Annotated in this window: 84 protein-coding genes, 7 tRNA genes, 1 pseudogene and 2 riboswitches (1 of these 94 running past the window's edge); of the genes and pseudogenes, 60 read left to right on the top strand and 32 right to left on the bottom strand. The window is 65.6% G+C overall.

Going from position 1 to position 115,343, the window contains the following annotated elements; genetic code table 11:
- Positions 1-379: the 3' portion of an MFS transporter gene (locus tag ABWO17_RS00720; RefSeq protein WP_353115063.1), read on the top strand. The gene continues 1,127 nt to the left of window position 1, outside the view; only the last 379 of its 1,506 coding nucleotides appear in the window; the start codon falls outside the window, past its left edge; it ends in the stop codon at positions 377-379.
- Positions 380-624: 245 nt separating this feature from the next.
- Positions 625-1,743 carry a dual-specificity RNA methyltransferase RlmN gene (rlmN, locus tag ABWO17_RS00715; protein WP_353115061.1) on the top strand — a complete coding sequence of 373 codons (1,119 nt, stop codon included), beginning with the start codon at positions 625-627 and terminating at the stop codon, positions 1,741-1,743.
- A gap of 306 nt (positions 1,744-2,049) precedes the next feature.
- On the opposite strand, the gene ABWO17_RS00710 is transcribed toward rlmN, so the two are convergent.
- The 4 genes from ABWO17_RS00710 to ABWO17_RS00695 all read right to left on the bottom strand — a co-directional run bounded on the left by ABWO17_RS00710 (position 2,050) and on the right by ABWO17_RS00695 (position 7,114).
- Positions 2,050-2,718: a hypothetical protein gene (locus tag ABWO17_RS00710; RefSeq protein ID WP_353115059.1), complete on the bottom strand. Its 669-nt coding sequence runs from the start codon at positions 2,716-2,718 to the stop codon at positions 2,050-2,052.
- Between the two features lie 481 nt (positions 2,719-3,199).
- Positions 3,200-4,492, bottom strand: coding sequence for an iron-containing alcohol dehydrogenase (locus ABWO17_RS00705; RefSeq protein WP_353115057.1), 1,293 nt, complete (start codon positions 4,490-4,492; stop codon positions 3,200-3,202).
- A gap of 390 nt (positions 4,493-4,882) precedes the next feature.
- Complete coding sequence (locus tag ABWO17_RS00700) at positions 4,883-6,295, bottom strand: Y-family DNA polymerase (protein WP_353115055.1); 1,413 nt, start codon at positions 6,293-6,295, stop codon at positions 4,883-4,885.
- Between the two features lie 348 nt (positions 6,296-6,643).
- Positions 6,644-7,114: a LexA family protein gene (locus ABWO17_RS00695; protein WP_353115053.1), complete on the bottom strand. Its 471-nt coding sequence runs from the start codon at positions 7,112-7,114 to the stop codon at positions 6,644-6,646.
- A 260-nt stretch (positions 7,115-7,374) separates the two neighbouring features.
- Between ABWO17_RS00695 and ABWO17_RS00690 the strand changes: the two genes are divergently transcribed.
- The 5 genes from ABWO17_RS00690 to gap all read left to right on the top strand — a co-directional run bounded on the left by ABWO17_RS00690 (position 7,375) and on the right by gap (position 11,731).
- On the top strand, positions 7,375-8,256 hold the full coding sequence (locus tag ABWO17_RS00690; protein WP_353115051.1) for an energy-coupling factor transporter transmembrane component T family protein: 882 nt from the start codon (positions 7,375-7,377) through the stop codon (positions 8,254-8,256).
- 233 nt (positions 8,257-8,489) lie between these two features.
- Positions 8,490-8,906: a MarR family winged helix-turn-helix transcriptional regulator gene (locus tag ABWO17_RS00685; protein ID WP_353115049.1), complete on the top strand. Its 417-nt coding sequence runs from the start codon at positions 8,490-8,492 to the stop codon at positions 8,904-8,906.
- Positions 8,907-9,069: 163 nt separating this feature from the next.
- The gene (locus ABWO17_RS00680; protein ID WP_353115047.1) at positions 9,070-9,645 is read left to right on the top strand and encodes a manganese efflux pump MntP; all 576 of its coding nucleotides are present in this window, start codon (positions 9,070-9,072) and stop codon (positions 9,643-9,645) included.
- A gap of 494 nt (positions 9,646-10,139) precedes the next feature.
- Complete coding sequence (locus ABWO17_RS00675) at positions 10,140-10,703, top strand: GAF domain-containing protein (RefSeq protein ID WP_353115045.1); 564 nt, start codon at positions 10,140-10,142, stop codon at positions 10,701-10,703.
- An 11-nt stretch (positions 10,704-10,714) separates the two neighbouring features.
- Positions 10,715-11,731 (top strand): type I glyceraldehyde-3-phosphate dehydrogenase, encoded by a 1,017-nt coding sequence (gene gap / locus ABWO17_RS00670; RefSeq protein ID WP_353115043.1) that lies wholly within the window; start codon positions 10,715-10,717, stop codon positions 11,729-11,731.
- A 258-nt stretch (positions 11,732-11,989) separates the two neighbouring features.
- Here the strand turns inward: gap and ABWO17_RS00665 are convergent, their stop codons facing one another.
- Both ABWO17_RS00665 and ABWO17_RS00660 read right to left on the bottom strand, forming a co-directional pair.
- Complete coding sequence (locus tag ABWO17_RS00665; RefSeq protein WP_353115041.1) at positions 11,990-12,694, bottom strand: AbiU2 domain-containing protein; 705 nt, start codon at positions 12,692-12,694, stop codon at positions 11,990-11,992.
- Between the two features lie 42 nt (positions 12,695-12,736).
- Complete coding sequence (locus ABWO17_RS00660) at positions 12,737-13,654, bottom strand: TlyA family RNA methyltransferase (protein ID WP_353115039.1); 918 nt, start codon at positions 13,652-13,654, stop codon at positions 12,737-12,739.
- Positions 13,655-14,068: 414 nt separating this feature from the next.
- Here ABWO17_RS00660 and rpmE point away from each other — a divergent pair, with 414 nt between their 5' ends.
- The 34 genes from rpmE (at position 14,069) to ABWO17_RS00490 (ending at position 53,287) form a co-directional block, all read left to right on the top strand.
- Positions 14,069-14,284 (top strand): 50S ribosomal protein L31, encoded by a 216-nt coding sequence (gene rpmE, locus ABWO17_RS00655; RefSeq protein ID WP_116307863.1) that lies wholly within the window; start codon positions 14,069-14,071, stop codon positions 14,282-14,284.
- Between the two features lie 259 nt (positions 14,285-14,543).
- Entirely contained in the window at positions 14,544-15,476 is a 933-nt protein-coding gene (locus tag ABWO17_RS00650; RefSeq protein WP_353115930.1) for a DUF1385 domain-containing protein, read from the top strand.
- 3 nt (positions 15,477-15,479) lie between these two features.
- A complete protein-coding gene (gene prfA / locus ABWO17_RS00645; RefSeq protein WP_353115036.1) occupies positions 15,480-16,553 on the top strand; it encodes a peptide chain release factor 1 in 1,074 nt (357 codons plus the stop codon).
- Positions 16,554-16,799: 246 nt separating this feature from the next.
- The gene (locus tag ABWO17_RS00640) at positions 16,800-17,897 is read left to right on the top strand and encodes a HemK/PrmC family methyltransferase (protein WP_353115034.1); all 1,098 of its coding nucleotides are present in this window, start codon (positions 16,800-16,802) and stop codon (positions 17,895-17,897) included.
- 179 nt (positions 17,898-18,076) lie between these two features.
- The gene (gene lpxC, locus ABWO17_RS00635; protein WP_353115032.1) at positions 18,077-19,027 is read left to right on the top strand and encodes a UDP-3-O-acyl-N-acetylglucosamine deacetylase; all 951 of its coding nucleotides are present in this window, start codon (positions 18,077-18,079) and stop codon (positions 19,025-19,027) included.
- A 612-nt stretch (positions 19,028-19,639) separates the two neighbouring features.
- Positions 19,640-19,715: transfer RNA gene (locus ABWO17_RS00630), tRNA-Thr, on the top strand.
- A gap of 4 nt (positions 19,716-19,719) precedes the next feature.
- A tRNA-Tyr gene (locus ABWO17_RS00625) sits at positions 19,720-19,805 on the top strand.
- 85 nt (positions 19,806-19,890) lie between these two features.
- A tRNA-Gly gene (locus tag ABWO17_RS00620) sits at positions 19,891-19,967 on the top strand.
- 33 nt (positions 19,968-20,000) lie between these two features.
- A tRNA-Thr gene (locus ABWO17_RS00615) sits at positions 20,001-20,076 on the top strand.
- Positions 20,077-20,129: 53 nt separating this feature from the next.
- On the top strand, positions 20,130-21,323 hold the full coding sequence (gene tuf, locus ABWO17_RS00610; RefSeq protein ID WP_353115030.1) for an elongation factor Tu: 1,194 nt from the start codon (positions 20,130-20,132) through the stop codon (positions 21,321-21,323).
- Positions 21,324-21,326: 3 nt separating this feature from the next.
- Positions 21,327-21,476 carry a 50S ribosomal protein L33 gene (gene rpmG, locus ABWO17_RS00605; protein ID WP_035066568.1) on the top strand — a complete coding sequence of 50 codons (150 nt, stop codon included), beginning with the start codon at positions 21,327-21,329 and terminating at the stop codon, positions 21,474-21,476.
- Between the two features lie 14 nt (positions 21,477-21,490).
- A tRNA-Trp gene (locus ABWO17_RS00600) sits at positions 21,491-21,567 on the top strand.
- Between the two features lie 156 nt (positions 21,568-21,723).
- Entirely contained in the window at positions 21,724-21,975 is a 252-nt protein-coding gene (gene secE / locus ABWO17_RS00595) for a preprotein translocase subunit SecE (RefSeq protein WP_353115028.1), read from the top strand.
- A gap of 11 nt (positions 21,976-21,986) precedes the next feature.
- Positions 21,987-22,541 (top strand): transcription termination/antitermination protein NusG, encoded by a 555-nt coding sequence (gene nusG / locus ABWO17_RS00590; protein ID WP_353115026.1) that lies wholly within the window; start codon positions 21,987-21,989, stop codon positions 22,539-22,541.
- 64 nt (positions 22,542-22,605) lie between these two features.
- On the top strand, positions 22,606-23,028 hold the full coding sequence (rplK, locus tag ABWO17_RS00585) for a 50S ribosomal protein L11 (RefSeq protein ID WP_007523977.1): 423 nt from the start codon (positions 22,606-22,608) through the stop codon (positions 23,026-23,028).
- 138 nt (positions 23,029-23,166) lie between these two features.
- Entirely contained in the window at positions 23,167-23,874 is a 708-nt protein-coding gene (rplA, locus tag ABWO17_RS00580) for a 50S ribosomal protein L1 (protein ID WP_353115023.1), read from the top strand.
- A 184-nt stretch (positions 23,875-24,058) separates the two neighbouring features.
- Positions 24,059-24,580, top strand: a complete 522-nt coding sequence (rplJ, locus tag ABWO17_RS00575) for a 50S ribosomal protein L10 (protein ID WP_353115021.1) — start codon at positions 24,059-24,061, stop codon at positions 24,578-24,580.
- Between the two features lie 50 nt (positions 24,581-24,630).
- Positions 24,631-25,014 (top strand): 50S ribosomal protein L7/L12, encoded by a 384-nt coding sequence (rplL, locus tag ABWO17_RS00570; protein WP_353115019.1) that lies wholly within the window; start codon positions 24,631-24,633, stop codon positions 25,012-25,014.
- Between the two features lie 660 nt (positions 25,015-25,674).
- Positions 25,675-29,793: a DNA-directed RNA polymerase subunit beta gene (gene rpoB, locus ABWO17_RS00565; protein WP_353115017.1), complete on the top strand. Its 4,119-nt coding sequence runs from the start codon at positions 25,675-25,677 to the stop codon at positions 29,791-29,793.
- Between the two features lie 121 nt (positions 29,794-29,914).
- Positions 29,915-34,072 carry a DNA-directed RNA polymerase subunit beta' gene (gene rpoC, locus ABWO17_RS00560; RefSeq protein ID WP_353115015.1) on the top strand — a complete coding sequence of 1,386 codons (4,158 nt, stop codon included), beginning with the start codon at positions 29,915-29,917 and terminating at the stop codon, positions 34,070-34,072.
- A 1,159-nt stretch (positions 34,073-35,231) separates the two neighbouring features.
- Entirely contained in the window at positions 35,232-35,900 is a 669-nt protein-coding gene (locus ABWO17_RS00555) for a DUF4390 domain-containing protein (RefSeq protein WP_353115013.1), read from the top strand.
- 14 nt (positions 35,901-35,914) lie between these two features.
- Positions 35,915-38,263, top strand: coding sequence for a sensor histidine kinase (locus ABWO17_RS00550; RefSeq protein ID WP_353115011.1), 2,349 nt, complete (start codon positions 35,915-35,917; stop codon positions 38,261-38,263).
- 93 nt (positions 38,264-38,356) lie between these two features.
- Entirely contained in the window at positions 38,357-39,289 is a 933-nt protein-coding gene (locus ABWO17_RS00545; protein WP_353115009.1) for a TIGR01777 family oxidoreductase, read from the top strand.
- A 61-nt stretch (positions 39,290-39,350) separates the two neighbouring features.
- Entirely contained in the window at positions 39,351-40,847 is a 1,497-nt protein-coding gene (locus ABWO17_RS00540; RefSeq protein WP_353115007.1) for an HD domain-containing phosphohydrolase, read from the top strand.
- Positions 40,848-40,881: 34 nt separating this feature from the next.
- The gene (locus ABWO17_RS00535; RefSeq protein WP_353115005.1) at positions 40,882-42,354 is read left to right on the top strand and encodes a sigma-54-dependent transcriptional regulator; all 1,473 of its coding nucleotides are present in this window, start codon (positions 40,882-40,884) and stop codon (positions 42,352-42,354) included.
- A 56-nt stretch (positions 42,355-42,410) separates the two neighbouring features.
- Entirely contained in the window at positions 42,411-43,160 is a 750-nt protein-coding gene (gene gpmA / locus ABWO17_RS00530) for a 2,3-diphosphoglycerate-dependent phosphoglycerate mutase (RefSeq protein WP_353115003.1), read from the top strand.
- A 482-nt stretch (positions 43,161-43,642) separates the two neighbouring features.
- On the top strand, positions 43,643-45,007 hold the full coding sequence (locus ABWO17_RS00525; RefSeq protein WP_353115001.1) for a tetratricopeptide repeat protein: 1,365 nt from the start codon (positions 43,643-43,645) through the stop codon (positions 45,005-45,007).
- A gap of 167 nt (positions 45,008-45,174) precedes the next feature.
- Positions 45,175-46,347, top strand: a complete 1,173-nt coding sequence (locus tag ABWO17_RS00520) for a homocysteine biosynthesis protein (RefSeq protein WP_353114999.1) — start codon at positions 45,175-45,177, stop codon at positions 46,345-46,347.
- A gap of 351 nt (positions 46,348-46,698) precedes the next feature.
- On the top strand, positions 46,699-47,562 hold the full coding sequence (gene larE, locus ABWO17_RS00515) for an ATP-dependent sacrificial sulfur transferase LarE (protein WP_353114997.1): 864 nt from the start codon (positions 46,699-46,701) through the stop codon (positions 47,560-47,562).
- Positions 47,563-48,174: 612 nt separating this feature from the next.
- Positions 48,175-48,579 carry an FmdB family zinc ribbon protein gene (locus ABWO17_RS00510; RefSeq protein ID WP_353114995.1) on the top strand — a complete coding sequence of 135 codons (405 nt, stop codon included), beginning with the start codon at positions 48,175-48,177 and terminating at the stop codon, positions 48,577-48,579.
- Between the two features lie 259 nt (positions 48,580-48,838).
- Positions 48,839-50,137 carry an adenylosuccinate lyase gene (purB, locus tag ABWO17_RS00505; RefSeq protein WP_353114993.1) on the top strand — a complete coding sequence of 433 codons (1,299 nt, stop codon included), beginning with the start codon at positions 48,839-48,841 and terminating at the stop codon, positions 50,135-50,137.
- A gap of 135 nt (positions 50,138-50,272) precedes the next feature.
- Positions 50,273-50,833, top strand: a complete 561-nt coding sequence (pyrE, locus tag ABWO17_RS00500) for an orotate phosphoribosyltransferase (protein ID WP_353114991.1) — start codon at positions 50,273-50,275, stop codon at positions 50,831-50,833.
- Between the two features lie 274 nt (positions 50,834-51,107).
- The gene (locus ABWO17_RS00495) at positions 51,108-52,406 is read left to right on the top strand and encodes a L,D-transpeptidase family protein (protein ID WP_353114989.1); all 1,299 of its coding nucleotides are present in this window, start codon (positions 51,108-51,110) and stop codon (positions 52,404-52,406) included.
- The gene (locus tag ABWO17_RS00490) at positions 52,406-53,287 is read left to right on the top strand and encodes a hypothetical protein (protein WP_353114988.1); all 882 of its coding nucleotides are present in this window, start codon (positions 52,406-52,408) and stop codon (positions 53,285-53,287) included. Before ABWO17_RS00495 ends, ABWO17_RS00490 begins: the two co-directional genes overlap by 1 nt.
- A 393-nt stretch (positions 53,288-53,680) precedes the next feature.
- Here the strand turns inward: ABWO17_RS00490 and ABWO17_RS17115 are convergent, their stop codons facing one another.
- Together ABWO17_RS17115 and ABWO17_RS00480 are read right to left on the bottom strand one after the other, a co-directional pair.
- Complete coding sequence (locus tag ABWO17_RS17115) at positions 53,681-54,031, bottom strand: hypothetical protein (protein WP_502914846.1); 351 nt, start codon at positions 54,029-54,031, stop codon at positions 53,681-53,683.
- Between the two features lie 94 nt (positions 54,032-54,125).
- Complete coding sequence (locus ABWO17_RS00480) at positions 54,126-56,240, bottom strand: ribonucleoside triphosphate reductase (RefSeq protein ID WP_353114986.1); 2,115 nt, start codon at positions 56,238-56,240, stop codon at positions 54,126-54,128.
- Between the two features lie 169 nt (positions 56,241-56,409).
- Positions 56,410-56,632: riboswitch (cobalamin riboswitch) on the bottom strand.
- Between the two features lie 335 nt (positions 56,633-56,967).
- On the opposite strand from ABWO17_RS00480, the gene ABWO17_RS00475 reads away from it, so the two are divergent.
- The 3 genes from ABWO17_RS00475 (at position 56,968) to ABWO17_RS00465 (ending at position 59,330) form a co-directional block, all read left to right on the top strand.
- The gene (locus tag ABWO17_RS00475; RefSeq protein ID WP_353114984.1) at positions 56,968-57,795 is read left to right on the top strand and encodes a flagellin; all 828 of its coding nucleotides are present in this window, start codon (positions 56,968-56,970) and stop codon (positions 57,793-57,795) included.
- 414 nt (positions 57,796-58,209) lie between these two features.
- A complete protein-coding gene (locus ABWO17_RS00470) occupies positions 58,210-58,620 on the top strand; it encodes a hypothetical protein (RefSeq protein WP_353114982.1) in 411 nt (136 codons plus the stop codon).
- 350 nt (positions 58,621-58,970) lie between these two features.
- The gene (locus ABWO17_RS00465; protein ID WP_353114980.1) at positions 58,971-59,330 is read left to right on the top strand and encodes a DMT family protein; all 360 of its coding nucleotides are present in this window, start codon (positions 58,971-58,973) and stop codon (positions 59,328-59,330) included.
- Here the strand turns inward: ABWO17_RS00465 and ABWO17_RS00460 are convergent.
- From ABWO17_RS00460 to ABWO17_RS00430, 7 genes are all read right to left on the bottom strand, one after another.
- Positions 59,317-61,425 carry a GGDEF domain-containing protein gene (locus ABWO17_RS00460; protein WP_353114978.1) on the bottom strand — a complete coding sequence of 703 codons (2,109 nt, stop codon included), beginning with the start codon at positions 61,423-61,425 and terminating at the stop codon, positions 59,317-59,319. The genes ABWO17_RS00465 and ABWO17_RS00460 overlap by 14 nt on opposite strands.
- 606 nt (positions 61,426-62,031) lie before the next feature.
- Positions 62,032-63,249 carry an ABC transporter substrate-binding protein gene (locus ABWO17_RS00455; protein ID WP_353114976.1) on the bottom strand — a complete coding sequence of 406 codons (1,218 nt, stop codon included), beginning with the start codon at positions 63,247-63,249 and terminating at the stop codon, positions 62,032-62,034.
- Between the two features lie 103 nt (positions 63,250-63,352).
- Positions 63,353-64,099, bottom strand: a complete 747-nt coding sequence (locus ABWO17_RS00450; RefSeq protein ID WP_353114974.1) for a GntR family transcriptional regulator — start codon at positions 64,097-64,099, stop codon at positions 63,353-63,355.
- Positions 64,099-64,941 carry an ABC transporter ATP-binding protein gene (locus ABWO17_RS00445; protein WP_502914845.1) on the bottom strand — a complete coding sequence of 281 codons (843 nt, stop codon included), beginning with the start codon at positions 64,939-64,941 and terminating at the stop codon, positions 64,099-64,101. The genes ABWO17_RS00450 and ABWO17_RS00445 overlap by 1 nt, the downstream gene beginning before the upstream one ends.
- Positions 64,934-65,713 (bottom strand): ABC transporter ATP-binding protein, encoded by a 780-nt coding sequence (locus ABWO17_RS00440; RefSeq protein WP_353114972.1) that lies wholly within the window; start codon positions 65,711-65,713, stop codon positions 64,934-64,936. The genes ABWO17_RS00445 and ABWO17_RS00440 overlap by 8 nt, the downstream gene beginning before the upstream one ends.
- Positions 65,710-66,888 (bottom strand): branched-chain amino acid ABC transporter permease, encoded by a 1,179-nt coding sequence (locus ABWO17_RS00435; protein WP_353114970.1) that lies wholly within the window; start codon positions 66,886-66,888, stop codon positions 65,710-65,712. The genes ABWO17_RS00440 and ABWO17_RS00435 overlap by 4 nt, the downstream gene beginning before the upstream one ends.
- Positions 66,885-67,772 (bottom strand): branched-chain amino acid ABC transporter permease, encoded by an 888-nt coding sequence (locus tag ABWO17_RS00430; protein ID WP_353114968.1) that lies wholly within the window; start codon positions 67,770-67,772, stop codon positions 66,885-66,887. The genes ABWO17_RS00435 and ABWO17_RS00430 overlap by 4 nt, the downstream gene beginning before the upstream one ends.
- 352 nt (positions 67,773-68,124) lie before the next feature.
- Here ABWO17_RS00430 and ABWO17_RS00425 point away from each other — a divergent pair, with 352 nt between their 5' ends.
- Together ABWO17_RS00425 and ABWO17_RS00420 are read left to right on the top strand one after the other, a co-directional pair.
- Positions 68,125-70,320, top strand: coding sequence for a molybdopterin-containing oxidoreductase family protein (locus ABWO17_RS00425; protein WP_353114966.1), 2,196 nt, complete (start codon positions 68,125-68,127; stop codon positions 70,318-70,320).
- Between the two features lie 487 nt (positions 70,321-70,807).
- Positions 70,808-72,517 carry a glutamine--tRNA ligase/YqeY domain fusion protein gene (locus tag ABWO17_RS00420; RefSeq protein WP_353114964.1) on the top strand — a complete coding sequence of 570 codons (1,710 nt, stop codon included), beginning with the start codon at positions 70,808-70,810 and terminating at the stop codon, positions 72,515-72,517.
- Positions 72,518-72,626: 109 nt separating this feature from the next.
- Here ABWO17_RS00420 and ABWO17_RS00415 read toward each other — a convergent pair whose 3' ends face one another.
- Positions 72,627-72,797, bottom strand: a complete 171-nt coding sequence (locus ABWO17_RS00415) for a peptidoglycan-binding domain-containing protein (protein WP_353114962.1) — start codon at positions 72,795-72,797, stop codon at positions 72,627-72,629.
- 277 nt (positions 72,798-73,074) lie between these two features.
- On the opposite strand from ABWO17_RS00415, the gene ABWO17_RS00410 reads away from it, so the two are divergent.
- A protein-coding gene (locus ABWO17_RS00410) for an IS3 family transposase (RefSeq protein WP_353114960.1) occupies positions 73,075-74,312 on the top strand; the annotation gives its coding sequence in 2 pieces (ribosomal slippage) (positions 73,075-73,420 and positions 73,420-74,312; 1,239 coding nt in all).
- 252 nt (positions 74,313-74,564) lie between these two features.
- Here ABWO17_RS00410 and ABWO17_RS00405 read toward each other — a convergent pair.
- The 3 genes from ABWO17_RS00405 to ABWO17_RS00395 all read right to left on the bottom strand — a co-directional run bounded on the left by ABWO17_RS00405 (position 74,565) and on the right by ABWO17_RS00395 (position 76,530).
- Complete coding sequence (locus ABWO17_RS00405; RefSeq protein WP_353114958.1) at positions 74,565-75,218, bottom strand: L,D-transpeptidase family protein; 654 nt, start codon at positions 75,216-75,218, stop codon at positions 74,565-74,567.
- Positions 75,219-75,376: 158 nt separating this feature from the next.
- On the bottom strand, positions 75,377-76,057 hold the full coding sequence (locus ABWO17_RS00400; protein ID WP_353114956.1) for an IS1595 family transposase: 681 nt from the start codon (positions 76,055-76,057) through the stop codon (positions 75,377-75,379).
- 149 nt (positions 76,058-76,206) lie between these two features.
- Positions 76,207-76,530, bottom strand: a complete 324-nt coding sequence (locus ABWO17_RS00395) for a hypothetical protein (protein ID WP_353114954.1) — start codon at positions 76,528-76,530, stop codon at positions 76,207-76,209.
- 35 nt (positions 76,531-76,565) lie between these two features.
- On the opposite strand from ABWO17_RS00395, the pseudogene ABWO17_RS00390 reads away from it, so the two are divergent.
- Positions 76,566-77,696 (top strand): annotated as a pseudogene (locus ABWO17_RS00390) (IS3 family transposase).
- A 193-nt stretch (positions 77,697-77,889) separates the two neighbouring features.
- Here ABWO17_RS00390 and rsgA read toward each other — a convergent pair.
- Positions 77,890-78,996: a ribosome small subunit-dependent GTPase A gene (gene rsgA, locus ABWO17_RS00385; RefSeq protein WP_353114952.1), complete on the bottom strand. Its 1,107-nt coding sequence runs from the start codon at positions 78,994-78,996 to the stop codon at positions 77,890-77,892.
- A 62-nt stretch (positions 78,997-79,058) separates the two neighbouring features.
- A complete protein-coding gene (locus ABWO17_RS00380; RefSeq protein WP_353114950.1) occupies positions 79,059-79,580 on the bottom strand; it encodes a GNAT family N-acetyltransferase in 522 nt (173 codons plus the stop codon).
- Positions 79,581-80,244: 664 nt separating this feature from the next.
- On the opposite strand from ABWO17_RS00380, the gene ABWO17_RS00375 reads away from it, so the two are divergent.
- The 3 genes from ABWO17_RS00375 (at position 80,245) to ABWO17_RS00365 (ending at position 81,931) form a co-directional block, all read left to right on the top strand.
- Positions 80,245-80,319, top strand: a tRNA-Gln gene (locus tag ABWO17_RS00375).
- A 6-nt stretch (positions 80,320-80,325) separates the two neighbouring features.
- Positions 80,326-80,402 (top strand) — tRNA-Glu (locus ABWO17_RS00370).
- Positions 80,403-80,575: 173 nt separating this feature from the next.
- On the top strand, positions 80,576-81,931 hold the full coding sequence (locus tag ABWO17_RS00365; protein ID WP_353114948.1) for an L-cysteine desulfidase family protein: 1,356 nt from the start codon (positions 80,576-80,578) through the stop codon (positions 81,929-81,931).
- 130 nt (positions 81,932-82,061) lie between these two features.
- Here ABWO17_RS00365 and ABWO17_RS00360 read toward each other — a convergent pair whose 3' ends face one another.
- The 9 genes from ABWO17_RS00360 to ABWO17_RS00320 all read right to left on the bottom strand — a co-directional run bounded on the left by ABWO17_RS00360 (position 82,062) and on the right by ABWO17_RS00320 (position 91,217).
- Positions 82,062-82,517, bottom strand: a complete 456-nt coding sequence (locus tag ABWO17_RS00360; protein ID WP_353114946.1) for a YqhG/Tai3 family protein — start codon at positions 82,515-82,517, stop codon at positions 82,062-82,064.
- A gap of 82 nt (positions 82,518-82,599) precedes the next feature.
- Positions 82,600-83,037 (bottom strand): hypothetical protein, encoded by a 438-nt coding sequence (locus ABWO17_RS00355; RefSeq protein ID WP_353114944.1) that lies wholly within the window; start codon positions 83,035-83,037, stop codon positions 82,600-82,602.
- Positions 83,038-83,121: 84 nt separating this feature from the next.
- On the bottom strand, positions 83,122-83,565 hold the full coding sequence (locus ABWO17_RS00350; protein WP_353114942.1) for a DUF3828 domain-containing protein: 444 nt from the start codon (positions 83,563-83,565) through the stop codon (positions 83,122-83,124).
- 86 nt (positions 83,566-83,651) lie between these two features.
- Positions 83,652-84,095 (bottom strand): hypothetical protein, encoded by a 444-nt coding sequence (locus ABWO17_RS00345; protein WP_353114940.1) that lies wholly within the window; start codon positions 84,093-84,095, stop codon positions 83,652-83,654.
- Positions 84,092-86,290, bottom strand: a complete 2,199-nt coding sequence (locus ABWO17_RS00340) for an RHS repeat domain-containing protein (protein ID WP_353114938.1) — start codon at positions 86,288-86,290, stop codon at positions 84,092-84,094. The genes ABWO17_RS00345 and ABWO17_RS00340 overlap by 4 nt, the downstream gene beginning before the upstream one ends.
- 478 nt (positions 86,291-86,768) lie before the next feature.
- Positions 86,769-87,560 carry a nitroreductase family protein gene (locus tag ABWO17_RS00335; protein WP_353114936.1) on the bottom strand — a complete coding sequence of 264 codons (792 nt, stop codon included), beginning with the start codon at positions 87,558-87,560 and terminating at the stop codon, positions 86,769-86,771.
- 181 nt (positions 87,561-87,741) lie between these two features.
- Complete coding sequence (locus tag ABWO17_RS00330) at positions 87,742-88,467, bottom strand: LysE family translocator (protein WP_353114934.1); 726 nt, start codon at positions 88,465-88,467, stop codon at positions 87,742-87,744.
- A 676-nt stretch (positions 88,468-89,143) separates the two neighbouring features.
- Positions 89,144-90,733: an ammonia-forming cytochrome c nitrite reductase subunit c552 gene (locus ABWO17_RS00325; protein WP_502914844.1), complete on the bottom strand. Its 1,590-nt coding sequence runs from the start codon at positions 90,731-90,733 to the stop codon at positions 89,144-89,146.
- A gap of 4 nt (positions 90,734-90,737) precedes the next feature.
- Positions 90,738-91,217 (bottom strand): NapC/NirT family cytochrome c, encoded by a 480-nt coding sequence (locus tag ABWO17_RS00320; protein ID WP_353114932.1) that lies wholly within the window; start codon positions 91,215-91,217, stop codon positions 90,738-90,740.
- A 324-nt stretch (positions 91,218-91,541) separates the two neighbouring features.
- On the opposite strand from ABWO17_RS00320, the gene ABWO17_RS00315 reads away from it, so the two are divergent.
- On the top strand, positions 91,542-94,664 hold the full coding sequence (locus ABWO17_RS00315) for a response regulator (RefSeq protein ID WP_353114930.1): 3,123 nt from the start codon (positions 91,542-91,544) through the stop codon (positions 94,662-94,664).
- Complete coding sequence (locus tag ABWO17_RS00310) at positions 94,664-96,271, top strand: sigma-54-dependent transcriptional regulator (protein WP_353114928.1); 1,608 nt, start codon at positions 94,664-94,666, stop codon at positions 96,269-96,271. Before ABWO17_RS00315 ends, ABWO17_RS00310 begins: the two co-directional genes overlap by 1 nt.
- A gap of 238 nt (positions 96,272-96,509) precedes the next feature.
- Here ABWO17_RS00310 and ABWO17_RS00305 read toward each other — a convergent pair whose 3' ends face one another.
- Positions 96,510-96,698, bottom strand: coding sequence for a hypothetical protein (locus ABWO17_RS00305; protein ID WP_353114926.1), 189 nt, complete (start codon positions 96,696-96,698; stop codon positions 96,510-96,512).
- A 289-nt stretch (positions 96,699-96,987) separates the two neighbouring features.
- On the opposite strand from ABWO17_RS00305, the gene ABWO17_RS00300 reads away from it, so the two are divergent.
- From ABWO17_RS00300 to ABWO17_RS00290, 3 genes are all read left to right on the top strand, one after another.
- Positions 96,988-98,340 (top strand): TolC family outer membrane protein, encoded by a 1,353-nt coding sequence (locus ABWO17_RS00300; RefSeq protein ID WP_353114924.1) that lies wholly within the window; start codon positions 96,988-96,990, stop codon positions 98,338-98,340.
- Positions 98,341-98,653: 313 nt separating this feature from the next.
- Positions 98,654-98,902 carry a helix-turn-helix domain-containing protein gene (locus ABWO17_RS00295; RefSeq protein WP_353114922.1) on the top strand — a complete coding sequence of 83 codons (249 nt, stop codon included), beginning with the start codon at positions 98,654-98,656 and terminating at the stop codon, positions 98,900-98,902.
- A complete protein-coding gene (locus tag ABWO17_RS00290) occupies positions 98,895-100,187 on the top strand; it encodes a type II toxin-antitoxin system HipA family toxin (RefSeq protein WP_353114920.1) in 1,293 nt (430 codons plus the stop codon). Before ABWO17_RS00295 ends, ABWO17_RS00290 begins: the two co-directional genes overlap by 8 nt.
- Positions 100,188-100,469: 282 nt before the next feature.
- Here ABWO17_RS00290 and ABWO17_RS00285 read toward each other — a convergent pair whose 3' ends face one another.
- On the bottom strand, positions 100,470-110,096 hold the full coding sequence (locus ABWO17_RS00285; protein WP_353114918.1) for a cadherin-like domain-containing protein: 9,627 nt from the start codon (positions 110,094-110,096) through the stop codon (positions 100,470-100,472).
- A gap of 534 nt (positions 110,097-110,630) precedes the next feature.
- A riboswitch (cobalamin riboswitch) is annotated at positions 110,631-110,811 on the top strand.
- A gap of 216 nt (positions 110,812-111,027) precedes the next feature.
- On the opposite strand from ABWO17_RS00285, the gene ABWO17_RS00280 reads away from it, so the two are divergent.
- From ABWO17_RS00280 to ABWO17_RS00265, 4 genes are read left to right on the top strand one after another with little or no spacing between them, the layout of a single operon-like run.
- Complete coding sequence (locus ABWO17_RS00280) at positions 111,028-112,008, top strand: sirohydrochlorin cobaltochelatase (RefSeq protein ID WP_353114916.1); 981 nt, start codon at positions 111,028-111,030, stop codon at positions 112,006-112,008.
- Positions 112,008-113,186, top strand: a complete 1,179-nt coding sequence (locus ABWO17_RS00275; RefSeq protein ID WP_353114914.1) for a FecCD family ABC transporter permease — start codon at positions 112,008-112,010, stop codon at positions 113,184-113,186. The genes ABWO17_RS00280 and ABWO17_RS00275 overlap by 1 nt, the downstream gene beginning before the upstream one ends.
- Complete coding sequence (locus ABWO17_RS00270; protein ID WP_353114912.1) at positions 113,183-114,196, top strand: ABC transporter ATP-binding protein; 1,014 nt, start codon at positions 113,183-113,185, stop codon at positions 114,194-114,196. The genes ABWO17_RS00275 and ABWO17_RS00270 overlap by 4 nt, the downstream gene beginning before the upstream one ends.
- On the top strand, positions 114,189-115,316 hold the full coding sequence (locus ABWO17_RS00265) for an ABC transporter substrate-binding protein (RefSeq protein ID WP_353114910.1): 1,128 nt from the start codon (positions 114,189-114,191) through the stop codon (positions 115,314-115,316). The genes ABWO17_RS00270 and ABWO17_RS00265 overlap by 8 nt, the downstream gene beginning before the upstream one ends.
- Positions 115,317-115,343 lie beyond the last annotated feature (27 nt).

Genomic DNA, 115,343 nt, shown 5'->3' with positions numbered 1-115,343 from the left:
GGTGCTGGTGCTGCTGGGCGTGGGCTACGGCCTGTTCGCCTCGCCCAACGCCAGCGCCATCGTGGGCAGCGTGGAGCCGCGCCACCTTGGCGTGGCCTCCGGCATGACCAGCACCATGCGCACCCTGGGCATGATGGCCTCCATGATCGTGGTGACCATCGTGTTTTCCGTGTTCATGGGCGGGCAGCCGGTGTCTGCTGCCACCCTGCCGGGCTTCCTGGCCTCCATGCGCACGGCGCTGTGGACCTTCTGCGCGCTGTGCGCGGTGGGTGTGCTGTTGTCGGTGGGACGGGTTCGGAGCATGGGGCAAGGGTCAGGGCTGGCGGTGCAGGACGGCATCGCCGACAAGGCCCCGTGCAAGACCGACGGCAACCCCTGACGATATCTGACGCGCGTTGCTGCGATCAGGCCCGATCCGGTGCCGATTTGCCGACAGCGCCCACAACCCGCGCAAAACGGGGAACGGGCGGGGGGCTTTCCCTCGCGCCCGTTCCGCTGTATTGCCTGCGGGCCGCGCACCTGAATCCCGCGCACCCGTACCCTGTGCACTGGACGAACCCGCCGCGCGGGCTTACCCATACCGTCATGCCGCCCTTGCGGCCCACCCCTTGCCCCCCATCGAGCATGATCGACATACTGAACCTGACCTACGACGAACTGGAAGCGTGGATGACCGACGCACTCGGCGAGCCGCGCTTTCGCGCCCGTCAGGTGTGGCAGTGGCTGTGGCAGAAGAATGCCCGGTCCTTCGACGCCATGACCAACGTTTCCAAGACCACCCGTGCCCGGCTGGCCGAGGTGTCGCGCATTGCGTGGCCCGAAGTCCGCACCGTGAAGACGAGCAGCGACGGCACGGTGAAGTTCCTGCTGGCCCTGTCCGACGGCGCGCTGGTGGAAACCGTGCTGATCCCCAGCGAATCGCGCGAGGGCAAGGTGCGCATGACCCAGTGTCTGTCCTGCCAGGTGGGCTGCGCCATGGGCTGCACCTTTTGCAGCACGGGCAGCATGGGCTTTGAACGCAACATGACCATGGCCGAGATTCTCGGGCAGGTGCTGGTTGCGCGCGAGCACCTGGGCGACGACCGGCCCGACCACCCCATCGTGCGCAACCTGGTGTTCATGGGCATGGGCGAACCGCTGCTGAACCTGAACGAGGTCATGCGCTCCCTGCGCACCCTCAATGACGAGTTCGGGCTGTGCTTCTCGCCTCGGCGCATCACCGTGTCCACCTGCGGCATCGAAAAGGGCCTGCGCGAACTGGGCGAAAGCGGGCTGGCCTTTCTGGCCGTGTCGCTGCACGCTCCCAACCAGGAACTGCGGGCGCGCATCATGCCGCGCGCGGCGCGCTGGACCCTGGACGACCTGATGGCCGCGCTGGAATCGTACCCGCTGAAGACGCGCGAACGCATCACCTTCGAATACCTGCTGCTGGGCGGGGTTAACGATTCCATCGACCATGCCCGCGAACTGGTGCGCCTTGTGTCGCGCACCAAGGCCAAGCTGAACCTCATCGTGTACAACCCGGCGGAGGGACTGCCCTACGAGGCCCCCAGCCAGGCGCGCATCCTGGCCTTCGAACAGTACCTGTGGTCCAAGAATGTCACGGCCATCATCCGCAAGAGCAAGGGGCAGGACATCAAGGCCGCCTGCGGCCAGTTGAAGGCCTCGGAACTCGCGGAACTGGCGGAATTGGCGGAGCGGACCGAGGGGGCCGAGGGGGCCGAACGCCCGACCGGGGAATAGCCGCGCCTGCACCAGTTCCCGCCCGTTTGCCGCCCGTTTCCCGCAGAATCCCCGTGCTGCCATCAGTACCGGTGGTACCGTATTTCCATGACGCGAAAAGCCCGACCGAAAGGCCGGGCTTTTTCGTTGCCCAGGTGGCCGGGCGACGTGCGGACAGGACTGAGGACATGGCTCCAAAGAGGGATCGGGCGAATCGGGGACTCCGGCGGAATCAAGCAGGAGCGAGCAGGCCGGAGAAAAATCACGCTGGACGGGGCGCGCGGGACAGGGGCGAAAGGCCCGATGCCGCACGGCATGCGGACCGGGTCAGTTCGCCGCCATGCGGGCCGCACTCTCCTGCGCGTCCTCTTCCACCGCCAGCGCCGCCACGTCCAGCAGCCGGGCCAGCAGGCCACGCTGACGCTCGCCCTGCCGCACGAAACCGCCCCCCACGAAAAGATCGTCGCCTTCGCGCCGCGCCGATTCCACGCGCAGGGCGAACAGGGTCCAGCCCTTGCCGTCGGCCATGGGCAGGGCCAGTTCGCACAGGGTGCCCTCCGTGCCTTCCAACCACTGACACAGGGGGTCGCACTGGCCGGAAAGCTGGGCGCCATAGGGCGACAGCCGATGCACCCGCACCGGGGCGGGCATCACCTGGCTGCCCAGCGGGCGCAGATGGGCCGGGTGCGACACGGCCAGGCCCGCGTCCGGGGGCGGCGCCTCGCATACGCAGGGGGCCATCATCTCCGCGTCGGGGGGCAGCCCCCGGCAGAATCGGGATTCTTCCGCGCTGTTCCACACTTCCACGGCCAGCGGCGCGGAAAGCGCCCCCGGCCCGGTGCGCCCGCAGCGGCGGCAGCCCACCAGATGCAGCACGCCGTCGTGCAGCAGCCACACGTCGCGGCTGCCACAGGTGCAGCAACGCGTTCTGGCGCTGCCAGCGGCTCCCCCGCTGCCGCCGGAACCTGCCGAGTCTCCCGCGCAGGCAGCGGTCATGTCCGGCTGGTCGGGCAACACCCGCCGCACCATGGCCCGTGCGGCCTCCACGGCCAACGGGAGCGCGGCCCTCAGTTGCCGGTCATCGCGCCGCCGGTCGTCCTGACGGCGGTCGTTCTGGCGACGGTCGTCAGGACGGCGATCATCAGGACGGTGTCCATCCTGACAATCCGCGTCTGGGGAATTGACATCCGGACCCCTTGCGTCCGGACGAAATCCCGCCCCCCCTTCCCGTTCAGCCGATAGGGCCGATCCGGTCAATTCGGCCGATTCGGCCGAACCGGTCGATCCGGCCTTGGTGCCGGATGTCTCATCCGCCACCGCGACGGGCATTTTCCCCGTCGTCCGTTCCATGCTCATGCAGACCTCCACCTGTCGGTGTTCCGGCGGCGCGCAACCCCCTCGCGCCGTTATCGCCCGCATCCGCATCCCATGTTCCGCGCCTGCGCCCCGAACGGCATGCCCGGCATGCCCGACGGTCTTACAAAGACGCGCGGAACACCCTCTCGACCCGTTCCGCCGCCAGTTGCAGCGGGCGGGGATATTCCTTGGCCAGTTGCACCAGGCGCGGCACGTCGCCTTCAACGACGCCCCAGTGGGACAGCCCGGCGGGCGCACCCCAGTGGCGGAACAGCGTGCGCAGCAGCAGCGCGCAGCGTTCCGGCGCATCCTTGTCGCCAGCGGGCAGGGACAACGGGTTGCCGTCCTCACCCGGCTCGGCCAGGGCCTCGGCCACCGTGGTTTCCAGCGCCGCCGCCAACCTGCGCATGGCCGGGGCCTTGTCCGGCGCCACCTCTTCCATCCAGCGCGGGTAGATGACGGCCAGCGCCAGTCCGTGCGGCACGTGCGGGTGCAGACCGCTGACGGCGTGCTCCAGCGCGTGCGATTCCCACGACCCGGCACCCAGCCCCACCCCGGTCAGACCGGACAGGCCCACGCCCGACGCCCAGGCCAGCGCCCCGCGCGCCTCGATGTCATGGGCATCGGCGCGCAGGCGCGCGGCGGCGCGCACGATGGTGCGCAGCAGGGCCTCGTTCTGGGCCAGCGCCGCCTCTTCCGCGAAGAAGGGAAACTCCGAATCCTTGCGCCTGCTGCCCTTTGCGGATGCGGCGGGCGTGCCCACCACCGAAAATTCCAGCACGTGGCTCATGGCATCCGCCGCGCCGTTCACCGTCAGGTGCCAGGGCAACCCCTGCTGGAAGGTCACGTCCACGAAGGTGGCCACCGGCGACGGGCAGCGCATGCCCCATTTGTGGCCCGACGCCCCCCGGGTGATCACGGCGTTGCCGTTCATTTCCGATCCGGTGCCCGACAGGATGGATACCGCGAACACCGGCAGCGAGCGGGTGACCGGTTGGCGTTCCGCAAAGGGGCTCCACGGGTCGCGCCCCTCGGCCAGCAGGGGCACCAGCGCCGCTGCCGCCTTGGTGGCGTCGATGACGCTGCCGCCGCCGATGGCGACAAATCCCGTTCCGCCGCCGATGGGAGAATTGCCGACGGAACCTTCGGTACCGGTGCCCGCCGCCGCGGCGATGCGCAGCACGGTGCCCAGGTCCGGGTTTGCCGTCACGCCCCACACCTCGCCGCGCCGCACGCCCGCCGCATCCAGCGATGCCACGGCCTGGTCGTAGGCGCCCACGCGGCGTGCCGCCTCGCCGCCGCCCACCAGCACCACGTGATCCAAGCCCGCCGCGCGTACCCGCGCGCCAAGCCCGGCCAGAACGCCGGGGCCGAAACGGACCTCCACCGGGTTGTGATAGACGAAATCCTTCATGGCTGTTCCTTCTGGCGCCGTGGCACCGGTCCGATCCCGTCGCTGCCTGTCCTTCCGCGCACTGGGGCACACATGGCCGCACATGGCCGCACATGGGCCGCACATGGGGCGCCTCTGGACATGTCCCGACCGTATCCGGGCAATAAACATCCAGACCCCGCCTTTCGGCCCCGGCATCCGCCCCGGGTATCCGGAACAGCGGGATGCGCGCGCAGGAGACGCTTGCGAGCGGCTGGGGGAATTGGGCAGCAGATGCCGTACCGAGTGCATAGCGCATGAGTTTGTCGGAATGGCGTCGGACGCAACGCGCCGTCATTCTTTACGTCCGCAGGCATTTTCCGCGCACTGTCGGCCCTTGGGGAAACGACCTTGCGCGGCAACCGCGGTCCCCTACCTGCACAGCGCCTCGGCCAGTTCCTTCCATGCCGTGGTGCGGCGTGGCGAGCGATGTTTCTGGCGCATGTGCCACGGGGCCTCTTGATCCAGTCCCTCTGCCGCGTGGCGCAGCTTGCCGCGCCCGTGCCGGGCGTTGATCCTGTCGGCCACGGCCATCAGCCGCTCGCGCGCGGCATCGCGCTCCGCCGTGCCGTCGGCCAGGGCCAGCAGGCTGCCCTGCCGGGTATCGGCCCGTTCCAGGCCGTACAGCATCACCCCGGCCTTGGCGTAGGGATACCCCGGACGAAAGACGCGGTCGAGTCCTTCATGCGCCAGCCGGATGAACACCGCGCTGTCCGCCGTGGGCACCGGCAGGGGCAGGGCCACGCCGTCGTCGCAGCGCAGGGCCGCCTCTTCATCGTGGCGGGCGGTGCGCACGTGCACGGCCAGTCCCCCGGCCACCAGCCCGGCCCGGCGCAGCTTGGCCCCGGCCAGGGCGGCGTGGGTGGCCAGGGCCTCGCGCAGCATGGCCACATCGGTGATGCGCCCGGCAAACGAGCGCGAGGACACCACCGTGTGACGCGGCGAAGGCGGCTCGCCCTGCTCCTCCGCCCCGATGCACGGCAGGCCGCGCAGTTCCAGCACGGTGCGCAGCCCGGTGACGCTCATGCGCCGCCGCACCCAGTCGTCGCCCGCATCGCGCAGCGCACGCACCGTGGTGATGCCCGCACCGCGCAGCATGCCCGCCAGCCGCCGCCCCACGCCCCACACCGCCTCCACCGGCAGCGATTCCAGCAGGGCGTCCACGCTCATGCCCAGCACCTCGGGGCTGCGGGCCAGTTCGAACACTCCGTGGCAGTGCGGGGTGCGCTTGGCCACCCGCCCGGCGATCTTGGCCAGGGTGCGCGTGGGGGCAATGCCCACGGAAATGGGAATGCCGGTCCAGCGCACCACCCGCTCGCGCAGGGCGCGGCCCACTCCGGCGGGGTCGGTGCCCAACGGCCCGCGCAGGGGCAGGAAGGCCTCGTCGATGGAGTACACCTCCACCTCGGGCACAAGGGTGCCCAGGGTGCGCATGACCCGGTTGGAGAGGTCGCCGTACAGGGCATAGTTGGACGAAAAGACGTACACTCCCAGCCGGGCCAGTTCGCGCCGCACCTTGAAGGCCGGGGCCCCCATTTCCACCCCCAGGGCCTTGGCCTCGTCCGAGCGCGAGATGATGCACCCGTCGTTGTTGGACAGCACCACGATGGGTTTGCCGCGCAGGTCGGGCCGGAACAGCCGCTCGCACGAGGCGTAGAAATTGTTGCAGTCCACCAGCGCCCATGACGTATCGGAAGGGCCGGGGGAACCGGAGAGGCCGGAGGACGGCGAGGGGGCGGCGGGGGGTGCAACCTGCCGGAAAGGAGGAAATGAGGAAACGTGCATGGCGGATTGCCGTGGGGCTCGTGGCGGGCGAAAAGGGGCCGCGCCGCTGTTTCAGGATGGTTTCGCAACACATCGCCCGGCGTCCGCGCCGCGCATCGGCAACCTTCCGGACGGCGACGGATCGCGACGCCGCAGGCGACGGAACAGGATGCCCGAAACGAGATGCCACGGAACGGGAAGTCATGCGGCAACGTCCCCTTCCGATGCCGTTGGGCCGCGACCCCGCGCGACAAGCGATTCCCCCCGGCAGGTGACTCCCCCGACAGGCCCCCTCCGGCGCGGGTTGCCTTGAACACGGGGACGACGGGCGCGGACGCTTCGGCAGCGCGAGCGTCGCGGCGCGCCCCCCTACAGGGAGTGCACCACGTAGGTCACCACGCCCCAGACGTGCACGTCGTCCCGTCCGGTGACGTCCAGCGGCTCGTAGTCCGGGTTTTCCGGCAGCAGCACCACCCGCCCCCCGCGCAGGTGCAGACGCTTGACGGTAAGCTCCCCATCCACGGCCACAATGGCCACCTTGTTGTGCACGGGCTCCACTGCCCGGTCCACCACCAGCAGGTCACCGTCGTGGATGCCTGCGCCGATCATGGACTGGCCCTGCGCCCGCAGGAAGAAGGTGGCCTCCGGATGGCGGATCAGGTGTTCCGCGATGTCCAGCGGCCTGTCCATGTAGTCGTCGGCAGGCGAGGGAAAGCCCGCCGCCACCCGCGCCAGCAGCAGGGGGCAGGTCACGCGCACCCCCGAAGCCAGGGGCGCGTGCGGCGCCGCGCCCACCGGGGAACCGGAACCGGCGGGGCCATCGTGGAACGTGGCGGGCATGGGACCTCCTGCGCTGGGGCCAGCGTCCCGAAGGCTGGCCGTTTGCGGAACTGCGGGGACCCGGCTACCATAGGCCGCGCACGCGGATGCGACAACGTGGCTCCGCACCTCCGGACGGTTCCCGCCCCGAAGGGAAAAGAGGATGCTTCCCCTGCTCCCGAAGGGAACGCAACCCCGCTCCGTGCGCCTGCCTGCTCCGCTTCAAGACGAATTAGATAAAATCTAGAAAAACTTTAACAGCACGTTTTTCCTGATACTTCATGCAACACAACGCGCCCCTGCCCACATCCGCCCCCTCCTCCGCGCCCGGCCCCGCAACCGGGTCCTTGCCGGGTCAGGCCCCTTCCCCCGGTGCCCTCCACCGGGATGCGCCGGACCCGCGCCTGCATCTGCTGCTGGCCGGATGCTACGGCGTGCTGGTGTGGCATCTGCCCCCCCTGGGGCTGGCCGTGGTGGCGGCGGGGCTGGCCGGTCTGTTCGCCGCGTCGCCGTTGCGGCGCAGGTTACGACCGGGAATGCTGCGCGGCCACGCCTGGTTCGTGCTGGTATGGGTAGTGCTGCGTTTCGCACTGGCTTGCCTGGGACCGGCAGCGGAGCCCGTGTCGGCTATCGGGAACGAGGGAGGCGCCGGGGCTGGCGGGGTGTTCGACGGCCTGCGCTTCGCGTGGCCGGACGGCCCCCTGCTGGCGCATGCCGCGCGCGAATCCGCGCTGCTGGGGGTACGGCTGGCCCTGCTCATCGGCATCGGCCTTGCGCTGGCGCTGGCCGCATCGCCCCGCGCGCTGGGGCTGGCGCTGGTGTGGCTGCTGCGCCCGGTGCTGGGCGCGCGGGCCTGGCAGCCCGCACTGGGCGTGGCGTTGATGGTGCACTTTCTGCCCATGGCGCAGGGAACATTCACGCAGATATCCCGCGCGGCGGACCTGCGCGGCCCGCTGCCCCTGCGGCGGCGCGCCGTGCTGCTGCCCGCCGCCGTGCTGCGCATCCTGGGCCAGCGCACCTGGACCCAGACCGTGGCCGTGGCCGCGCGCGGGCTGGACCGCCCCGAGGCATGGCGGCCCGACTTTCCTTTCCGCCCCGCCCGGTGGGCCATGGCCCTGCTGCTGGTGGGGCTGGGCGTGGGCATGACCTTTCTGCCGGGGTGACGGAAGGCCGAACATCGGCAAGCCACCGGCAAGCGTACCCTTTCACTGCCCCGTTCGCCCGTGCCCGGGCACCTCACCGCCCCCCCACCGATACCAGCGGCGCATGCCGCCAGCTTCGCCGCCCTTGCCCCCGCATCTCCGGGTGGCTATAAGGACCGGGCACGCCACCGCCTCCATGCGGTGCCGTTCCTCTTACGCCCTTCCGGCGTTCACCCTCCGCACACAGGCCCGCCATGTCCGACACCGGCAAGCTCACCCACGCCATCGTGGAATTCTACGAAAAGCTCTCCTCCTGGGAGCACGACGTGGTGCGCGAGCAGGGGCTTACCCTGCCCCAGACGCACACGCTGGAAATTCTGGGCATCCACGGCGCGCTGCCCATGAAGGAACTGGCCGCGCGCATGGGGGTGACCACCGGCACGCTCACCGTGCTGGTGGACCGGCTGGAGGACAAGCAGCTTGTGGTGCGCCGCCCGCACGAGCACGACCGGCGGTCCATTCTCGTGGCCCTGACCGAACGCGGCCAGACGCAGTACGAGGAACACGACCGGCTGCACCGCCGCCTGACCGACGACCTGACCGCCGACCTGACCGCCGAGCAGAAGGCGGCCCTGCTGCACTGCCTGGAAACCATGAACGCCTCGTTCTAGGGGGGGTTTCCAAATTAGGTTTTTCGTTCGCTGGCAAGAAAAACGAGCCTGCCATGAGGAAATATACTCTTCTGGTATTTGATCGTAATGGCAGGCGAAGTTTGACGCCGCCAGCGGACGAAAGGACAATTTCGAAACAGCCCCTAACGCCACCGGACACCCCATGACCGTCATCGAATTGCTGGCCCTTGCCGTGGCCCTTGCCATGGATGCCTTTGCCGTGTCCGTTGCCACCGGAGTGCAGTTGCGCTGCGTCTCGCCGCGCCAGACCTTTCGCCTGTCGTTCCATTTCGGCCTGTTCCAGGCGCTGATGCCCGTGGCCGGGTGGGCGCTGGGCCTTACCGTGCGCGACTACATAGAAGCATGGGACCACTGGCTGGCCTTTGGCCTGCTGGTCTTCATCGGTGTGCGCATGATGCGCGAAGCCCTGGCGGGCGACGACGAGGGCGCCGACTGCAAGTGTGATCCCACGCGCGGCATGACCCTGCTGGTGCTGTCCGTGGCCACCAGCATCGACGCGCTGGCCGTGGGTCTTTCGCTGTCCATCCTCGGGCTTTCCATCTGGACGCCTGCCGTGGTCATCGGCGTGGTGTGCGCGGGCTTTACCGCCGGTGGGCTGCACCTGGGGCGCGTGCTGGCCAACGCCAGCCGCCTGGGGCACCGGGCAGCGCTGGCGGGCGGCGGCGTGCTCATCGCCATCGGGCTGCGCATCCTGCACGACCACGGCGTGTTCGGGTAACGACGGACGCAGCCGCCTGCCCCGTCTGCCCCGCCTGCCCGTCCGACCCGTCTGCCCGACTCGGGCCGAGTTGGCCGACTCGGGCCGAGTCGGCCAACTCGGCCCATTCGCGTAACTCGGCCAGTTCGGCCAGTTCGACCAATTCGGCCACCCGCCATTTCCGCCGCGCCGTTCCCTTCGCCCCTCCCCTCGCCACGCCCTTCCCCGGCGGGAGTGGCCTCTTCGCTTGTGCCTTTTCTCCCGAATGGATATAGAATGCCATGAACCGGGCTTTCCGGCAGGCATCGCGCGCCGCCGCCCGGCACCGCCACGTGGCGGATTCATGAGGCCGAACGCAATGGCCGGCATTCATGCGGCCCACATCCAGCGCGGCAAGGACCGAGGCGTCGCGCCCCGGACGGCTGGCTTGCGACGGGCCACAGCGCCCACCCGCCCCAGCGTCGTGTCCCGATCGCCGCACGTCCACCGCAACCCCAACCCCCGGAGGCCACGCCATGGGCGAACGCGAACACACCTATTACCGCACCCTCTACGACCTTGTGCGCGTCATCAATTCCAGCCTTGAACCAACCACCGTGCTCGACACCATCGCCAAGCTGGTGACCGGGGCGATGGACGCCAAGGCCTGCACCCTGCGGCTCATCGACCGGCGCGGCACCACCCTGCTGGCCAGCGCCGCATGGGGGCTGAGCAAGGGGTATCTGCGCAAGGGCCCCATCGAAATCGCCAAGAGCGGCCTTGACCGCGAGGTGCTGGCAGGCAACGTGGTGCACATCCAGGACGTGGCCACCGACCCGCGCTTCCAGTATCCGGAAGCCGCCCGCGCCGAAGGGCTGGTGTCCATCCTGGTGCTGCCCCTGCTGGTGGAGGGCAAGGCCATCGGTTCGCTGCGCGTCTATTCCGCCGTTGCCCGCAACTTTACCGAAGAAGAAGTGGAATTCGCCGGTGCCATCGCCAACCTCAGCGCCATCGCCATCGAGAACGCGCGCATGCACCAGGCGCTGAAGACCGACTACGAGTTGCTCACCGCGTACAACAACACCATCCACGAACTGTAGGAGAACCCCCGATGACCAAACTCCGCATTGCCATCAACGGGTTCGGGCGGATAGGCCGTCAGGTGTTCAAGGCCATCCTGGACCGATACCCCGATACCATGGAAGTGGTGGCCGTCAACGACCTGTACGACGTGGCCACCAACGTGCACCTGTTGCAGTTCGACACCTGCTACGGCCGCCTGAAGGCGGACGCCGAGGTGAAGGACGGCAACATTCACGTGGGCGACTGGGTGGTGCGCAACTATGCCGAGCGCGACCCCAAGGTGCTGCCCTGGCGCGACCTGGGCGTTGACATCGTCATCGAATCCACGGGCATCTTCCGCACCGGGCCGCAGTGCCGGGCGCACATCGACGCCGGGGCCAAGAAGGTGATCATCACCGCGCCCGCCAAGGAAGAAGACCTGACCATCGTGCTTGGCGTCAACGACGCGGACTACGACCCGGAAAAGCACCACGTGGTCTCCAACGCCTCGTGCACCACCAACTGCCTGGCCCCGGTCACCCTGGCGCTGCACAAGGCCTTCGGCATCGTCAAGGGCGTGCTGACCACGGTGCACTCGTACACCAACGACCAGCGCATCCTGGACCTGCCCCACAAGGACCTGCGCCGCGCCCGTGCCGCCGCGCAGAACATCATCCCCACCTCCACCGGGGCGGCCAAGGCCGTGGCCAAGGTCATCCCCGAAATGAAGGGCAAGTTCGACGGCATCAGCCTGCGCGTGCCCACGGCCACGGTATCCATCGTGGACTTCGTGGCCGAGCTTGAAAGGCCCACCACCACCGACGAGCTGCGCGCCACCCTGAAGGCCGCTGCCGAAGGGCCGCTGAAGGGCATCATGGCCTATTGCGAAAAGCCGCTGGTGTCGTCCGACTTCATCGCCGACCCGCATTCCAGCATCGTGGATGCCGAGTTCACCACCGTGATGAACGGCGACATGGCCAAGGTGCTGGCATGGTACGACAACGAGTGGGGCTATTCCTGCCGTGTGGCGGATCTGGCGGCGTTGATGGCGAAAAAGGGATTGTAGGCCGGATACAAGCTTGGCCCTGCGTATCGCGGCCACGCTGCCGACGGGATCCGCGCGCTGCGGTCGCCATCCGTAAGGTTCGCGTGTTGCGCTCACCTAACGGCTGCCGCCTTTTGCCGCCGGGCTAACTCGTAATCCCGTACATCGCGCCCGCACCAGCCCCCCGCGTCGGAAGACCGTCGCGGGACATAAAGAACAGAACATCCCCCGGATGGCTCGCCGTCCGGGGGATATTCTTTCCAAACCACCTTAACAGAATCATATTACACGCAGAAACGATGCGACAGAACGCTTCGCTGGATCATCGAAACTATCCCATTGAAAAGAACTATTACACACCAAAGCACGGACACAATCAACAATCTCCTGCAATTCCTGCACACATTGCTTCACTTCCACCCAAGGAATACTGTTCTTTTTTACATCAACGGGGAGATACACCCCATCATTGAACTCCAACTCTTTATGTGCAGTCACCTTATCGCGTATAAATCTAAATTTTTTCCTATACTTATCAACAAAACACATCCATTCTTTTATCAACCATGTATATTTTTCATCAAAATTTCTAATGTTTTCATTATATAAATACTCCTCAATTCGACTATTATCAGATATATGTTCAATACAGTCTCCACAATAGTTTATTTTGCAATTTGATGAATACTTTTCACGCAAAAACATTCTCATTTGAACATCTGAAATATCATTAATAATCTTAACTAATCCAATACTTTTCCCTTGCGATTCATCAAAACACACCGTTGCGACATCATGTATAAATGTAAAATAAAGCTTTTGTCGAAGCACCGAAAAAGCCAACACGGAATCACCAAAAATATTTGACAAAAAAGACTCATCATCAATCATCGTTTCAAGAAAATAGTACTGCCACTTCACAGAAAACAAAACATTCAGCAACTCATCAGCATGCCCACTTAACTTTGCAAATTTATCCTTCATACCCCCTCCGTTAGACCGACCGCACTCGCACACTACAACCACCTACCGCCGCCGGAACGCCGCCAGATATTCCTGATTGCCCTTGGGGCCGGTAATGGCAGAGGGCACCACGCCCTCCAGGTCCAGCCCCAGCGCATCGCGGCAGTACGCCACCACCTTGTCCACGGCGGCCTGCCGCAGGGCCGGGTCGCGCACCACGCCCTTCTCGGTCTGGCCCGGTCCCACCTCGAACTGCGGCTTCACCAGCGCCACCACCCGCCCGCCCGGCTTCAGCCATTGCAGGCACGGCGCCAGCACCAGCGTCAGCGAGATGAACGACACGTCCGCCACCACCAGGTCCACCGGCTCCGGCAGCAGCTCCGGCGGCGCGGTGCGCAGGTTGGTGTGCTCGTGCGATACCACCCGTGCGTCTGCCCGCAGCCGCTCGTGCAACTGGTTGTGCCCCACGTCCACGGCATACACCCGCGCGGCCCCGTGCTGGAGCAGGCAATCGGTGAAGCCCCCTGTGGACGCCCCGGCGTCCAGACAGACGAAGCCGGTCACGTCCAGCCCGAAATACTCGATGGCGGTCAGCAGCTTGTACGCCCCGCGCGAGACGAAGCGCTCGCGCCCGTAAAGCTCGAAGCGCGTCGTCACCGGGTACTTGTGCCCCGGCTTGTCCACCTTCACGGCCCGTTCGGGCGCCATGGCCAGATCCGGCACGCCCGCGCCGTCATCATCCCCGTCGCCGTCCCCCTGCGGCAACACCACGACCTGCCCGGCCATGATCAGCCGCTTGGCCTGCTCGCGGCTTTCGGCCAGCCCGGCCTCGTACACCAGATGGTCGGCGCGTTCCTTTTTCGGGGGGCGCGCGGGGCGGGGACGCGGGGCCGTCGCAACGACATCGGGTTCGGATGGGCCAACCACGGCATGGTCCTTTCGTTCATCTGGCGCAGGAGGGGCATGAGGGATGCGGGACATGGGCAACTCGTCACGCGCGCAGCCGCGCGGAAAAAATTCATGGGTGGAACAGGGAGTCCGGATCGACACGTCCGGCAGGAACAACCGGCAAGAACAACTGGCGAACACAACCGGCGAGCGCGACAGCCAGACGCGGCAGGCAGGAGTGGCGGGCAGGGATGCCGGACAACACCACACGGCACCGACCATCTCGACCATTCCCCACGGGCCTGCCACCGCAACCTTGACAGCGGCACGCACCCGGCATACCTGTTCCCTGCGCCTGCCCGCCCTGCCCCGACGCACGGGGCACAAGCGATGGGCAGACTACACGAGGCCCGGACGGCCCGCAACGCCGTTGCATCGGGGGCCTTGCCAAAACGGGGAGATGGGCGTATCAACTTGCGTTCCGATTTTCCCCACGAGGAGTCCAAGATGAAAGAAAACATCCATCCCAACACGTTCAAGGCCAAGATGACCTGCGCGTGCGGCTACGAAGCCGAAGCCCTGTCCACCAAGGGCGAGGTCGTGAACGTGGAAATCTGCTCGCAGTGCCACCCGTTCTACACCGGCAAGCAGCGCTTTGTTGACACCGCTGGCCGCATCGACCGCTTCCGCAAGAAGTACGCCAAGTTCGGCGAAGGCAAGTAGCCTGCCTTCCTCGGGCGGTGTGCATGCGCGCGCCGACGTCGATTTTTCCTCCCCGGAGGGGTTCGCCCTCCGGGGAGAAATCTTCATTGCCATCAGCCGCAAGGGGTTCAGCATGGGCGCAATGGGCAGGACACGAGCCACCGGCGTGACCGGCGCGCTCCGCGCGGCGTTTTCGCATTCGGGCCGCGCCTGCCGTGCGTTGCCCACGGCGTTGTCCCTTGCCGCCGACGCGCCCTGCGCCATTGGCGGTCAGGCCGTCATGGAAGGCGTAATGATGCGCAACGGCGAGCGGCTGGCCCTTGCGGTACGCCTGCCCGACGGCGAAATTCTGGCCGAAAGCCGCCCGTGGTACACCCTGTCCTCCGCAGACTGGCTGAAGCGGCCCTTCGTACGCGGTTTTCCCACCCTGGTGGAAACCCTGGTCAACGGCATCAAGGCCCTGAACCGCTCGGCCGAGCATGCCGCCCAAGGCGAAACAGGTGAAGAACTGAAGCCCTGGCACCTGGCCCTGACCCTTGCGGTGTCGGTGGCCCTGGCCCTTGGCCTGTTCGTGGTGCTGCCGCACATGTTCTCGCTGGGCATGAAGTGGCTGGGCCTTGGCGGCGACGTGGAAGGGCTGTCGTTCCATGCCTGGGACGGCCTGTTCAAGTTCGCCATCTTCATCGGATACATCCTGTCCATCTCGTTCCTGCCGGACATCCGCCGGGTGTTCCAGTACCACGGGGCCGAGCACAAGGTGATCCGGGCCTTCGAGGCGCGCGGCGACGTGACGCCCGAAACCGCCGCCATTCACAGCCGCCTGCACCCGCGCTGCGGCACCACGTTCCTGCTGTTCGTCCTGTCCATTTCCATCATCCTGCACGCGGTGCTGGTGCCGCTGCTGCTGCTGGTGTGGACGCCGGACGGCGCGGTGACCAAGCACGCCGGGACGGTACTGTTCAAATTTCTGCTGATGGTCCCCATCAGCGCGCTTGCCTACGAGGCCATCCGCTACGCCGCCCGTCTTGGCGACGGCCTGCTGGGCGTGGCGCTGCGCGCCCCCGGCATGCTGCTGCAGATGCTGACCACCCATGAACCCGACCGAGACCAACTCGAGGTCGCCATAGTGGCCCTGCGCGAGGCCCTGGGAGACGCCGCCCCGGCAACGGTGCGCGCGCCCGCCTACCGCCATCAGGCCCCCGCAACGGAGTAACGGATGTTCGCCAAGCTTGAAAACCTGGAGCGCCGCTTCGAAGACCTGGAGCAGCAGCTTGCCTCGTCCGAGGTCTTCAACGACCAGGACCGCTATCGCAAACTCACCAAGGCCCACGCCGACCTCAAGGAAGTGGTGGACGTGTTCCGCCGCTACAAGGAACTGCGCCAGAACCTTGCCGACAACAAGGAGCTGCTGGACGACAGAGACCCGGAAATCCGGTCCATGGCGCATGAAGAGGCCAAGTCCCTCGAGGCGGCCATTCCCGAAGTCGAGCAGGAACTGCAACTGCTGCTGCTGCCCAAGGACCCGCTGGACGAAAAGAACACCATCGTGGAAATCCGCGCGGGCACCGGCGGCGAAGAAGCGGCCCTGTTCGCGGCGGACCTGTTCCGCATGTATTCCCGCTACGCCGAAATCCGGGGCTGGAAGGTGGAAATCCTCAGCGCCAACGAATCGGACACCGGCGGGTACAAGGAAATCATCGCCCTTATCGCCGGGGACAAGGTGTACAGCCGCCTGAAGTACGAATCGGGCACCCACCGCGTGCAGCGCGTGCCCGCCACCGAATCGCAGGGCCGCATCCACACCTCTGCCGCCACCGTGGCCATTTTGCCAGAGGCCGAGGAAGTGGACGTGGAAATCCGCTCGGACGACATCCGCATCGACGTGTTCCGCGCGTCGGGCGCGGGCGGCCAGCACGTCAACAAGACCGAATCGGCGGTGCGCATCACCCACATTCCTTCCGGCATCGTGGTTTCGTGCCAGGACGAGAAGTCGCAGCACAAGAACAAGGCGAAAGCCATGAAGGTGCTGGCATCGCGCCTGTTGCAGGCCGAGCAGGACCGTCAGCACAACGAGGTGGCCGCCGACCGCCGCTCGCAGGTGGGTTCCGGCGACCGGTCGGAGCGCATCCGCACCTACAACTTTCCGCAGGGCCGGGTGACCGACCACCGCATCAACCTCACCCTGTATTCGCTGGATCGGGTGATGGAAGGCGAGGCCCAGCCCCTGTTCGAGGCCCTGTCCAACCACGCCCAGACCGAGGCGCTGAAGGCCCAGGCCGACGTGCAGTAGCCTGCGGGCACCGAGTCAGGGGCACGAAAACGATAGCAGAGGAAGACGGCCCGTCGCGCAAGCGGCGGGCCGTTTCGCATGTCCGTCGCCGTTGCGCGTTTCCGTCCCTGCGTCGAACAACCTCACGTGCAGACACCTCCCCCTGTGATTGCTGCGTGCAGACAGCCACAGCACGCGCGGAGTTCTCGCGGGTTGCCTGCACCCACCGCTTGCGGCGCGCCCCCGGCTGCGCTACTGCTCGGCCCCATGAGCGACCATTGCCCCAAGACATCACCCGGCACCGCCGGGCCGGACGCGACAGCCGCCCGCGCCGCCCGCGCCGCCCTCGCCGCACTGTCCGCTGCCGCGCCGCAGGGCCTGCGCGAGGTGGTACGCGCTGCCGCCGCGCTTCTGGCGAACACCCCCTCGCCTTCGGTACGGGACGATGCGCCGCGCCTGACGGCGGAACTGTTCGTGGCGCAAGCGCTGGGCCTGCCCCGGCAGGATCTGTTGCTGCGCCTGGCCCTGCACCCCGCCGCGCCGGTTCCCGTGGACGCGTTGACATGCGCCGCCGCCCTGCTGGACCGCCGCGCCGCCGGGGAACCCACGGCGCACATCCTAGGCGAGCGGGAATTCTACGGGCGCGACTTTCTGGTCACCCCGGCCACGCTGATCCCCCGGCCCGAAACGGAGCTGCTGGTGGAAACCGCCCTTGCGCTGGCCCCGCACGGGGCGCGCTTTGCCGACTGCGGCACCGGCACGGGGTGCATCGCCGCTACCCTGTGCGCCGAGCGGGACGATATTTCGGGCATGGCCTGCGACATTTCGCCGGATGCGCTGGCCGTGGCCGCGCGCAACATCGTCATCCACCTCGGCGGGGCCATGCAACCTGACGGGACGCACCCCGGCCACTGTGCCCCGGCCGCCGCTCGCCGGGCGGCCTTCATCCGCTGCCAGCCGGTGCTGGCGGACTTCACCCGCCCCCTGTTTCGGGATGGTTCGCTGGATCTGCTGGTCTCCAACCCTCCCTACGTCAGCGAGGCCGAGCATGCGGGCCTGACCCCGGAAGTGCGCGACCGCGAACCGCGAACCGCCCTTGTTCCCTGCGCGGGCGGGGGACTGGACGAAACCGCCGCCAGGCAGGGCCGGGCGGACGGGCTGGGCCACGCCCGGGTGCTGGTGGCCGAGGCGGGCCGGGTACTGCGACCCGGCGGGCTGTTCCTGATGGAGTTCGGCTGCGCGCAGGGGCAGGCCGTGGCCGACCTGTTCCACCCGTTCGCCCGGCTGTGGGCCGAGGTGGATGTGCGCCAGGATCTGGCCGGGCTTGACCGCTACGTGGTGGCCCGGCGCGAGCTGCGCGTGTAACGGTAACGCCACCCGAATGTGTGGTTTTCGCACCACGGCGGGCGGTGCGTAAAAGCCACACATGTGCGCGAAACACACAGGCACGCCCGGCCAGAGACACGAGCAATCCACGCAATTTCAGGCCATTATAAAAGTCTAGATTTTGGCACGGTTCATGCTCTAACGCCAGCGGAGGGGTTATGAACCAGACCACCATCAAGAAAAACATCGAATGCTCGGGCGTCGGCCTGCACGGCGGCAAGATGGTCCACCTGACCATGCGTCCCGCCCCCGAAGACACCGGCATCGCGTTCGATATCCATACCGCCCAGGGTGTGCGCCGCGTGGCGCCCAATCCCCAGGCCGTGGTCGCAACCGGTCTTGCCACCACCCTCGGCGCGTCCGGCAACGGGCATGACGCCTCGGTGGCCACCGTCGAGCATCTGCTTGCCGCCATCCGTGGCCTTGAGATCGACAACATGATCATCGAGGTGCAGGGCGGCGAAGTGCCCATCATGGACGGCAGCGCCGCCTCCTTCGTCATGCTGCTGCGCAACGCGGGCATCCGCACCCAGTCGCGCGCCCGTCGCGTGCTGCGCATCGCCAAGCCCATCAGCCACGAGAGCGACGGCAAGTCCATTCGCGCCCTGCCCCATGACGGCTTTCGCGTGGACTATACCATCGACTTCGCCCACCCGCTCATCGGCGTGCAGCACATGAGCATGGAAGTGACCCCCCGCACCTTCGCCGAAGTGGCCAAGGCGCGCACCTTCGGCTTCCTGCGCGAGGTGGAGTACATGCACAGCAAGGGCCTGGCCCTTGGCGGCTCGCTGGACAACGCCGTGGTGCTCGACGACTACGCCGTGCTCAACGACGACGGCCTGCGCTTTCCCGACGAATTCGTGCGTCACAAGATCCTGGATTTCATCGGCGACATGGCCATGCTGGGCACCCCGTTGCAGGGGCACTTCATCGTGCACTGCTCCGGCCACGCCCTGAACAACGCCTTCCTGCGCGTGCTGACCGAAAACGCCGATATCTACCTGCAGGAAGTGACGCTGGACGAGCCCGCCGCTGAACGCGCCGCCCGCCGTCCCGCCGTTGCCCCGGTCCATGCGCCCGCGCATGTGGGCCACCCCGTGACGGCCTAGCCGCTCTCTCGCCTTTTCGCCTTTCCGGGCCGCCTTCGGGCGGCCCTTTTCGTTGTGCGGGCAGCCCAGGCAACGCGGAAGGAGGTGGTGAGGGAGGGGCTGGCAACACGCATTGTCGACTACGCGCATATTATAATGATTGGACGGCACGACGACACGGACGATGGCGGCACGCCAAATGCGGCGCGCATCCCACCTGCAACGCCCCGCAAAGGGCAGCAGACCCCTCCGCCCTCATGGGCGGCATCAGAAGGCTCCGGAACTCGCCAGACCTCTTCAGGTCTCATCTGGCTCATCGGACTTCATCTGGCCTCGGCTAGTCTCACTGGTCTCAGCTGGCCTCAGCTAGTCTCACCGGTCTCAACTGGCCTCGCCAGCCCGTTCCTGGTCTGCACCAGGCATCCTCTCCGTCAGAAACAGCTGGCATCATCCGCACGCGAGGCGGTCGAAGTGACCGCGCGGGCCTACCCTGTTGCGGAAAAGCACACTATTTCATCCCCGCAAAACCGCGCCAGACGCCAATCTGTCACCCAACGTACAAAAAAACACGCATTCCCCCGCTTTCACCCCTTGCCTTTTCCGAAGGGAGCGGGTAGAAGCGCTTTCTCGTTGGCTGGCGTAGCTCAACTGGCAGAGCAGCTGATTTGTAATCAGCCGGTTGCGGGTTCGAGTCCCATCGCCAGCTCCACAGTGGAGGGGTTCCCGAGTGGCCAAAGGGAACAGACTGTAAATCTGTCGTCGTAAGACTTCGGTGGTTCAAATCCACCCCCCTCCACCACTTGACAAGCTATCTTGGCTGTAGGAGACAGGAAGGCCTGTCGGAGAACTACGGCTTCCTGGAAGTACGGCTACCAGCTGGACGTGCGGGAATAGCTCAAGTGGCTAGAGCATCAGCCTTCCAAGCTGAGGGTTGCGAGTTCGAGTCTCGTTTCCCGCTCCATCCTAGCCCGGGTTCTCCTCAAGCAAGCAATCGGCCCACATAGCTCAGGCGGTAGAGCACTTCCTTGGTAAGGAAGAGGTCATGAGTTCAAGTCTCATTGTGGGCTCCATTTCCGCGCCTAACGATTAACGCAAGAAGAAAACCACGCCAGGGAGAACACCTATGGGTAAGGAAAAATTTGAACGCAAGAAGCCGCATGTCAACATCGGCACCATTGGCCACATTGACCACGGCAAAACCACTCTGACCGCCGCCATCACCAAGGTGGCCGGTCTGCGCGGCAACGGCAAGTTCGTGGCGTTCGACGAAATCGACAAGGCTCCTGAAGAAAAGGAACGTGGCATCACCATCGCCACCGCCCACGTCGAATACGAAACCGCCACCCGCCACTATGCCCACGTGGACTGCCCCGGCCACGCCGACTACATCAAGAACATGATCACCGGCGCCGCCCAGATGGACGGCGGTATCCTGGTGGTCGCCGCCACCGACGGCCCCATGCCCCAGACCCGTGAGCACATCCTGCTCGCCCGTCAGGTCGGCGTGCCCTACCTGGTGGTGTTCCTGAACAAGTGCGACATGGTGGACGACGAAGAGCTGCTCGAACTCGTGGAACTCGAAGTCCGCGAACTGCTCTCGCTCTACGGCTTCCCCGGTGACGACATCCCGGTGATCCGCGGTTCGGCCCTCAAGGCCCTTGAAACCGACGATCCCAACTCCGCCGAAGCCGCTCCGGTCGTGGCCCTGCTCGAAGCCTGCGACAGCTACATCCCCGAACCGCAGCGCGACATCGACAAGCCCTTCCTGATGCCCATCGAAGACGTGTTCTCCATCTCCGGCCGCGGCACCGTGGTGACCGGTCGTGTGGAACGCGGCATCGTCAAGGTTGGCGAAGAAGTCGAAATCGTGGGCATCAAGGACACCGTCAAGTCGACCTGCACCGGCGTCGAAATGTTCCGCAAGCTGCTCGATCAGGGCCAGGCTGGCGACAACATCGGTGCCCTGCTGCGCGGCATCAAGCGTGAAGACGTGGAACGCGGCCAGGTTCTTGCCGCTCCCAAGTCCATCAAGCCGCACCGCAAGTTCAAGGCCGAAGTGTACGTTCTGTCCAAGGAAGAAGGCGGCCGTCACACCCCGTTCTTCTCGGGCTACCGTCCGCAGTTCTACTTCCGTACCACTGACATCACCGGCATCATCGCGCTGGCTGACGGCGTCGAAATGGTCATGCCCGGCGACAACTCCACCTTCACCGTGGAACTGATTGCCCCCATCGCCATGGAGCAGGGCCTGCGCTTCGCCATCCGCGAAGGCGGCCGCACCGTCGGCGCGGGTGTTGTCTCCGAAATCCTGGAGTAAACGATGCGCGTCAATCTCCTGCTCGCCTGCACCGAATGCAAGCGACGCAATTACGCGACCGTCAAGAACAAGAAGAATACTACCGGCCGCATAGAGCTGAAGAAGTATTGTCCCTGGGACAAGAAACACACGCTCCACCGCGAAACCAAGTAGTATCCTCATAGTGCAGGGCAGTAGCTCTAACGGCTAGAGCGCCGGTCTCCAAAACCGGATGTTGCGGGTTCGAATCCCTCCTGCCCTGCCATCTCCTTTCCTAGCGGGACAGTGCACGGCAACGTGCCAAGGCGCCCCACGGCACCTTTCCGCCCGGCCCGGCGAACCGCGAGGTTCGCCCGCCGGGCGGGCCGGTCCCCCCCGAACGATGGCAAGTCGACCAGTCGAAATGGCTCCAGAGGCGACCATGGCGAAAAAGCAGCAGAACGCGCCCGAGGCGCCCCCCGCCGATTCCGGCAACGGCATCGGCGACAAGATCACCCAGCTCAGGGACTACTTCGAGGAAGCCAAGGGCGAACTGCGCAAGGTCACCTGGCCCACGCGCAAGGAAACCACGGCAACGGGCATCGCCGTGCTCGTTCTCGTTTTCGTCATGTCCCTGTTCCTCGGTGTCGTGGACCTTGGGCTGACCAAGCTCGTCGAATACATCCTCTCGTGATGGACACCGAAATGACCGAATCGATTCCCACGACCGCCAAGGCTCGCTGGTTCATCGTCCATACCTACTCGGGCTTCGAGCAGCGTGTCGAACAGACCATACGCGAAATGATCCGTACCGGTCAGGCGCAGGGGCTCATCGAAGAGGTCGTGGTGCCCACCGAGAAGGTCATCGAGCTCGTCAAGGGCGAGAAGCGGACCTCCACGCGGAAGTTCTACCCCGGGTACGTCATGGTCAAGATGACCATGACGGATTTCTCGTGGCATCTCGTCCAGTCCATTCCCAAGGTCACCGGATTCGTCGGCGGCAAGAACCGTCCGACTCCCATGCGTGACAGCGAAGCCGAACGCATCCTGACCATGATGGAATCGCGTCAGGAGCAGCCCCGTCCGAAGTTCAACTTCGACCGCGGGGATGAGGTACGCGTCATAGACGGGCCTTTCGGCGGCTTCAATGGCGTCGTCGAGGACGTCAACTACGACAAGGGCAAACTCAGGGTGTCGGTCTCCATCTTCGGCAGGCAGACCCCGGTCGAGCTGGACTTCGTCCAGGTTTCCAAGGGCTAGCCCCCTTTCGATGATTTTGCGCGGTAACCATCGCGGCCCGCGCCGCCCATAGAGGGACAGAACAATGGCTAAGAAAGAAGTTGCCAAGATCAAGCTGCAGATTCCGGCCGGGGCGGCCAACCCTTCCCCGCCGGTCGGTCCCGCGCTCGGCCAGCACGGGCTGAACATCATGGAATTCTGCAAGACTTTCAACGCGAAGACCATGGAGCAGAAGGGCATGATCACCCCCGTGGTGATCACCGTCTACTCCGACCGTTCCTTCACGTTCATCACCAAGACCCCCCCCGCTTCCGTGCTGCTGCTGAAGGCCGCCAAGCTCGAAAAGGGCTCTGGCGAACCGAACCGGAACAAGGTCGGGTCGGTGAGCATGGCGCAGGTTGAAGAGATCGCGAAGCTGAAGCTGCCCGACCTCACCGCCAAGGATCTCGATGCGGCCACCCGCTCCGTTCTGGGCACCGCCCGGAGCATGGGCATCGAAATCAAGTAGCGTTTCGGATCAGTTGCACTGCCGTCCGCCGACAACGTCGGCCTTCCCGGCCAAGCCGGGGCGCATGCCTTGAAACAGGGACGCGTGACCATGGCGGCAGGAGATTGCGAACGTCAGCAAAAGGAAAAGGTGGGTACAATGCCCAAGCACGGCAAGAAATATCGTTCGGCGACGGAAGGACGCGACATCGCCGAAAGTCTCGTTCTCGAAGACGCGGTGGCCAAGTCCCTTGCGGCTTCGTTCGCCAAGTTCGACGAAACTGTCGACGTGGCCATCTGCCTCGGCGTCGATCCCAAATACTCCGACCAGATGGTGCGCGGCGCCGTCACCCTGCCCCATGGCCTCGGCAAGACCGTGCGCGTGGCGGTGTTCTGCAAGGGTGACAAGGAAGCCGAAGCCAAGGCCGCCGGTGCCGACTTTGCCGGTGCCGAAGAACTGGTCGCCAAGATCAAGGAAGGCTGGCTGGACTTCGACAAGGCCATCGCCACCCCCGACGTCATGGCCCTGGTCGGCCAGATCGGCCGCGTGCTCGGCCCCCGTGGCCTGATGCCCAACGCCAAGACCGGCACCGTTACCTTCGACGTGGCCACCGCGGTGAAGGAAACCAAGGCTGGCCGCGTGGAATTCAAGGTCGACAAGGCGGGCGTGCTGCATGCCCCGCTCGGCAAGGTGTCCTTCGGTCCCGAAAAGATCCTGGACAACCTGAAGTCGCTGCTTGATACCGTGAACCGCCTGAAGCCCGCCACGGCCAAGGGTACCTACATGAAGGCCATGGCCGTTTCCACCACCATGGGCCCCGGTTTCAAGGTCGATCCGTCCACCATCAAGAAGTTCCTCGAAGGCTAACCCCCTTCGGTGATATTTGGCCCGGTTGTCCGCAACCGGGCCTTTACCGGCACCAGGCCCGGAAATACGAGTCGAAGAAAGCAGGCAGCACGGGTTCTCCGCCCTTGCGTTAAGCCCTGCCGAGACCACAGTGTCTTTGGCTCGGCATTTCCACCCAGACACACCCGAACCTGAGGAGAGTCACGTGAACAGGTCCGATAAAGCAGCCATCATCGAGCAGCTGAAAGCTCGTGCCGAAGGCGCTTCCATCGCGGTCGTGACCGACTTCAAGGGTATGTCGGTGGAAGAGCTGACCCGTCTCAGAGTGAAGCTTCGTGAAAACGGCGCGGAATACCACGTCGTGAAGAACACCCTGGCACGGATCGCCTTTACCGACGGAGCGCACGACGTCATCAAAGACGCGTTCAAAGAGAACTGCGCCGTCGCCCTTGGGTTCGCTGATCCCGTCGCGGTGGCGAAGGCACTCACCGACTTCGCCAAGACGAGCAAGATCTTCGCGGTGCGCCACGGCAGCCTTGAAGGCAAGTTCCTTTCCGGGGAACAGGTCTCTGACCTCGCCAAGCTGCCCAGCAAGCCCGAACTGATCGCGCGCGCTCTTGGCACGATGAATGCCGTGCCCACCAACTTCGTTTCGCTGTTCGCCAACATCATCCGTGGCCTTCTCTACGCCCTGAAGGGCATTGAAGAGAAGAAGGCCGCCGCCTAGGCGACACCGAGCCCAACCCTTACGCCAAAGACACCCGAAAGGAGCAAATCATGTCCAGCATCACCAAGGAACAGGTCGTCGAATTCATCGCCAACATGACCGTCCTCGAACTTTCCGAGTTCATCAAGGAACTTGAAGAAAAGTTCGGCGTGTCCGCCGCCGCCCCGGCCATGGCCATGGTTGCCGCCGGCCCGGCTGAAGCCGCCCCGGCCGAAGAAGAAAAGACCGAATTCGACGTTATCCTGAAGGGCGCCGGCGCCAACAAGATCGGCGTCATCAAGGTTGTGCGCGCCCTGACCGGCCTTGGCCTCAAGGAAGCCAAGGACAAGGTTGACGGCGCTCCCTCCACCCTGAAGGAAGCCGTTTCCAAGGAAGAAGCCGAAGAAGCCAAGAAGCAGCTGGTGGAAGCTGGCGCCGAAGTCGAAGTCAAGTAGACTCGGTTCGCTGCGCCGCACAGGCGATTGGAACAGCGCGGGCGAGCTCATCGCCCGCGCTTCTTCTGCTTTGTCGCCCCGTACGGCAGATTGGCATTTCGGGTGGCGGCCACCCCATGGGCATTTTCCGAAACCTCGGACGGATGCGCGCGGGAGCAGCCTCGCGGGACGGGACGATGCGGGACGGACAGGACGGGCACCCCGGCGGGGTCGCCATGTTGGATCGGAAGTGAGTGTGTGGCAAGCCGCACGGACTTGCATAATTTTTCCGAAACGACTATTGTTGCAATTTGGTCGAACTCACTTCGCGCCAATCCAGCTCCTGACCCGGGCGGTACGTTGTACGCTGCACCCCTCTTTCCTACCCCCCGAACCGACAGCCTTTCCGGTGGGCGCGTCGCTCTTGTCGCGCGTCCGCTTTGCCTCGTCTGCGGCACGGCGTTGAAGGGTACTCCCCTTCGCGCGGCCGCCTTTCGTTGTCGCTTCGCCCCGGCAGCCATGCGCCACGCGCCTGCTGCCCCCGAATCGCGGGACCATGGCCATGCCGTCGGTCCCGCTGCCAGCGTGCCGTGCACGCGTCTGCTTCATCCGACCCCCACGGGTCGTTCGGCCTCTCGCGCTGAGAGCCCCGCCGGAAAACCGTCTTTCTGAGGTGAAACCATGGGCCAACTCACGAAAAAGTTCGGCAAGATTCCCGTATCGCTCGGCATTCCGCACCTCCTGAACCTTCAGGTGGACTCGTACGTCAAGTTCCTTCAGGAAGGTCTTGCCGAACGCAAGTCCGACGAGGGCCTTGAAGGGGTCTTCCGGTCCGTGTTCCCCATCGAGGACTTCAACCGCACCGCCAGCCTCGAATACGTCAGCTACGACATCGGCGAACCCAAGTTCGACCAGGCGGAATGCATCTCGAAGGGCCTCACCTACGAAGCGCCCATCCGCATCAAGGTGCGGCTGGTGGTTTACGACGTTGACGACGATTCCGGCAACCGCACCATCCGCGACATCAAGGAACAGGACATCTATTTCGGCACCCTGCCGCTGATGACCGAGAAGGGCACCTTCATCATCAACGGCACCGAGCGCGTCATCGTCAACCAGTTGCAGCGCTCGCCCGGCATCATCTTCGAGCACGATTCGGGCAAGACCCATTCGAGCCGCAAGGTGCTGTACTCCTGCCGCGTCATTCCCATGCGCGGCTCGTGGCTCGACTTCGACTTCGACCACAAGGACATCCTGTACGTCCGCATCGACCGCCGCCGCAAAATGCCCGCCACCATCCTGTTCAAGGCCATGGGCATGACCAAGACGGACATCCTGGACTACTTCTACAAGAAGGAGTTCTACCGCATTTCCGCCGACGGCCGCGTGTTCTGGGAAGTGCAGAAGGACATGTTCCGCAAGGATTCGGCCTTCGCCGACATCGCGGGTCCCGACGGCACCGTGTTCGTCAAGGCGGGCAAGCCCATCACCAAGCGCGCCTGGCGCCAGATCTGCGAAGCAGGCCTTGAAACCATCGAAGTGGCCGCCGACACCCTGGACGGCCTGTTCCTGGCCGACGACGTGGTGAACCCGGCCACCGGCGAAGTGCTGGCCGAAGCCGCCGACGAAGTGACCCCCGGCGTGCAGGAACGCCTGCGCGAGGCGGGCATCGACCGCCTGCCCATCCTGCACACCAAGGGCATCGACACCTCGTCCTCGCTGCGCGACACCCTGGTGCTGGACAAGACCGCCGACAAGGAAGCCGCCCAGGTGGAAATCTACCGCCGCCTGCGTCCCTCGTCGCCGCCCACGCCCGAGATTGCGGAAAGCTTCTTCGACAACCTGTTCCGCAGCGCGGACTACTACGACCTTTCTCCCGTGGGCCGCTACAAGCTGAACCAGCGCCTTGGCCTCGACCAGTCGCTGGAACTGCGCGTGCTGACCGACGAGGACATCCTTACCGCCATCCGCGTGCTGCTGCACCTGAAGGACAGCCACGGCCCCGCCGACGACATCGACCATCTGGGCAACCGCCGCGTGCGCCCCGTGGGCGAACTGGTGGAAAACCAGTACCGCATCGGCCTCGTGCGCATGGAACGGGCGATCAAGGAACGCATGAGCCTTCAGGAAGTCTCCACGCTCATGCCGCACGACCTGATCAACCCCAAGCCGGTTGCCGCCGTGCTGAAGGAATTCTTCGGCACCTCGCAGCTCTCGCAGTTCATGGATCAGACCAACGCCCTGTCGGAAGTGACGCACAAGCGCCGCCTGTCCGCCTTGGGCCCCGGCGGCCTGACCCGCGAACGCGCGGGCTTCGAAGTACGCGACGTGCACACCTCGCACTACGGCCGCATCTGCCCCATCGAAACGCCGGAAGGCCCGAACATCGGCCTCATCGTGTCGCTGACCACCTACGCCAAGGTGAACGACTACGGCTTCATCGAGACGCCGTACCACGTCATCCGCGAAACCGGGATGACCGGTGAGGTGGTCTACCTCGACGCCTCGCGCGAGCACGGCGAAGTCATCGCCCAGGCCAACGCGCCCTTCAACGCCGAAGGTAAGCTGGCCGACGAATACGTCACCACCCGCGTGAAGGGCGACGTGCTCATGTCCCCCCGCGAAGAAGTGACCCTGATGGACGTTTCCCCCAGCCAGATGGTGTCCATCTCCGCCGCGCTGATTCCGTTCCTGGAACACGACGACGCCAACCGCGCGCTCATGGGTTCGAACATGCAGCGTCAGGCCGTGCCGCTGCTCCAGTGCGAAAAGCCCATCGTGGGCACGGGCATGGAAGGTCCGGTGGCCCAGGATTCCGGCGCGTGCATCATCGCCGAAGGTCCGGGCATCGTGCGCTACGCCGATGCCGACCGCATCATCGTCAGCTACGAGAACGGCCTGTACCCCGAACGGGGCGGCGTGCGTGCGTACGACCTGCAGAAGTTCCACAAGTCCAACCAGAACTCCTGCTTCGGCCAAAAGCCCACCTGCCACCCTGGCCAGATCGTCGTCAAGGGCGACATCCTGGCCGACGGCCCCGGCATCGAGGACGGCGAACTGGCACTGGGCAAGAACCTGGTGGTCGCGTTCATGCCGTGGTGCGGCTACAACTTCGAAGACTCCATCCTCATCTCCGAGCGCACCGTGAAGGAAGACACCTTCACCTCGGTGCACATCGAGGAGTTCGAGGTGGTGGCGCGCGATACCAAGCTGGGACCGGAAGAAATCACCCGCGACATTCCCAACGTGGGCGAAGACATGCTGCGCAACCTTGACGGCAGCGGCATCATTCGCATCGGGGCCAACGTGAAGCCGGACGACATCCTCGTGGGCAAGATCACCCCCAAGGGCGAAACCCAGCTGACCCCTGAAGAAAAGCTGCTGCGCGCCATCTTCGGCGACAAGGCCCGCGACGTGAAGAACACCTCGCTCAAGGTGCCGCCGGGCATCGAGGGCACCGTCATCGAGGTCAAGGTGTTCAACCGCCGCTCCGGCGAAAAGGACGAGCGCGCCCACCTGATCGAGGAATACGAACTGGGCCGCCTGGACCGCAAGGAACAGGATCACATCCGCGGCCTTGGCGACGCCACCCGCGTGAAGCTGATGGCCGTGGTGGAAGGCAAGCAGATCGCCACCACCCTGCCGGGCAAGAAGAAGGGCGAGGTCATCGCCGAGGCCGGTGCCTCCGTCACCGCCGAGATGCTGGCCGACGTGCCCGTGAAGAAGCTCTCCGGCCTGTTCAAGAACCGCGAGGTGAACGAAGCCGTGGACGCCCTGCTGGAAAGCTACGACCAGCAGGTGCAGTTCATCAGCAACATCTACGAATCCAAGCGCGGCAAGGTGACCGAAGGGGACGACCTGCCCCCCGGCGTCATCAAGATGGTCAAGGTCTACATCGCCGTGAAGCGCAAGCTTTCGGTGGGTGACAAAATGGCCGGCCGTCACGGGAACAAGGGCGTTGTCTCCTGCATCCTGCCCGCCGAGGACATGCCGTTCTTCGCGGACGGTCGCCCGGTGGACATCGTGCTGAACCCCCTTGGCGTGCCTTCGCGAATGAACATCGGCCAGATCATGGAAACCCACCTCGGGTGGGCCGCCAAGGAAATGGGCCGCCAGCTCGCCGAAATGCTGGAGCGCAACGACCCGCTGAAGGCGCTGCGCAACGAAGTGAAGCGGGCGTTCGATTCCACCGCCATCGACTCGCTGGTGGATTCGCTGGACGATGACGACTTCCGCTCCGCCGTGTCCAAGCTTGGCCGCGGCATCGTGACCAAGACCCCCGTGTTCGACGGTGCGGCGGAAGAGGAAATCTGGTCGTGGCTGGTACGCGCGGGCATCGACGAGGACGGCAAGACCGTGCTGTACGACGGCCGCACCGGCGAACGGTTCCACAACCGCGTCACCACCGGCGTCATGTACATGCTCAAGCTCCACCACCTGGTCGATGAAAAGATCCACGCCCGCTCCACCGGCCCCTACTCGCTGGTGACCCAGCAGCCCCTTGGCGGCAAGGCCCAGTTCGGTGGCCAGCGCCTGGGCGAAATGGAAGTGTGGGCGCTGGAAGCGTACGGCGCGGCCTATCTGCTCCAGGAATTCCTTACCGTGAAGTCGGACGACGTGACCGGCCGCGTGAAGATGTACGAGAAGATCGTGAAGGGCGACAACTTCCTGGAAGCCGGTCTGCCCGAATCGTTCAACGTGCTCGTCAAGGAACTCATGTCGCTGGGTCTCGACGTCACGCTGCATCAGGAAGAAGGCAAGAAGCGCCCGAAGCGTGTCGGCTTCATGAACGCGCTGTAGGAATATGCATTCAAGCCCGGCGGACGGAAGTCCGCCGGGCACATGCGGCGCCGCCCGGTGCGCGCGCGCACGCCGGGGCACGAAAAAGCCCGCAAACCACCTTTTCGGGTAGGGACACGATATGACCTTAGACGATCTGTTCACCGTCCGGGGCTCGTCGGCCAACGTCGCGAACATCCGCAACCTGAAGGCGATCCAGATCTCCATCGCCGCGCCGGAAAGCATCCGGGAATGGTCGTACGGCGAAGTGAAGAAGCCCGAGACCATCAACTACCGCACCTTCAAGCCCGAGCGGGACGGCCTGTTCTGCGCCAAGATCTTCGGGCCGGTGAAGGACTACGAGTGCAACTGCGGCAAGTACAAGCGCATGAAGCACCGTGGCATCGTGTGCGAAAAGTGCGGGGTCGAGGTCATCGCCTCCAAGGTGCGCCGCGAACGCATGGGCCACATCGAACTGGCCGCGCCCGTCGCGCACATCTGGTTCCTGAAGACCCTGCCCTCGAAGATCGGCACCCTGCTCGACATGACCATGGCCGACCTCGAGAAGGTGCTGTACTTCGACTCGTACATCGTGCTCGATCCGGGCAGCACCAACCTCGCCAAGATGCAGGTCATCTCCGAGGACCAGTACCTTCAGGTCATCGACCACTACGGCGAGGACGCCCTTGTCGTCGGCATGGGCGCCGAAGCCGTGCGCAGCCTGCTTGAGGAACTGAACCTCGAGGAACTGCGCGCCATGCTGCGCGAAGAATCGCAGGCCACCAAGTCGCAGACCAAGAAGAAGAAGCTCACCAAGCGCCTGAAGATCGTCGAAGCGTTCCTGGAGTCGGCCAACAAGCCGGAATGGATGGTGATGGAAGTCATCCCGGTCATTCCGCCCGAACTGCGCCCCCTGGTTCCGCTGGACGGCGGCCGCTTCGCCACGTCGGACCTGAACGACCTGTACCGCCGCGTCATCAACCGCAACAACCGCCTCAAGCGGCTGATGGAACTGGGCGCGCCCGACATCATCATCCGCAACGAAAAGCGCATGTTGCAGGAAGCCGTTGACGCCCTGTTCGACAACGGTCGCCGTGGCCGCGCCATCACCGGCACCAACGGCCGCCCGCTGAAGTCGCTGTCCGACATGATCAAGGGCAAGCAGGGCCGCTTCCGCCAGAACCTGCTCGGCAAACGCGTCGACTACTCCGGCCGTTCGGTCATCGTGGTGGGCCCCAAGCTGAAACTGCACCAGTGCGGCCTGCCCAAGAAGATGGCGCTGGAACTGTTCAAGCCCTTCATCTATTCCGAGCTCGAGAAGAGAGGCCTTGCCTCCACCATCAAGAGCGCCAAGAAGATGGTGGAGCGCGAGGAACTGGTGGTGTGGGACATCCTGGAAGAGGTGGTGCGCGAGTACCCCATCCTGCTCAACCGCGCCCCCACCCTGCACCGCCTGGGCATCCAGGCCTTCGAACCGCTGCTGGTCGAAGGCAAGGCCATCCAGTTGCACCCGCTGGTCTGCTCGGCCTACAACGCCGACTTCGACGGCGACCAGATGGCCGTGCACGTGCCCCTTTCCGTCGAAGCGCAGATCGAATGCCGCGTGCTCATGATGAGCACCAACAACATCCTGTCCCCGGCCAACGGTACCCCGGTCATCGTGCCCTCGCAGGACATCGTCCTCGGGCTGTACTACATGACGGTGGAGCGTTCGTTCGAAAGGGGCGAGGGCATGGCCTTCTGCGCCCCGTGGGAAGTGGTGGCGGCCTACGATTCCGGCTCCGTCTCGCTGCATGCGCGCGTCAAGGTGCGCATGGAAGACGGCAACATCGTGGACACCACCCCCGGCCGCATCCTGGTCTGGGAAGTGCTGCCCAAGGGCGTGGGCTTCGAGTTCGTCAACTGCACCCTGACCAAGAAGAACATCGCCCGTCTGGTGGGCGCCGCCTACCGTGACGCGGGCACCAAGGCCGCCGTCATCCTGTGCGACCGCCTGAAGGACGTGGGCTACGAATACGCGACGCGCGCGGGCATCACCATCGGCGTGAAGGACCTGCGCATTCCGTCCAAGAAAAAGGCCATGCTCGAAGCCTCGCAGAACGAGGTGGACGACATCGAACGCCAGTACCGCGACGGCATCATCACCCGTACCGAAAAGTACAACAAGGTGGTGGACGTCTGGACCAAGGCCACCCAGGACATCTCCAACGAGATGACCAAGGAAATCTCGCACGATATCCTCGTGGACCCCAAGACCGGGAAGCAGGAAGTCAACAGCAGCTTCAACCCGATCTTCATGATGTCCACCTCGGGCGCGCGAGGCAACCAGGACCAGATGCGCCAGCTTGCGGGCATGCGCGGCCTGATGGCCAAGCCTTCGGGCGAAATCATCGAAACGCCCATTACCTCGAGCTTCCGCGAAGGTCTCGACGTGTTGCAGTACTTCAACTCCACCCACGGCGCGCGAAAGGGCCTTGCCGACACCGCGCTGAAGACGGCGAACTCGGGTTACCTTACCCGCCGCCTGGTGGACGTGGTGCAGGACGTCATCGTCAGCGAGCTTGACTGCGGCACCGTGGACGGCATCGAGATCGGCCACTTCGTCAAGGGCGGCGACATCAAGGTGCGCCTGGCCGACCGCGTGCTGGGCCGTGTGCTGCTGTACCCGGTGTACGACCCCGAAACCCGCGAAATGCTGTTCGACGAAAACACCCTGATCGACGAAGACGTGGCCCAGACCCTGGAAGCCACGGGCATCAGCACCGTCACCATCCGTTCGGCGCTGACCTGCCAGAGCGAACGCGGCGTGTGCGCCCGCTGCTACGGGCGCGACCTTGCGCGCGGGCACCTCGTCAACATCGGTGAAACCGTGGGCATCATCGCTGCACAGTCCATCGGCGAACCGGGCACCCAGCTCACCATGCGCACGTTCCACATCGGCGGCACCGCGTCGCGCGAAATCGAACGTTCCAGCATCGTGGCGCAGCACCCGGGCCGAGCGATCCTGTCGCGCGTGAAGGCCGTGCGCAACCGCGACGGCCAGATGATGGTGCTTGGCAAGAGCGGCCAGATCGCCATCGTGGACGAACAGGGCCGCGAACGCGAAAAGTACATCCTGCCCAACGGCTCGCGCCTCAACGTCGTTGACGGTGCCGAGATCAAGAAGGGCGTCATCCTTGCCGAATGGGACCCGTTCAACGAACCGTTCGTCTCGGAAGTGGAAGGTACGGTCAAGTTCACCGACATCGTGGAAGGCAAGACCTACCAGGAAAAGATGGACGACGCGACGCGCATGACCACGCAGTCGATCATCGAATACCGCACCACCAACTTCCGTCCGTCCATCTCCATCTGCGACGAAAACGGCGACCCCAAGATGCGCAGCGGCAACCTGCCCGCCACGTATTCGCTGCCCGTCGGCGCGCTGATCATGGTCAAGGCCGGACAGGACGTGCAGGCCGGCGACATCATCGCGCGCAAGCCGCGTGAATCGTCCAAGACCAAGGACATCGTGGGTGGTCTGCCCCGCGTGGCCGAACTGTTCGAAGTGCGCAAGCCGAAAGACATGGCCGTGGTGTCCGAAATCGACGGCTCGGTCACCTTCGCTGGCGAAACCAAGGGCAAGCGCAAGCTGGTGGTCACCCCCGAAACGGGCGAGGCCAAGGAATACCTGGTGCCCAAGGGCAAGCACATCACCGTTTCCGACGGCGACTTCGTGGAAGCCGGTGAACTGCTGACCGAAGGCCATCCGGAACTGCACGACATCCTGCGCACCAAGGGCGAGAAGTTCCTGGCCCGCTACCTGGTGGACGAAATCCAGGAAGTGTACCGCTTCCAGGGCGTGGGCATCGACGACAAGCACATCGAAGTCATCGTGCGCCAGATGCTGCGCAAGATCACCGTGCTCGATCCGGGCGGCACCAGCTTCCTGGTGGGCGAGCAGGTGGACAAGGGCGAATTCCGCCACGAAAACTCCCGCGCCATGGGCGAAGGCCGCACCCCGGCCACGGCCGAACCGCTGGTGCTCGGCATCACCCAGGCTTCGCTGACCACCTCGTCGTTCATCTCGGCGGCGTCGTTCCAGGAAACCACCAAGGTGCTTACCGAAGCCTCCTTGCGCGGCAAGATGGACTACCTGCGCGGCCTGAAGGAAAACGTCATCGTGGGTCGCCTGATCCCCGCCGGGACCGGCTACCGCGAATACGTGCACTCCGACATCTCGGTGCCGGAACAGAAGGAACGCCCGGACAAGTTCCTGGAAGACCTGGAAGAGAATCCGCTGCTGGTGGATATCTTCTAGGCAGGGCTTGCGCCCCGGAAGTGAAAGAAGAGAAAGAAAAGAAGAAGAGAAAAGACAGGGCCTCCGCTTTCGGGCGGGGGCCCTTTTCTTGTGGGCGCAGGGGGGAAGAGGGGTGGCGGGAGGAGGGAGAGGTAGTGCGCGGTTGCACCCGGCTTCTACGAAGGCACTAGTGCCCTGTTGGTCACGCTTGATCTCGTTATGCCTCCGGCGGGCAGGGGTGTTGTAACGAACACCCCCTGCACCCCCGCGTTCCAAAGGGCTCCGCCCCTTGGAACCCCGTGTCGTCATGCACCGCATTCTTACGCCGGGCAGCTTCCCTGCGGCGCTGGCGCGCCTCGGGCGATCTACCCGGCGGAATGCGAATGTGCGCGGAGCTCTCGTCGCCTTCACTATGCTTGAGTGCCCTTATCCTCGCATTCATGGCGGCGCGCATCCGCAACGCCGGAGCTTCCGCCTCGCAAGGCCTCGGCGGCGATCTCCGGCTGCGGACGCGTATCGCCGCAGAAAGGTTCCTCACCCTTAGGCGAAGGGCATCTCTTTTTATGAAGATAAGCAGCCAACCGGCAAAAGAGCACGCGCTGCCCACCGACCACGTTTCGTGCGTAGAAGCGAGTGACGTCGCGCTTTGGCGGCGGCACATGCGTCGCAACGGGGGGGTGGGTAGGGCCCCCTCGCTTAGCCATGCCTGCGGGAGCCATGCGCGTATTGGCGTCACTGGCGGCAGATCGCCCGAAGGCGCTTTGGCCGAGGGAAGCTGCCGCCGCAGGGACGCCGCGCAAGAAACACCGGGGGTCCAGGGGTGGCGAAGCCCCCCTGGAGCGCGGGGATGCAAGGGGCCATCGCTCAATGGCCCCTTGCCCGCCGGAGGCATAACGAAATCAAGGGCAATCAGCAGGGCTGGCGTGTCTTCGTAGAGGTCGTGCTCATCAAGGCGCATCTCCATTCATTCCCCGCCGGAGGCATAACGAAATCAAGCGCATCCAACAGGGCACGACCGTCTTCGTAGAAGCCGTCCCAACAACGCGCAACACTTCCCCCTCTCCTTCACCCTCCCCATCTCCCTTCCCCCCCACCCCCCCCCCCGTCACCGTCTTGCCATCATTCCCCGGCTGTGCGAAAACGTGGTGCCTTGAGCGGGCATCCACGACAAGGACACGCAATGCCGCCGCACTCCCAGCTTCGCCATTCCCCCCATCAGCCGCACCGGCCCGCTCCGGTCCGGCCTTTCGGCGTGCGCGCCTTGTCCGCACCCGGCGGCCTTGCCGCCCCGCTGCTCCTGTTCGCCCTGCTAGCCCTTTTCCTGCTGCCCGCACCCCCGCTGGCGCAGGCCGCGCCCCCCCGCCAGTTCGTGCTCGACACCTTCGCCATCGAAACCCGCGACGGCACCCTGGTGCTGCGCCTGGGCGTGGGCGTGGATGACCCCGACGGCCTGCGTGACCTGCTGAAGGACGGCGCCGAGATGGAACTGCGCGGCACCGCCACGCTCACCCGGCGCCGGGGCGTGCTGCCCGACGTGACCCTGGCGGAAAAGGCCTTTGCCTGCGTCCTGCGGCACGACACCCTGACCCGCGAGTTCGAACTGCGCCTGGAAGGCCGCGAGGCCCCTTGGCGCGACAAGAATCTTACCCGCCTGCTGGAGGGCACCTGGAAGCGCCTGGTGCTGCCGCTGGCCCCCATCGCCGAGCTTGAAAAGGGCGAGCCGCACCGGGTTTCGCTGGCCCTGTCCCTGCGCCATACCGACGTGCCGCCCTGGCTTTCCCGCACCCTGTTCTTCTGGTCCTGGGAAGTCGTGCCCGACGCGACCTTCACGCAGGACTTCACCTACTGACCCCCCGCCTCCCCATGGCCCGCCGTACCGTAACGCCCGACCAGCCCTCCGGACAGCCGAACGGTCAGCCGCCAGCCGGACAGCCGAACGGGCACGATGCCGTCGGTGCCTCCGCCCCGCCAAATCCGCACGACGCCACGGACTTTCCGCGCATCATCCGGGTAAGCCCCACCGATTCGCGTGAACGCAAGCGCCGCCAGCGCGAAATCTACGTGGCGGCGGGCGTGCTGGTGGGCATGCTGGTGGCCACCTGGGTCGAACTGAACCTGTTCGGCGTCGATTCCTACGTCTTCCTCGTCTTGCTGAACATCAACTTCATCCTGTTGCTGGTGGTGCTGTTCATCGTGCTGCGCAACGGGGTCAAGCTGATCCTCGAACGGCGCCGCCGGGTGTTCGGATCGCACCTGCGTACCCGGTTGGTGCTGGCCTTCATGGCCCTGTCCCTGGTGCCCACGGTAATCATGTTCCTGGCATCAAACCGGGTGGTGGGCACCTCGGTGGACTACTGGTTCAACAATCAGGTGGAAATCTCGCTGGACAGCGCGCTGGACGTGGGGCGCAGCTTCTACACCGCCTCCGCCGACCGGCTGCGCGCGCGCGGCGAATCCATCGTGGCCGAAATAGCCGACCGCCACCTGACCTGGGGCGGTCAGGCCATGGACGCCCTGCTGGAACGCAAACGCAAGGAATACGGCCTGTCGCTGACCGGGGTCGTCACCCCCGGCCAGGTGGAGCAGAACTGGCACGCCCCGCCGGACCTGGCACCCACCTGGAAAGAGGCACGCCGCAGGATAGCCTGGGACCAGGCGGCCTCGCAGCGCTATGTGTCGCTGCTGTGGAAGGGTGAGAGCGCCGACTATGTCTTCGGGGTGCTGGCCGTTGACGGTGGTCGCACCGGCTACCTTGTGGTGGGCGAATCCATCGGCGAGGGGGTGATGCTGAAGCTCGAGCGCATCGCCCAGGGCTTCGACGACTACAAGAAACTGAAGACACTGAAGCGCCCGTTGAAGGTCTCGTTCCTGTTCATCCTCGCGGTGCTCAGCGTGCTGATCATCCTGGGCGCCATCTGGTTCGGTTTCCGGCTGTCCAAGGAACTTACCGCGCCCATCCTGGCCCTGGCAGAAGGCACCGAGCGCATCGCGCGGGGCGACCTGGCCTTCCGGCTGGAGGACGTGTCCACCGACGAACTGGGTCTGCTGGTGCGCTCGTTCAACCGCATGGCCGAAGACCTTTCCGTCAGCCGCACCCGGCTCACCGACGTGAACGAAATGCTGGCCCTGCAAAACGTGGAGATAGGCGAACGCAGCCGGTACATCGCCACCGTGCTCGACAACATCACGGCGGGGGTGATCTCGTTCGGGCCGGACGACCGGGTGGCCACCATCAACGCCGCCGCCTGCACCATGTTCGGGGTGGAACCCAGGGACATCGTGGGCCGCGACCCCCGGGAACTGCTTTCCGACGAAGACGCGGCCCTGAACCGCGAGATGCTGGACGAGGTGCGCTTGCGCCCCGGCCGCCGCTGGCAGCGCCAGGTTGAATACGGCAAGGGCGACCGCGCCCTGAAGCTGCTGCTGACCGCCGTCAGCCTTACCACCCCCGAAGGCGAGTACCGGGGCGCGGTGGCCGTGTTCGAGGACATCACCGAACTGGAACGCATGCAGCGCATGGCCGCCTGGCGCGAGGTGGCGCGGCGCATCGCCCACGAGATCAAGAACCCCCTCACCCCCATCAAGCTTTCCGCCCAGCGGCTGGAGCGCAAGTTCGCCGGCACCGTGAACGACCCGGTGTTCGGACAGTGCACCGACCTCATCGTGCGCCAGGTGGAGCACCTGCAACAAATGGTGGAGGAATTCTCGGCCTTCGCCAAGCTGCCGGAGGTAACCCCCAGACCCGGCAACCTTACCCCGCTGCTGGAGGAACTGACCGCCCTGTTCCGCAACAGCCACAGCTACATCTCGTGGACGCTGGACATCCCCGCGCCGCTGCCGGTACTGCCCATGGACCAGGAAGCGCTGCACCGGGCCTTCCTGAACATCCTGACCAACGCGGCAGAGGTGCTGCAAGGCCGCGATGACGGCGCGGTGACCATCACCGCCGTGCACAACACGGCCCTGAACCTGGTGCGGGTGGACGTGGCCGACAACGGCCCCGGCCTGACGCCGGAAGAGCGTTCGCGCCTGTTCGAGCCCTATTTCTCGCGCAAGAAGGGTGGCACCGGCCTTGGCCTGACCATCGTGAAGTCGGTGGTCTCGGACCATCGCGGCTACGTGCGCGCCCATGCCGCCCCCCGCGCACAGCGCGCCTCCGGTACCCCTGTTACTCCCGGTACCGTTGTCACCGTCGAGCTTCCTGTGGCATAAGGGAACGTATACCGGGGCTCCGCGCACCGCGCATGGTGCGCGGACGCGGCCCCTTTCCCCGCCGTCCTCGGCGCACGCCACGGGAGTTTCCGCATGCACGTCGTCATCCTTGGCGGCTCGGGCTTCATCGGTTCGGCCCTTGCCCGTGCCCTTCTGGCACGGGGCGATGCGGTCACCGTGCCTTCGCGCGCGCCGCGCGCCACCGGCACGCAAGGCGTCGTCCATGCCCCCTGGAACGGTCGCGACCCGGAACCGCTGGCCCGCCTGCTGGAGAACGCCCAGGCGGTGGTCAACCTGCTGGGCGAGAACATTGCCGGTGGCCGCTGGACCCCGCAGCGCAAGGCACGCATCGTGGACAGCCGCGTGGCGGCGGGACAGGCCGTGGCCGCTGCGCTGGGCGCCATGAACGGTGCCGGGCTTCCGGCGGTGCTGGTGCAGGCTTCGGCGGTGGGGTATTATGGCGCCTGGCCCGACATGGCCACCGCCCCGCGCTGCGGCGAAGGCGACCCGCCCGGGGCCGGATTTCTGGCGGAAACCTGCGCCCGGTGGGAGGCTTCGTCCGCCCCGGCCCAGACCATGGGCGTGCGGCGCTGCATCATCCGCAGCGGGGTGGTGCTGGGCGCCGGGGGCGCGTTGGAGCGCATGCTGCCCGCGTTCCGGGCTTGGCTGGGCGGTCCGCTGGGCACCGGCAGGCAAGCGTTCCCGTGGATACACCTGGCGGACGAGGTGGGGGCCATCCTGCACCTGCTGGATAGCCCGGCCTGCTCCGGCCCGTACAACCTTGCCGCGCCGCAGGCCGTGGACAACGCCGGGTTCACGGCGGAACTGAACCGCGTTATGAGGCGCCCGGCCTGGCTGCCCGCGCTTCCCGCGCCCGCCTTCGTCCTGCGGCTGGTCATTGGTCAACTGGCGGAAGAAGCCCTGCTGGCCGGACAGGTGGCCCCGCCGGACCGGCTGGCCGATTGCGGCTACGCGTTCCGGTTCCCCACGTTGCACGCAGCGCTGGCGGACCTGCTGGCGGCCTGACGCCCCTCGCACCGGGCGCTTCCCGGCGCGAAACATGACATTCCACAGCTCCGGAGCGGGCATGGCATACTGCAAGATACTACTGGTCGAGGACGAACCCGTTTCGGCGCTGGACATGCGCCGCAGGCTGCGGTCGCTCGGCTACGGCGAACCGGTGCTGGCCACCAGCGGCGAGCAGGCCGTGGAAGTGGCCCGTGCCGAAAAGCCCGACCTCGTGCTGATGGACATCGTGCTCGGCGCGGGCATGGACGGCATTGATGCCGCCGGGCGCATTCTGGCCCAGCACGCCGTGCCCGTCATCTACATGACCGCGCACGAGGATCCGGAAACCCTGCAACGCGCCAAGATCACCGAGCCCTTCGGCTACCTGCTGAAGCCCTTCGAAGACCGCGACCTGCGCACGAGCATCGAGATGGCGCTGTACAAGCACCAGATGGATCACGAAACCCGGCGCAAGGAACGCTGGTTCGCCACCACCCTGCGCTCCATCGCCGACGCGGTGCTCACCGTGGACCGCCACGGCCGCATCACTTACATCAACGCCAGTGCCGAAGCCATGACCGGTGCAGACCACCATACCTGCATCGATCGCCATTTCGCGGACCACGTGGACATCCGGCCCAACGGCAACGGGCACGGCCTGCAAGACCCCAACGACCTGCTGGCCCAGCCTTTGCCGAGTGCCGTCCCCCCCGCCCCTGCGGGCCTGCCGGGCCTGTCGGAAATGTCGGGCCTGTCGGGCCTGTCGGGAGTGTCGGGGCTGCCCGCCTCCACGGGTGCCTTCACTTCCCCCGCGCACTCGGGGCCGACGGCCATGACCGAAGCCTTCGTGCACGGCCCTGATGGCCGCGCGCACCCCATAGAGATGAGCGCCTCGCCCCTGGCCGACCCCGATGGACACCGGGTGGGAACGGTGCTGGTGTTCCGCGACATCACCGAACGCCGCCAGTCGGAGGCGGCCCTGCGCCGCAGCGTCGAGGACTTGCGCCGTACCCTGCGCCAGACCGTTTCCGCCCTGGCCACCGCCTCCGAAAAGCGCGACCCGTATACGGCGGGCCACCAGGCGCGCGTGGCGGAACTGGCCCACGCCATGGCCGTGCGGGTGGGCCTTTCGGGCGAACGGCTGGAAGGACTGCGCGTGGCGGGCATGCTGCACGACATCGGCAAAATCCACATCCCGGCGGAAATTCTGGCCAAGCCCACTCGCCTGTCCGACCTGGAAATGGGCATCATGCGCACCCACAGCCAGGTGGGCTACGACATCCTGAAGGAAATCGAATTCCCCTGGCCGGTGGCCCAGATCGTGCTGCAACACCACGAGCGGCTGGACGGCACCGGCTACCCCAACGGCCTTTCGGACGAGGCCATCCTGCCCGAGGCGCGCATCCTGGCCGTGGCCGACGTGGTGGAGGCCATGTCCTCGCACCGTCCCTACCGCGCCTCGCTGGGGCTGGGCCCGGCCCTGGCGGAGATTGCCGCCGGGCGCGGCACGCGGTACGACCGCAACATGGTGGACGTGTGCGTCAGCCTGTTCCACGACGGCTTCATCCTTTCCTGATCACCACCTTTCCGCACCCGCAACCGGACACGCCATGCACGCCCGCATCCTGATCATCGACGACGAAGACGGCATCCGCTTTTCCCTGCGCGGCATTCTCGAAGACGAAGGCTTCGAGGTGCTCGAGGCCCCCAGCGGCGAGGACGGCCTGGCCCTGCTGGCCCGCGAGACCCCCGACCTGGTGTTCCTGGACATCTGGATGCCCGGCATGGACGGCCTGGCCGTGCTGGATCAACTGCACGCCCAGCGCCCCGACCTGCCGGTGATCATGATTTCCGGCCACGGCACCATCGAAACGGCGGTCACCGCCATCCGCAAGGGTGCGCACGACTTCATCGAAAAGCCCCTGTCGCTGGAAAAAGTGCTCATCGCCGCGCAGCGGGCCCTGGAATACGGCGACCTGCGCCGCGAGAACGAGGCCCTGCGCGACAGCCTGCCCACGGCCCACGCCGATGAAATGAACGGCCGCTCGCCGGTGATGGAAACCCTGCGCGGGCAGATCGCGCGGGTGGCCCCCACCGACGCCTGGGTGCTCATCACCGGAGAAAACGGCACCGGCAAGGAACTGGCGGCGCGGGCCATCCACGCGGGCAGCCGCCGGGCCGACCGCCCCCTGGTGGCCGTGAACTGCGCGGCCATTCCGGAAGAACTCATCGAAAGCGAACTGTTCGGGCACGAGAAGGGCGCCTTCACCGGGGCGGATGCTGCCAAGGCGGGCAAGTTCGAAATGGCCCACAAGGGCACGCTGTTCCTGGACGAAATCGGCGACATGAGCCTGAAGACCCAGGCCAAGATATTGCGCATCCTGCAGGAACAACAGTTCGAACGGGTGGGCGGCCACCGCACCATGCGCGTGGATGTGCGCGTCATCGCCGCCACCAACAAGAACCTGGAAGACGAAATCGCCGCCGGGACCTTTCGCGAGGACCTGTACTACCGGCTGCGGGTGTTCCCGCTGGTGCTGCCCCCCCTGCGCGAACGCGAGGGCGACGTGCCCCTGCTCATGGACCTGTTCGCGCAGCGCCTGGCCCGCGACTACGGCGTGCGCCCGGCCACCTTCGCTCCCGACGCGCAAGAGGCGCTGGCGCACTATCCGTGGCCCGGCAACGTGCGCGAGCTGCGCAACTTCGTAGAACGCATGCTGATCCTGCACGCGGGGCAGGAGGTAACACGGGGCATGCTGCCCCCGGAATTCCTGCCCCGGCCCGGGGCGGGCATGAACGGTGGCGCGGGGGCGGGGGCAAGGGCAGCGTGCGCAGCCGGGACCGTTTCCGGCCAGGGATCCGATCCGGGTTCGTCCCAGCCGGACCACCTGGCCGACATGGCCGCCCTGCTGGCCCCCGGCATGGACCTGAAGGCGGCCCGCGCTGCCTTCGAGGCGCAATACCTGGCCGCGCGCCTTGCGGAGTGCGGCGGCAACGTCACCCGGCTGGCCGAGGCCGTGGGCATCGAGCGCAGCCATCTGTACCGCAAGCTGAAGGGGTACAACATCCAGACGGCCGACTGACCGGGCGCCCGCCACGGGCACGCGCACCGGCTGCATACCGGCCGACGGGAGGGCACATGCATACGCTGGTACTTCTGCGCCACGGGCAAAGCGCGTGGAACCTGGAAAACCGCTTCACCGGCTGGACGGACGTGGACCTTTCGCCCGAGGGCGAGCAGGAGGCGCGCGATGCCGCCCGCCTGCTGGCGGACGAAGGGCTGTCCTTCGACGTCTGCCACACTTCGGTGCTTACCCGGGCCATCCGCACCCTGTACATCGTGCAGCACGAAATGGGGCTGTCCTGGCTGCCGGTGCACAAGCACTGGCGGCTCAACGAGCGCCACTACGGCGGGCTGCAAGGGCTGGACAAGGCGGAAACCGCCGCCCGCTTCGGCGAGGAACAGGTATTCGAATGGCGGCGCAGCTACGACACCCCGCCGCCGCCCCTGCCACCCGACGACCCGCGCAACCCCGCCGGGGACGCCCGCTACGCGGGCCTTGCCCCCGACGTGCTGCCCGCCAGCGAAAGCCTGAAGGAAACCGTGGCCCGCGTGCTGCCCTACTGGCACGACGTCATCGCGCCGCAGGTGCTGGCCGGGCGGCGGGTGTTGGTGGCCGCCCATGGCAACAGCCTGCGCGCCCTGGTCATGCACCTGGACGGGATGACCCCGGACGCCGTCACCAAGCTGAACATCCCCACCGGGTTGCCGCTGGTCTACACGCTGGACGGCACACTGCACCCGCTGGGCCACCGTTACCTTGGCGACCCGACAGTGGCCGAGGCCAAGGCCAAGGCCGTGGCGGCGCAGGGCGCGGCGCGGAAATAGCCGGGGACACGCGCGACGCCCTGCCACGCGGAAGGGGGGGCCCGCAGTCCTCGAAATGCCGCAGCCTTCGGCACGGCTGCGGCATGGGGAGCGAACCCGCACGACTCGCCACGCCCCGTGGACTGTGCTAGGCTTGCGGGCGGAGCAGTGTGGGGGGAACAGCCCAGGCCGCAGGACGCCCGGACGCTTCACCACCGGAACCGGCTGGGGGAACCCGGGGACAGGCCAGGATCGTCCGGCGAGGGGGCGCGGGACAATGCCAGGCATGCCTCCAGGCGGGACCAGTCGTCGCGTATCCGGACGGCGTCGGACGTCGCCTCCCCAGACGCCGTCAGCCACCGCTTACCCAAACGGCGTCAGCCACCGATCGGATTGACAAGCCCGGCACGCGTACCTACCGTCCCACCCGTGCCCGGTACGGACGACATACCCACAGGCCAGCGCCCTCTGCGGGGGGGGGATGCATGCCGCAAGGAGCAAGCATGGCGAGCAACATCAACCTGAAACTCAAGCAGAAGCAGTACGAGAGTACCGTCGTCGAATTCATCAGCGAGAAGAAGGGCTACTTCCTCGTGGTGAGCGACGACCAGAACTTCATCTCGCTGTTGCGCAACACGGTTGCCAAGCATCTCGCCATCGCCACGGACGCCCTTTCGGTGGTCACCAACACCGACTACATCATCAAGTCCATCCGTGATGTCTCCATGCGCAAGAAAAACGTGCTGGTGTTCATGGAGCGCATGCTGGAAGGCCGCGACACCGGCATTCTTGTCCGGCAGGTCAAGAACGCCTACTCGGACGTGAAAATCATCATCCTCACCGGCGAGACGGAGCGCCAGCGCCTGGTGCTGCTGCACGAAATCGGCGCGGACAACTTCATCAGCAAGCCCATTTCGGTAAACACGCTGATCGAAAAGATCGCCTTCACCATCAAGCCGCAGGGCAAGCTGGGCCAGCTCATCGACACGGCGCGGGCCATGGTGCAGCAGGGGTCGCACGAAAGCGCGCTGAAGGTCTGCCGCAAGATACTGGAGCTGAAGCCCAACAGCGCCGCCGGGCTGCTGGTCATGGGCGACGCCTACCAGGCGCTGGGCAAGATGGACCGCGCCCGTGAATGCTTCGAGGAAGCCAGCCGCAACGCCGACCTGTATCTGGAGCCGCTGAAGAAGCTGGCCGACCTGAACAAGCTGATCGGCGACAACGAGGCCCAACTGGGCTACCTGGAAAAGCTGGACCGCCTCTCGCCCCTCAACGTGGAGCGCAAGGTGGACATGGGCGAGATCCATGTGGAGATGGGCAACCAGGAACGGGCCGAAGAGCTCTTCGAACTGGCCGTCACCCAGGCCACGCGCGAGGCCATGGCCTATATCGGCGACATTTCCGAACGCATCGCGAGCATCTACAGCGAGCGCGACCCCGAACGGGCGGAACGCTTCCTGCGCAAGGCGCTGGACGCCAAGGGCGACATGCTGGACCGGGGCGACCTTGGCACCTTCAACCGCCTGGGCATCGCCCTGCGCAAGCAGGGCAAGTGGCGCGATGCCACCATTGAGTACCAGAAGGCCCTGCGCATCGCGCCGGACGACGAAAACCTGTACTACAACATGTCCATGGCCTTCGCCGAAGGCAAGGAATTCCGCGACGCGCGGTCCAACATGCTGAAGGCCATGACCATCAACCCCGATCTGCCCCGGCGCGACAAGACCATCGCCTTCAACATGGGCCTCGTGTTCATGCGGGCGGGCGGGCGCGACTACGCCGAACGCTGCCTGCAGGTGGCGCTGGAACTGGATCCGGACTTCGAACTGGCGCGCCAGGCCCTGGAACGATTGGGGCAATCATCCTGAGGGATTCCCGACCGATCCGGCGATCTACCCACGGATCAATCTGCCGATTTCGGGGGGCCTGCACAGGGCCCCCCTTTTTTTGCGGGTTGCAATCCGGACTGCTTTTCCATATGCTGATATCCTGATGTAATGAAACGGCGCTCGCGCCACCAACGGAGGATAGCAAAATGGCGAGTTTCAAGGTGAACAAGACGATCGCGGAAATCAACGAACGCATTCGCCAAGGCAAGGCCGTGGTTCTGAATGCCGAGGAGATGACCGAGGCCGTCCGTCGAATGGGCAAGGAAAAGGCCGCCCGCGAAATCGACGTCGTCACCACCGGGACTTTCTCGCCGATGTGCTCCTCCGGGCTGCTCTTCAACATCGGCCAGCAGGACCCGCCCACCCTCAAGACCTCGAAGGTCTGGATGAACGACGTGCCCGCGTACGCGGGGCTTGCCGCCGTGGATTCCTACCTGGGCGCCACCGAACCCACCGAGGACGATCCGCTGAACAAGGTCTACCCCGGCCGGTTCAAGTACGGCGGCGGCCATGTCATCGAGGACCTTGTGCGCGGCAAGGCCGTGCATCTGCGGGCAGAAGCCTACGGCACCGACTGCTACCCGCGCAAGTCGCTGGACAAGAAGATCACCCTGTCCGAGCTGCCCTATGCACACCTGCTGAACCCGCGCAACTGCTACCAGAACTACAACGCGGCCGTGAACCTGACGAGCCGCATCATCTACACGTACATGGGCCCGCTGAAGCCCAACCTGCGCAACGTCAACTTCGCCACGGCGGGCCGCATATCGCCGCTGTTCAACGACCCGCTGTTCCGCACCATCGGCCTTGGCACCCGGATATTCCTGGGCGGCGGCACGGGGTACGTCCTTGGGGCGGGCACGCAGCACGTGGCGGCGCCCAAGCGCACCGAGCGCGGCCTGCCGCTTTCCCCGGCGGGCACCCTGATGCTGAAGGGCGACCTGAAGGGCATGAACCCGCGCTACCTGCGCGGCCTGTCCTTCCTGGGCTACGGCTGCTCGCTGGCCGTGGGCGTGGGCATTCCCATCCCCATCCTGAACGAGGAAATCGCCTGGTTCACCGGCGTGGACGACAGCGACATCCAGATGCCGGTCAAGGACTACGGGCACGACTACCCCAACTGCCTGCCGCGGGTCATCCAGCACGTGACCTACGAAGACCTGAAGAGCGGCGAGGTGGAGATCATGGGCAAGAAGGTGGAAACCGTGCCCATGACCAGCTACCCGCTGTCGCTGGAAGTGGCCAACACGCTGAAGGCGTGGATCGAAAAGGGCGAATTCCTGCTTACCGAGCCAGTGGAACTGCTGCCCTCGGCGTAAGGATTTCCTCCAAATTGCCCCTTCGCCCGTTGGCTTCGTCAAACTTCGCCTGCCATATCGGCCGAATACGATAAGAGTACGCGTTGCGGTCGCCATCCGTAATGCTCGAAGACTCGCATAACGGCTGCCGCACTCCCTCATGGCAGACTCGTTTTCCTCGCCAACGAACGAAGTGCCTGCTTTGGAGAAAGCCTCTGGCAGCCACACGAACTGAACTACCCGCCGGGCGCACGCAGACAACGCGCACCCGGCGGGTTTCGCCTTTCCGGTCTGGCGAGGGCTTGCCGTATTGCGCCGAAGCACTACCTTGTGCTTCGACAAGGCATCCCATCCCCCCACCAGGCACACCACATGACCAACACCGACACCCCGCGCCCCAGTACGCCGCTCCCTGCCGTGCAGGATCTGCCCCCCACCCTGAAAGACCTGCTGGCCACCATGCCGGAACTGGCGGTGGCCCTTTCCGGCGGGCTGGACAGCCGCTTCCTGACCCACGCCGCCCTGCTGGCGGGCTGCCGCGTCACCGCCCTGCACATCACCGGCCCGCACATGCCCCCGCGCGAAACGGAAGAGGCGCGCCGCTGGGCCACCGAACGCGGGGCCGCTTTCGTCACCGTACCGCTGAACCCGTTGGGCATACCGGCCATCGCTGCGGGCCAGCGCGACCGCTGCTACCATTGCAAGCACGCGGCCTTCACCGCCCTGCAGGCCACGGCCGCCCCCCTGCCCCTGTGCGACGGCACCAATGCCGACGACCTGACCGCCTACCGCCCCGGCCTGCGCGCCCTGGGCGAACTGGGCATCCGCTCGCCGCTGGCCGAAGCGGGCCTGTCCAAGGCCAACATCCGCCAATGGGCGGCGCGCACCGGCATGGACAGGCCGGATCAGGCCGCCCGCCCCTGCCTGCTTACCCGGCTGGCCTACGGCATGCAGCCGGACGCGGCCACCCTGGCCCGGCTGGCCGAGGCGGAAGAAGAACTGGAAAATCTTGGCCTGTGGGACTTTCGCCTGCGGCTGGCGCCGAATGCCCCGCCCCGCCTGCAAATCGGCCCGGCGCACGCGGCGGCGGAAAATGTGGCGGCAGGCACTACGGATACTGGCGGCATGGCGCAGCGCCCCTCATCCGCAGACCTGCTCCGGATACTGGCCCGGCACGGCTTCGGCGATGCCGCCATTGACGCGGGCGGACCGGTGAGCGGCTACTTCGACCGCTGACCCCGGCCCGCGCGCTGGCCCATCCCGTTCATCCGGTTCACTTGGCTCACCTGGCACGCACCACTGGACAAAACCCGTGGTTCGCGATAGGTGGTCCCTCTTATCTCACGCGATTTCACGGAGGAGTCCCCCATGGCCCACAAGAAGATCGAACGCAAGAAAGAACTGGATCGTCGCCGTCAGCGCCGCGAAAAGCGTCTGAAGCAGCGCGTGCGCGAAGCGAAGGCCGCCGCCAAGTCCTAAGGCATCCAGGTTTTTCGTTCCGCCGCAAGAACGCCCCGCGCTTCGCGCAACGTGCCCCCGGTGGCACGTCGCCCGAGGCGCGTGTGCTTCCTGCGGTGCGGGTCGCCCCCACGCATCCGCCCCACACGCCGCACTGCATGCGGCATGCATGGGGTGCGCAGGACGATCCATGCACCATCCGGAACATATACCTCGCCATGCATGCAGCACCCGGCAGCGGGCATGGCGGTGACCACGCCCCACCCGTCGCACGGCACCACACCGCCGTGCATGTCGTTCCGTGCTCCATCGCATGGCCTTCCCGTTTGACAACGCGTACGACGCTGTTTAGGCTCGTGCATCACGCGTAGGTTCTGCAAGGAGGGTAGCATGCCCATCTACGAATATCGTTGCAGCGACTGCGAGCAGATCTTCGAGGAATGGCTGAAGACCTTCGACGAAGCCCCCCGCTCCTGTCCGGTGTGCGGTGGCCACGCCGATCGCATCGTGTCCAACACCAGCTTCGTGCTCAAGGGCGGCGGCTGGTACGTCACCGACTACGGCAACCGCTCGACCACCGATGCGCACGCGGGCGCGGGTGCGGGCGCGGAAGCCTCCGGCAACGGCGACGCAGGGTCCAACGGCTCCGGCGGCTCCGGCGGCTCCGGCGATTCCGGTGCCTCCACCGCCCCTGCCGCGTCCTCCGGCACCGCCACTTCGGGCGAAAGCCCGGCCAAGTGTGCCTCGGCCGCCCCGTCGGGCGGCTGCGCCGCCGCGTCGGCCACAGGCTCGTAGCATCCCGGGGCAGCCAGCAAGGCTGCCCCTTTTCACGAGCGGTCCCGGCTTCGCGCCAGTTCCGCGCCAGATCCGCGCCAGCCCCGTGGATGCCCCGCGCCATATCCACGGATGCTCCGCAGATTACCCGCGCATGGCCGTGCGCATCGGCACGCGTCGTACCGGCCAGGAAATCAAGGCGCACCGGCCCCGTCGGCCAGCCATGCCGCCCCGGCGACCCACGCAACAGCACCAGCACTGCATCAGCAAGGAAGCCACGATGATCGACCGTTACTCCCGCCCAGAGATGGCCCGCATCTGGACCCTCGAAAACCGCTTCCGCGCCTGGCTCGACGTGGAACTGGCCGTGTGCGAGGCATGGCACCGCCTGGGTGTCATCGGTGCGGACGACATGCGCATCATCCGCGAAAAGGCCGACTTCGACGTGGACCGCATCCTGGAAATCGAACAGGAAACCCGCCACGACGTCATCGCCTTTCTCACCGCCGTGGAAGAAAAGGTGGGGCCCCCGGCCCGGCTCATTCATCTGGGCTGCACCTCGTCGGACATCGTGGACACGGCCAACGGCCTGCTGCTGGCCCAGGCTGGCGAACTGATCCTGAAGGGCTTCGAACGGCTGCTGTCCACCCTGGAAACGCTGGCCTTCGCCAACAAGGGCCGCCTGTGCATGGGCCGCACCCACGGCATCCACGCCGAACCCACCAGCTTCGGCCTGAAGATGGCGGGCTTCCACGCCGAATTCCAGCGCCACGTGGCCCGCTTCCGCGATGGGCTTGAAAGCGTGCGCGTGGGCAAGATTTCCGGCGCCGTGGGCACCTACGCCATGCTCGATCCCCGCGTTGAGGCCATCGCCTGCGAAATCCTGGGCCTGGCCGTGGACCCCATTTCCACCCAGGTCATCCAGCGCGACCGGCACGCCCATTTCTTCACCTCGCTGGCGCTGGCCGCCGGCGGCGTGGAACGGCTGTGCGTGGAACTGCGCCACCTGCAACGCACCGAAGTGCTGGAGGCCGAAGAAGGCTTCGCCAAGGGACAGAAGGGTTCGTCGGCCATGCCGCACAAGAAGAACCCCATCTCGGCGGAGAACATGACCGGCCTTTCGCGCCTGATCCGCACCAACTCGCTGGCCGCCATGGAAAACATGGCCCTGTGGCACGAGCGTGACATCAGCCATTCCTCGGTGGAACGGGTGATCATGCCCGACTCCACCATCCTCATGGATTACGTGCTGCACCGCCTGTCGGGCCTGTTGTCCAACCTGCGGGTGATCCCCGAGAACATGGACCGCAATCTGGCCGGTTCGTACGGGCTGTACTACTCGCAGCGCGTGCTGCTGGCCCTGGTGGAATCGGGCATGGCCCGCCAGGAGGCCTACGTGATGGTGCAGCGCTGCGCCATGCAGAGTTGGGAAACAAGAAAGCCTTTCCCGGACATGGTGCGGGCCGACGCGGACATCACCGCGCGCCTTGCTCCCTCCGTCCTTGATGAACTGTTTGATCCCGGCTACTATCTGCGCCACGAAAACATGATCTTCCAGCGGGTGTTCGGCCGCAGCTAAGACATACCGGGCGGTCCATCCGCCCGGTGCGCGAACGCACGGCGCCCCAACGCATGATGCCCAGACGCATGATGCCAGACAACGCAAGGGCACCGGACCACGGAACCACGCACACCCGCCATCGCAAGGATACCCATGAACGACCTTCGCACCCGCCTGGCCCGCCTGCTTGTGGAAAAATCATACCGTGAGGGCGATTTCACCCTTACTTCGGGCCGGAAGAGCGACTACTACTTCGACTGCAAGCAGACAGCCCTGCACGCCGAGGGTTCGTGGCTCATCGGTTCGCTGTTCAACGACCTGCTGCGCGACGTCCCGGTGGTGGGCGTGGGCGGCATGACCTTGGGCGCCGACCCGCTGATCTCCGCCACCACGGTCATCTCGCACGAGCGGGGTCGCCCGCTGGCGGGCTTCATCGTGCGCAAGCAGCCCAAGGGGCATGGCACCGACCAGTACGTGGAAGGCCTTGCCAATTTTGCCCCCGGAGACCCCGTGGCCATGCTGGAAGACGTTGTCACCACTGGCGGTTCCCTGTTAAAGGCTTGCGAACGGGTAGAGGCCGCCGGCCTGCGCATCGTGGCGGTGTGCACCGTACTGGACCGTGAGGAAGGCGGCAGGCAGGCCATCAAGGATGCCGGGTACGACCTGATCTCGATCTTTACCCGCAAGGAACTGGTGGACGCCGCACGTTCCTAGCCGCCCGTTCCGCGTGGCCTGTTTGACGCAACGAGCGTTTTCGAACCATACCTGCCCATGGCGCCTCGCTTCGGAGAGGTGGGCAGAACGTCCGGCACAGCCTGGTCCCACCGGCTGCGCCGACAGATACAGCACAAGGCCCCGGCGGCCAGCCCCCGACCGACACCGCGCCAATGCGGCGCGCGTCGGTCACCTAGACGGGGGCACAGGCACCCCATCCGCCGTTTCGACGGATCACCGCGCCCCCCTGGGGGTGCACAGCCCGCGCACCGAGATGCATCGAAGCACCATCCGCGCCCTTCACCGCCTGCTGCCTGCCGCTGCCCTGCTGCTTTCGCTTTTCTGTCCCCTTTCCGCCGCCGCCGACGGGTGGCACGTGCGCATCCCGGACGACGCGGGCACGCCGCGCCGCCTGGTGGCCGTGGACAAGGAAGACCAGAAGCTGCACATCTACGAGCGCCACAGCCCCCTCAAGCTTGCCGCCAGCTACGTCTGCACCACCGGGCAGGCCACGGGCGACAAGCAGACGGCTGGCGACCTGAAGACCCCCGAAGGCATCTACTTCGTGGTCAACAAGCTGGCCGCCGGGCTGGACATGGAGATGTACGGCGGCATCGCCTACACCCTGAACTACCCCAACCCCGTGGACAGGCTGCGCCGCAAGACCGGCTCCGGCATCTGGATCCACAGCAAGGGGCACGACATCATCCCGCGCGAGACCAAGGGCTGCATTGCCCTGAACCGGGCCGACATCGACAAGGCGGGCAAGCTGTTCGTGCCCGGCACTCTCGTGGCCGTGGCCGGGGACGTGGGTACCGATGCCTCCCCCACCAAGGAAGACAAGGCCACCGCGCGCAAGCTGGAAGACAAGGTCAAGGGCTGGGCAAAGGCATGGGGTTCGCGCTCGCCCGCCATGTTCGACTATTACGACCCGGACGCCTACACCGCCGCGCAGGAAGAATCCTTTTCCGCGTTCCGCACCCAGAAGGAACGGCTGTTCAAGCAACTGGCGTGGGTCCAGACTTCTGTTTCCGACGTGCAGGTGATGCAGGGCCCCGGCTACTGGGTAACCTGGTTCAACCAGTACTACCGCGCCCCCAACATGACCACCGAAGGCATCCGCCGCCTGTACTGGCAGCCCGACAAGAAGGGCGAGTACCGCATCGTGGGCATGGAATGGGTTCCCGCCGACGTGGGCATGGAGGCCAACTACCTCGAAACGGTATCGCCCCAGGTCACGGCCTTTGTCGAAAAATGGCGCAAGGCATGGGAACGCGGCGACGTGAAGGGCTACATCGCCTGTTACGCCGACGACGCCGACCAGGCCCCGCGCAAGGGTGCCGCGGCCATCCGCCAGCAGAAGCAGGAACTGTGGCGCAAGGCCAAGCCCGCCAAGGTCCAGTTGAAGGGCCTGCGCATAGAGGCCGTGGCTGGCGGCGTGCGCGCCGACATGACCCAGGATTACCGCGACGTCACCGGCAACGGTGACCGGGGCGTGAAGACCCTGCTGCTGCGCCAGGACGGCCAGGGCTGGGAAATCGTCAAGGAAGAATGGAGCCCTGCCGCCCGATGATGACCGACGAGAAATACAGCCTGCTGCTCATGCGCGACGACTGCCGCGTGCGTCGCCTGCGCGTGAGCCCCCTGGCCCTGCGACTGCTCACCGTTTCGCTGGTGTTGCTGCCGCTGTTGGCCACCTTCGGGGTATGGGCCGGTTTCTCGTTCTGGCAGGCCAACCGGGCGCTGATGAGCCAGAACCAGTCCCTCGACCGGGAGTTGAAGGAAGCACGGGTGGAACTGGAGCGGCTTTCCAACCTCGAATCGCTGTTGCGCGGCAGCGATCCGGAGGAACTGCGCTCCCTGCTGGGCAGCGCAGCCCTGGCCTCTCCGCCCGCTCCGGCCCCTGCCACCCCGGGTGACGCCAACGGGGCGGGTGACGGTGTGGTGGCAGTGCCCGGCCAGGCGAATGGGCAGGCGCAGGGCCAGACGGCCAACCAGCCGTCCACCAGCGCATCGGGTTCCCTCGCCAACGGTGCCGACGCCCGCGTGCCCGATGCGGCCAGCCAGGCCGTGGCCGCCGCCGTGGCCGACTCCCCCGGCGAGGCCCGCGAGGCCCTCAGCACCGGCGAGGCCCGCGTGGACAACGTGGCCGTGCGCCACGGATCGGGCAAGCGGCTGCGCATCAACTTCGACCTGACCAATCCCGACCCCAAGAAGCTGCTGGCCGGTCAGGCCGTGCTGTCCGTACAGGCTGCCGACGGGCGCATTCTGCCCCTGAAGGTGGACCCGGACACCATCCGTTTCCAGATCTCGCGTTTCAAGAAGATGGTCACTTCCGCGCCGCTGCCCGACGGAGTGGCCCCCGCCGACGTCCAGTCCCTGGTGGTGGAACTGGAGTCCGAAGGCCGGATCATCTACCGCGAACAGTACCCCGTGCCCGCGCCCGAGAAATAGCCCCCAGGCCAATTAGCTGGCCAATTCGCCAGGCAATTTCCGGGCAATTCGCCGGACACGTGCCCGACACGTGCCCGACACCTCCCGACAGCCCACCGGGTAATTCACCGGGCTGGCCCCACCGCTTCACGCACACCCCCTGCCCCGGCACCTCGGACATCTCTCGGCCGCCCCCGTTTGGCGGCCGTTTGCCTTTGCGCGCCGCACTCTGCGCCCCGGCATCTTTCCGCGCCGCATCGCCTGCTTCCGCGTCCTTTACGCCCGTTCACCCCTTTCGCCCGGCCCGCCATGTCGGCGCGGTGGCGCACCCGCCGCCGGACGCAAAACCGCCCGGCATGCGCGGGGCATGCCGGGCGGCTGTTCATTCCGTATATGCTGCGAGGCCCGTGCGGATCACTCCCGCAAGGGGGCATCGCCGCCGTCCGCACCCACCAGCGACTGGCGGGCATCGGGTTCGGCATCGCGGTCGCGGGCTCCAAGCCCGGCATGGCCGTTGCCGTTGCGCCCATCGGCGGGGCGCACCGCGTCCAGTACCTCGCGCACCGTGTCCAGGGCCTGCCCGCGTTCCTGGGCCAGGCGCTGCCACTTCTTCTTTTCCTTCTTCAGCGCTTCCACGGTCTGCAACAGGTCGCGCACGGTGTGCGCCGGGTAGCCCGGCGTGGCGTGCGCGCCCCGACGCAGTTCCTCGTCGTTGCGCTGGCGGATGGCTTCGAGCTGTGTGGCGTTCAGGATCACGGGGGTCACGGGTGGAACCGATGGCGGTTCCGGGTTCGGGTCATGGTATGGAGCCGCGCGCCCCCCGTGCGGACGGGAGCCACGCGGCACCGATCATCTCGTGCTATTCCGCCGTGGCGGGTTCCGGCAGCTTCATGTCCACTTCGGTCGCGGGGGCGCCGCAACCGCAGAACGAGCCCATGCCGTACTCCACCCGCTCCTTGTATTCCTGCTGCTTGCCGAGGTTCCAGCGGCTGACCGGGCGGTAGTAGCCCACCACGCGGGTGTACACTTCCGCCTCTTCGCCGCACTCGGGGCAGTTCATGTGTTCGCCGCGCAGATAGCCGTGGGTCTGGCACACCGAAAAGGTGGGCGTGACCGAGATGTACGGGATGCGCGTCTTCTGCATGGCCTTCAGCAGGTAGTTCTTTACCGAGGCCTCGTCGGGCGCGGCCTCGCCAAGGAAGGAGTGGAACACCGTGCCGCCGTTGTACAGGGTCTGCAACTCGTTCTGGTGCTCCAGCGCGGCGAACACGTCTTCCGTGAAGCCCACGGGGAGCAGGGTGGAGTTGGTGTAGTACGGCGTGTCCCCGCCCGAAGTCGCAATGTCTTCGTACAGGGCGCGGTCGATGCGCGCAAGGCGGTAGCAGGTGCCTTCGCCGGGCGTGGCTTCAAGGTTGTACATGTGCCCGGTCTCTTCCTGGAAGCGCACGGTAAGTTCGCGCAGGTGGTGCAGCACGCGCTTCATCAGGCGCAGCCCGGCCTCGGTTTCGATGCCCTTGCCCAAGAGGTTCAGGCAGGCCTCGTGCCCGCCGATGAGCCCGATGGTGGAGAAGTGCCCTGCGTAGCCGTTCTTGAGGTAGCGGCGCGAGAACGGGAACATGCCCGCCTCCAGCATCTGGGTGCACAGCTTGCGCTTGAATTCCAGCGCGTCGCGGGCCATCTCCGCGTACTCGGTGATCATGTCGAGGAAGTCTTCCTCGCCCTGGGCCAGGTACGCGTACTTGGGCAGGTTCAGGGTGACCACGCCGATGGAGCCGGTAAGGTCGCCCGAGCCGAACAGGCCGCCGGTACGCTTGCGGATTTCGCGCAGGTCCATCTGCAGGCGGCAGCACATGGAGCGCACGTCCTCGGGATTGAGGTCCGAGTTGATGAAGTTCTGGAAGTAGGGGGCGCCGTACTTGGCCGTCATGCGCAGCAGCATCTTGCCGGTATCGGTGTCCCACGGAAAGTCGGGGGTGACGTTGTAGGTGGGAATGGGGAAGGAGAAGATGCGCCCGTCGGCGTCGCCTTCCAGCATCACCTCTATGAACGCCCGGTTGAACATGTCCATCTCGGCGGCGTATTCGCCGTAGGTGGTGTCCTGGTACTCGCCGCCGATGATCACCGGCTCGCCCGCGATGTGCTTGGGCGGGGCCATGTCCAGGGTAAAGTTGGTGAACGGGCTCTGCCCGCCCCAGCGCGAGGTGGTGTTCAGGTTGTACACCAGCTTCTGCACGCCCTGCTTGACCTCGTCGTAGGTCAGCTTGTCGTGGCGGATGAACGGGGCAAGATAGGTGTCGATGTTGTTGAACGCCTGCGCGCCCGCCCATTCGTTCTGCAGGGTACCAAGAAAGTTGACGATCTGCCCGCAGGCCGCGTCAAAGTGGCGCGCCGGGGAAGCGCAGCAGCGGCCCTTCAGGTTGAAGCCTTCCAGCAAAAGGTCGCGCAGGCTCCAGCCCGCGCAGTACCCGGCCAGGCCGAAGGACAGGTCGTGGATGTGGAAATAGCCGTGGGTGTGGGCCAGGCGAATTTCCTCGGGGTACTTTTCCAGCACGTAGCGCGCCTGAACCGAACCCGCCATGTGCAGGATGAGCCCTTGGAACGAATGGCCCATGTTGGAGTTTTCGTTGACGCGCCAGTCGGACCGGTCGAGGTAGCTTTCGATCATCCGGGCCACGTCAAGATAGGCCTCGTTCTGGCTGCGCAGTTCGCGGCGCTTTTCGCGGTAGATGATGTACCGCTCGGCCACGGCGTACAGGCGGGCTTCCATCAGCACGCGCTGGACAAGGTCCTGCACCTGCTCCTGCTCGGGCATGTCCACGCCGTCGAGCTTGGCCTCCACCCGTTGCGCCAGGCGCTTGCCCAGCAGGGGGTCCTTGATGCCGCTGGCCTTCAGGGCCTTGTTGATGGCGTGTCCCACCCGGTCCACGGACCAGGTTTCCACGCGACCGTCGCGCTTGCGAATATGTTGGGGCATGGGCAATGGCTCCCGGACGGCGGGCCGACGGAATTCCGCACGCCAAAGGCGCACGGCGGCGGGCCGCCCGTGGTAGGGCGCGTCGCGGGGGTACGTCGGTAACGTCCCTCGGCGCGCGGCGTGTTCCGTGAATCTTCTTGAGTCCGTTGCGGGCATCCGCGTGCCCGTGGCGGCAAGAAGCGCTCCGGCCAGGTCTTCTGGCTTTCCCCCGTCCGGCCCGCCTTCCCGGCGCGGGCGGAACCCGGTGCCAGTGGCGCTGCGGCGGCGGGGCGAAGCGGAGGCTTCGCGCCCGTGCCGGGGCGGACGTTGCGCGTCGTGCGCGCGGGGATCACAGCGGCGGGACCGCTCCGGTGTCGCACCGGATTCCCTTTGCCGGAGATCCTTGGAAATCTGCGTGGCTTGGTTTCGTGGGGGCGGCGTGGTCGTGTGACGCATGTCGCCAATGCCCCCAGCATGTAGCAAAACGGTGTGCCCTGTTCAACCGGCAAGCTTGCCCCCGGCCGCCCCAAATGGCCCCACCATGGCCCGCAGCCCTTGCCGCCCTAGGCGGAAAAAAAGCGGCCCGCACCCGCTGCCCGTCCTGCCCATCCCTGTCGCCCCCGCCGCCCCGCCAGGGCAGTGCGCCCCCGCACGAAACGGCGAACAATCCGAAATTCCCCCTAAAGCCTGCGCCAGATATGCCGATAGGCGTCATGAGGTGTAGTGCATCACACGCCGGGGAGCGGACGTGAGCGACAAGTCGCTGAACACCATGCTGGTGGAATATTCACTGCAACTGCTGCAGCAGGACATGCTGACCAATTCGCTGTTCATGGGCGGGTCCGTCGGCACGTCACTGCGCGACATGCTGCTGACCGAAACCCAGTCGCGCAAGGTGACGGACCCCACCGCCGCCGCCCTCACCGGCAGGTTGCGGGCAGATGCGGGCATGCTGCGCCAGGCGTCCAGCAACGTGTCCGAGGCCAAGTCCATCATGGACCTGGCCAACTCCGGCGCCACCACGCTGAAGTCCGCCCTCACCCGCATGCAGGAACTGGCCAACGGCGTGGCCACCGGCACCATGACCTATGCATCGGTGCAGGCGGAATACAATTCGCTGGCCTCGCAGATCACCCAGACCGTGGCCTCCACCTCGTACAACGGCATTGCCCTGCTGGACGGTTCGGTCTGGGCCTCCGACGACCGGGTCACCGTGTCCGGCAGTTCCGGCAGCATAGAGATACAGTCCGGCACCAGCAGCTTCGACCTGGCCCTGACCGACTTTTCGTCGTTCAAGAACGCCTTCACCAGCACCCAGATCAACACCGTGGGCAAGGCTGCCGCCATGGTCACCACGCTGGGCGGGCACATCACCACCGTGGGCACCGCATCCACCAACTACGCGGCACGCGCAACGTTGCTGGACAGCCAGGCATCCTCGCTGGCCTCGCAGGCGGACATCATGGACACCGCCGCCGCCACCCGCGCCAAATCCAACGAGAACCGCTCATTGGAAGAACTGGTGCTGGACCTTCTGCTGCGCGAAACCGGCACCATCACCGACGAAGAGGCCTGAGGCCCCGCGCCGTACCCGTCCCCCCCTTTTCCGCCCCATGGGTTCTCCGCCCGTGGGGCGGCGGCGTTTGCGACCAGCGCCACGAGCGTGCCGCTCTCGCCCGCAATACGGCGGCAGGTGGCGCCGCCACGCAACAGCCCGGCGCGACGCGCGAAGTTCCATGGCGTAACGCGCAGCCCCGCCCCATTCCATTGCCGCCCCGCAACGGCGTGTTACGAAGTGTAACTTGCTGGCTGCCGCCGTTGACTTTGCGCGGGTTCGGCGCGATATGCGCCTCGACGTGCCGGTGTGCCCGGCACGCGCGCCCCACTGCACCTTCCGGCCCTTGTCGCCTGCACGCGGGAGCGCCTGTTCACAGACTCCGGCCACCGCACCCGCGGGGCCAACCCACGGTTTTCATGAAGGAGAACCGACATGTTGCAGAAGACCACCGCCCTGTTCGCCTCGCTTGCCCTTGCCGCCGCCGTTGCCCTGCCCGCCCTGCCTGCCTGGGCGGACGACGAGACCCCGCCCAATGGTCGCCCCGACCTGCGCAAGGAGCGCAAGGACGACCGGCAGGAGCATCGCATGGAACGCAGGGATGATCGCAAGGACCATCGTGACGACCGACGCGATGACCGCCGCGACCAGCACATGGAGCGCAAGGACGATCGCATGGAACGCCGCGACGACCGCCGCGACCAGCACATGGAACGCAAGGATGACCGCATGGAGCGCCGGGACGACCGCAAGGACGACCGCAAGGACGACCGGCATGATCGGCGTGAAGACCGCAAGGACGATCGCGGCAACGACCGTCCCGTTCCGCCCGCTCCCGCCGAATAGCGCCTGATAGCGCCCGGCTTCATCCGGACGCGCCGCCCTCCCATGCGTGATGGCATGTGGCAACACGTGGCGGCGCATGTTGACGACGGACAGGGGCCGCCGACCGGTAACGGTCGGCGGCCCCGCACCGTTGCAACGTCACCGCATCCGCCCCCGGCAGTTGATCACGACCCGCCCGCACCCTGCGGCGGCGGCCCGCGCCGGACGCCTTGCCACCCGCCGCACACCATGCGAAAAGGCAGCGGCCACGCGGGGCGCATTGCCCCGCATGCCCGTCACGCCCGTCAGATAATGTCAGATAATGTCGAATCCTGTCGCGGTCCGCGCGCACCCCGAACCGGAGCCGTCCCATGCCCGTCCCCTTCGCCCTGCCCGTGCCGGTGGTCACCGTCGGCCTGCTGCTGCTTTCCAACGTATTCATGACCTTCGCCTGGTACGGTCACCTGAAGTTCAAGGCCAGCCCGCTCATGGTGGCCATACTGGTGAGCTGGGGCATCGCCTTCTTCGAATACTGCCTCCAGGTGCCCGCCAACCGTGCGGGTTACGGCCATTTCAACGCAACGGAACTGAAGACCATCCAGGAGATCATTTCGCTCTCCGTGTTTCTGGTCTTCTCGGTGCTCTATCTGGGCGAGCCGTTGAAGTGGAACTATCTCGTGGGGTTCTGCCTGATCGTGGTGGCCACGTTCTTCATCTTCAAGGAATGGTGAGCAGGCTATCGGCGGCGTCGCCCGTTCCGCAGGATCCGCTGGGGTCAAACGCCCGCTCCACCCGGTTGCGGCCCCCCGCCTTGGCCCGGTAGAGCGCCCTGTCCGCCTCGCGCAGCAGCGTATCGGCCCCGTCGCACGGCGGGCTGGCGGCCACGCCCAGGCTCAGGGTAACGGTAAGCGGCCCGGCGGCAGTCAGCAGCGGCGCAGCCTCCACGCCCGCCCGCAGCCGCTCTGCCACGGCCATGGCTTCTTCCGGGGCGGTGTCCGGCAGCATCACGGCGAATTCCTCGCCGCCGATGCGCCCCACGACGTCAACGTCGCGCACCTCTGCCCGACAGATGGTGGCCAGCGAACGGAGCACCTCGTCGCCCACGGCATGGCCCCAGGTGTCGTTGACCCGCTTGAACCGGTCCACATCGATGGAGATCAGGGCCAGGGGAGTGCCGTAGCGGCGGTGGCGCTGCACTTCGTGCTCCAGCGCTTCCAGAAACCGCCTGCGGTTGACCAGCCCGGTCAGTCCGTCCGTGGTGGCCAGTTGGCGCAGCCGTTCCTGCGCCTCGCGGTGTTCGGTGGTGTCGGTGATGATGCCGCAGTAGACGATGCCGGGTTCCCCGCACAGGTCCGCCGCACCGGATTGCCCGGCATCCACGGGCCTGGCCTCGCCCCGCCACCAGCGCACCTCGCCGCCGGGCAGCACCAGCCGCCCTTCGAACACCCAGTCGCCATGCCGCTCCGCCGCGTCGCGCAGCGAAAGTTCCCACACCGTGCGGTCCGCCGGGTGCACCGGCAGGGCCCGCCAGTCCCGCAGCAGCGCTTCGGGGGGCAGGCCCAGTATCTCGTGGCTGCGCGGGCTGACGTAGGTGAACCGCCGGTCGCCCGGCACCTCGCGCCATTGCAGCACCACCCCCGGCACCGTGGCCGCCATGGCCCGCAGGCGCGCCTCGCTGGTGCGCAACTCTTCCACCATGCGCCGCAGCGCCGTGACGTCGCGCCCCACGCCGTAGATCAGCCCCTGCTCGGGCACGAAGGCGGAATTCCAGGATATCCAGCGCCATGAGCCGTCACGGCACTGGGTGCGGTTCTCCATGTTGGTAACCACGCCGCGCTCGCGCAAGAGGTCCAGCCCCTGCATGGTGTCGGCCTGGTCGTCGGGGTGCACCAGCGCCACCCACGGGCGGTCCAGCAATTCCTCCTTGGACCAGCCCAGCACTTCCTGCCAGGCGGGGTTCAGTTCGCGAAAGTACCCATCCATCCCGCCCACGCACATCAGGTCGGGCGACAGGTTGAACAGCCGCCGCCGGTCCTCTTCCGCGCGCCGCCGGACGGACACGTCGCGCACGATGCCCGCCACCCGCAGGGGCAACCCATCGCCGTCGCGTTCCACCACCCGCCCGGTTTCCTGAATCCAGCGCCATGTGCCGTCCGCCCCCTGCACCCGGTATTCCGCCTCGCAACGGGGCGAGAGCCCGGAAAGATGCCGCCGCCGCGCCCGTTCCAACCCCGGCAGGTCGTCCGGATGCACCCGCATGCGCCACGACGCCATCATGGGCGCGCACTCCACCCGGCCAAGCCCCAGCACATCGCCCCAGCGGGTATCGCACCCCACCTCGTCGGTGACCACATGCCAGTTGAAGCTGCCGATGCCCGCCCCGTCCATGACCATTTCCAGGTGCTGTTCGCTGCGGCGCAGGGCTTCCTCGGCCCGGGTGCGATCGGTGATGTCGTGGATGATGGTGTACAGCAGGGTGCGTTCGAACAGCCGCACCGGCACGGAGTGCACTTCGACCTCGCGGGTCTCTCCCGAGGCCAGGCGATGGCGCGAGAGGAAGCTCGTCAGCCGTCCCTCGCGCAGGTCGGCCAGCCGCCGCGCCTGTTCCTCGGGGCCCAGGGTGCCGATGGCGCTGACGGTCATGCCGCACAGCGCCCCGTCCGGGTAGCCGTAGAAGACGGATGCCGCCGGGTTGCCCTCGATGATGCAGCCCGTTTCCGCGTCCACCAGCAGCATGACCGCCGAATGGTACCGGAACAGCTGCTCGTACAGCGATACGCCGAAGGACAGCGATGCCGGAGGGTCGCAGACATGGCTGCCGGACAAGCCTGCTCCGGACAAGCCTGCCCCGGACACGTCCGCCCCGGACACGCCTGCCCCTGACGGAACGGAGGAGACCCTGAAAGGAGGCTGGTCCCCGGCTGCGGGAAGTTCGGATAATTCGGGGGATGCGGAGGCAGCAGAAGCGGCAGGGGAAGAAGGGAAACTGAAGGCATCGGACGTGGGCTGACCGTTACAACCCGGTGACCCGGACGAATCCGGCTGGCCGATGGGCGAGGCTCCACGCCCGCGCGGGGACTTTCGCCCCTCATCGCACCGAACCGTCCCGGCACCCGCCGTCGCCGACGGTCCGGGGGTCTTTCGCCTGTTGCCGTGCGCCATGTGCCGCCCTCCCTCTGGTCAGGCATTCTATGCCCACTCCGAAGAATATGCGCAAACCCGTTAGAATGGCGTCTGCCGGGCCCTGGCCCCGCATTCGTCCGGCAACCGACCGGCAACATACCGGCAACCGCCCGGCAACGGGGCGCTTTCGAAGTTCCCGCAGGGCAACACGCCAAACAAGAACCCCAGGCAAAAAAACGCGCGGGAAGGATCTGCCCTCCCGCGCGCCGTGGTGCCGTATCGAGTTGCGCGCCGCCGCAGCGGCCGCGCCTACTGGACCATCACGAACTTGCCGCCCTTGACCTGCAACATGACCATGGAATCCTCGCCCAGGCCGTTGTGGTCCTGCGGGCCAAGGGTGAACACGCCGCTCACGCCCACCAGCCCCTTGGTGGCCTCCAGCGCGTCACGCACCCTTGCCGGTTCCGTGCCCACCTGGCGCATGGCCTCCACCAGCAGCAACAGGGCGTCCCATGCATAGCCGGAGTGGGTGTTGATGGGGTACTGCGCGTCGTACTTGTACTCGTCGCGGTACAGGCGCACGAACTCGGCGATGACCTTCTTCTGCGGGTCGCTGTCGGGCAGGGCTTCCCAGGTCATCAGCTTGGTGGCGGGCATCAGGTCGCCTTCGGACGCCTCGCCCGCCAGCTTGATGTACGCCGGGTCGGGCAGGCCGTGGCATTGCAGCAACGGCATGGTCAGGCCCAAGGCATGGTGGTTCTTGGACACGATGGACCCGGCGGGTCCGATGGTCCAGCAGATCACCGCCTGCGGCCCCTTGCCCGCCAGTGCGGTGAGTTGGGTCTTCATGTCCACGTCGGTGGGCTTGAACTGCTCTGCCCCCACGATCTCGATGCCGTATTCCGGGGCCAGCGACCGCAGCCAGCGTTCGCCGTCCTGCCCGAAGTTGTCGCCCGAAAGCAGTAGGGCCACCTTGGTCAGCTCATGCTTTTTCAGGTACCCCAGCACCTTGCGCACCGCCGTGGACGACCGCTGCGGCGACTTGAAGACCGACCGGGCCGTGCCGAAGTCCATGTTGCCCAGCTTGCCTTCCATGATCACCGGGTCGCCGCCCACGGTCATCACCGTGGGAATGCCGGAGGATTCGATCTGGCGCTTCACGGCCATGCCTTCGTCGGTGCGGGTGGGGCCGATGACGGCAACCACCTTTTCCTCGCTGACGAAGCGCTTGAAGGTCAGCACCGCCTTGGTGGGGTCGCCTTCCGTGTCGCCCAGCACCAGTTCGATGGGGCGGCCATTGATGCCGCCTTCCTTGTTCACCTTGTCCACGAACATCTGGGCCACCAGCTTGGTGGGGGTGCCCACGGGGGCGGTGGGACCGGACAGGGCGAAGAACGCGCCGATCTTTACCGGATCGGCAGCCTGCGCGGTGGCGGCGGGCAGGCCCGCGCCCAGCAGCAACGCCGGAAGTGCCAGTGCGGCCACGCCCAACCGGCACACCGCGCGGAACATGGATGCGAAGTTCATGCGAATCTCCTCTCCCACGCGGCGCAGGGGGCGGCGCATGGGGCGTGGTTGCGCGCCGTGCCGGTACCGCGAGACATCACGGCACCGGGGCGGCGCGAAAGGTTCATGGCTTCCCGGATGCAGCCTTGCCGGACGGGCGCAGCGCAGGCGCGGTAGCGGGGACATCCGCGCTGTCCCCTGCGCCATCCGGCCCGACAGCAGGCTGACGCAGGGTGTCCAGCACCGCCTCGCCGCCGTGCAGCACATGGGCGCGCATGGCCTCTGCCGCGCCATCCGCATCGCCCGCCACCACGGCGGCCACGATGCGGGCGTGGTCCTCGTCCGACCATTCCCCGGCCTCGCGCAGGGGCACCAGCGCGCGGATGATGCGCTCCACCACCCCTTCGATCTCGTCCAGCAGGCGGGCCAGCAGCAGGGAACCGCCCGCCGCCCGCAGCAACAGGTGGAACTCGGTGTTCAGTTCGGCCAGCCGGACCACGTCGCCCCTGGCCGCCGCCGCGCGAAAGCCCGTCAGATTGGCGCGCAGGGCCTCCACCTGGTCCGGCCCGGCCCGGCGCGCGGCCAGCGCGGCCACGCGGGACTCCAGCAGGGCGCGCACCTGCACCGCCTCTTCCACTTCTTCGGCATCGAAGGGGCGCAGCACGTAGCCACCGGCGGAGCGCTTCTGCAACAGGCCCTCCTGCTCCAGCCGGTGCAGGGCCTCGCGCAGGGGGGTGCGGCTGATGCCCAGTTCCGCCGCCAGGCGGTCCTCCACCAGCCGCTGTCCGGGCTCCAGTTCGCCATCGATGATCATGCGCTTGAGCATGCGCGTCACTTCCTGCCCCAGCGACTGCTTGACCAGTTTCGCCATCAGTTGCCCTCCTGCGTGGTGCTGCCGCGCCGCGTGTCGTCCTGCATGTCCTTGTCCGCGCCGGACGCTGCGCCGGACGCTGCGCCGGACGCTGCCCCGGCCCCGCCCCCACCTTCCCCATTGACGGGGCCAAGGAACGCCTCACGCAGCAGTTCGTCGGAAAGTATGTCGGCGGAACTGCCGGAAAACCGGATCTGCCCGCTGGTGATGATGTACCCCCGGTTGCAGATGGCCAGCGCGCCCAGCGCGTTCTGTTCCACCAGCAGTACCGAACAGCCCATGGACGGCAGGTCGCGCACCACCCGGAAGATGGCCGCCGTCACCCTGGGCGCAAGGCCAAGGCTGGGTTCGTCCAGCAGCAGCAGGCGGGGGCGGGCCATCAGGGCGCGCCCCATGGCCAGCATCTGCTGCTCGCCGCCGGAAAGGTTGCCCGCTGGCTGGCCGATGCGCTCGCCCAGCACTGGGAACATGTCCAGCATGCGGGCCAGGTCGTCGGCCACGGCGGCGCGCGCTGCCCGGCCCCCGCGCTTCAGGCGCAGGTACGCGCCCATCTCCAGGTTTTCGCGCACCGAAAGTTGGGTGAACACCCGCCGCCCCTCGGGCACCTGCACCACCCCGGCGGCCACGATGCCCGCCGGACGCGCGGGCAGCGGCGCACCGTCCAGCAGGATGGACCCGGATGCGGGCCGGGCAAGTCCGCTGATGAGCGACAGCAGCGTGGTCTTGCCCGCGCCGTTCATGCCCAGCAGGCATACCGCCTCTGCCGCGCCCACCGAAAGGGACACGTCGAACAGCACCTTCGCGCCGCCGTAGGAAAAGGAAACCTCGCGCAGCTCAAGCATGCAGGCCGAACTCCTCGCCCCCGCCAAGGTAGGCGTTGACCACTTCGGGGTTGCGTTTCACCTCGCCGGGGGCCCCCTCGGCGATCTTGGCGCCGGAGCACAGCACCACCACGGCATCGCTCACGCGCATGACCAGCGACATGTCGTGCTCGATGAGCAGCACGGCCACCCCGCGTGCGCGCAGGGCCAGGATCAGCCCGCCCATCTCGTGGGTTTCCGCCGGGTTCAGGCCCGCCACCGGCTCGTCCAGCAGGATCATGCGCGGGTCGCCCACCAGGGCGCGGGCCAGCACCAGCCGCTTCTGGTCGCCGTAGGGCAAAAGCCCGGCGGCTTCATCTGCCCGGCCCGAAAGACCGGTGAAGTCCAGTGCCTGCATGGCCGCGTCGCGCATGGCCCGTTCGGTGCGGCGCACGCCGGGCAGGCGCAGCATGCTGGAGAGCATGCCGGTGCGCACGTGACCGTGCAGCCCCACCATGACGTTTTCCAGCAGGCTCATGGAGCCGAACACCCGCAAGTGCTGGAAGGTACGGGCAAGGCCCAGGCGCGGCAGACGGTGGGCGGACATGCCGGTAATGTCGCGCCCGTCGAAGGTCACGGTGCCGGAATCGGGGCGCACCATGCCGGTGACGCAGTTGACCAGGGTGGTCTTGCCCGCGCCGTTGGGACCGATGAGCGCGGTGATGGCCCCGGCCTGCGCCGTGAAGCTGGCCGCGTCCAGCGCGCGGATGCCGCCGAAGGCCACGGAAAGGTCGCGTACCGCCAGCAGGCTCATGGCCGGGCCTCCCCGTCTTGCGGCGTGACTGGCCTGATTGACGAAGCTGGCGTGACCGGCGTGACGGGCGTGACAGGGCTGACTGGGCTATGGGGCGCATTCGGGCCACCGGGCCGCCTGCCGTTCCCCATGCCCTTTTTCAGCATGTCCCGCAGCCACGGCGAAACCCCGCGCGGCATGAAGATGAGCATGACCAGCAGGATCGCGCCGAATATCAGGTCGTGATGCTCCTCGAACACGCCCAGCATCTGGGGCAGCACCGTGAGCAGCAGCGCCCCGGCCAACCCGCCCCACAGCGAGCCCATGCCGCCGATGAGGCACATGGTCACGAACTCCACCGACTTGAAGATGTCGAAGGTCTTGGGCGCCACGATGCCCAGGTAGTGCGCATGCAGCGACCCGGCCAGCGAGGCGAACACGGCGGACAGCACGAACACCTGCACCTTGTAGCTGGCCGTGGGCACGCCGCAGGCTTCCGCCCCCGGTTCGGAATCGTGGATGGCCCGCAGGGCGCGGCCCACCGGCGAATGCACAAGGTTGCGCGCGGGAATGAGCAGCAACAGCGCCACGCCCCACACCAGCCAGTAGAACGAGCGGTCAGTGTCGAACGAAAGGCCCGCCACGGCCAGCGGCGGCACGCCCACGAAGCCGCTGGAACCGCCGGTGACATCGCTCCACTGCACCAGGATCACGTCCACGATGAGGTTGAAGCCCAGCGTGGCCATGACCAGGTAGTTGCCCTTCAACCGCAGGGTGGGCACCCCCACCGCAGCGGCGGCCACGGCCACCCCGCAGGCGGAAACGCCCATGGCCAGCCACGGGTCCACCCCGTGGGTGGTGGAAAGGATGGCGCTGCCGTAGGCCCCCATGCCGAAGAACGCGGCGTGGCCATAGCTGATCTGCCCGGCGTAGCCCATCAGCAGGTTGAGCCCCGTGACCACGATGAGGTTCACCGCCACCACGTTGAGCACGGTGAACTGGTAGCCGGAGCGCAGGGCCAGCGGCAGCAGGGCCACCGCCACGGCCAGAACCAGCCACCCGCGCGCGAAGCGGCGGGCAGGCGGGGTGAGCAACGGATGGCGGCCCGCCGCAGGCACGGTCGCGGGGGAAGCAGGCGCGGTCGTGCCCATACCGTTGGCCTTCACGGCACCGGGATCAATTCCGGGGGCGGTCATGCGCGCCTCCCGGTGGTGCCGAACAGCCCCTGCGGCCGCACGAACAGGACAAGGATGAGCAGGCCGAACACCAGCACGTCGCGGTAGGCGCTGGTCACGTAGCCCGCGCCGTAGCTTTCGAACAGGCCCAGCAGCACCCCGCCCGCCACGGCCCCGGCAAAGCTGCCGTAGCCGCCCAGCACGGCGGCGGCAAAGCCCTTCAGCCCCAGCATCAGGCCGATGTCGTACGAAAGTGAGGTGATGGGCGTGATGAGCATGCCGCCAAGGGCGCCCAGCGCTCCGGCAAAGGCGAAGGACAGCGTGGTCAGCCGTTCCACCTCCACCCCCATCAGCCGGGCGGTGCGCGGGTCCGCCGCCGCCGCGCGCATGGCCTTGCCGGTCACCGTGGCGCGAAAGAACCAGGCCAGCGCCGCGATGCCGCACAGGGTCATGCCCATCACCCACAGGTTCTGCGGGGTCAGCACCGCGCCCAGCAGGCGGAAGGGCACGTCGGGCGACAGGGGCGGCAGGGCCAGGGGCAGCTTGCCCCAACCCTGCTTCATCAGGCCGCGCATCAGCGTGGAGGCAGCCATGGTGATGAAGATCAGGATGATCATCTGGCGGCTGCGGGCCGGGCGCAGGCACACCCGCTCCACCAGCGCGCCCGCAAGGGCCACGACAAGAATGGTGGCGGGAAAGGCCGCGACGATGGGCAACCCCTGGCTGACCAGCAGGCTGTACAGCACCAGCCCGCCAAGGCTCAGAAAGTCGCCCTGGGTGAAGTTGACGATGCCTGTGGCATTGAAGATCAGGCTGTAGCCCAGCGCCAGCAGCGCGTAGACCGACCCGGTGGTCAGCCCGCTTACCGTGTACTGTGCAAGGGCGTTGATGGCGTCTGGCGGCATGAGGGTGTGCGTCCGGTTGCGAGAGGCGGCGTGGGCTGAAGTGAAAGGCGCCGTGCACACGGGCGCGGCTGCTGCATACCGTATACAAAGTACGAAATCGGGTCAATCTTGCGTTTGCCGACTGGCTGCCCAGTGCGCACCTGATACGCACCAGATACGCCCCCGATGCGCCCTGATGCCCCCCGATGCGCCCCGATACTCACCCGGTGCTCACCTGACACGCGCGGGGCCACATTGACATGGCAATCCAATGCGGACACACAGAAACGGGGGAAGCCCGCGCACGCCACACCGCTGCCGCACGGACGCCCCGCCCTTCCCGCCCCAGGGTTCCAACCGTCAGGGAGCCGCCATGTCCCCAGCCCCGCCTTCGCAAGGATCATCCAAGACGCCCCGCGCCCCTTCCCGCCCAGGCCTGCGGCTTGCCCCCCGCGTGGTGCGCACTTCGTGCCGGGGGTGCCACGGCGTCTGCCAAGTGCTTGTACATCTGGATGATGCGGGCAACCCGGTGCGCGTCACCGGCGACCCGGACAGCCCCACCAGCAGGGGGTACCTCTGCCCCAAGGGCGCGGCGGGGCCGCAGTTCGTCGCCCACCCCGACCGGGTGCGCCGCCCCCTGCTGCGCACCGGGCCACGCGGCGCGGGCCAGTGGAAGGAAATCGGCTGGGAGGCGGCGCTTACCCTCATGGCCTCCACCTTCGACCGGGTGCGGCGCGAATCCGGGCCGGAATTCATCGCGCTGTGCCAGGGCACGGGCCGTCCGTACACCGAATTCACCGGGCGGTTCATCCACGCGCTGGGGTCGCCCAATTTCGTCTCGCCGGGCCACAACTGTTTTCTGCCGCGCGTCATCGCCTCGTCCATCACCATGGGCTGGCTGCCCGTGGCCGACGTGTACGGCCACGGCGGCGCCATGCCGCGCTGCATGTTGGTCTTCGGGGCCAACGCCATGGAAACCGGAGCCGCCGACGGCATGTGCGGGGCCATGATGCGCCGCGCCCTGCGCGGGGCGGAACAGGTCATCGTGGCCGACCCGCGCCGCACCTCCACCGCGCGCGCGGCCACGCACCACCTGCAACTGCGCCCCGGCACGGAATGCGCGCTGGTGCTGGCCCTGTTGCACGTGATCATCGGCGAAGGGCTGCACGACGCGGACTTCGTGTCCCGCCACTGTACCGGCTTTGCCGAACTGGCCGAGCACGTGCGCGCCTTTTCGCCGGAATGGGCCGCGCCCATCACCCGCGTGCCCGCGCAGGACATCATCGTCGCCGCCCGCGCGCTGGCCACGGTAAAGCCCGCCTGCCTGCTGTGGGGCAACGGCATAGACACCAGCGTCAACGCCTTCCAGACCGGGCGCGCCCTGCTGCTGCTCACGGCCGTCACCGGCAACCTCGACGTGCCGGGCGGCATGGTGCACTGGGTGCCCCCGCCGGACATCCGCTGCAAGTCGCCGCTGGAGAACAAGAAGGTGCTGGGCATGCACCTTTTGTCACCGGAACAGAAGGCCCGCATGATCGGCGCGGGGCGCTTTCCCTTCGGTCCCGGTTGCCACCAGCCCACGTTCTGGGACGCCTGCGTCAGCGGTGAACCGTACCGGCCCCGCGCGGTGTGGCTGGTGGGCACCAATCCCATGCTCACCGCCACCCGGGGCGACGTGGTGGAAGCCGCCCTGCGCGACCACGTGGAGTTCAGCGTGGTGTCCGATTTCTTCCTGACGCCCACGGCCCAGCTGGCCGACCTGGTGCTGCCCGCCGCCCACTGGCTGGAGCAGGACGATGTGGTCTACTTCCACAAGCTGTGGTGCGTGCTGGCCCGGCGCAGGCTGGCCCATGGCCCGCAATCCGGCGAGGTCCGCGACGACCGTGCCGTCATTCTGGACCTGGCCCACCGCCTGGGCCTGGACGAGGCCTTTCCCTGGCCGGACTGGGACGCCTACCTGGCCTGGCTGCTGGAACCTTCCGGCATGGATTTTCGCGCCTTTTCGGAAAAGGGGCTGGTGCTCGGCCCCATGCGCTACCGCAAGCACGAGACGGACGGCTTTCCCACGCCCAGCGGCAAGGTGGAACTGCGCAGTTCCGTCATGGCCGGGGCAGGCCGCCCGCCCCTGCCCGTGTACGTGGAGCCGCCCCTGTCGCCGCTATCCACGCCGGATGTGGCCGCCGCGTACCCGTTCATCCTCATGTCCGGGTGCAAGGTGCTGCCCTTCTTCCATTCCGAGGGGCGGCAAATCGACACGCTGCGCCGCCTGCGCCCGGAACCCCGCGTGGCCGTGCACCCCGATGCGCTGGCCCGCCTTGGCCTTGCCGACGGCGATGCGGTGCGGGTGGTATCCCCGCACGGGCAGGCGCGCTTTGTGGCCGCCGCCGACGACAGCCTGCCGCCCGACGTGGTGCAGGCCGACCACGGCTGGTGGTTTCCCGAACGGCCCGGACCGGACCACGGCTGGCGCGAAAGCTGCGCCAACCTGCTGTACGGGCACGACCACTTCGACCCGGACAGCGGCGCGGAACCGCTGAAGTGCGGGCTGTGCCGCATCGAACGGGCGTAGGGGTTCCAAATTGTCCTTTCGCCCGTTGGCTGACCGACCCGAAGGGCGCGAAGCGTGCCCGTTAGGTGAGCTTGCGAACCTTACGGGCATCGTGCGCAACGCGGTCAAACTTCACCTGCCATGGCTTTGCTGTCCTTATCCGTAAGATTCGCGCTGCGCGCTCACCTAACGGCTAAGGCTCGGTCGAATACGATAAGAGTATGCGTTGCGGCCGCCATCCGTAAGGTTCGCTTCGCTCACCTAACGGCTACCGCACTCCCTCATGGCAGGCTCGTTTTCCTTGCCAACGAACGAAAAGCCTAATTTGGAAACACCACCTGGACCGGAAAAAGACAAAGAGGAAAGGGTAACGAGGGTTCCCCGCCACGCCCGAATCCCCCCGAATTGACCGGGCACACCACTTCCCGTATTCTGACGCATCTTTCTTCGCGTCCCGGACGGACCGCCTGAACGGCCGCCGGAAAACCCCCAGCAGGAACGCACGATCATGAGCGATCACAACGCCAGCGAGCCCGACCGCAAGGCCGAGCCGGGTCTCGACTTCATCCGCGCGCTGATTACGGCGGACAACGCCAATGGCCGCTTCGACAGCCGGGTGCACACCCGCTTTCCCCCGGAACCCAACGGCTACCTGCACATCGGGCATGCCAAGTCCATCTGCCTCAACTTCGGGGTGGCACGGGAATTCGGCGGCAAGTGCAACCTGCGCTTTGACGACACCAACCCGCTGAAGGAAAGCCAGGAATACGTGGATTCCATCCGCGAGGACGTGAAATGGCTTGGCGGCGACTGGCAAGGCCGCGAATTCTACGCTTCCGACTATTTCGAGCAGCTCTACCAGCACGCGGAGCAGCTGATCCTGGCGGGCAAGGCCTACGTGGACAGCCTGTCGGCGGACGAAATCCGCGCGCATCGCGGCACGCTGACCGCCCCCGGCACGGAAAGCCCCTACCGCAACCGCAGCGTGGAGGAAAACCTGGACCTGTTCCGGCGCATGCGCGCGGGCGAGTTCAAGGACGGCGAACACGTGCTGCGCGCCAAGATCGACATGGCCTCGCCCAACGTGGTCATGCGCGACCCCACGCTGTACCGCATCCGCCATGCCCATCACCACCGCACCGGTGATGCGTGGTGCATCTACCCGATGTACGACTACACGCACTGCATCTCGGATTCCATAGAGGGCATCACCCATTCCGTGTGCACGCTGGAATTCGTGAACAACCGCGAACTCTACGACTGGACGCTGGATACGCTGGGCATCTACCACCCGCAGCAGCTGGAATTTGCCCGGCTGAACCTGACCTACACCGTGCTGTCCAAGCGCAAGCTGATCCAGCTTGTGGAAGGCGGCTACGTGAACGGCTGGGACGACCCGCGCATGCCCACCATCAGCGGGCTGCGCCGCCGGGGCGTCACGCCCGAGGCGTTGCAGGACTTCTGCGCGCGCATCGGGGTGGCCAAGGCCGATTCGGTGGTGGATTTCTCGCTGCTGGAATTCTGCATGCGCGAGCACCTGAACGCCGTGGCCCCGCGCGTGATGGGCGTGCTGGACCCCATCAAGGTGGTCATCGAAAACTACCCCGACGACCAGGTGGAAACCTTCGACATGCCCTACCATCCGGAAGATGCGTCGCACGGTTCGCGCACGGTGCCGTTCTCGAAGGTGCTGTACATCGAGCGCGACGACTTCCGCGAAGACCCGCCCAAGAAGTACCACCGCCTGGCCCCCGGCGCGGAGGTGCGGCTGCGCTACGCCTACTACATCACCTGCCGCGAGGTGGTGAAGGACGCGGACGGCAACATCACCGAACTGCGCTGCACCTACGACCCGGCCACCAAGGGCGGTTGGTCGCAGGACGGGCGCAAGGTGAAGGGCACCATCCACTGGGTGTCTGCCGCGCATGCCCTGCACGCAGAGGTGCGCCTGTACGAGCACCTGTTCAGCGTGGAAAACCCCAACGCGGCGGAAGAAGGCAAGACCTTTGTGGACTACCTGAACCCCGATTCGCTGAAGACCGTCACCGCCATGCTGGAACCGGCCCTGGCCGACGTGGCCCCCGGCACCCGCGTGCAGTTCGAGCGCATCGGCTACTTCTGCGCCGACAAGGACGGCACCCCCGGCAAGCCGGTGTTCAACCGCACCGTGGGCCTGCGCGACAGTTGGGCGAAGATTGAGAAGAAGGAAGGCGCGTAAGCAACGCCAACCGACGAGAGAAGAATGCACGACACCCCGGCGGGAGCCATCCCGCCGGGGTGTTTGCGTTTGTCGAGTGTGTAACGCGGCAAGCTGATGCCGCAACCAATCAGTATTTGTCGAGATCGGATAGCAAATCCTGTGTCGGCAGGCCTACGGTTGCCAAGCCATGCTCGATCTGAAAAAGCAAAATTGCGCGCTTCGTCTGCAACCCGTACACCCCGTCAACTGCCCCTGAATAGTACCCCTTTGCCTTAAGTTTCGTCTGTATACTCGACACCAGCGTCTTGTCATGTTCACCCAGCTGGGCTGATGGAGTGGTTGCTTTCGAGGCATTTTTCGAAGGAGCAACAGCAGGAGTAGATGGCGTTGTGCCATACGAAGGCGTCGACGGCGAAGAGTACGACGGTGCGGAATACGGCGTATAATACCCACCCCCGCCTGATGATGAGTAATGACTACGGTGGCTTGAATGACTTCAGTGGCTCGAATGGCTTCTGGAGTAGCCCCCATTTGAACCGGACCCCCCGCCAACGATAGGAGATAGGTCTAGCCCTATGTCCAAGCCTAGTGCTAACGGGGGAGCAGTGGTGGAAGTGTTGACCACAGCCCAGCGTCGACGTTGGACGGTGGCGGAGAAGGTTCAACTGGTCCAGGAGTCGTTGCAACCGGGGATGAACGTTTCGTACGTCGCCCGCAGAAACGGCCTCTCTCCCAGCCTGTTGTTTCGCTGGAGGAAGCTCATGAGCGACGGAGGCAAGACCGCTGTCCAAGCGGATGACCAGGTCGTCGGCGCCGGAGAAGTTCGGGCGCTCAAGAAGCGTATACGCGATCTGGAGCGGATGCTGGGCAAGAAGACCATGGCGGTCGAAATCCTTCAGGAGGCGTTGGAGATTGCGCGCGAAAAAAAACTGATCTCGCGCACTCCGTTGCCCTGGGAGGACGGTTCCCGATGAAGCGTGTAGCCGAGGCGCTGACGGTCTCGCGCTCCAGGCTAGCCGAACAGGTGAAAGAGCCCGTTCGGGGACGTCCACCCCACTACTCCAAGGCTGAGGATGAGGTGCTGTTGCCCCTGATTCGCGACATCATCGACCATCGGCTGACCTACGGCTACCGCCGGGTCTGCGCGATGCTGAATCGTCGCCTGGTCCAGGATGGTCATGCGCGCGTCAACCACAAGCGCGTGTATCGGATCATGCGCCTTCATGGCCTGCTTTTGGCCAGGCACAGGGGCTACCGGCCAGACCGCAGCCACGACGGCAAGGTCATCACCCTCAAAAGTAATCTTCGCTGGTGTTCAGATGGGTTTGAAATTCATTGCGACAGTGGCGAGGTGGTGAGGGTAGTCTTCGCCCTTGATTGCTGCGACCGCGAGGCCATGGGGGCAATTGCGCCCACGGCGGGCATCAGCGGCCAGATGGTGCAGGACTTGATGCTGGAGTGCGTGGAGAAGCGGTTTGGGGCCGTGAAGGCCCCACAGCCCGTCGAATGGCTTTCGGACAACGGTTCCTGCTACACGGCCAGGGAAACAGTGGCGTTTGCGACACTGCTAGGCCTGCTTCCGCGCTTCACGCCGGTGCGCAGTCCGGAAAACAACGGCATGGCCGAAGCCTTTGTGAACACCTTCAAGCGGGATTACGTGCATATACACGCCCGCCCTGATGCGGCAACGGTTCTGGCCCAGCTTCCCGGATGGTTCGAGGACTACAACGAGAGGCACCCTCACAAGGGCTTGCGGATAAAATCCCCCAGAGAACATATCCGCACATCAGCAACCGCAGGGTGTCCGGTTTAGCAGGGGCAACTCCACTTACTGCTTCTTCCTTGAACATTGACGAATATGTGGTCTTCTTACCATCAGACATAAAAGACCCCCATCATGTGTTCAAAGTTTAAGCCTAGTGGGGCTTTTTTACTTTGTCTACCTGATGGGGGTCATACCAAGACCGGGGCCTTCTATTATGCACTGTACGCCTGCAAAGTTGTGGTCAGCGGGCTGTTCTGCCTGCTGCACAAACGTCTGTTGCAGGCCGCCTGAGGCAGCTGGCTATTTTACCATCTGGTCAAGTTCGGCATCTGTCCGGGCAATGGCAATGCGCGTGCCGGGCTTCATAAAACCTAAAATTTTTATCATGGCCTCTTCGGGCACGCTGATGCAGCCAGAGGTTGGCTTGTCTTGAGAGCAGTGCAGGAAAATTGCCGAGCCAGCGCCCTTGACGATGTTGGCTGTGTTGTATTCGACAACCGCGGCGTATTTGTATGCCACAACCTCTTTCGACAGGTTTTCTGCAGAATTCCAGTCTTTGGGCGTTACATCGGTAGTTACCCACTGGTTATAGCGGGCCGAGGCCACGTCATCCACCCACTGCTCGTTGCCAGTCAGCGTTGTGTAGGCAATGCTGACAGCAGGAGGCGTGGACAAACCAAAGCCACGGCGAATTTCATACACGCCCACCGGGGTTTTGCCGTCGCCTTCGCGTTTTTCTGTGCTGCACCCGTTTCTGCCCACATAGGCATCTGTGCGCAGCAGTTCGGTACGCTTGCCATTGCTGTTGGAATAGACGGTAAGCGTGCCCGTTGTGCCTGAGGCAACAATCTCAATCTGCGTTGGCGCAGCCTGCCATTCGCTTTGGCACATGCCTGCGCATGCCCACATGGTTACAAGAAAAAAAACGCAGATGGTGAGCAGTGTTTTGCGCATAATGACTCCGTGGGCATTTGTAGGGGTGCGGCAAGGTGCGGGGCAAAAAAGGGCCAGCCCACTGGCGCTACCTGTTCCGCAGATGGCCTTGCTGGAATACTGCCAGAATTGCGGAATTATTATGATGCAGAGGGGGGGGCAAAAAACAAGGGTCATGACTAGGAGAGAGGAGTTTTCCGGAGGATTTTGAGGACCAGTTGGTAGAGGTCCTCTCCCCGATGGTTAAACCTGAATTCACATTCCTTCAAATGGAAGTAAAATGTGCGCTTTTGCAGGCCCCTGAAGCGCACGAGGCGAGTTTTGGCATATCCCCAGAAACTTTCTATCCCGCTGATATGGCAATGCTCCGTGGCGAATTCGTTTTCACTGTGCTGGACCCGGAAGTGTTTCTGATACCCAAGGTCCACAAGGCCATCGTAACTGCGCCAGCCGTCGGAATGGATAACGCTTTCAAGGTCAACGCGGCCACGAATAATCCGCTGAAGGGTTGCCTTTGAGCAGTCAGGAACGATCTCGGTATACACTCGACCCTGACGCTTGAATAAGCCGAAAACAATGGTTTTCCCACGAGCTCCGCGTCCTCTGACGCCTCGAACTCGTCGTGCGCCGAAGTAGCTTTCGTCCACCTCAACCTCTCCGGCCACAGGGGATTCAGCCTCGCAGGCAGCAGCTATTCGCTCTCGAATGCCCGCGACGATGCGGTTAACGGTGTTTCGGTTGAGGCCAGTAACCTGCGCCACCTGAGAGGCGTTCAGATCGATGGCGAAAAGCCGCACAAGTTGCCTGGTTTTGGCCTCCGAAATCTTTGAACGGAGAATGTATTTATTACGTGGCGGCATGATTAGGATGTAGCCCCATTTAGGCCTCTCTCCTAGTCATGACCCAAAAACAATTGTGGCAGAGGGTTGCCCCGCGTTTGAACGCCGGGGCACAAAATCAGATAGGCCCAGATTCTGCCCCGCTGCTGCCCCAATGTTGCAAGGTGCGGCTATTCTGCCGCAGCGGTTACAGGCTTGGCCTGGGCTTTGCTTGTGCCCCGCACAAACCATGTTTTGTACAGAATCAACAGCATATACAGGGCCGCAGGCAGGGCGAATGAAGCCGGAATGCGCGATACAATGTATGTGGCATAGTAAAGCCATTTTCCGCTGAGCATAATTCGCTGCATGCGTATCTGCGTTTCAAATTCTTCAAGGGTCATATCCTTAAGCGCTTCAAGCCCATACTCTCCGTACTTCATGGCTTGTTTCAGCGTGGAGCGTCCATACGTCCCGTTTTTTGCAATTTGACCCTCCCCCGAAAAGTATGCCATTGAAAAATTAGTGTTCCTGACATAGGAGCACAAGAATAAAACGTAGCAGATTCACCGAAGAACAGATTATTGGGATCTTGCGGCAAGCCGAGGCTGGCGTTCGTGTTGTCGATCTTTGCCGTCAGAACGGCATTTCGGATGCGACTTTTTATAAATGTCACAGCACGTTCGGTGGCATGAACATCTCTGACGCCAGCGGTTGCGCCAGTTGGAGGAAGAGAACGCCCGGCTGAAAAGACTTGTAGGTGAGCAAGCGCTTGATATCGTCGTCCTGAAGGACGTGATCTCAAAAAATTTTTGAAGCCCGCAGCCAACAGGGAAGCCGTGCATCACATTCAGGCTGCGCATGGCTACTCAGAGCGGCGGGCTTGCCGAGTGGTTCAGTTTAACCGAAGTTCAGCCAAGCGACCACCATCTGAAGACCGTGATCTTCTTTTACGAGCGCGGATGCTGGAACTGGCAGAAGATCGGCGGCGTTTCGGTTCTCCGCGCCTGCATGAGTTACTGCGCCGGGAAGGGTTGGTGCAGAACCACAAGCGGACAGAAAGGATTTACCAGGAAGAAAACCTTTCGTTGCGTACCCGCAAACACGTGAAGCGTCCAAGCCATGCCCGTATTGTCCAGGCTGCCCCTGCTGGCCCGGATGAACAATGGGCGATGGATTTTGTGAGCGATTCCCTTATGGGTGGGCGGCGCATCCGGATTTTGACAATTGCCGATCTATGGGATCGTTCAAGCCCCGCGCTCGAAGTTGATATGTCATTGCCTGGAGTGCGGGTAGTGAAAATTCTTGAAAGGCTACGCCTTCAAGGTCGGCTGCCGCAACGTATCAAGGTTGATAACGGGCCAGAATTTAGCGGTAACGCCCTGGATACATGGACTTTTGAGCACGGGTGCAGATTGAGTTCTCTCGTCCGGGGAAGCCCACAGATAATGGGCACATTGAAAGCTTTAATGGAAAATTCCGGGATGAATGTTTAAATCAGAATGTGTTTCTGTCCCTGCTCGATGCCCGCAGAACGGTTGAAGCATGGCGACAGGATTACAACCAACGGCGACCGCATAGCTCATTGGGCTGGCTGACACCGGAAGAATTTCGCGCAAAGAATATAACCTGTAACCCATTGGAAACCACTAACTTACAAGTGGTATACGCAGTGGGGTAAGGTCAGTCATACAAAAACTATTCACGCACCCTCCTACACATCATGATTCGCTAAAACCCGACTGAAGCCACCAATAATAACGACACCCCGGCGGAATAGCTCCCGCCGGGGTGTTTCTGTTATTGGGGTGATGGTTGAAGCGCCCTGCCTGCCCTCCCCCTCAAAAGAAAGAGGTGGAGCAAACAGGAATACCTCAGTATCCCATGTGCTTCTTGACCGACTTGACCATCTTGCCGAAGGCCTTGTCCTTTCTGCGCCGGTCGAGCTGCGACATTTCGCTGAACTCGGCCTCTTTCCGCAGTTTCAGGTAGTTCCGGTAATGCGTGGCGGACAGTTCGCCACGGTCCACGGCGGCCCGCACGGCGCAGCCCGCCTCGTGTTCGTGGCGGCAGTCGGCATAACGGCACTCGCCCGCCAGCAGGGCGATGTCCGCAAAGCCTGCGTCCACGCCGTCCGCTGCGGCCACGGTGCCCACCTCGCGCATGCCCGGCGTGTCCACCACCAGCGCCCCGCCATCCAGCATGGTGAGTTGGCGGCGCGTGGTGGTGTGGGTGCCTTCGCCGGTGGCGCTGACAGCACGTGTGGCCCGGTCGGCACGCGTGACATGCGCGTGCCCGTGCAAGCCCCCCGCCCCGGCCTGCCCGCTCGTCAGCTGGTTGAGCAGGGTCGTCTTGCCCACGCCCGACGAACCGAGCAGGCAATAGGTCCTGCCCGGCGCTAGGGCCTGCCGCAACGCATCCAGCCCGGCCCCGGTCACACTGCTGAGGGCGATGACCCGCGCGGGCGTGACGGCGGCCACCACCGCCAGCAGGTTGCCGAGGTCATCCGGGGTGACCAGGTCCGTCTTGGTCAGCACCACCACGGGTTCCACGCCCCCGTCCGCCAGCATGACCAGATAGCGTTCCAGCCTGCCGGGGTTGAAGTCGTAATGGCACGATTGCACGATGAACGCCGTGTCGATGTTGGCCGCGATCATCTGCACACCGCAGCCATCGCCCGCCGTCTTGCGCCGCAGCACGGTCCGGCGCGGGAACACCCGGTGAATGATGCCCGCCGTTCCGTCGCTGTGCCACTGCACCGTCACCCAGTCGCCCACGCACGGCAGGTCGACGGGGCTGTCCGTATGGTAGGCAAGCCTGCCCGCCAGTTCCGCCGGAACCTCGCCCCCCTCGCCCCCCTCGCCCCGGATGCGATACGCCCCCCTGTCCACCGCGCAGACCCGGGCAAAACCGCAGCCTTCCATGGCCATTTCCGCCGCGTGCGCGGCAAACCACGGATCGAAACCCCATGATTGCAACATGATGCCATACCTCATCAGGAGCCGGGCGCTCGCCTCGGCCCCTGCGGATTGTGTTGTTGGCGCTATGCCGGTTCCGCGAAGGCCGGGTGGGCGATGATGCTGCCCTGCGGCAGCCGGTCGCCGAAGCGAACGGCCAGCACGTACTGGTCGGGCACGCCGGGATAGTGCAGCCCCGGCACGCAGGCAAAGCCGAGGCGGACGTAGTAGCCGGGGTCGCCCACCAGCACCACGCCCAAGGCCCCGGCGTCGCGCAGGCGGCGCAACGCCTCGCGGATCAGGGCGGAGCCGATGCCCCTGCCCTGCATGGGCGGCAGCACGCCCACCGGCCCCAGCAGGTACCAACCAGCGCGGTCCTTTCCCACCACGGCGGGCGAAAGGGCCACGTGGCCCACCGGGGCGCCGTCCTCCTCTGCCAGCAGGGACAGGGGCAGGTCGCCGCTGGCGCGCAGCAGGCCGGGTATCAGGTGCTCGGTAGGTTCGGCGCCGGGGGCGTGCATGGGGTGCCCCTTGAAGGCCGTGTATTCGATGTGGATGATTGCCCGGCTGTCCTGTTGGTTGCCGGGGCGTTCGTCCCTGATGTGCATTGCGTCACTCCTGAAGTACGGCGCGCGACATGACGGGCGCGGACCGGGCAGGCTGCCCGGCGGCGCACGACCGCCATGCGGCGCGCATGGCGAAGGATCGGCCTGGAAACGTCAGAAGGATGGTTGCGGGACGAAAACAAAGACCACCATCCGATGACATCGGACGGAATCGGCAGGGCGGGATGGAGCGGAGCCGGATGACGGCCCCGTGCGGGCAGCGCCCCCTTCAGACAGGGGACGGCATGCCGTCGCGCCTACCGGGTGCGGCTTTCGCCAGCGATTTGCTGGCAATTTTCCCGCAACCGGGGGGCGACAATCTCTGGTGCGAATCGCTGCAAAAAAACCTCGGCGCGTACGCCTGCAAGCGGAAAGACGTGTGCCGGACGGGCCGCGTCGCAGGCCTTGGGGCCGCGCGCGGGGCAATCCGCCGGGTGTCCGATGCGGACGAGCCGAACTTAATACGAAATCTCTCGTTGGCAAAGCCCCCGCCGGGGTGGGGCAGATATGCCTGCGGACAGCCTGCGCGGTGCCCATGCGGCAAGAGCGCGCCCGAGATAGCCATATCATTCTGTATGCTTACATACACAAAACAAAAAATCCGCCACCCCCGCGCATTTCCCGTTGACAACCGGGGGCCTGACGGATAGATACACAACCTCGTTGTTGGGCTGTCGTTCAATTGGCAGGACGGCGGATTCTGGCTCCGCTAATCTAGGTTCGAGTCCTAGCAGCCCAGCCAACATGCGTTCCCATCGTCTAGCCGGCCTAGGACAACGGCCTTTCACGCCGTCGACGGGGGTTCAAATCCCCCTGGGAACGCCACCACGCCATCAAGGGGTCACGGTTCACCGTGACCCCTTTCGCGTATATGCGGCGCGCCGCCGCCGCGTGAAGACGCGGGTTCGCCCGCTGCCCCACCCGCCCGCACACCGCGCGGCATGCCGGAATCTGCCATTCCACTCCCCCCGGCCGCCCGCGCACAAGCAGGAGGCCCCATGGACATCGCCGCCTTTTTCGCCGCCGAAGTAAAGCCCGCGCTGGGCTGCACCGAACCGGGGGCCGTGGCCCTTGCCGCCGCCACCGCCGCGCGCCATCTGCCCGCCCCGCCGGAGCGCATCCATCTGCGCCTTTCGGCCAACATCTACAAGAACGGCCAATCCGTGGGCATTCCCGGCGCGCAGGGCCTGCGCGGCAACATGCTGGCATCCGCGCTGGGCGCACTGGCGGGTGATGCGGACATGGGCCTGCAAGCGCTAGCCGCCGTCACCGCAGACGACGTGACCGCCGCCCGCGCCCTTACCGAGCACGGTGCGGTAACGCAGGAAATCGTGCAGGACGTGCCCACCGTGTATGCCGAGGCGGAACTGTACCGCCCCGGCCATCTGGTGGTGGCCGTGGTGGCCGGGCGGCACGACCGCGTGGCCGAGGTGCGCCACAACGGGCAGGTGGTCTACCGGGCGGAGGACGCCCTGGGCGGCGACAGCCTGCCTCCGTACATGGCCGACCTGCAACGGGCCGCCTTTGACGACCTGTGGAACTGGGCCGATGGCATCGACGGCGACCTCGCCCGCGACCTGCTGCGCGGCGCCGAGATGAATCTGGCCGTGGCCGAACAGGGGCTGACCAGCCCGTGGGGCCTGGCCGTGGGACATACCCTGGGAATGGCTCTGCGCGGCGGAGATTGCCCAAGCAACTGCGCGCCCGGCACCAACGCGTCTGGCGCCTGCGTATCTGGCGACCGCGTACCTGACGCCTGCGGGCCGGACATCAGCGCCCGCGTGAAGGCCACCACGGCTGCCGCCGCCGACGTGCGCATGGCCGGGGCCAACCAGCCGGTCATGAGCAGCGCCGGTTCCGGCAACCACGGGCTTACCGCCATCATTCCTCCCGCGCTGGCCGCCCGCGCATGGGGCCGCAGCGACGCGGAACTGGCCCGCGCACTGGCCCTGTCGCACCTGGTTACCGGCGCGGTAAAGGCCCGCACGGGCCGCCTTACCCCGCTGTGCGGCTGCGCCGTGGCCGCCGGGGCGGGGGCCGCAGCCGCGCTGGTGCGCCTTGCGGACGGCACGCCCGCGCAGGCCGAACAGGCCGTGGCGCTGGTGTTCTCGTCGGTCATGGGCATGATCTGCGACGGGGCCAAGGGCGGCTGCGCCCTGAAGGTGGGCACCGCCGCGGCAGAAGCCTGGAGCGCCGCGCAACTGGCCCTGCACGGGCCGGGCATGACCGGGGCCGAGGGCATCGTCTCGCCCGATTTCCGCGCCTCGCTGCGCTCGCTGGGCGAAGTGTCCAGCCTGGGCTTCGCCGCCGTGGACGTGGCCATCATCCGCCTGCTGGAGCGCGGCGTGCAGTAGGCGGCGCATCGCCCCCGCGCGTTCTGGACATACTACAAGAACGGCCCGCCGCATTGCGACGGGCCGTTCTTGCGTCTGACCGTGACAGATGATTGCAGCGGGGCGAGAAAATACCGCTCCGCACTCCACGTCATTCCGACCAGTGGACCGCTCTTTCCACCTTGATGATGCGGAGTTCCCCGTTCTCCTTCCCAAGAAACACGAGACGCGACGTGTATTCCGGCTTGTCCCCGGCAAAATTCACGGGGAGCACCATGACGAAATCACTGATGGCTATTGCCTTGTAAACATGAATGGATCCAAGCCATTCCTCATTTGGATCTTGGGAACCCAGAAAATAGTCCTCCCAGTAATTTCCTCTGTCCAGCTCAACAAAATTTCTGTGTACCGTATCTGCGTACACATACCGATATATTTCTCCATTCTTCAGCGGCTCGTTGCCAAACAATATTGCTTCTCGCATGTACCACTGATAAAAATCGTAAACAAATTTTTCCGGACTGTCTGAAAACTTGCGCACGTTGGCATGCCCAGATGCACATCCGCACATAAAGATAAGCATAAGCAGGTATACGTATTTTTTCATATGCACAATCCCGCAAATCATATGAAACAAAACATGACGACAGGCATCTGTTGTACGCGCCATCCACGCCGATCAACACCCTTCACATAAGCGGATACACGTCCATAACCTTGAATATTTTCACCTCGCCATCATAGTTCTTTACCAAAATAATCACATTTCGCCTCTCCTGTCCTAAAACAAATTCTACAGGAACCATGAACACTCCCCCTCCAATTCCAACCGCATCTTTTACATCGACCACAACACCGTCCCACCGTGCCCCGTAGCTGCCGACCTTGGTGAAATAGTATATCCCTGATGTATCTGCGCGAATATCCGTAACAAGATGCCTGGCTACATACTTGTAAATTGCATCATTCTTCTCCGCCATATCTTCGCCACGGTCTGCCACGAAATACCACGCATAGAAATCACGCACTAACTGTTCTGGCGTCTGTTCGGCGCAATATCCATCGCGCGCACTGAATCCGCACAACACACATACCAACACAATGCACACCATTATATTCTGCATCATAGCCATCCTGCCTGGTCATTGAAAATAAAACTGTTCATACCATGATTACCAGGCATTATGCACAACAAACATCAACATCCGACATCACTCCGCCCAGTGGCGCAATTTTTCCACCTTGATGATGCGAAATGTATCACCTTCACTTTTCAAAAAAACTAGCAATCCAGGATGACCAGTAGCCGCACCGGAGATATTCACAGGAACGATGACCGTCGTTGCATTGATGACGATGGCGTCATACGCCTTGATATCCTTTATCCACGCTTCATCATAATCCTGCGCAGCCACAAAATAATCAGAATCCCACTCCTGCCTGTCGGACGCTACTCTGCAACGCTCTACCGTGCATCGTGATACATATCTATATATTTCGTCATTCAGCACAGGGTCTTTTCGCTCAACAAAAAACGCCCGTACATACCAATCGTAAAACTCACGAACGAATGCTTCCGGGGTTGTACTTGCAAATGATGTTCCATAAAAACACATAATAAAAACTATTAACATTGCATTAGCACATATTTTCATCTATTGCTCCAGTTTTATATCATTACTTCATGATGCTGCATGTAAAATTTACACAAAATGAATTACACATAAATTGGCACCACAAGCTACCACAACAATGGATAGGTATCAAATATTGCAGTTATGCGCATGCCTTCCTCTTTTTTCTTCACGACAACAACAACATCTATCATCCTGGACTTCAAGACAAGAGCAACCGGCACAAGATAAATACCATCTCCAAGATCAATGGACGCCTTGACGACGGGCGCGACAGTACGCCACTCTGCGGACTCCATGCCTACCTTCTTGAAGTAGCTGACCCCTGTCCTGTCTTCTCGAATGTCCTTCACAAGGGGCTTGAATAGATATTCATAAATCTCATCGCTGTTCAGCGGAACATTATCACCTACATCCTTTTCAAAGTACCACTGATAGAAATCACGCACGAATTGCTCGGGTGACCGCTCCGCGCAGTAGCCATCGACCGCACGAAGCATCAGCATTGATATCAGAAAGACAATGCGCAGCGTACTCTTTCGCACCCTCATTCAGGCCTCCGATACATCACATACGGCGGTTTCTTCGCACTATAGGCGCCGCCAGGATAAAACTCACCCTTCTGGTTATAATCGGATATCCAATCCTTCCCGTCAAACATCGCCATGTGCCCCTTGGGATTTCTATCTCCTGGCGATTGTATCACAACCACATCGCCTGCCTGCGGCGCTGCACCATCCGGCAGCTTTATGAACCCCGCACGCTCAAGATTTGGACCGTAATCCTTGGCGCCCTGCTCAGCATCCCGAAGGCGCTCAATCTTAATGCCTCCGGCCTCAATTGCCTGGCGCACATATACACCACAGTTCCTAGTGCTCCCTTCATGCGCATTCTCGCGCAAATGATCCAAAGCCCGTTCCTTGTCCCACGGCGGCAGCTTCTGCTTCGTTGCGTCGGATTTTGCCGCATCGGACTTCGGCCCTGTCGGGGCATTGTCCCCATCACCTGCGGTGGTGTCCGCCGCGGCAAGCAGCAGAACCCTGGTCGCCTTCGAGGGGGTCTCCTTATCGGCGTCCACGTTCCGGGAGGAATCCCTCGGCAAGGCATCCTCCAATAGTACACGGCGTCCGGAAGTGATATCCAGCACATCCAGGTCGGATCGTGTGCGATTTCCCGTTTGCCCCCCTTCCCGACCACGGGGCCGCAGCAAATCCCCAAGAGGAACCATCTCCCCACCGCGCCCCAGCCCAAGCGGAGCAATTCCGTTCCTTCCGGCTCCGGGCAATACGGTATCGGCTTCGCCCCCGGCACTTCCCGCCGCGCCGCCATGGGCAAACGTGAACCTGCCGTCCGTAGCGCGCGGGTGTTTCGACTCATCCCAGCCACGCGCGGCAAGGCCCTGCAAAATGAGTCCCGTCGGGTCATACGCGCTGACCGGATCGTCCACGCAGTAGTCGTACGGGTCATGGTCGCCACCCGTGTCGCCCAAGGGATCCGGCGCCGTAAACCGCCCCGTGCGCGGATCGTAATCGCGGAAGCCGAAGCGTACAAGGCCGGTGTGTCGGTCCACAAGGCCGCCCGCGAAGCCCAGCGGAAAGAAGAAATGCGGGCAGGTGTCCAGCAGCGGCAGTCCGAAGCTGTCGCACTCCAGCCGCTTGACTACCGTGCCGTCGGGATCGATGAGCGCCTTTACCGTGCCCACCTGGTCGCAGCCGATGCGAAAGGTGACGCTACGCGCATGGGCCGCCCTGTTCTCCGCATCGGTACGAAAGAGGGACGGGGCCAGCATGCCGCCGCCCAGATTGTCCAAGGCCGGGCCACGCACGGTGACGGAGTGCGGCACGCGGCGCATGCCAGCCCTTGCTTCCGGCTTGCCTTCGCCCGCCTCGTAATGAAACACGTACTCCGTGCCGGTTCGGTGGTCGCGGAACCGCGCCAGGCGCAACGGGTCATGCCACTGGTATTCCTCGCTGGGCGCATCGTTGCGCAACACCAGAAACGGCATGCCAACATCGTTGTAACGATACCGGACGGTATCGCCAGAGGGCAGCAGCACGGAATCCAGCGTCACCGGGGCGACGAGAATGCGGTGGGCATTCCGCCGCGCCCCGTCACGCACCACTACCTCCCGGACACTGCCGTTGCCGTACTGGAAATACGCACGTTCCCGCCCCTCCTCCCGGCAGCGCAGGGTACCATCGGGAGCGTAGCCGTATCGCGCACGTCCCGCATGGACCATCCGCCCCTCCCTGTCGTAGGCAAAGCTTCGTTCCGGCTCCAGGCCGCGCCGCGCATCCCTCGACATTCCCGGTCCGGTGGCCGTCCGCGCCATGATGCGCTGGCCCGCCGCATTGCAGGTGTATTCCTCCGCCAGTGTACCGTTGCGGCGCACTTCGGACAGATGGCCGCGCTCATCAAAGGTGTAGCCGTATTCAATGACATGGCCGCCGCAGGTCTCCAACTTGGTGCGCAACTTGCCGTCGGGGCCAAAATCGCAACAACAGGAGAACCCCGAGCTGGCGGCTGGCTCAGCCAGCGTCTCCCCCGACACCGCTGTGTCGGGCAGTGACATCCGTCCAGAAATATCGGCAGCGACATCCGGAGCACCTGCACGGAGTTCCGAGCGCCCATCCTTGGGCTGTTTGGCAAACACGATGTCACGCAGAAATGCTTCCGTGGACATGGCGGGACGGGCGATACGGGGGCGCAAAGCCTGCTGCCTGCTGGTGCGGGAATACGAGGGCATGGCACTCTCCTGAGTTATGTCGGCATGCGTGGTCGGCACCGCCGATAGCATGCCCATATCCCGAAATTTCACCCGCAATGGGGTTGGCAGGGGATCACAAGGCCATCCGAACGGAGTTCCGCCATGACCGTTTTCCGTGGCGCAACGCCCCCGACCCGCTTTCCCCCTCAGGCCGTCCAATGCCGGAAGCCCGACATGCGCCTGTCCGCCTGCATGGGGCAACCACATCCATGTGAAGCTGTCGCATCGCTCTCCCCTGCGGACATGGACATCAGAAAACACAACGGGCCGCGTCACCACGACGCAGCCCGTTGTTCATCACTTTCCGACACGTTCGACACATTGCTGCCGGACATACAGGACGCCACAGGCAGCACACGGCACGGTACCCCCACCGGTTGCACGCGAGGGGCAACCGCGCCCCCCTCCGCCACAATCGGCCCAGCCCCATGGCGCGCGGGGAAGCGCCCCTTCCCCCTCAGTCCACCCAGACCACCTCGGGCACGTCGCGCGGGGGCACCCGGTGGTACTTCATGGCGGGCATGCCCAGCATCATGGCGCCCACCACGTCCAGGTCGTCGGCAAGGCCCAGCGCGGCGCGGGTGGGTTCGTGGTTGCGGGCTGCCCACATCACCAGACCGGCCCAGCAGGTGCCGATGCCCCGCGCCGTGGCCGCGAAATCCAGCGTGGTGGCGGCGATGCCGCCGTCGCACGCGCCGAAGGCGTAGCTTTTCGGGGCGGTACAGTACGCCAGATGCGGCGCGCCGCGCAGCACCTTGTCGCCGCCAGCGGCAAACGCGGCCAACGCATCCGGGTAGTAGCCCGATGCGCTCAGCCATTCGGAAATCACCCCGGCCAGCGCCCGCGACGCGGCGGCAGAGCGGATCACGTGCCAGCGCAACAGGCGGCTGTTGCGGGCGGTGGGCGCGTGGCGCACCACATCCATCAGTTCATGCAGGGTAGCATCCGGCAGCGGGCGCGGCGAAAAGCGGCGGATGGAGCGCCGGTTGCGGATCAGCGCATCCATGGCCGTGGCGTTGGCCTGGCCCGGCTGCACCGGCAGGAAAGACGCCAGCGGCAGGCGGGCGTGGTGCAGGGCACTGGTGGGACACACGGCCACGCAGTGGCCACAGTCGATGCAGTGCTCCGCTGCGTCGGGCACGGGCACGGGATGGCCGTTGCCGTCGGGTTGCAGCAGCCCCTTGGGGCACGCGGCCATGCAGTGGCCGTCGCCCGTGCAGACATCCGTATCGAGGGTAATCAGTTCCATGCGGGCCTCCTTGGGCGTTGTGCCCATGGGGCCCTTTTGCCATGTACGGTGTTTTCGGCAAGAAGGCACAATTCGGGAAGCGAGTACCCCACGGGAAACAGGGGCACCTGCGCGAGACCGCCCCCGTCCCCGCAAATCGGGAAAGGGGGCGGACACGGCGGCAAAGGGGAGGCGAACGGCGCTACCGCTCGGACAGGGCCAGCCCCGCCCCGCTGCCGATGAAGGCCACGCCCACGGTGCGGTTGTACCAGCGCGCGGCGCGGGTGGTGGCCAGCAGCGCGGCGATGCGCGACCCGGCCACGGCGTAGAGCATCATGCCCAGAAAGGCGATGACGGCCAGGTCCGCCACCAGCAGGGCGCTGCGGGCCAGGGTGTCGCCGGGGGCCAGGAATTGCGGGAACAGCGCGGTAAAGAACACGATGGCTTTGGGATTGCCCGCCGCCACGAAAAACGCCTGCGCGAACAGCTTGCGCGCGCCGGGTCCGCCGGGAGTTTCGGATGTTCCGGCAGCGCTGGCCATGCCGGATGCGCCCTTGCCCGCGTTACCCTCCACCCCTTCGGCCCCGGTGGTCCCGATGGTATCGGTCACCGCAGGTGCCGCCACGTTCAGGGGCACCGCCGGGGCGCGCAGCATGCACACGCCCACATACACCAGATAGGCCGCGCCCGCGTAGCGCACCACCCGGAACAGGTCTTCCGACGCGGCCAGCACCACGCCCAGACCGGCCACGGCCACCAGCGCCTGCAACACTGAAGCCACGGTGTTGCCCATGGCGGACGCCAGGGCCCGCCGCACGCCGTAGCGCACCCCGTGCGTCAGGGCCAGCAGCATGCTGGGACCGGGGGTGATGGTGGCCACCAGCACCGTCAGCGTGTACACGATGAGGAAATTCCACGAGATGGACATGACGGCGCGCTCCTGCGGCAAAAAAGGGGAAAAAGGCGGGACGCCGGGCTGCATCCCTGCGGGGCAGGACCGCTCCGCGCGGTGCCGCTGCCGTATCGCGTAGCCTGTAGCGCGGCACGGTTTGCACGGCAAGTCGCCTGTATCGGCAATTCCACTGCCAGTGGACAGCCCGCCTGCCCTGCCCGGCCCAGTCCTGCCCAAGCTTGCCCTGCGTGCACGAACCTGCCCGGTCCTGCCCGGACCTGCCCGGACCTATCTACCCTTCCCGCCGCTACAGGCATCCCCCTCCCCCCCCACGCACAACGACGAAGGGCGCCCCCGATGGGCGCCCTTCTGTCTGTCGTGTCCCTGTGAAGGAGATCCAAGACGAAACCATGTCTGCAATGCGCCGCGCGGGCGACGATTCGGGCTGCGGCCCCCGGAAAGGAACCGGCCTGCCCGGAATATCCGGGGGGGCCTGTCCGGTCCGGCGGCGCGCGCCGTGGGAAATCGATCCGGCGCGCGCCGCATGCCGCCCGCGCGGCACGTCATGTCGTAGGTACACATGTCGCCCGGGCCTGCATCCTGTCTGCATCCTGCATGGCTGCATCCTGCCTGGCCAACATGCCACCATATCCACGTGTCTCAAGTCCGGCGGGGACCACCCGGCCCCCGCCTCCCTTCCTTTCGCGCCGCCCTACTGGGCGGTGGAAACCAGCTTCTTCTGGCCGTCCCACACCTTGTCCGCCTTGGGCAGGACAGGGATGTACTTGAACCAGACATGCGTCTTCATGTGTTCGGGATCCTGCTGCAACTTGCGGGTGTGCTTCAGGATGGGCGGCACGATCTTGTGGATGTCGCCCGCCAGATCCTTGGAGATGGCGAAGCCGGTGGCCTCGCTGGCCAGGTCCACGGCCTGCTGGCTGTACTGCTGCGAAGAGGCCAGCGTATCCAGCGCCTTGGCCGGGTTGTGGAAGCCCACGCTGTTCTCGGCGGACACGTAATCCCAGAAGAACTGGCCCTTGCGCACCATTTCACGCGCCTGAATCATCAGTTCGTCATGGTTGGCGGGCTTGGCGCCCTGGAATTCCGAGGCCAGACGCACGGCCTCGTGCGCCTTCACCGACAGGTCCTGGGCCTTCAGCAACTGGTCGTAGGTCTTCTGCTGGCTGAACAGCACGCGCGAGCGCAGGTAGTCGGGGCTCTTGTCCGAATGGCACTGGCGGCAGGCGCGCATGTCCGGGTCCTTCAGGGGCGATGTCCACCAGTGGCCGGATATCTTCTTCTTGTCGTCGGTGCGGGTGTAGCCCATGTGGCAATCGGCGCAGGACACGCCCGCCGCGCCATGCACGCCGTTCTGCCACATTTCGTATTCGGGATGCTGGGCCTTGATCATGGGCGTCTTGGACACGGGGTGCGTCCAGTCCACGAAGTTGCCCTCAAAGCCCTTGGCCTGCGAATTGCCCGCCGTCTTGTAGTAGGCGTACATGTCCTTGGGATCATACCCGTCGGCCCACGGGAACACGGGCTTCTTGGCGACGCCCTTTTCCTTGTCCTGGAAGTAGTATTCCACGTGGCACTGGCCGCAGACCAGCGAACGCTTGTCGTTGCGCGACAGCTTGTCCCAGTCCTTGCCTTGCGCCTTCAACTGGTCCTTCAGGGGTTCGCTGTACAGGCGCAGCTCCATGGTCTGCGGGTCGTGGCAGTTGGCGCAGCCGATGGTCTCGTCCTTCATGTCGATCTTGTCGCGGAACTCGTTGACGTCCTTGGCCCAGAAGTCGTCGCCGTACTGCTTCACCCAGCCCATCATCTTGGGGGTCTTGCAGTTCCAGCAGGTGGCGGGCAGGCCGCCCTTTTCCGCATAGGTGTTGATGCGGTCGATGTGCAGGAAGTCTTCCAGCGCCTTGGTGTGGCCGCGCGCGTTGCGGTACTCGTAGCTGAAGGGGTAGCCCAGCCACAGGTTCTTCAGGTACGGCTGGGCGTGCTTGTAGCCTTCGGGCAGCGGGCTGACGTTGTCGTTCTTGTTGAACGGCACCGAGCCGTTGAATTCGGTCATCACGGTGCTTTCGTCGTTGCGCTGGTAGCTGGCGGACTGCTGGGGAAATTCCGCCTTGAAGGCGCTGCTGCGGGTTTCATCCGCCGCGATCTTTGTCTTGAACACCGGGGCCTTCAGCTCCGCAACGTCGGAACAGCCCGCGAGCATGAAGGGGACGAGCGCAACGGCCAGCAGCAGGCCCCCCCTGCGGGCCATGCCGCGCACCGTGCGAAGCGACAGCGTGTCTTTCATCAGGTTATCCATCGGCGACCTTCCTTGTGCTGATCGGCGTCATGCGCATGTGCTGGACATTGCGGTGGCAGTCCACGCAATAGGGTTTGGAATCCATGCTGGCCACCTGCGTGTTGGTCATGGTGTGGCATGCCTTGCAGTTGGCGTTGACCACGTCCTTGGTGGACTGGCCCGAATGGATCACGTCGTCCGGCCTGCCCAGCGTGTTCATGTACGCGTCCTTGGCCCCCGCCACCGCCTTGAAGGGCAGCTTGGCGGCCAGGTTGTGCGGAGCGTGGCACTCGTTGCAGGCCAGGTTGGCGTGGGTGGACGCCTTGTGCGTCAACGCCGCCTCCTGCATGATGTGACAGCTCGCGCAGAACGGACGCCGGTCCGTGACCTTCATGCCGAAGCCCGCCCCCGCCGCCAGCACGACCCCAAGGGCCGCCCCGACGACGATGAGCCGCAGCCCCGTACGTCCGTTGCGAGGTGCTTCCTCTGACATTTCCGCCTCCTTGCTGTGGAGGGCGCCCGCCCCGCCCGCGTGCGGCGGAGGGTCGCGCCTCCGGGTGCATCCGTGCCCGCGCCCGTTCAGCCCGACGGGTGCGCACGGCACTTGGTGACGTACAGTCTTCAAGACCCGTGCCGTTGCGTGAAATCCGGCACATCCTTTCCTTCAAAAATAATTTCAGTGTGTTGGATTTGGGAACACAACGTGCGTAGGGCGAGACATGCCTTGCGCTTGTCATGTTTACATGACAAATAGACAGAAAAATCTGACAGAGTCAGCCTTTTCGGAATTTCCTGACTCCGCACAGGGGGACACCCCATGACGCAACACCAGACACAGCACCAGCCTTCGGCGCGCCCGGCACCACCGGTCAACGAAACGCCCGGTGCCGCCACGGGCCGCGCGGCAAGAGGCCTGCGCTTCCGGCTGCGCCGCAGGCGCCCGGCCCTGCGCTGGAACATCCAGACCTTCATCGTCCCCGCCGTGCTGGTGGCCCTGTGGGGGGTGCTGCTGCTGGCCCTGTACCAGTGGAACGCCCGCAACGAGGCAGCCCACGTCCGCGAGCTGGCGCTGTTGCAGGCCCGGGCGTTCTTTTCGCAGATCGTGTCCACAAGGGCCTGGAACGCGGCCCACGGCGGGGTATTCGTGCGGACCAGCGAGTTGGGGCGGCCCAACCCCTGGCTGCCGCCCGACCAACGCACCCTGCTGGCAGCCGACGGCACCATGCTCACCCGCATGAACCCGGCCTACATGACCCGCCAGATCTCGGAATTTCTCACCACCAGCCAGGGCGTCAGCTTTCGCATCACCGGCCTGCATCCCCTACGGCAGGAAAACGAGGCCGACCCGTGGGAAAACGAGTCGCTGCTGGCCTTCAGCAAGGGCGCGCGGGAAACCTTCACCCTGGCCCTGCCCCCTACCGACGAACACCCCCACGCCACGGAAAAAACCGCCAACAGCGGCGACACCCGGCACGGCCCCAGCTTCCGCTACATGGCCCCGCTGATGGCCGACCAGTCGTGCCTGGGCTGCCACCGCACCGCCGACGACACCGTGGGCGGCCTGCGCGGCGGCATCAGCGTGTCCATTGCGGCGGCGCCGCTGCTGGCGCTGGAACACCAGCGCCTGGACCAGATGGGGCTGGCTTACGCCATCATCGGCGTGGTGGGGTTGCTGGGCATTGGCGGGGCGTCGTTGCAGGTCAGCCGCAAGAAGGCCCTGGCCGAGGCGGCCAACCGCATGAAAAGCGCCTTTCTGGCCAACATGAGCCACGACATGCGCACCCCGCTCACCGGCATCATCGGCATGGCGGAACTGCTGTCCGGCTTCCGACCGGGGCGGCAGATGCGGGCGGAACCGCCCTGGCAGCCGGACAGGCCACGTGGGCCAGGCGGGCCAGATGCCCCGGACACCCCGTCCGGCGCCGCAGCCGCCGCTGTCTCCCCTGCCGCAGCATCCATCTATTATGATGATGCGCCCCAGGCGGAACACGAGGCCCGCTACAACGAATATCTGGGCCAGTTGCGTTGCGCCGCCGCGAATCTTCTGGAAATCGTCAACGACATCACGGACTTTTCGTGTCTGGAATCGGGCCGGATGCGCCTTGCGCCGCGCACCTTCCGGCTGCGCCCCTCGCTGGAGGCGTGCCTGGGACTGTTCCGCTTCGCGGGTGAACGCAAGGGGCTTTCGTTGACGCTGCACGTGGCGGATAACGTGCCCGAGGCGCTGGTGGGTGACGACTTCCGGCTGCGTCAGGCCCTCGGCAACCTCATCGGCAATGCGGTAAAGTTCACCCGTCAGGGGGGCATCGCCGTGGTGGTGAACCTGGTGCCGCAACCCACCCCGGCAGCGGCAGGACCCGTGATGCGACCGGAGGCCGGAACCGGCCCAGGCGACGTGCTGCTGCGCTTTGCCGTGGTGGATACGGGCGTGGGCATTCCGGCGGAGCAGCAGGAATCGATTTTCGAAAGTTTCGTGCAGGGCGAGGCGGCCACTTCGCTGTGCCTTGGCGGCACCGGCCTTGGCCTGGCCATCTCGCGCGAAATCGCCCGCATGCTGGACGGCGACATCGGCGTATCCAGCACGCCGGGCGCGGGCAGCGAATTCTGGTTCACCGCCCGGTTCACCGTGGCGGGGCCGCCCCCCGGCGGTGGCGCGGATGGTGACGCGACAGGTGCCGCTCCCGCTGAAGGCACCGCCGCGCAAGACATGGGGCTGGCCGCGTGGGTGGCCCCCCCCGAAGAACGGCACGCCTGCCCGGCCCCGCCGATGACGAAAAAGCCCGACCACATACCGGCAGCCGGACCGGCCAGCGGCACCGCCGTCCCGTTGCGGCTGCTGGTGGCCGACGACAACCCGGTGAACCGACTGTTCATGCAGGACGTGCTGCGCGGTGCCGGGCACCGGGTGGCGGTGGCCACGGACGGTATGGAGGCCCTGCGCCTGCTGGAGGAACTGCGGCCCGATCTGGCCCTGCTGGACGTGCGCATGCCCGGCTGCGACGGCACCGAGGTGGTGCGCCGCCTGCGCGCCGGGCAGGTGCCGGGGGTTGCGCCGGACATGCCGGTGCTGGCCGTCACTGCATCTGCCGTGGGCCGAGAAAGCGCCGCCCTGCTCGACGCGGGCATGACCGGCTGCGTGTGCAAACCGCTGACCGCCGCCATGCTGCTGGCTGCCGTGGCCGATGCCGCCGCCGGGGGTACCCCCCTGGAATGCCCCGGTACCGACGGCTACGCCGATGGCATGCACCACTGGCGCGACGGGGACGGCCCGGCTGCTTCCCGCGCCGGGACAGGCCCCGCCGAGGCTGACGCCCCCGCATCCCGCGCGCATGCCGGACAGGGCACGGGCGACGTGCCCACCACGTTCGGCCTTGCCGCTCCTTCCGGCTCTTCCCACGCGCCCGACGCTCACGGCCCAGTTGTCGCGCCCGCCACGCCCGACGTCATGGACGAGGCCGCCGCGCTGGAAGCCCTGGGCGGCAACCGCCCCCTGTTCGTCAAACTGTGCCGGGCCTTTCTGGACGAGGTGGACGCCCGGCGCGACGCGCTGACCGCCGCCGTGCGCGAGGGCCGACGCCATGACGCCCTGCGCGAGGCGCACGCCCTGCGCAACTCGGCGGGCATGCTGCGCCTTGCGGCCCTGCATGGGCTGTGCGAGGCCATGGAACAGGCGGCGGCCCGACCCGCCACTGCGCCCGGCGCCCCGCAAGTCGATATGCCCGATTTGCCCGATCTGTTGAACCGGCTGCTGCCGCTGCTGGAGGCAGGCGTGGCCCGCGTGCGCGCCGTCACCAGCCCGGATGGCGCGTCCGATATCATGAGCGCAAGGGGCACAAGGGGCACAAGGGGCACAAGGGACACCACGGGTTCAGGGGACGCAAGCGGCGCAACCGCTACCGCAACGCCGGGTACCGTCCCGGCAAAGGAGACGCATCGCTGATGGCCCGCATACTCGTGGTGGACGACGAAGCCATGGTCCGCACCATGCTGGGCGAGGTGGCCGTGGGCATGGGACACGAGGCCCTCACCGCCGCCACCCTGGACGAGGGGCTGCGCCTGGCCGCCACCGGGGAGCCCGACGTGGTCTATCTGGACGTGCTGCTGCCCGACGGCAACGGTCTGGCCCACGTGACCACCTTCGGCCGCCTGCCATGCGCCCCGGAAATCATCGTGGTCACCGGCTTCGGCGATGCGGACGGCGCGGAAACCGCCCTGCGCCACGGGGTGTGGGAATACCTGCAAAAGCCCCTGCGCGTGCAGGACATCACCCTTTCGCTGTCCCGCGTGCTGGCCTACCGCAGCGGCAGGGCGCGGCGGACGGGCGGCGGAGGCAACGGCGCCGTATCCGGCATATCGCAGGCCGACAATGCTCCGGGTTCGCCAGTCACTGCCGTGCCGTCCGTCGCGCCCGCCCCCGTTCCGCTGTCACGCGAGGGCATCGTGGGCAACGCCCCGGCCCTCGACGCCGCGCTGGAACTGATGGCCGAGGCGGCGGCCAGCTCGGTCAACGTGCTGGTGCTGGGCGAAACCGGCACCGGCAAGGAACTGTTCGCCCGCGCCGTGCACCGCAACAGCGCGCGGGCGGCGGGTCCGTTCGTCACTCTGGACTGTGCCTCGCTGACCGAAAACCTGGTGGAAAGCCAGCTTTTCGGCCACGTGCGCGGGGCCTTCACCGGCGCGGACCGCAGCCGCGACGGGCTGCTGCGCCTGGCCCACGGGGGTACGCTGTTTCTGGACGAAATCGGCGACCTGCCCCTGGCCATCCAGGGGGCCTTTCTGCGGGCGCTGGAATTGCGGCGCTTTCGCCCGGTGGGCGCCAGCAAGGAAGTGGAGAGCGACTTTCGCCTGGTGGCGGCCACCAACAAGGACCTGCACGAAATGGTGCGGCTGGACATGTTCCGCAGCGATCTGCTGTACCGGCTGCGCGGCCTGACCATCACCCTGCCCCCGCTGCGGGAACGCACGGAAGACGTGCCCGAGTTGTGTGCCTGGGCCGTGGACAGGTTCTGCCAGCGGCACGACCTGCCCCCGAAGTTTCCGGCCGATGATTTTCTGGAAACCGTGGCCAGCTACCCGTGGCCCGGCAACGTGCGCGAACTGGTGCACGCCGTGGAACGCGCCTGCGCCGCCGCGCGCGACGAAACAACCCTGTACGCGCGGCAGTTGCCCACCGAAATCCGGGTAAGGGTGGCCCGCGACAGGATGGACGGCCACGCGCTGGTCGCGGCGGGCCCGGCGGGCCCCGTGAGTCCGGAAAGGTTGACGGCCCCGGTGAGGTCGGCTGGACTGGCCGTGCCCCCGGGCGGGGCAGAGCAGAACGGCTCGCCGGGCATGACCGGGCAGGCGGATGCCGTCCCGCCGGGATTCGCACCGAACGCCGCCCCGCCCACCCTGCGCGCCCACAAGGCCGACGCGGAACGCGCCTACGTGGCCCGCATGCTGGCCCACTGTGGCGGCGACATCCGCGAGGCGGCGCGGCTGGCCGACATCTCGCGCGGGCACTTCTACGAACTGCTCAAGAAACACGACCTCGGCAAAGCCGACTGACCGCGCATCGGCTCGCCGATCAGACGACCGCGAGCCAGGGCTGCACCGCGCCCCCCGCCATCCTGCCTGCCGGACACACCAGCCGCGCCGCACCCGTCATCCGGGCACGGCGCGGCTTTGCGTATTTCTTCGCCCCCCACCCCCCATGACAAGCCCCCTTTCCGGCGCGGAGCGGGCAACCGGAAAGGGGGCAATACGGAGCCTGCCACGAGTGGGGGGAACCCGTGACGATTCTACGTTACGACCCTATATGGCAGGCATCCATTATTTTTGCATCTTTCCCATGAATTGCCTTGTACTGCGGAAACATCGCGAAAATACCTGCCTCATTGCCCTCGCGCACCTTATGAAGAGCATGAAAAATCGCCACACCTTCCTGCACGTGCGTTCCGCATGGCGTCAGATGTTTCTGGACGTCGTGCGGCATGGAATTTTCGCGTCCTGGCGCTTTTGACGGCACCCGGATCGCGCAGCCCAGGCCCAGTAGATCAGGTACGGACCGGGCATGATCCGCCCCGGCGAAACGGCAAAATTCCCCAAAAAACCTTCAGGCCTTGTAACTAACCCTATTGCGCATGGCGGCAAAAACAATGTAGTGTTGCCTGTAGTATCGCAGTAAAAGTAGAAAGTGTGGGCTTGCCCCGCGCCATGTTTTCGGAATCAATACGCGCTCTCCGATCCGCCTGTACGGTGGGGGGCCAAAGAGGAGGACTGTCATGAAGGAAAGGAAATCGCAAAAACGGCGCTGGCTCGCGTTCTGCGCGCTGGCCGCCGTGCTGGGGCTTGCGATCGGGGGGCCGGCGCAGGCACAGGAAGTGACGCTGAAAGACTCAGTCGTCAACACCCTTGAAACGCATCCCCGCCTCAAGGCCTTCCAGGAAAACCGCCAGGCCGCCGAACACGACGTTGACCGCGCGCGTGCCGGCTGGTTTCCGCGCCTTGACGTGCGCGGCGGCGTAGGCGTGGAGCAGTACAACGACCGCTCCACCCGAGCCACCAACAATGAAAACGACTGGTACGACCGCAGCGAAGGGTCGCTGACCCTCAGCCAGACCATCTGGGACGGCCTTGCCACCGCCAGCCGTGTGGACATCAACAAGAACAAGCTGGGGTCGGTGGATAGCCGCCTCATCGACAATGCCGAAGCCCTTGGGCTGGACGCCGTGCTCGCGCACATCGAAGTGCTGCGCCAGCGTGAAATCGTCCGCCTGTCCGAGATCAACGTGCAGCAGCACGAATCCATCCTGGGTTCGCAGCAGGAACGTTCGCGCATGGGCGCGGCCAGCGTTTCCGACGTCACCCAGACCCAGGGCCGTTTGGCCCGTTCGCAGTCCACCCTTACCGAAGCACGCGCCGCCTTGCAGGTGGCAGAAGCCGCCTACCTGCGCCTGACCGGCAAGATGGTGCCCGAAACCATGGGTCCGGCGGAAGCCCCCCTGACCACCCCGCCCAGCGCCGATGCAGCACTGGCCGACAGCCAGTCCAGCAACCCCAAGGTGCAGGCGTTGATTTCCGACGTGCGCACCTCTGAAGCGGAAATCGACCTTGCCAAGTCCGGCTACCACCCCGTGATCTACGCGGAAGTGGGCCCCACCTACAAGGACCAGGTGGAAAGCAGCCGTGACCATGAATGGGGCACCGCCGCCATGCTGCGCATGAGCTGGAACCTGTTCAACGGCGGCGCCGACGTGGCCGCGGTGAAGGGTGCCTCCGCCCGTTCGCGCCAGAGCCGTCAGGAACTGCAAAACCAGATCGACGAACTGGGCCGCGAAACCCGCGCCACCTGGACCCAGATGCTGTCCGCCCGCGAACAGCAGCGCTTCTTCCTGTCTGCCATCGACTACAACGTGCAGACCCGTGACGCGTACATGCAGCAGTTCCTGGTGGGCCAGCGCAGCCTGCTGGACGTGCTGGACGCCGAAAACGAACTGTACAGCTCGTCCATTCAGGAAGTGACCTCGCGCATGAACGATGCCGGCGCCCAGTACCGCCTGCTGGCCCTTGGCGGCAAGCTGCTGGACAGCCTGGGCATCGACCGCGACGCCCTGCGCAAGCCTACCGAGCAATAGCCGCTCCCGCAGAGAACGGCATACCCGAAGGGGCTGGTCCGCAGGACCGGCCCCTTTTTGCGTGGCATGGGCAAGGGCGGGAGCAGGGAGGAGATCGCCACGAGCGGCGGAGGCCACACGCAGACCGATGGCGAACCTGGCATCCCGCCCCTGCTGGGGGGGACGCAACGCGCCGAACTCCTGACGGGCGTGCACCAGGCCCGCGTGCAGCGGGGAGCGCCTTACGCGCGCCATCAAAAAGTGATCAATGCTTGACTTTTTGGCATAAAAATCTATTTAAGTGAAAAATACATCACTTCTTATTGGAGTGCACATGGACGCTTTCGAGATCGGCATGGCCATCAGGAACGCCCGGAAGGAGCGGCGAGTCACCCAGGCTGCCCTCGCGCAGGTTGCGGGTTTGTCCCGCGAAACCCTGATCCGGCTCGAAAAGGGAACCATCCACGACCTCGGGTTCAGGAAACTGATCCGCGTCCTGGAGGCCATGGATTTCGAACTGCATGTCCGCCCTGCCGGGCACCTGCCGGTCCTTGGCGAAACCATGGAGGACGACCATGCTTGACGTCTGGGCCGGAGACACCCCGAGCGGCTTACTGAACCGACATGGCCAGTGGGAATGCTCCTTCACCTACCGGCCAGGAACCCAGCCCGGCACAGCCGTATCGGTCATGATGCCACCCCGCCCGGAAAGCTGGCTGCACCATGTGCTGCACCCCATCTTCGAGCAGAACCTGCCCGAGGGTGCGCTGCGCCTGTGGTTCGATACCGTGGTCGCAAAAACCCTGCCCCGGTATGACGACCTGGAACTGCTGCGGCTCACCGGGCATTCCCAGATCGGTCGCCTGCGCTACACCGCGCCGGGCGAGCCGCTTGCGGAACAGCCAGATCAACCGGGTCAACAGGGTCAACCGGATGGGGGGGGCGACATACCCGCCGTCAGTCTTGGCGACATCCTGCGCGCCAAGGGCACGGAGCATCTCTTCGAAGACCTGATGCGCATGTACGCCCTGCATTCCGGCCTTTCCGGCGCGCAGCCAAAGGTCATGGTCCGTGCGACGGAGGCGAACCACGCAGAGGCCGAACCGGCCCGGCTTACCGTGCGGATGCCTACCCACATCGTGAAGACCTGGCAGGCTGGAGAGTTCCCGGAACTCGCGCTCAACGAGACCCTGTGCATGCTGGCGGCGGCCCGTGCCGGTCTGCCGGTAGCCCGCACCGAGATGTCCGATGACCGCCGCTTCCTTGTGGTCAGCAGGTTCGACCGTAACCCCGACGGCAGTTTCATGGGGTTCGAGGACTGCTGCGTCCTGCTCAACAAGTCGGCCAGGCAAAAGTACACGGGCTCGTACGAACAGGCGGCCAGGGCGCTCCGCACCTTCGTGGTGGCAAACGCCCGCCCGGCGGCCCTTGCGCAGTTCTTCAGGACGGTGGCGCTTTCGGTGGTGATTCGGAACGGCGATGCGCACCTGAAGAACTTTGGCATCGTCTATGATTCGCCAGCCACCCGCCAGGGAACCATGGCCCCGGCCTTCGACCTTGTCACCACCACGCCGTATCTCCCGCAGGACGTCATGGCGCTGACCATGCAGGGCACCAAGCGCTGGCCGGACCGAAAGGTCCTTATGGAGTTCGGGCGCACGGCGTGCGGGCTGAATGCGCGGGAGGCGGGCCATTGCCTGGAAGATGTGGAACACGGGGTTTCCCGGACCATGGAAGACCTGAACGCCTGGATACGGGACGAACCGGCGTTCCGCCATGTGGGGCGCGCCATGCGCGCGGCATGGGAGGCTGGCTTGCAGACGTTGGCGCTGCGCCCCGGCCAGAACGCAGCCGCCCCGCCTGCCTGAACACGGCGGCAGCCTTTTCTGGTACGGTGGCGGAAAGTGCATAAAATTCTTGATGTTATCTCAACATGCGCCTGTTGCAGGAGTGAAAAGAAGAGCCAACATCACGCCAACTGAGCGGCGACTGAAAGTGCGCAAAATTCTGGACACTACCCTGGACACTACCTGTGACAGTTCGTGTGCTGGGGGCCACCCGCGCCAATCCCGCCCCGCAAACGCAAGACGCCCCGGCCAAGGCCGGGGCGTCCGTGTGTTCAGGGTGTGCCGCCGGGGGCGGCGCGCCGGTTAGCTGTTTTCAGTGATGATCTTGTTGTTCAGGATGTGCTGTTCGATCTCGGCCAGCGAGTTGTGTTCCAGCGCACCCTGCAAGGTCACGAACTGCGTCTCACCACCGTGGTGCAGGGTAAGCTGCACATCGTTGGAGCTGCCCACCTGCGTCAGGTCACCACTGGCGATCAGGCTGGTGCTGATGCCGTTGGCGCTGTCCCCGTCATGGTCAAGCAGCACGTCGGCGAAGCGGAGCACGTCGTTCTCGCCGGAAGCACCCGGCTTGAAGTCGGTTACCACGTCCGTGGCGCCCGAGGTGAAGTCTTCCGCGTTCCACACGAAGGTGTCGGCATTCGCGCCGCCGGTCAGGGTATCGCTGCCCTGCCCGCCGACGAGGATGTCGTTGCCCGCGTCGCCGTACAGGAAGTCGTTACCGGCATTGCCGTGCAGGGTGTCGTTCCCGGCGTTGCCGTGGATGATGTCGTTGCCGTAGTTGCCGAAGATGACGTCGTCGCCGTTGCCACCGTTCAGGGTGTCACCGCCGGTGCCGCCCAAGTGGAAGTCGTTGGTGTTGCCACTGCCGGTCCAGCTTTCCGCGCTGGCCTGCACGTGCGTGTCACCGCTGCCGATGTGGATGTTGAGGGTTGCGTAGTCGCTGTCGTCCGCACTGGACAACTTGTACACGAAGGCATCATCGTTCCCGGCCGCCACGCCCGCATTGGCGTGGTACTCGTACGAGCCGTCCGGGTTGATGTGCAACGTGCCGTAGTCGCCAGCGATGTCGGTGCCACCGCTGATGGCCTGCCCGTTCACTTCCGTTACCGTCGCCGTCGTGTTGACGAGTGCGTCGGCGATGTCGGAACCGGCATGGTCGGTGATCACGTTGCCCAGCAGGGCCGCACCGGCGATGGCGTGGGTGAATACCACGTCGTCGATGTAGACGTTGAGGCCGTTATTGTAGACCGGGTTCGGCCAGGAACCCGTCGACCCTGCCCCGTTCGCTCCGTCCGTCACCCGCACGGTTACCGTGTAGGTTCCCGCAGTGGTGAAGGTGTGGGAGAACGTCCCCGAAGCGAGGCTGCTGCTCCCTACGGTGTAGAGAAGGGTCGTACCGCCGCCGCCACTGATCAAAACCTCTACCCGGTCGTTGTCATGCTGCGCCGCATTGGTGGTGCCGGTAAGCACCGCCCGCCAGTCGAAGCTGATCGTGTCGTTGGCCGCAACGGTAACTTCCTTGACGCTGGAGATGCTGCCTGAGTTGGCTGTCAGGCCAATCTCAAGCTCGGGGTCGCTGCCGCCGGTACGCACGACATGCCCGTCGTCGTCACCAGAAGAACCGTAGCCGTCCGTGGTCCAGCCATGGGAGTCGTTGTTGAACTGTTCCGTCGTCGCGCTACTGCCGGGTGCCGGAGCGTTGGCGTAGTTGTCGTGCGCGTCTATGTAGTTGCCGTGCAGGTTCAGGGTCAGGGTGGCGTTGGACTGCGTGCCGTCGCCGTCCTGGATCACGTAGTTGATGACCTCGGTACCCGTCGGGTAGGCGCCCGGCGTGAACAGGTAGCTGCCGTCGTCGAAGTCGATGGTCAGGGTGCCCTTGCCGTCGCCAAGGTCAATGTCCAGCTTGCCATCGGGGCCAACGCCAGCGTCCGCGGCAGTGTGGATCACTCCGTCCACGGTGATGCTGACGATGGACTTGCCGCCGTCGGCACCGCCTTCGTCATTGGTCAGGATGTTGCCGGTGGTCGGTACGGTGGCCAGCAGGTAGGCGGTCAGGTCGGACATGTTCTCGATCACGGCCACCGTGTCGGCGTCGCTCGTCGTATCGCGTTCCCAGCCCACGGGTTCGAGGGCCGAGGTGTTGGTGATGCCGGTGCCCATGCCGAAGGCGTACACCATGTCGATGGGCGAACCCTGCAGGGCGCTTTCCCAAGAGGTGACCTCGGACCCGCTCAAGCCATCGGATGCGGGGTTCGGCTCACCGTCGGACAGGAAGTACATCACCGAGCGGTCTGCGGTCGGCAGGCCATCGGCCAGTTCGTTCTTCACCAGCGTGATGGCGTCATCGTAGTCGGTGTACAGAACGGGGTTAAGCGGGTCGAGGATGGCGTCGGCCTGATCGAGCACCGTATCGCCAGACAACCAGCCGGTATGGGTTTCTGCGTTGTCGCTGAACCACACGATCTTCACGTTCACCGCGCCAAGGTCCTTGTAGGCTGCCAGCAATTCGGCAATGGCATCCTTGGCCATGTCGAGGCGGCTGGCGTCGCCGGGGCCGCTGCCATCAGCGTCCTCGTCCATGCTCCACGACACGTCGAGCACGATCACCACGTTGGTGGTCATGCCACCCTCGTAGTCCTTCACATCGTTGACCGCCGTCGGATGGTCGTCGACGATGTTGATGTTCAGGGTGCCGGTGGCATTCGGCGTGCCCGCAGTGAAGTTGTCGGAGACTTCCACAGCGAGGGCCAGCGTGCCGCCCGCAGGATGCGTGGCGTTGTCGTCCAGGGTGAAGTGATAGTTCACCGTGTAGGTGCCGTCACCGTTGTTGTTCAGGCTGTCGACCACAAGGTTGCCGTTGGCGGTATCCACGGAGTGCGAACCGAACAGGGCGCCGCCATCAATCACCTTGGTGCCGCCGATGGACACTTCGTCAAGGCCAGCAGTGGCGGTGATGGTGAAGGCGCCAGTCATGCCAAGGCCCACCCCGTCCGTACCGGACCCATCAGGCAACCCGGCTTCGTACACGGTGCCTTCCGGGTTTTCCAAACCCGACAGGTTCAGCACGTAGCTATCGGTGTGCCCGTCGATGGTGATGTCCAGCTTGGCGGTATCAACGTCACCGTCGCCATCCTTCAGGGTGTAGGTGAACACGTCGTGCAGCGTCTGCCCGTTGTTCAATGCCTGCACATCGGCGTTGCCGTTGTTCAAGGTGTAGGTGTAGGTGCCGTCGGCCTTCACGAACAGGGTGCCGTACTGGCCGTTGATGGTTTCGCCGTCGCCGTCCACATTGGCCGAGGTAGACCCGGCGATGTGCGAGATGGTCGCGCCGTCGGCGCCCTTCACGTCGGCGGTGGCGTCGTTGATCAGGTTACCGGAGGCAGGCAGCAAGGAATCTTCCGTCACGCTGCCGGTGTTGTCCCTGGCATCGGGGATGTCATCCACGATCTTGATGGACAGGGTGCTGTTGGCCACATCGGTGTCGGTGTCGGTCACCTTCACGGCCAGGTTCAGGAAGGTGTTGTCTACACCCGCCGCCGAATGCGTCGCTGCCGCGTCGAGGGTGAAGCTGTAGCTCACTTCGCCGGTGGCCGCGTTGAACGCGGTGATCACTAGGTTGCCGTTGGCGGTGTCGATGGTGCGGTCAGCCACGTTGGCAGCCAGAACGCCGCCGTCGATCACCTTCACGCCGCCCACCCACACTTCGTCCAGCCCGTCGGGGGCCGAGACGTTGAACGTGCCGTACTGGGTCAGCGCGCCGTTGTTGGGCGAGCTGCCGTCCGACAGGTCGTTCTCGTTCACGGTCAGGTCGCCGCCCTGCGCCGCAGGCGTCAGGTTGGTGATGGTCACGCCGTCGTTCTTGCCGTTGATGGTGATGTCCAGCGTGGCGGTATCGATGTCGCCGTCGCCGTCCTTCAGGGTGTAGGTGAAGACGTCGTGCAGCTTCTCGCCCGTGGTCAGGCCCTGCACATCGGCGTTGCCGTTGGTCAGGGTGTAGGTGTAGGTGCCGTCGGCCTTCACGAACAGGGTGCCGTACTGGCCGTTGATGGTTTCGCCGTCGCCGTCCACATTGGCCGAGGTAGACCCGGCGATGTGCGAGACGGACGCGCCGTCGGCGCCCTTCACATCGCCCGGGCTGTTGGTGACCAGGTTGCCGGTGGCAGTGAGGGAAGTGTCTTCCGTCACACTGCCGGTGTTGTCCCTGGCATCGGGGATGTCATCCACGATCTGGATGGACAGGGTGCCGGGGGCCGAGGTGTCGCCGTCGGTGTCCTTCGCCGTGACCGTCAGGTTCAGGAAGTACGGGTCGGTACCCGAGGCGGTATGGGGCGCGTTGTCATCGAGGGTGAACCTGTAGCTCACCTCACCGGTGGCCGCGTTGAACGCGGTGACCACCACGTTGCCGTATGCGGTGTCGATGGTGCGCTGCGAGGTGCTGCCGTACAGCGCCCCGTTGTCCACCACCTTCACGCCGCCCACCCACACTTCGTCCAGCCCGTCGGGGGCCGAGACGTTGAACGTGCCGTACTGGGTCAGCGCGCCGTTGTTGGGCGAGCTGCCGTCCGACAGGTCGTTCTCGTTCACGGTCAGGTCGCCGCCCTGCGCCGCAGGCGTCAGGTTGGTGATGGTCACGCCGTCGTCCGCGCCGTTGATGGTGATCTTCAGCGTGGCGCCATCGGTGTCGGTGTCGCCGTCCTTCAGGGTGTAGGAGAAGGTGTCGTACAGCTTCTCGCCGGTGGTCAGGGTCTGCACTGCCGCGCTGGAATTGTTCAGCGTGTAGGTGTAGGTGCCATCGGCCTTCACGAACAGGGTGCCGTACTGGCCGTTGATGGTTTCGCCATCGGCATCGATGTTCTTCCAGTTGCTGCCTTCAGCGAAGCTGACCTTCGCACCGTCGGCGCCCACCACATCGGCGGGGTGGTCGGTGATCAGGTTGCCGGTGGCCTGCTGGCCCGCGCCACTGTCTTCCGTGACGCTGGCGGTGTTGTTGAACGCGTCGGGGTTGTCGTCCACGATCTTGACAGTGAGCGTGGCGGAATCGGCATCGCCGTCGCGGTCCACGGCCGTGACCGTGAAGTCGCGGTACTGCGCGCTGTCGCCATCGCCCGACGTGCTGTGGGTGATGTTGTCGGTAAGGGTGTAGGTGTAGCTCACCTTGCCGGTGGCGGCGTCAAACGCGGTAACCACGATGGTGCCGTAGGCGTTGGTGAAGCTGTTGCCCGTCAGGACGCCGTTGTCGATGACCTTCACGCCTTCGATGCGGATTTCATCCAGGCCGTCCTTCGCGTCCACGAAGAAGTCGCCGTTGAACGAGGTGGCCGTGAAGCCGATGTGGCTGCCGTCGGACAGGCCCGCTTCGTACACGGTGCCTTCGCTGCCGCACAGGCCGGTCAGGCTCACCTTGTCGTCCGCGCCGTTGATGGTGATGGTCAGGTTGGCGGTGTCGATGTCGCCGTCGCCATCCTTCAGGGTGTAGGTGAACACTTCCTGCAGGTGCTCGCCGGTGGTCAGGTGCTGCACCGCAGCATTGGAGTTGTTCAGCGTGTAGGTGTAGGTACCGTCGGCCTTCACCAGCAGCGTGCCGTACAGCCCGTTGATGGTTTCGCCGTTGCTGTCCACGTTCACCGAGTTCGCGCCGAACTGGATCTTGGAGACGATGGCGCCGTCCGCGCCCTGTACGTCGTCGCCGGGTTCGTTGACCCAGAAGAAGTTGCCGGTCACCACGTTGCCCGAGGCATCATCGTCGGTGCCGGGGTTGCCGTCGTGCCCGCCGTCTTCGGTCACCGTGGCGTAGTTGTCGTACGCCGTGGGCACGTCGTCGGTGATGTGCACCTGAATGGTATCGGTATCGGAATCGCCGTTGCGGTCAATGACCTTCAGCCCCAGCGAGAGCAGGTAGTCATTCTCGCCGTTGCCGTTGGCATGCGGTGCGTTGTCGTCCAGGGTGAACGAGTAGGAGATCTTGTACTGCCCGTCGCCCAGGTTCTGCACCCCGGTAACCACAAGGTTGCCGTAGGGGGTGTCGATGGTGTGGTCGGCCTGCAACACGCCGTTCACGATCACGTTCTCGCCGCCGATCTGCACGATGTTCAGACCATCGTTGGCGGTCACGATGAACGAGCTGGAATCGGTCAGCGATTCCTTGAAGATGTCGCTGCCGAACGGCAGGTCGTCTTCGTTCACGTGCAGGCTGTTGATGCAGCCGATGTCCACCTTGTCGTTGGCGCCGTTGATGGTGATGGTCAGCTTGGCGGTGTCGGTGTCGCCGTCGCCGTCCTTCAGGGTGTAAGTGAAGACTTCCTTCAGGGTTTCGCCCGGAATGAGGTGCTGCACCGCGTCGTTGCCGTTGTTCAGCGTGTAGGTGTAGCTGCCGTCGGCCTTGATGAACAGGGTGCCGTACAGCCCGTTGATGGTTTCGCCGTCGTTGTCCACGCCTTCGCTGTGGTAGCCGAACTGGATGTTGGAAACCTTGGCGCCGTCCGCGCCCTGCACGTCGTCACCAGCTTCCGGCAGCCAGAAGATGTTGCCGGTGATCACGTTGCCGGAGGCGTCGTCGTCGGTATGCGGATTCCAGTCGTGCCCGCCATCTTCGGTGACGCTGGCGACGTTGTCGTATGCCGTGGGCACGTCGTCGGTGATGTGCACCTTGAGGGTGTCGGTGTCGGAATCGCCGTTGCGGTCCGTAACCGTCAGGCCGAGCGAGAGCAGGTAGTCGTTTTCGCCATTGCCGTTGGCATGCGGTGCGTTGTCATCCAGGGTGAACTTGTACGAGATCTTGTACTGCCCGTCGCCCAAGCTCTGCACGCTGGTGACCACGAGGTTGCCGTAGGGGGTGTTGATGGTGTGGTCGGACTGCAACACACCATTCACGATCACGTTCTCGCCGCCGATGTTCACCGTGTCCAGGCCGTCGTTGGCGGTGATGATGAACGAGCTGGAATCCGTCAGCGATTCCTTGTGGACGTCGCTGCCCCACGGCAGGTCGTCTTCGTTCACGTGCAGGCTGTTGATGCAGCCGATGTCCACCTTGTCGTTGGCGCCGTTGATGGTGATGGTCAGCTTGGCGGTGTCGGTGTCGCCGTCGCCGTCCTTCAGGGTGTAAGTGAAGACTTCCTTCAGGGTTTCGCCCGGAATGAGGTGCTGCACCGCGTCGTTGCCGTTGTTCAGCGTGTAGGTGTAGCTGCCGTCGGCCTTGATGAACAGGGTGCCGTACAGCCCGTTGATGGTCTCGCCGTTGGCGTCCACGCCTTCGGAATGGTAACCGAACTGGATGTTCGACACCTTGGCGCCGTCCGCGCCCTGCTGGTCGTCGCCCATTTCGGGCAACCAGAAGATGTTGCCGGTGATGACGTTGCCGGAGGTGTCGTCGTCGGTGTACGGATTCCAGTCGTGCCCGCCATCTTCGGTCACCCACGCGACGTTGTCGTGCGCGATGGGCACGTCGTCCACGATGGTGATGGTCAGGGAAGCGTAGGCGGAATCGCCCGAAACGTCGGTGACGCTGATGGGAATCACGTCGCCGGTTTCGGTACCGTCGGGGAAGGTGTGGCTGACGTTGTCGTACAGGGTGTAGCTGTAGGCAACGGTGTACTTGCCGGTGGCGTCGTCATAGGTGACGCCGGTGACATCCAGCACGGCGTGGGCCAGCAGCGGGTTGTCCACCACAAGCCCGTTGGCGCCGATGAACAGCGGCCCGGCCGCGTCAAGGTCATCCAGCGAGGCAAAGGTCTTGCCGCCCACGGTGACGGACGCGAAGTCCTCGTGCTGCATGTCGACGACGAAGGTACCCGAGGCAACGACGGCGTCGTGCCCGGCGTCGGTGCCGATGGCCCACGGCGTGAACAGCCCGGACTCGTGCACCACATGCGCTTCGGTGGGCATGTCGATGTCGGGGGTGCGCTCGGCTTCGATGATGGTCACGTTGAAGGACGAGGACGCCGTGTCACCGTCACTGTCGGTGATGGTGTAGTTGAAGGTCAGCTTGCCACCGGCGCTGTCGGGCAGATCGAGCAGCACGTTCTGGGTGAAGGTCCAGTACCCGGTGTCGGGATCGACTTGCAGCACGAAGGCGATGTTGGAAACCGATTCCGAAGTGCTGATCTCGTCGCCCGAGGATTCGCCGACGATGTAGCCGACGATGCGGCCTTCACCTTCGACGACAACGTTCACTTGCTGGCCATCCCAGGTCCAGATGCCGTCGGACGAGGTATCGGAGCTGTCCAGCGCGACGGCCACTTCGGGCTGCCCTTCCGGGGTCTCGGTAGCAAGGCCCGCCCAGGTCAGGTCGAAGGATCCGCGATCATCCGCGCCGTAGGTGAAGTCCAGGTCGCCGTGGGCAACGCCCACTTCCGACACGATGTGGAAGCCGACGTTGGTGATGTAGAAGTCGCTGCTGTCGCCGACCGAGGGCACGTCGTGCCCGTGGCTGCCGTAAAAACTGGGCATGTGCTGGTAGTCAAGGCCGATGATGACCACCCGGTCGAACAGCCCGCCGTTGTCCAGGTTGGTGAAGTTGTAGCTGTCGCCGGGCTGGTTGGCGAAGATCACCCGCGAATCGACAAGTTCGTCGCCCAGGAAGAACAGCACCTTGCCGATTTCGCCGGAGCCGCCCTCGCCCTTGTAGAACGCCGAGGTTCCCATGCTGAACGAGTCAGCCACGCCGTCCAGCTTGAAGACCACGCCTTCCTGCTCATGGAACCATTTGTCGTCGCGGTGGCCCAGTTCGTTCTCGCGGTCGGGCGAATCGCCGGGCACGTGGTTGCCGTCGTAGGTCACGCCAAGCCCGGCGCCGTTGCGGAAGTAAGGAGTGCCGCCGTCCACGCGCAGGTCCACGATGCCGTTGTTGAGCTCGGGAACGCTGCCGTTGGTCAGGTCGAAGTTCAGGTTGAACTCGCCATTGCTGAAGACGTGTTCGACAACGCCATCGGTGCCGAGTTCGGGGTAGTCGTCGGGGATGACTTCGTCTTCGGGGTTGGGATCGTTGATCTTGCCGATGAGCGGTTCGTCATCCGCGATGGTGATGGTCAGGGTGCCGGGAAGGGAAGAGTCACCGTCGGCGTCGGTGATGATGACGGTAACGGTTTCGATGCGGTCTTCCGCGCTGGGGGTCAGCAGGGTATGCGTGCTGTCGTCCACCAGGGTATAGGTGAAGAGCACGTTGGTGCCGTCAAAGCCGGTCAGCACCATGTCGGCGTACGCATCCTGCGCACCAAGATCAACGGCCAGCGGGGTGCCCCCGGCAAGCGCCGCGAGATCCGCCGCCGAGAACACGCTGTTGCCCACGGTCAGCGAGCCAATGCCATCGGGCGCGGTGATGGCGAAGGAACCGGAAACAGCTATGCCGCCTTCCGTGGTGCCCTGGTAGGTGGAACTGCCGTCGCCCAGGTCCGATTCGTACACGGTGAGCGCGCTGGTGGTCATGATCAGGGTGGGCACGGTGTCGATGGCGTCGGGCCCTTCATCCTCGATGGCCGCCAGGGCCGCCGTGCCGATGCCGGTGGTGCCCAGCGGGTCCAGGCGGTCCACGCCGCCGATCAGGTCGCCCGCGTTGTCGTCGTAGTCGCCCACGCCGCCGCTGCCTGCGGCAGCGCCCGCGCCGGGGCCGGCGGCAGGCAGCAGGTCTTCGCGCAGGGCCGCGAGGAACGCGTCGCCCGGCAGCGACTGGCCGTCTTCAAGGTTGAAGGCGGGCAGCTGGTTGGATTCGAACAGGCCGAAAAAGTTGGAAAGGACGATGCGGCCGCCGTTCTCGAACAGGAACACAAGGTCCTGTCCGGACTGCTCCAGTTGTGCCGCCTCGGACGGAAAGCCCATATCCAGCGCCGCGCCAGCAATATTGTCGATGACAATCTGCTGGTTTGCCTGCGGCTGGGTCAGCTGGATGTGGCGGGCCGCCGCTGCGGCACCCGTGGTGGTGGTGTTCTGCGTAACCATGGCTATCTCCCCATGTTGGCGAAGGCGCGCTGCGACTCCGTCCTTGCGTTGTGCGGGAATGCCGTTCGGAATCCGATTCCGGGCGCGCCCCGCCTGCGTTCAGCCTGTTTTATCCGGTGTCGCCGCATATCGTCCGGCTTTTCCGGATTCCCCATCTCCGTCCGTAAATTCGTTCCGGGGCTCGCCGCGTGGCCTGGTTTATTCAGGATTGTCGGCATGTTCTTAAACCCCTGGGTGCTCACGCCCGGCAATCCGGCTGTGTCCGGACAATCCGGATTCGGGCGTGCGACTAACGCCTACACTGCAACCGAGATGCCAACCCCATTAGTTTCGTATTACTCGTGTATTACAAAATAACCCTGACATGTTTAATCCGGATTCCACCAAACAAGACTAAACCCGATCATACATGCACATACACGAACCGGCAGGTTTCGGCTAGGGGTTTGGGCACAAAGCCTGTCTCATCGTGCCCCACGCACGCGCACCCGCCACCCGGCCGCCCCTGTTGCTTGACAGTCCCGCCGCACGGGGCCTATCCATGGGTCTTCAGGTGTCCATCGGACTTGATAGGGAATCCCGTGTGAATCGGGAGCGGACCCGCCGCCGTAAGCCCGCGAGAACGCCTGCTCCCCAGAGCGCCACTGGACCACGGTCCGGGAAGGCCGGAGCAGGTCGGGCAAGCCGGAAGACCTGCCTGACGCGTCATCGACCATGCCCGGAAGGCAACGGGGCTTTTGCCCTTCCGGGACCGGCGGCCACGTTTCGCGCGCCCGTGCCTTCCCAACCACACGCCGTGTCCGCCGTGGCAGTCGCGTCAACCGCGCCCGCCACACCAGCAAGGACCTGCCGGATGTCTTGGGCCGTGCCGGGCGCCCCCTTGCGTGCCGCCGCCTCGCCAATTGCCCGCCTGCCTCCTTCGGAGGTTCCCATGCTTCTCGTGCCTTTCGGTATGCCCGCCCTGCGGCGGGGTGTCTTTTCGTGCGCCCGCGTCCCCTCCGTCTTTTTCCGTCCGCTGTCCCGCGTCCTTCCCCTGCCGGTGCTGACGGCCCTGCTGCTGGCCCTGTGTCTGGTCCTGCCTGGCGCCGCCCTGGCCGGTCACGGCGATGAAGCCCCCCGCAAGGACGGCATCCTGCTGGTGGCCTTCGGCACCACGGTGGAAGAAGCCCGGCCCGCACTGGCCAACATCGAACGGCTGGTGCGCGCCGCCCACCCCGACGCCGAAATCCGCTGGGCATGGACGGCCCGGCAGGCCCGCGCCTCGCTGATCAACGAAGGCAAGCCCGCCGCCTCGCCCCAGCAGGCGCTGGCCAACATGGCCGAAGAAGGCTTCACCCATGTGGCGGTTCAGTCGTTCCACACCATTACCGGTGCGGAATTCCACGGCCTGATGGCCACTGCCAAGGCCATGGAAGGCCTGCCCAAGGGGCTGACCCGCATCACCGTGGGCCTGCCGTTGCTGGGTTCCACCGACGACGCCGAATCGCTGGCCGTGGCCCTGAAGTCGCTGCTGCCCAAGGAACGCAAGCCCGGTGATGCCGTGATCTTCATGGGCCACGGCAACCCGCACCACCCCGCCGCGCTCGGCTACCCGGCCATGCAGTACTACCTGAGCAAGGTCGACCCGCTGTTCTTCATCAGCGTGGTGGAGGGCTCGCCCTCGTTCGACGACGTGACCGCGGCCCTGGCCGCCCGCAAGGTGCGCACCGCGTGGCTGGTGCCCATGATGTCCGTGGCGGGCGACCACGCCCACAACGACATGGCGGGCGACGATCCGGAATCGCTGGCCTCGCTGCTGCGCGAACGGGGCATCACCCCGCGCCCGGTGCTGCGCGGCACCGCATCCGCCGAGCCGGTGGTGGCCATCTGGCTGCGCCACCTGGATGCCGCCCTGAAACAACTGGACCACTAATGCACAATGCCTCCGTGCCCCGGTCCGCGCCGCAACAGGCATGGACCGGGGCCGCGCGGCCCCGCCGCGTCCTTCGCTGCATCCTGCTGGCCGCCCTGTGCTGGGCGGCCACGGTGGTGCTGGCCTGCCTGTTCGGGCCGTTCCATATCGTCGTGGACGACGTGCTGCGCGCGCTGGGCGAACTGGCGCTGCCGGGTGCGTTCACGGACATGGCGGGCAGCGCGCCCGACGCTACCCACATGCTGGTGGTTACCCGCATCCGCCTGGCCCGCGTCTGTCTGGCCCTGCTGGCGGGCGGCGGGCTGGCCGTGGCGGGCACGGTGTTCCAGGGGGTGCTGCGCAACCCGCTGGCCGATCCCTTCACCCTGGGGGTATCCGGCGGGGCGGCATTCGGCGCATCGCTGGCGCTGACCCTGGGCATCGGTCCGCTGGCCGCGTGGCTGGCCCTGCATCTGCCCGCATTCGCGGCGCTTTCGCCGCAGGCATTGTTGCCTTTGGCCGCCCTGGCCGGGGCGCTGGCCTCGCTGGGCGCGGTGCTGCTGCTGGGCGGCGCTGCGGGCGGCGGCAGCTTTCGCCGCGAAACCGTGGTGCTGGCCGGGGTTGTGGTGTCCACCGTGCTCTCGGCGCTGGTATCGCTGGTCAAGGCGCTGGACGAGGAATCCGTCTCCAGCATCGTGTTCTGGATCATGGGCAGCCTGCAAGGTCGCGGCTGGTCGCACGTGGCGGTGCTGCTGCCGTGGCTGGCGCTGGGCCTGCTGCTGGTGCTGCCGCGCTTTCGCGAACTGGACATCCTGGCCCTGGGCGACGTGCAGGCCAGGCAGCTGGGCATGGATACGGCCCGCGTGCGCCTGCAACTGCTGGTGGGCGCCAGCCTGATCACGGCGGGGTGCGTGGCGGTAAGCGGGGTCATCGGTTTCGTGGGGCTGGTGGTGCCGCACCTGGCGCGGATGCGCCTGGGCGCGGCGCACGGGCCGCTGCTGACAACGGGATGGTTCGGGGGCGGCGTGCTGCTGGCCTGGGCCGACGTGCTGGCCCGCACCCTGTTGCCCGGCGGGGCGGAACTGCCGGTGGGCGTGGTCACGGCACTGCTGGGCGGCCCCTTCTTCTGCCTGCTGCTGGTTCGCGGCGAACGCGGCACGGCTGTCCGGACGGCGGGCCCGGCGGAGAGCACGTCATGATCGAACTTTCCCGCCTGCATGCCGGATACGGCGATGCGGACGACGTGCTGCGCGGCGTTTCCCTGTCCGTGGCACCCGGCGAACTGGTGGGGCTGCTTGGACCCAACGGCAGCGGCAAGACCACCCTGCTGCTGGTGCTGTCCGGCGTGCTGGCCCCGCGCTCCGGCACGGTGACCCTGGACGGCGCCCCCCTGCACCGCCTGCGCCCGCGCGAGCGCGCCCGGCGCATCGCCGCCGTGCCGCAACGCCCGGAACACATTCCCGACCTGGACGCCCTGTCGCTGGTGCTCATGGGACGCTACCCGCACACCACCCTGCTGGGCGGCTACGGCCCGGACGACCACGCCGCCGCGCTGGCCGCCCTGCGCGATACCGGCTGCGCCCATCTTGCGGCGCGCGGCGCGCGCACCCTGTCCGGGGGTGAACTGCAACGGGTGCTGCTGGCCCGCGCGCTGGCCCAGGGTGCGGACACCCTGTTGCTGGACGAGGCCACCGCAGGGCTGGACGTGGCCCGCGCCCTGGACATCCTGGATCTGCTGCACGCCCGCCACCGGGCCGGGGCACGCGTCATGGCTGCCGTGCACGACCTGAACCTGGCCGCCTTGTACTGTACCCGCCTGATATTCCTGAAACATGGCCACGTGGTGGAAGATGGCCCGGTGGAGCGCACCTTCACCGCCGCCGTGCTGTCCGAGGTGTACGAGACCCCCGTGACGGTGCAGCCCCACCCGATCACCGGCGCTCCCCAGGCCTGCTACGTGCCGGGGGCATTCCGGACGGACAGGCTCATGGGGCTGCCCGCGACCTCCACGGGGGGGACAGTGGCAGACGCGAAAGATTGCAAGCACTCGCAACATCTGCAAGATGCACAACTTTCGGAATCTGCACCGCCGCTGTCCGACGTTTCCGGACAGGCGCAGTCCCGCCCCGCGACACCCGCAACGCGCCCCGGCACATCCGAAATCGCCGGGCAGGCCCCTCCCCTTGCCACGGGAGCACAGGATGACTGACAGCATGCACTCCGTCACTCACCAGCCCACCACGAAGGCGGCGGCAACGCCCATCCCTCGCCCATGCCCGGCGCTGCACCTGGTTCTGCTCCTGCTGGCCGCACTGGCCATCAGCGTTACCGCCCCCACCGTTGCCCGTGCCGTGCAGCCGGACAGGCAGACGGACGCGCAGCCTGCCGGTCTGCTTGCTGGTCTGGCTGCCGGTCTGCCTGCCGGTCTGCCTGCAGAACAGGCAGACGGGCCGGTCTCCATCACCGACGACACCGGGCGCCAGGTGCGCCTGCCCCACCCTGCCCGACGCATCGTGGCCCTGTACGGGGCGTTCAACGAACTGCTGGCAGCCATGAACCTGACCGACCGCATAGCAGCGCGCACCGCCGCCGACGAGGAACCCGCAGCCATTCGCCAGTTGCCGGTCATCGGCACACACATGCGGCCCAGCCCGGAAATGGTGGCCGCCGTGGCCCCGGACCTGGTGTTGCAGATGGAGGGCCGCCGCGAGGCGGGCGAGGCCGTGGAAGGCCTGCGCGCCCTGGGCATTCCCGTGGCGGTGTTCCGCGTGGGATCGTTCGAGGAATTGTTCGGCGTGCTGCGCCGGGTGGGCACCCTGACCGGCGAGCCGCAGCGAGCCGCCACGCTGGAAGCGGCCCTGCGCGCCCGACTGGACGCGGTGGCAGCGCGGGTGGCGGGCCGTCCCCGCCCCTCGGTGTTTTTCGAAGTGCGCCACCCCAACCTGCTGGCCGCCGGAACCGATTCCATCGTCACCGACATCATCGCCCGTGCGGGCGGCCGCAACTGCGTCACCGCCGAAGGCCGGGTGACCCGCCTGAGCGAAGAGGAACTGCTGCGCCTGAACCCCGATGTGTACCTGCTGCAACGCGGCCCCATGAACCCGGAGCCGGAACCACCCGCCACGCGTTCCCACTACGCAGTCCTGTCCGCCGTCCGGAACGGCCACGTGCGTGAAGTGGACGAGGCGCGCTACTCCCGCCCCGGCCCCCGCGCCGTGGACGCGGCAGAGGAACTTGCCCGGTACCTGCACCCCGATGTATGGGGCACCACCCCGGCCACGCCCCCTTCCCCCGGAAAGAACATCCCCGGGCAAAAAATCATCCCCTGACAGGCCGTCCCCTGAACCCCATGGTTG

The sequence above is a fragment of the Nitratidesulfovibrio sp. genome (assembly GCF_040373385.1).
Taxonomy (GTDB): domain Bacteria; phylum Desulfobacterota; class Desulfovibrionia; order Desulfovibrionales; family Desulfovibrionaceae; genus Cupidesulfovibrio.
The sequence above is the reverse complement of the archived record's forward strand: the minus strand, read 5'-3'. Positions and strand labels throughout refer to the sequence as shown.

Coding starts and splice junctions, on each gene's coding strand:
- rlmN (WP_353115061.1), top strand. CDS start 625: ATGATCGACATACTGAACCTGACCTACGACGAACTGGAAGCGTGGATG.
- ABWO17_RS00710 (WP_353115059.1), bottom strand. CDS start 2,718: ATGACCGCTGCCTGCGCGGGAGACTCGGCAGGTTCCGGCGGCAGCGGG.
- ABWO17_RS00705 (WP_353115057.1), bottom strand. CDS start 4,492: ATGAAGGATTTCGTCTATCACAACCCGGTGGAGGTCCGTTTCGGCCCC.
- ABWO17_RS00700 (WP_353115055.1), bottom strand. CDS start 6,295: ATGCACGTTTCCTCATTTCCTCCTTTCCGGCAGGTTGCACCCCCCGCC.
- ABWO17_RS00695 (WP_353115053.1), bottom strand. CDS start 7,114: ATGCCCGCCACGTTCCACGATGGCCCCGCCGGTTCCGGTTCCCCGGTG.
- ABWO17_RS00690 (WP_353115051.1), top strand. CDS start 7,375: ATGCAACACAACGCGCCCCTGCCCACATCCGCCCCCTCCTCCGCGCCC.
- ABWO17_RS00685 (WP_353115049.1), top strand. CDS start 8,490: ATGTCCGACACCGGCAAGCTCACCCACGCCATCGTGGAATTCTACGAA.
- ABWO17_RS00680 (WP_353115047.1), top strand. CDS start 9,070: ATGACCGTCATCGAATTGCTGGCCCTTGCCGTGGCCCTTGCCATGGAT.
- ABWO17_RS00675 (WP_353115045.1), top strand. CDS start 10,140: ATGGGCGAACGCGAACACACCTATTACCGCACCCTCTACGACCTTGTG.
- gap (WP_353115043.1), top strand. CDS start 10,715: ATGACCAAACTCCGCATTGCCATCAACGGGTTCGGGCGGATAGGCCGT.
- ABWO17_RS00665 (WP_353115041.1), bottom strand. CDS start 12,694: ATGAAGGATAAATTTGCAAAGTTAAGTGGGCATGCTGATGAGTTGCTG.
- ABWO17_RS00660 (WP_353115039.1), bottom strand. CDS start 13,654: ATGTCCCGCATCCCTCATGCCCCTCCTGCGCCAGATGAACGAAAGGAC.
- rpmE (WP_116307863.1), top strand. CDS start 14,069: ATGAAAGAAAACATCCATCCCAACACGTTCAAGGCCAAGATGACCTGC.
- ABWO17_RS00650 (WP_353115930.1), top strand. CDS start 14,544: ATGGAAGGCGTAATGATGCGCAACGGCGAGCGGCTGGCCCTTGCGGTA.
- prfA (WP_353115036.1), top strand. CDS start 15,480: ATGTTCGCCAAGCTTGAAAACCTGGAGCGCCGCTTCGAAGACCTGGAG.
- ABWO17_RS00640 (WP_353115034.1), top strand. CDS start 16,800: ATGAGCGACCATTGCCCCAAGACATCACCCGGCACCGCCGGGCCGGAC.
- lpxC (WP_353115032.1), top strand. CDS start 18,077: ATGAACCAGACCACCATCAAGAAAAACATCGAATGCTCGGGCGTCGGC.
- tuf (WP_353115030.1), top strand. CDS start 20,130: ATGGGTAAGGAAAAATTTGAACGCAAGAAGCCGCATGTCAACATCGGC.
- rpmG (WP_035066568.1), top strand. CDS start 21,327: ATGCGCGTCAATCTCCTGCTCGCCTGCACCGAATGCAAGCGACGCAAT.
- secE (WP_353115028.1), top strand. CDS start 21,724: ATGGCGAAAAAGCAGCAGAACGCGCCCGAGGCGCCCCCCGCCGATTCC.
- nusG (WP_353115026.1), top strand. CDS start 21,987: ATGACCGAATCGATTCCCACGACCGCCAAGGCTCGCTGGTTCATCGTC.
- rplK (WP_007523977.1), top strand. CDS start 22,606: ATGGCTAAGAAAGAAGTTGCCAAGATCAAGCTGCAGATTCCGGCCGGG.
- rplA (WP_353115023.1), top strand. CDS start 23,167: ATGCCCAAGCACGGCAAGAAATATCGTTCGGCGACGGAAGGACGCGAC.
- rplL (WP_353115019.1), top strand. CDS start 24,631: ATGTCCAGCATCACCAAGGAACAGGTCGTCGAATTCATCGCCAACATG.
- rpoB (WP_353115017.1), top strand. CDS start 25,675: ATGGGCCAACTCACGAAAAAGTTCGGCAAGATTCCCGTATCGCTCGGC.
- rpoC (WP_353115015.1), top strand. CDS start 29,915: ATGACCTTAGACGATCTGTTCACCGTCCGGGGCTCGTCGGCCAACGTC.
- ABWO17_RS00555 (WP_353115013.1), top strand. CDS start 35,232: ATGCCGCCGCACTCCCAGCTTCGCCATTCCCCCCATCAGCCGCACCGG.
- ABWO17_RS00550 (WP_353115011.1), top strand. CDS start 35,915: ATGGCCCGCCGTACCGTAACGCCCGACCAGCCCTCCGGACAGCCGAAC.
- ABWO17_RS00545 (WP_353115009.1), top strand. CDS start 38,357: ATGCACGTCGTCATCCTTGGCGGCTCGGGCTTCATCGGTTCGGCCCTT.
- ABWO17_RS00540 (WP_353115007.1), top strand. CDS start 39,351: ATGGCATACTGCAAGATACTACTGGTCGAGGACGAACCCGTTTCGGCG.
- ABWO17_RS00535 (WP_353115005.1), top strand. CDS start 40,882: ATGCACGCCCGCATCCTGATCATCGACGACGAAGACGGCATCCGCTTT.
- gpmA (WP_353115003.1), top strand. CDS start 42,411: ATGCATACGCTGGTACTTCTGCGCCACGGGCAAAGCGCGTGGAACCTG.
- ABWO17_RS00525 (WP_353115001.1), top strand. CDS start 43,643: ATGGCGAGCAACATCAACCTGAAACTCAAGCAGAAGCAGTACGAGAGT.
- ABWO17_RS00520 (WP_353114999.1), top strand. CDS start 45,175: ATGGCGAGTTTCAAGGTGAACAAGACGATCGCGGAAATCAACGAACGC.
- larE (WP_353114997.1), top strand. CDS start 46,699: ATGACCAACACCGACACCCCGCGCCCCAGTACGCCGCTCCCTGCCGTG.
- ABWO17_RS00510 (WP_353114995.1), top strand. CDS start 48,175: ATGCCCATCTACGAATATCGTTGCAGCGACTGCGAGCAGATCTTCGAG.
- purB (WP_353114993.1), top strand. CDS start 48,839: ATGATCGACCGTTACTCCCGCCCAGAGATGGCCCGCATCTGGACCCTC.
- pyrE (WP_353114991.1), top strand. CDS start 50,273: ATGAACGACCTTCGCACCCGCCTGGCCCGCCTGCTTGTGGAAAAATCA.
- ABWO17_RS00495 (WP_353114989.1), top strand. CDS start 51,108: ATGCATCGAAGCACCATCCGCGCCCTTCACCGCCTGCTGCCTGCCGCT.
- ABWO17_RS00490 (WP_353114988.1), top strand. CDS start 52,406: ATGACCGACGAGAAATACAGCCTGCTGCTCATGCGCGACGACTGCCGC.
- ABWO17_RS00480 (WP_353114986.1), bottom strand. CDS start 56,240: ATGCCCCAACATATTCGCAAGCGCGACGGTCGCGTGGAAACCTGGTCC.
- ABWO17_RS00470 (WP_353114982.1), top strand. CDS start 58,210: ATGTTGCAGAAGACCACCGCCCTGTTCGCCTCGCTTGCCCTTGCCGCC.
- ABWO17_RS00465 (WP_353114980.1), top strand. CDS start 58,971: ATGCCCGTCCCCTTCGCCCTGCCCGTGCCGGTGGTCACCGTCGGCCTG.
- ABWO17_RS00455 (WP_353114976.1), bottom strand. CDS start 63,249: ATGAACTTCGCATCCATGTTCCGCGCGGTGTGCCGGTTGGGCGTGGCC.
- ABWO17_RS00450 (WP_353114974.1), bottom strand. CDS start 64,099: ATGGCGAAACTGGTCAAGCAGTCGCTGGGGCAGGAAGTGACGCGCATG.
- ABWO17_RS00445 (WP_502914845.1), bottom strand. CDS start 64,941: ATGCTTGAGCTGCGCGAGGTTTCCTTTTCCTACGGCGGCGCGAAGGTG.
- ABWO17_RS00440 (WP_353114972.1), bottom strand. CDS start 65,713: ATGAGCCTGCTGGCGGTACGCGACCTTTCCGTGGCCTTCGGCGGCATC.
- ABWO17_RS00435 (WP_353114970.1), bottom strand. CDS start 66,888: ATGACCGCCCCCGGAATTGATCCCGGTGCCGTGAAGGCCAACGGTATG.
- ABWO17_RS00430 (WP_353114968.1), bottom strand. CDS start 67,772: ATGCCGCCAGACGCCATCAACGCCCTTGCACAGTACACGGTAAGCGGG.
- ABWO17_RS00425 (WP_353114966.1), top strand. CDS start 68,125: ATGTCCCCAGCCCCGCCTTCGCAAGGATCATCCAAGACGCCCCGCGCC.
- ABWO17_RS00420 (WP_353114964.1), top strand. CDS start 70,808: ATGAGCGATCACAACGCCAGCGAGCCCGACCGCAAGGCCGAGCCGGGT.
- ABWO17_RS00405 (WP_353114958.1), bottom strand. CDS start 75,218: ATGCGCAAAACACTGCTCACCATCTGCGTTTTTTTTCTTGTAACCATG.
- ABWO17_RS00400 (WP_353114956.1), bottom strand. CDS start 76,057: ATGCCGCCACGTAATAAATACATTCTCCGTTCAAAGATTTCGGAGGCC.
- ABWO17_RS00395 (WP_353114954.1), bottom strand. CDS start 76,530: ATGGCATACTTTTCGGGGGAGGGTCAAATTGCAAAAAACGGGACGTAT.
- rsgA (WP_353114952.1), bottom strand. CDS start 78,996: ATGTTGCAATCATGGGGTTTCGATCCGTGGTTTGCCGCGCACGCGGCG.
- ABWO17_RS00380 (WP_353114950.1), bottom strand. CDS start 79,580: ATGCACATCAGGGACGAACGCCCCGGCAACCAACAGGACAGCCGGGCA.
- ABWO17_RS00365 (WP_353114948.1), top strand. CDS start 80,576: ATGGACATCGCCGCCTTTTTCGCCGCCGAAGTAAAGCCCGCGCTGGGC.
- ABWO17_RS00360 (WP_353114946.1), bottom strand. CDS start 82,517: ATGAAAAAATACGTATACCTGCTTATGCTTATCTTTATGTGCGGATGT.
- ABWO17_RS00355 (WP_353114944.1), bottom strand. CDS start 83,037: ATGATGCAGAATATAATGGTGTGCATTGTGTTGGTATGTGTGTTGTGC.
- ABWO17_RS00350 (WP_353114942.1), bottom strand. CDS start 83,565: ATGAAAATATGTGCTAATGCAATGTTAATAGTTTTTATTATGTGTTTT.
- ABWO17_RS00345 (WP_353114940.1), bottom strand. CDS start 84,095: ATGAGGGTGCGAAAGAGTACGCTGCGCATTGTCTTTCTGATATCAATG.
- ABWO17_RS00340 (WP_353114938.1), bottom strand. CDS start 86,290: ATGCCCTCGTATTCCCGCACCAGCAGGCAGCAGGCTTTGCGCCCCCGT.
- ABWO17_RS00335 (WP_353114936.1), bottom strand. CDS start 87,560: ATGGAACTGATTACCCTCGATACGGATGTCTGCACGGGCGACGGCCAC.
- ABWO17_RS00330 (WP_353114934.1), bottom strand. CDS start 88,467: ATGTCCATCTCGTGGAATTTCCTCATCGTGTACACGCTGACGGTGCTG.
- ABWO17_RS00325 (WP_502914844.1), bottom strand. CDS start 90,733: ATGAAAGACACGCTGTCGCTTCGCACGGTGCGCGGCATGGCCCGCAGG.
- ABWO17_RS00320 (WP_353114932.1), bottom strand. CDS start 91,217: ATGTCAGAGGAAGCACCTCGCAACGGACGTACGGGGCTGCGGCTCATC.
- ABWO17_RS00315 (WP_353114930.1), top strand. CDS start 91,542: ATGACGCAACACCAGACACAGCACCAGCCTTCGGCGCGCCCGGCACCA.
- ABWO17_RS00310 (WP_353114928.1), top strand. CDS start 94,664: ATGGCCCGCATACTCGTGGTGGACGACGAAGCCATGGTCCGCACCATG.
- ABWO17_RS00305 (WP_353114926.1), bottom strand. CDS start 96,698: ATGCCGCACGACGTCCAGAAACATCTGACGCCATGCGGAACGCACGTG.
- ABWO17_RS00300 (WP_353114924.1), top strand. CDS start 96,988: ATGAAGGAAAGGAAATCGCAAAAACGGCGCTGGCTCGCGTTCTGCGCG.
- ABWO17_RS00295 (WP_353114922.1), top strand. CDS start 98,654: ATGGACGCTTTCGAGATCGGCATGGCCATCAGGAACGCCCGGAAGGAG.
- ABWO17_RS00290 (WP_353114920.1), top strand. CDS start 98,895: ATGCTTGACGTCTGGGCCGGAGACACCCCGAGCGGCTTACTGAACCGA.
- ABWO17_RS00285 (WP_353114918.1), bottom strand. CDS start 110,096: ATGGTTACGCAGAACACCACCACCACGGGTGCCGCAGCGGCGGCCCGC.
- ABWO17_RS00280 (WP_353114916.1), top strand. CDS start 111,028: ATGCTTCTCGTGCCTTTCGGTATGCCCGCCCTGCGGCGGGGTGTCTTT.
- ABWO17_RS00275 (WP_353114914.1), top strand. CDS start 112,008: ATGCACAATGCCTCCGTGCCCCGGTCCGCGCCGCAACAGGCATGGACC.
- ABWO17_RS00270 (WP_353114912.1), top strand. CDS start 113,183: ATGATCGAACTTTCCCGCCTGCATGCCGGATACGGCGATGCGGACGAC.
- ABWO17_RS00265 (WP_353114910.1), top strand. CDS start 114,189: ATGACTGACAGCATGCACTCCGTCACTCACCAGCCCACCACGAAGGCG.